Origin of the sequence: Mesorhizobium sp. M1273 (assembly GCF_040318195.1) — a bacterium.
GTDB lineage: Bacteria > Pseudomonadota > Alphaproteobacteria > Rhizobiales > Rhizobiaceae > Mesorhizobium.
In genome coordinates, this window is sequence record NZ_JAMYLV010000010.1 from 1 (window position 1) to 113028 (window position 113028).

Sequence of the window (113028 nt, forward strand, 5' to 3'; positions counted from 1 at the left end):
CCGTACAGCAGCGGTTTGTGGGGGAGGCGGTCTTGCCCGGCTCGGCATCCGAGCTGGCACGCGGCCTCGGCTAACTTGCCGTGGCGGCGTGCCGCGAATATCTCTCCAACGGCCATCGCTTCGGCAATTACTGGATGGTCGGTGATGTCCGCAACACGCGCGGCCGTTCCATGCATGTGCGGCTCAAGGCGGTTGGCGGCAAGGCAGCCGGAAAATGGGTCGACGAGCAATCGGGGGAATATGGCGACCTGCTTGACGTCATCGAGCAGAGCTGTGGTCTGGTCGACTTCCGCGAGGTCGCGGATGAAGCACGTCGCTTCCTCTCCATGCCGCTGCCACCGCCCCAGCTCCCGCCCCAGCCCCTTGGCTCGCATCGCCAGCCTGCTGCGACACGCGGCTCGCCTGACGCCGCGCGTCGCCTGTTCGCCATGTCCCATCCGATCGCCGGTACGCTGGCCGAACGCTATCTTGCCGGTCGCGGCATTTTGCTTTCGACGCATGAGCGCGCGCTGCGCTTCCATCCTGGCTGCTACTACAGGGATCTCGTCACGGGCGAGACGCGGACCCTGCCTGCGCTGATCGCCGCTGTCACCAGCCTCGACGGGCGTATCACCGGCCTGCAGCGCACTTACCTGTCCTCTGGGCTGGACCCGAGTGGCAAGGTCGGCAAGGCGCCGGTCGCCGATCCACGCCGCTCGCTTGGTCACCTGCTGGGCAACGGCATCTGGCTAGGCCAACAGTCCGGTGCGCCCGTCATGGCCGCCGGCGAGGGCTTCGAGACGATGGCGTCGCTCCGGACGGTGATGCCGGCGCTGCCGTTGGCTGCCGCCACCTCAGCCAATCACCTCGCCGGCCTGATCTTCCCGCCTGGCTGCCGTCGCCTCTACATCGCAGCCGATGCCGACGCCGCCGGCCGGCACGGCATAGAGCGTCTCAGCCAGCGCGCAGGCGAGGCAGGGATTCTCGCCCTGGTGCTGCGGCCGCAGCTCGGCGACTTCAACGACGATCTGCGTCATCTCGGCCAAGCCCACCTCGCGGCGTGGCTCCGCGATCAACTCGTCCCGGAGGATGCCCGTCTCTTCCTGCCGCCCGGATGAATGGGTCGGGCCGGCACGCGGCTCGGCGCGGCGTCGGACAGCCTGCAGATATGGCGGGGGTCCACCGGAGAGGCCGCGCCCGCGGCCTGCCTGAGAGGCGACCCCTGCCACCCCCCAGTCACGGCCGCAACGGCTTCGCCGTCCTCCGCTCGCGCTTCGGCCTTCGGTGCGGCCGCGCCCGGCGCGCGGCCGGGATGCGCTGTCAGGCCGCGATAGGCGCGGCCACAACCGACGGAGACACCGCCATGACCTACGACATTCCTCTCGACGACGCCTACGAGCCCTCCCACGCCTCCTCGCCGACCGACCGCGTCATCCTCGAACTGCAGATGTACGGCCATCGCCCGCATCAGGACGAACCTGACCCTCGGCCGCTTCCCGACGACGAGGTGATCCGGGCCGGCCTCGCCGGGATCGTAGAAACCTTCGCCGGCATGCTCGGGGACACCAGGCTCGAACCCGATCTCGACGACCTGCTCTGGTCGTTCGCAAACGTCTTCCACCGTGCCGCCGAGCGTGTCGCCCGCAGCCTCGACCGCAACGAGGAGGCGCAGCGCTCGAGTCAGCAGGAGCAGGACGGCTCGGAGGTGAAGTCGGTCGAGCTGGAGCGGCTGACCGCGGAAGGCATCAGCTATATCGAGCGCCGCAACGTGCTCGAAATCATGCGCGATGAGGCCGCCGATCTCTACGAGGCACAAACCGGATCGGCATGGCGACCGCGCACCGGCTCCAAGGTCAGCCACCAGGCGATGACCGCTTCGGTGATCGACAGCCGCGACTTCCTCGCCGCCCGCCGACACGCCGAAACCGAGGTGCTCGTTCCAGCAGGGACCAAGATCGCCTTCGCCGGCGGCCTCGACTGCAACGATCACGACAGGATCTGGGACGCGCTCGACAAGGCTCGCGAGAAGCATCCCGACATGGTCCTGCTCCACGGCGGCAGCCCGCGCGGCGCCGAACGCATCGCCGCCTGCTGGGCCGAGAACCGCAAGGTCACCCAGATCGCCTTCAAGCCGGACTGGACCCGGCACGCCAAGGCAGCCCCGTTCCGCCGCAACGACCAGCTTCTCTCCGTAGTGCCCTACGGCCTGATCGTCTTTCCCGGCTCCGGCATTACCGACAACCTTGCCGACAAGGCCCGTCGGCTCGGCATCCCCGTCTGGCGGTTCGCGGAGGGCGGCGCGTGAGCGCCGTTTTCTTGCAAATCTGGCGAATCCAGATAGTATGGAGATCGATCAAGGAGTCTAGCCATGCGCCAGTTCACGACGGGGGATCTCAACAAGCAGGTTGGCGACGTCACCGACGTTGCCAGCCGCGAACCCGTTATTCTTACCAAGCACCGGAAACCCCGGTTCGTGCTGATGAGTTACGAGCACTACGAACGGATGCGCATCGGCGGCGATCCCCGCCGCGCATACCATGTCGCCGAGATGCCGGAGGAACACACGGAACTCTTCGCCGCCGAGATCGACCGATTGGCGCGCGGGGAAGGATACGATGATGAGCGGTAGATTTCTGCCCGGTCAGGTGATCTCCTATCCTTATCTTTGGGCATGGCAATACGAGCGCGGCGAAACGGAAGGCCGCAAGAGCCGGCCGACCTGCGTGGTCATCGCTGTCCGCGGCGCAAGGGATGGCCTGACCCATCTCGCGCTCCTGGCTATAACCACCCAGCCACCGACCAGCGATCGGGTCGGTTTGGAAGTCTCCGCTATCGAGTGCCGCCGCGCCGGTCTGACCGATCTCAAACGCTGCTGGATAGTGGTTGACGAATACAACTACGATATTGCCGAACGCTCCTGGTACATCGAAGCCGACGGTAAGCCCCTCGGTCGTTTCAGCAAGGCATTCATGATGAAGATCGCAGGCGCCTTTATCGAAGCGCGCAGCGAGGGCCGCCGCGTCAGCCGTCTGGATTGACGTTCTCTTTTCGCGGCCATGCGCTCGATCCAGGACGGGAGCCTCTGGCTGGCCGACAAGACCACTAGCTCCAGCGCGAAGCGCCACTAGCCAGATGCGCGTAGCGCCTCCGGCAGCTGCAGGATCCGGGCGCGCCGGCCTGCGGCCGGCCGGGCTCTCGTCGCGGCGTCCCGCCGCTTCCCGAGCCGGCTTTGCCGTCTCGGCCTTCGGGTGACGATCCCTCGCGCAGGGCCAGGGGAGAGGGCGGCCGGCGCGGGGCGGGGACGCGGGAGAGAAGGGAAAGTCACCATGTCGATGATATTCATAGGTGGATCACGCGAGATATTCGAGCTGCCGGAACCTGCCATCGCTCGCATCGGCGCAATCGTTGCTGCCGAGCACGGCGTGCTGGTTAGCGACGCGTCGGGAGCGGATGCCGAGGCGCAGGGCCTGCTCGCGGGCTACAAGTACGAGCATGTCGGGGTCTTCCATGCCGGCAAGGAACCCCGCAACAATCTGGGCGACTGGGCCGCCTACCATGTCCCGTCACCTGGAGGCACTCATGGATCTTGGTACGACGCCGCCAAGGACCGGGAGATGGCGCGGCGCGCCGACTTTGGCATGATGGTCTGGGACGGCGCATCACCCGGTACGGCCGTCAACGTGCTTCGGCTCGCCATCGCAAACAAGCCGTGCGTCATTTACGATCTGGCCAGGGGCCGGATGGCAACGACGTACAATGTGGAGGACTGGTGCGCCATGCTCCGCCATGCCGGTTCGGACATTCGCCGCCAAGCCGAAGCCCGCATGATGCCGGAGGAGCGTCTAACGTTGCCAGGATGATGGCTGCCGACAGCCCGGCGGGTTCAATCCGATATGTTGATCCGGCTCCGCGCCGCCTAATCCACTGTATGTGCGGACGGAGCCGGCCCCTTTCGAAACCGGTCCACGCGCAGAGCCGCGGGGCGTTGTGCGGATGATCATCTTGACGCTTCTCGCCTCAAGCGGGTGCAAGCGTGCCGAACAACATCCTGGCTTGCCGGGTCATCCAACCTGACTGCGCGGTATCGTCCCCGAGGGGCGTGAAGGCCGCTGCCAGCCGGCTCCGATCTCGAAACCACTCTGCCGCGAGACCGAACATGCAAGGCGGCCACGCGCCGGGCTGCTGTTCGATGTGTTGGCGATGCCGACGACATGACCCGAGAGGCTGCAGCATGTTCCTGCGATCCGGCAGCGTTGCGTCGGCGGTCTAGCGATGGCGGCCTGAGTTCTTTTCCTTCGGTCGCATCCGGGGCCATTCCCGTTTCATGTCGCCTTTGTAGACGACCGCCTGCTTTGTGCGGTCAACCCCCGTTGGGGGTACACTCGGCGAAAATTCTGGAAAATTCGATTTCTGTTTTTGTCTGCGGGCAGGCGAAGGGCCTGCCCGCAATTTTTCGGCAAATAGAATTTTCCAGAATTTTCGCCGAGATGACCGCAGCAGGACGGCCCTCTCCTTTGGCGCCATCGGGAATGGTCCCGATGCAACCGAAGGAGAACTACCATGGCCACCACGATCGCAAACCTCACCACCAAGGCCGACGGCTCGATGGAAGGCGTCTTTGCCACACTCCGGGTCAACGCCCCGATCACGCTGATCCCGAACACCAACAAGTCGCGCGAGGACGCGCCCGACTACCGGATCGTCAACAAGCGCACGGGCTTCGAGATCGGAGCCGGCTGGCACCGCATCTCCCAGCGTTCGGGCGAGGAGTACCTCTCGGTCAAGCTTGAAGCCCCCGAGATCGGCGTCATCTTCGGCAACCTCGCGCCCGCCCCGGGTGGCGAGGAAAACAAGAAGGTCATCCTCTGGAACAACCCCCAGTGAGGCATCGGTGGCCGGCCCCGCGAGGGGCCGGCTCCCCACCGGCAAAAGGAGGTTGCAATGAGCCGCTACACCATCACTGTCACCGGGCAGGGGCGCTCAGACCAAGACGCTGTCATCGGTTACGACCCACCGCTTCGGACCTACTTCCTGCAAGCGTTCCCCCACGAAGAAACCGACGAGCCCCGTCTTTGGCTTGGCACCCACGATCGCGCGTTCGAAACGCTTGGATATCTTCGCCACGCCGCGACTGCGCACGGCTACGACTTCATGCCGCTGCCGCCCGAAATGGCTGCAAAGCTGGTCGAGGATAAAGCGGCAGCTGGCGATCGTTCGGAACGGGACGGAATCCTCGGTGAACTGCTGAGACACCTCAACCAACCCGAGTAGGCAAACACATCTCAGGGCCCGCGACGGAACACTCCGTCGCGGGCCCTTTTTTTGCGCGTCGCAAAGAGCCACGAACATCACCCGTCACAGCATGCGACAGCGACTCCAAACCGCCGATTATTCCTTTGGCAGTTTGTGCTTATGAACGCGGATATAATCCTGCACGGCCTTTCGCAGCAGTTCGGTCATGCTGTGCCCGTTGCTGATCGCCAGTAACTTGAACTGCCGCTGCTCCGCAGCCGTCAGGTAGTAACCGCAGCGGATCATCTCCTCCTCGCGAATCTTCTTTCCGGCGATGGGGTCCTTTTTCTGACCCTGCCGCAGCAGCTTGCGGAAATCGGGCCCGACTGCCGGGGACGGCTTTGTCTCTTCCTGCATCTGTAGCGTGGCTTGCTCCTTGATCCCTGACGGCTCGACCTTCGGTGGGATGAACATGCTCGGCAGTGCGGGCGGCTGCGTGGAGATCGCCTTCATCATGCGGGCCTTCTTGTCGTCACCGGGTTTCGGCGCGGTCTCTTCACTCATGCCGCGTTCCTTGTGGCTTCGATGAAGGTTTGCAGAAGGTCGTCAAAGACCCCTTCGCTTTCGGCAACCGCCTTCGCGTCGGGTACCTCAGGGCTGTAAAGGGTCTGCCCGGTCTGAAGGTCGCGGTAGGCAACGCGATTGTGCAGGACGTGTTCCGCAATCGGTGTCCCGTTGGCCTGGATGATGGCGCGCAGTTCTGTCAGGGCTCGCGCCCTGCCATCGATGATGGTCTGCTTGGTCAGCACGAATATCGCAGGCAGCGGTCTACCCCGGCTCTCGACCGCCAGCGGGATGTAGTGGTCGGTGATCTGGATGGCGGCGGTCACATCGTCGAGGGCAAAATAGACCGGCACGACGACAATGTCGGCCGCGAAGAGCCCGGCCATGAGGTTGTCATTTGTGGTGCCTTCCGTATCGATCAAGACGACCGAGCGTTCTCCGTTGTGAGTGGTTGCCGCGCGAAGGATCTCCTGCGGCGTCATCGCGCTCACCATCGTAAGTTTGTCAGGACGATTGCCAGCTTCGCCGAGCATCTGGAACCAGCGGTTCATGTTCTGCCGCCGGTCGCCATCGATGAGAGTGACCGAATAACCCCGATGCAGTGCGACGGATGCGAGGGCACGCAGCATCGTCGATTTGCCAGTGCCGCCCTTTGGGATCGCAGCGGAGATGATCATGGGGGCCTCCTTCCGGCGTTGTCTCCTTGTTTCCATGTTAACATGGAAACAAGTCATCATGGACACATGAAACAAAATCACGGTCGAAACATGGTGACATACTCAACGGGGAAGACTGGGTTGGCAACCCAGGCGCGCATAGATAAGGGCTCGCTAAAGGTGCAGTTTTTGCGCAGCTGCTATCTTCAGGAAAGAAGGGGTCCGGTGGCCCATCGACTACGCTTTTCCGACTAGGCATCGTCCTCAACGCATCATAGACACATCGCATCAAACCACGATGGGAACGTTTCGCCCGCGCTGGGCTGGTGAGAAGACGCGCGACCTGAAATGTTTTCATTCTTCCCTTGGTTGCTATTGGCAGGATAGCCTATTTTGTGATACACACAAAGTAGGCGGCGCGGCCTGGCGGGCCTTAGCGCCCGCAAGCGGGCTTGAGAGATGAATGCAGACGCCCAGAAAGCAGCGGTAAAGAACGCGTCGCGGCGCTACAGCGAGGTGACGCACATCCGGTTTTCGGCTGACGAGCTGGCTAACCTCAAAGCCATTTCGGAGCGGGACGGCATAACCGTCAGCGAGGTCGTGCGGCGTCTAGTGCGGGCAGAGGTCGGGCATCTGCCCATCGCGTCAGAGGCGTTGCGGCCGGCGATCGTGGACATGACCGACCAGCTGCGGCGTGTCGGCGTCAATTTCAATCAGGCCGTGCGCACGATGAGCGACGGCCGTGTTGCCCACGATGAGGATCTTGAACAGGCGCTGGTCGCCGTGGGCAACCTGGTGCGGCAGTTTCGCGAGGAACTGAAGGCGATGACTGGCGGGTCACGCAAGGCGAGGGAGGTCAGGCCATGAGCGGTCGTCTTGCTGGCTACGCGGCCGAAATCGAACGCTATCTTCGAGGCGAGTCCGGCGTGAAGCGTGAGGAGCTGGACGACGACAAGTCCGTGACGGGCGCCCGACGCGAGGCCGGTGAATTCCAGGCGATGAAGAGTTATGAGGGGACCGGTGGCGGCGGACGCCTCGGGCAAGGACAAGCCGGCTCGGCGCTAGGTGGCGGCAGGAACGCCCCTCGTTCGTCGGCGGGAGGGACAGGACTGGCGGGGAGCTCCATGTCCAACAGGGCACCGACCGTTGTTGCGAGCTCGCCCAAGGCCGCTAGCGCGCCGATCATCGTCTATGGCGCCACGCTCGCCGGTTTCCGGCCGGAAGAGGAGGAGGAAGACTGGAAGCGGCGCGGCGGCGGCGGCGGCCGTGGTGCGGGTCGCGCGAGCGCTACAGGGCGAGCAGCGCGGGCGGGCTATCAGGCGCGGGCCGTGGCGGCACGGGCAGGCTATGCGGCGGGCGCGCAGCCTGCCGTGTTTAAAGTCATGCCCAATCCTCCGTCGACTAGGCAAGCCGCTGCTCGGCTGCTCAATTACATCGGGAAGCGCGAGGACGAAAAAGGCGAGAAACACGACATCGAGATTTTTGACGAGGACGGGCAGGTCCTTGCGACAGGCGGCGCACGAAAAGCGTTTCTGGAGACGTTTTGCGAGACGTTCGAACCGCCCCTGGAAAACACCAATTTTATCGAGGTTCGTTTCGAGCTCGCCGGCGAGGTCACCGATGCCGCCCTGAGCGAGGCGCTGAACGAGGCCTTCGGTGCAAAACCGTTCGTCTATGCGCAGGATAAACAGACGGTGCAGGTTTACGCACACACCGCTGAGCGGGCAGGGCCGCTTGCCAAGGTGCTGGCCGGTGGTCGGGAAAATTCGCGCAGCAAGGCGCTCGACAAGTTCGAGGCGCGCTTGTCTGAAGCCATGGGCGCGGCTGGTGTGGTAGCCAAGGCAGAGGTGACTGCCGCCGTCAGCCGTGAACCCAAAGCGAAATACTTCTTGCAAAAGTTCATCCGTACAAACAAAGACGTCCGCACTGCGAACGGCGAGCCAATTCGGGGCGCGAGGAACCCCGCCAAGGCGGCGGCTTCGGTCTACGAACAATGGCGCCCGCAGTTTTCGGGGCGTGAGCGCCGCAATGCCTATCATCTGCTTTTCTCGGCGAGAGCCGGCACCGAGGCCAATGCCGTCATGGCCGCGGCGCGCGCCGTGCTTGAGGAGCGCGCGCCAGGTTACAAGTTCGTCCTGGCTCATCACAAGGACACCAAGCACGTCCATATCCATGCGATGGTGCAGGCGCGCTCTGCCGACGGCGAGCGCCTGAAATTCTACAAGCCAGACCTGATCGCCTGGCGCGAGAGCTTTGCGGAAAAAGCACGCGAGAACGGCATTGCGATGGTGGCGACGCGCCGCATGGATCATGCGATGACGCGGCCATTCACGAAGGAGCATGCCGGAGCCTACAGCCGCGCTCAGAGCGATCCGCGCTACCAGGTCAGCGCGAGGACGATCGAGCGGGTGGAGGCCAAGCGGCAACGCCGGTTGGATCGACAATCCCTTGTCGTGAACGGCGATGCAATCGCTGCCGCATGGCAAAAGACTGTGACGACGATGCGGACTGCGGGCATAGTCGGCCAGGCTCTCACGGCAGCGGAGTCGATCGGCAACAATTTTCTCCGGTTCCGTCGCGATCGGGCAGGTGAGGGGCAACTAGGTCCTGACGCGGGTCGCGGAGTTGATCAATCGGGGCAGAAGTCTTTCCTGTCCCATCCCGGTATGAGAGAATTGAATGCACTGATAGGAGATTTGGACATGGCGCAAACCCCCTTGGAAATGCGGCGTCAGATGGCCCGCGTCAATCAGGCTCTGGACAACATGCGCGAGACGCTGCCGCCGGCGCATCGAGGACAGTTCGAACAGTATCATGAAGAGGTCAACGACAAGATGCACGACCGTCTGGCGCGGCTGCAATTCGAGCGGCAGCAGCAGCGTCGTGGTGGTGGCGGTGAGGAGCCAATCCCCGAGCGCGAGGCGCGAGGGCGAGACCTCCCAACTCGGGACGATCCCCGCCAGCCGGTTGAGCCGCACACAGGCACCGAGCAGGAGAAGGTGAGAGCCAAGCAGAAGGACGCCAACAAACAGAAGGCGCGGCAGTCGGAAGAGCAGGATCGGAAGACCCAGCGCTCAAACGATAACGACTACGAGCGCTGAGCAAAGATCGCTGTTTGCCTTCTCAAGCGGGTAGGAGAGTGGAGGGAAGGCCAGCCGTAGCTGTCCACGCGGGTCAGTTTCAGCCAGACGTTCAAGCTGGCCGACCACATGAAGATTTTGAGAGCTACCTTGATAATGGCCTGCTCGCCATCGACATCATCCGAGAGATTCCCAAAGAGCTGAAGCCGCGTCGCATCAGCATCGGTTCACGCCGAAAGTCAGCAAGCAGATCGGCTGCTCTTGGGAAACACGGGATAGGCTTCACTTCCTCTCCCGGTCGCTCGCACGCCAGCTGCGACACAACTCGAAGGATTTCTGGAGATACCGGCTGAAGAATGGAGGCTTTTTGCGGGTTTCTGATGGTTAGAGGACCCGCCCGGTATGTACGGCGAAGTTGCCGGCAAACTGTATAGGGTTATTCGGGATCCGTGTCGCAATCGCAAATTCTGTTCAGGGCTTGTTCGTTGCGAAATTTTGCTGGCCAAGTTGGACAAGCACACGTCCACCCGCGCCTTGTTCGACGAGTTCGTGGGCATATGCGATCTCGCTGAGCGGAAATCGTGCCGCGATGTTCACACGCAACGATCCGTCTACCAGCGCGTCGGTCAATTCGCTGGCGGCCTGCGCTTTGACCGATGGCGTAAAATCGTCGCTGCCGAGCAATCGCAGCGTGACGTCGGCGAAGCCAAGCTGCCAGTACGGGATTGCCGGGCGATCTAGGGATGAATAGTAGGAACTGATCACCCCACCGACCGCGATGACCGCGGCGTCGACCTCGATGTGGAACGCGAGGTCGACCTCCGCAATGCGATGGACGCCATCGGGGGCTGCCTGGCGGATCCGGGCGACAAGGTCCGGGTCATCGGCGAGGAACGCATGATGCGCGCCGATGTCGCCGGCCGCCTTCAACTGTGCCTGGTTACGGACAATCGCGATGACTTGGGCCCCATCTCGGCGGGCCAGTTGTACTGCGATCGAGCCAACGCCGCCGGCTGCGCTGTGAACGAGTACGCTAAGGCCCGCGACGGACCCGTCGGCGAAGACGGCCCTATGTGCGGTGATCCCAGCGATCCCCAGACATGCGGCCTGCTCCGCGAGGTCCTGTTCGCTTGCAACGAGCGACGAGGAAGGCAAGGGCACTGCGAACTCCGCAGGCACCACAACCAATTCGGCCGCCGTCCCGAACGGCCGATAGGATTGGGCGCCATAGCACCAGACGCGCTGGCCGATGCGGTCTGGTGACACGCCCGGGCCGACGGCGTCGATGACGCCGGCGCCGTCGCTGTGCGGAATCACCCGGGCATAGCGCATCGGCGCGCCCTGCCAGCCGGATCGTTTCTTCATATCGCCGGGATTTATCCCCGATACGGCCAGGCGAATACGAACTTCACCATCGGTTGGCTCGGGAGCAGTCATCTCCCCGACCACAAGCACGTCTCGGGCGGAGCCTTGCTTTTCATACCATGCCGCACGCATCGTCGTTCCTCGCGAAGTAGTGTTTCGTTTGGCGGTGAAAGGGCACACTGCCGAATTGAGGCGAGCGGCCGAGTTTCCACGCGGGCATCAGCGACGATCCGTGTCTGATCGTCGACGATGATCAACCGACCTGCATCGACCTCGAAAAGGATGCCCGTCCACAACGAGGCACCTTGGAGGACCGCGCTTGCTAAGCCACCGAAAGTCTCCCGACGATCAGCGTTGCGCTGGCGGAAGCGTGGAAGAAAAGCTGTAGCGGGCGAGCTTCCACGTCCCGACCTCCTTGTGCAACACAAACAGTTCCTGATTGTGCGACGGAACCTCGTTGCCGGTGGCGTGGATCTTCATGGTGCCAGTGGATGTCGTTCGCAAAAACGCCCATTCGTTCGAAAGAACCTGCACCTCGTCGATCTGGAAATGGAGGTTGAGATCGATCGCCTGGAACGTTGCACCGTAGAATTGCTCGACTGCCTTGATGCCCACGACGGTTGGGGTCTCTTGCGGCATCAACACACTGTCGTCCGTGTAAAGCATCACGACAGCCTTGACGTCGGAGTTGTTGAGCGCCTGCTCGTAGCTTTGAAGCTGCTGGGTTATGGTGGCTTTGACCGGTTCGTCCGACTTGGCTGGCGCCGCCAGCATGAGCAGAGGAAGCGCTGCGAGCGCCAGCGCTGCCGGGTTCTTGCGAAAGATTATAGACATCATTCTCTCCTGTTGCCGCTCGCCGGTAAACACTTCCCGTTTGCGGATACGGCAACCTAATCCGCTCACGGATGGTGCGATATCCACGCATCTGGTAACATTCCTCTCATAACTGATAGGAATGCAGCCATGGACTTAAATGCCGTGCAGATGTTCGTGAGTGTCGTGCAGGCCGGCAGCCTGTCGGCCACCGCACAGCGGACGGGCGTTGCGCTGCCGACGCTCAGCCGCCGGATCCGTGAACTCGAGCGGGAACTGAAGGTGCAACTGCTGGAACGCTCCGTTCGAGGCACCCGGCTGACGGACGCTGGAACGCGCCTGTATGAGCACGCGACCAGAGGCATCGAGGCATTCGCGGAGGCCGAACAGGCGGTCAGGAGCGACCAGGCGCGTCTAAGGGGACGACTTCGGCTCTCCTTGCCGACGGCCTTCGAACCTTGGTGGGAACTGCTCGGCGCATTCCAACGACAACATCCCGACATTCAGCTCAGCGTGTACACCACCGACCGCCGGGTCGACCTCGTCCAGGATGGAATCGACGTCGCGTTGCGCGTTGGAGACGTCCTGCATGAGTCGATGGTGGCGCGGCGACTGCTCTCCTATCGCCACGGGCTGGTTGTCAGTCCCGCACTACTGGAGCGTTTGGGAACGCCCGATGATCCCGATGCACTGCACCGCTTTCCCTGCGCTACCTGGTGCCGGGACGCCAACACGCAAGGCATCTGGCGGCTCGGCGAGCATATCGTCGAGCCGAAGGCGGTGCTGACCACAAACGATTACCTGCAGCTTCGGGGCCGGGCGCTGGCCGGCGAGGTCGTCACGGAACTGCCTCCCTTCCTGGCCGCCGACCCCATACGGAGCGGCCAGCTATGCGCCGTGCTTGCCGACCACCCAATGCCGGACCAGCAGGTCAACCTGCTCTATCCTTCGCATCGGAATCCTTCCAGCATCGTCCGGGCCTACCTGGATTTCTGCCAGAGGCATCATGCTGCGCAGTTTCTTGTCTTTCCCGCTGCAAAAATTTCATGAACTGTGCGCGTACACGCAGAGCAGCGAGCCCGCTGGCCCCACCGGGGTGAACCAACATCGGAGATTTGCTGTTACGCACTGATCCACGGGTAACGGGTGGTATCCTTCCCGGCATAGTCGGGGTCGAGATAGATGGACACGCGCTGGATCAGAAAATCGCGGATCTCGAAGACGTCGCACCAACGACCCGCACCCCAGGCTGGATGGTCTGCCTCCCATGGTCCGTCGCGGTGTTCGCCGCTGCTCCTGCCCTCGATCACGATCGTGTCGGATCCGGAGAAGATGTAGTTGAAGTCCTGGCTGTGATGGCGGATCGACTTGAACGTCGCTCCGACATCGCCAAATAGCTCGCCGATTTCGCTACGGCCGTGGGCTACCCCCCACTTTGGGAAATAGACGACGGCGTCCTCGGCAAACAATTCCAGGAAAGGTCGCTCGTCCGAGGTGGAGCCACGATCGAGGGACTTCAGGTACTCAAGGGCTACCGACTTTCGCTGCTCGTCGGTCATTGTCGTGTGAACTATGCCCATAACGGCTCCTCCTTCAGGTTTCGGAAGTCTCAAGTCTGAAAACGTCTGGCCGCCTGTTCAGGCGGGCGGTCTGGCGTCCTGGTCCATCTCGTAATTGTGGACGAAGTCCGTTGGCGGCTGCGGCCCCCAAAAGGCGAGCCCGTCCTCGTCGGCGAAGTCGCGCGCATCCCAGAGATGGCCCTTGGGGATGTAATCGATGTCGCATGAGTACTCGGAGAAGCCACCCCACGGATCCTGTACGTAGTGGAAATAATTGGAACCGATCGTGTGGCGTCCGACACCCCAGCCGCGCTTGTAGCCCTTGTCGGCCATATAGAGCGCGCCGCGGCCGATGTCGTCGATGCTGCCGACATCCCATGAACAGTGATGCAGACCAGGGCCGCTGGAGCGGGCCAGCGCCAAGAGGTGATGGTCGGAACCGTGGACACCATGCATGAAGGCGACATTGCCGCCGGAGTGATCGGAAAGCCGCAGCCCGAGCACTTTCTCGTAATAGCTGATGGCGCCGTGCACATCGCTGGTGAAGATCAGACAGTGCGCGAGCCGCGTCGGCAGGATCTGCTTCAGCTCGATATGACCGAGGCCGCTGCCGCGACGGCCGGCCGGGGCCGAATTGAAATAGGCCGCCGCCTTCTGGTCGGGTGAAGTCTTCAGGGCGACTTTGATCTCGATCAGAACGCCATCATGGCCGACGAACCACAGGCCGTTGGATTCGAAGCCCGGAGGTGCGTCGATCAACCGGATGCCGAGACCTTCGAGATGCGCCTTGAACCGTGGCAAATCCTCGGCGTAAGCGCCGAAGGACAGGTGCTGCATCTTGCGGCGCGGTCCTTCCACGACGTTCGCCCAGACATGATCGTTGCCGAACGTTCTAAGCGTCAGCGCGGATCCTTCTTCGCGGACATCCAGGCCGAAGGAGACGAAAAAGATCTGCGCCTGCTTGAGGCTGGGAACCTGCAGCACAAAGGTGTCGAGCGAATGAATCCCGAGTTCGCCGGCCTTGCTTGCCTCGACGAAGGATCCCGTTGCGATGCCGGTCATGGTTGCATCCTCTCAAGAGACAGGAGCCTGGGCTCCAATGTTGCGAAGAAGAGCGCGCGCCTAGTTCACGCTCTCGACAGTCCGTGCCTTCGTGCTTGCGAGGCGCCTGGAACGGCCCAGGATCTTGGCAAACACATCGACGAGCGCGCCCTGAGGAACCTGCAGTATCGTCGCTGCTCGCCATGCGACGTGCTGGTCGGGCCGCACCAGCACGCAGCCGTCTTCCTCGACCTCGCTTCGCCAGTACCAGTCAGCGTAGATGTCGAGCGCATCGCACCCCGAGGGTCCGATCGAAACGACGTCCACGGCCACGCCAAATCGCTTTTCAATTGTCGTCGCGGCGTCGCGCCACTCTTCGCCGCCGATCCCGGTCAGCAGGGTGAACCGCCCCTTGCCACACAGGTCCAGTGTCGACTTGCGGACGCGATCGTGCTCCACCCAGACGTGAGGCACGGTCGCACCCGGCCAGGTCGTCGCGTGGTAGTAGAGTTCGGGATCACGCACATAGGCGGGTTCGGGACTTCCATCCGAAACCACAGCGGCTGACCGATAGCGCTGATTGAGTTCGACGCCGTGCGTGTTGAACTCGTAGTTCTTCCTTGCGATGGCGTCGTTGAGTTTGCGCCGTCTGCCCTTGCCCTCGGCGCTCGCATCCTTGCGGCCCGCGATCGCGGCATTGACCTGTTCAGGGTCCGTCGACGCCAAAAGTCCCAACGCCTCGAAGATCGGCGGATAGTCCGCGATGCTCTTGTTGGCACGCGTCACGATCTGCTTGCCGATCGGCTGGCGCTCGACACTGTACGTATCGAGCAAGGACTCGTCCGCCTTGTTGTCAAGCACGAGCTTCAATTTCCAAGCGAGGTTGTAGGCATCCTGGATCGACGTATTGGAACCAAGGCCGTTGAGCGGCGGATGGCGATGGACGGCGTCGCCCATGCAGAACACGCGTCCCTCGGAATAGCGGGTGGCGTAGACTTCATTGACCGTCCAGGTGGATGTGGAGCGAATTTTGATCGGCACATCGACGTCGCCGATCAGGTTGCGGACGATGGCTTCGGCCTTCTCCTCGGTCAGCTTCAACTCGCCGCCACTGATGTCGTAGCCCCAGATGGCGAGCCACTCATTCCACGGCCGCACCATCCGCAGAACGCCGGCGCCAATACCACCGATGTTGGCGCCCGGCTGGAGCACCCAATAGAGCACGCTCGGCCGATGCGCGACATAACGCGACAGATCCGCGTCGAACAGGATGTTCATGGAGCCTGAAAGTCCCATCTGGCCTTCCATCGGCAGACCGATCGCTTCGGCGACCTTGCTGCGGCCGCCGTCGGCCCCGATGAGATATTTGCAGCGGATCGGATATGTCTCGCCGGTAAGCCGGTCCTTGACCGTGGCGGTCACACCGTCCCCATCCTGAACGAGCTCGATGAACTCGGTGTTGAGCCGCAGCGCCGTGCCACGGCTGACCGCTGCCTCGAGCAGGATGGGCTCCATGAACGTTTGCGGCAGGTCGCAAATCTCGGTCGGGCTGGCGAGCTCATAGTCAGCTTTGCGCGCGGGATGATTGCCCCAGGATAGGATTCGGCCGAATTCCTCGCCCGTCAGGCTGTAGCAGAAGACGTTGTTCGCCATCAGGTGCTGGTGACTCGAAAACTGCTTCGCCTTGTGTTCGACGCCGAGATCGCGCAGCACTTCCATCGTGCGCTGGTTGGTGATGTGGGCGCGCGGCGTATCCGACAGCCAGCCGTATTTGGTGATCTGGACGTTCTTGACCCCGTAGCTCGACAGCAACGCCGCAGCGGCCGAACCCGCCGGACCGCTACCGACCACAAGCACATCCGTCTCCAAGATCTGCGGCATCTTACTCCTCCCGATAGCCAACCCACGATATGGCTGCCGTCTCCTCGCGGCTTCGCAGGTCAGGCAGCAACGCCGATGACGCGCTTTTCGTCGATCACCGGATTGTGCAACAGTCCAATCCCTTCAATCTCGACTTCGCAGATATCGCCATGACGCATCAGCAAGCGCGGTGTACGCGCCCAGCCGATGCCGGCCGGCGTGCCGGTGACGATCACATCGCCCGGCGCAAGTGTGATCGCTTCGCTGACGACCGCGATCACCTCGGCAACGTCGAACAGCATGTCGTCGGTCGTTGCCGACTGGACGACGACCCCATTGAGGCGGGTTTCGAGGCGCAGCCCCTTGCCGCCAGCGGGCAGCTCATCGCTGGTTACAAAGACCGGGCCGAATGCGCCAGTTCCGTCGAAATTCTTGCCGACGGTCCATTGCGGCGACTTGAACTGATATTCGCGGACCGAGCCGTCGTTGAAGATCGAGTAGCCGGCGACATGCTCCAAGGCGCGCGCCCGCGAGATATGCCGTCCTCCCCGCCCGATGACGGCGACCATTTCTCCTTCGAAGTCGAGACTGTCGGAAACCAGCGGCCGGACAAGTGGCTGACCATGCCCGATCAGACTGGTGGCGAAGCGTGGAAACAGGGTCGGATAGTCAGGCTGCTCGTAGGGAGATTCCCTGGTGTGATCCGCATAGTTCAATCCGACGCAAATGATCTTGGCCGGATTGGCGATCGGCGGCAGGTAGGCGATCGAAGCTGGATCGACCACCGGCGCGTTGGCCAGCGCCTTGCCGACGCGCCGCAATTCATCGTCGCCCAGCGCGATCAACGCGCCGAGTTCCGTAGGGTGCTTGGCGCTGGACTTCAGGCTTCCGCGCAATTGTCCGCCGACCTCAACCGCGAGGCCGAATTCGTTGCCCATGCAAAAACCGACGAAGCGCAACTGGTTCACCTTCCCTGAGCGTATCGACCCTAAAACTACGACGAACGATGCAGGCCTACTTGTCCGTGGAAGCACCGGATTTTTGTCAGGCCGGAATCGACTTGGTGGTCGTCCGGGCTCTGGGCGCACGACAATCACGTTCGCACAGTGCGTGCGATCGCTGCGGCAGTTCCTTCCGGAACCACAAACAATGCCGTCTCGGCAAAGTCGCGGATGAACGCGCGTCTATGATACGGCCGCCGATGAGGAGAATGCCCTTTCAAGCACGCGCAGACATCGAGTGGAGGAAGTCATGACCAGACAAGACGTGTCATTCGCAAGGGAGTTGGTGGACGACGAAATGGCCGGGTCGGTCTACGTCGGCCGCTTTCGAAAAGCCGGCGGCGGCACGGTGTCCGTTACCGACAAGGCGACCGGGGAAATGCTGTTCACGAGCGGCGTGGCGAGCTCTGAGGACGTAGTCGATGCCTGCCGAACAGCGAAGCAGGCCCAGGAGCAATGGGCGCAAAAGCCTCCGGTCGAGCGCGGCGACATTCTGCGTAAATTCGCCCAACTGTGCGAGGTCCATGCCGACGAGATCGGTAAATGGATCATTCGCGAGACGGGTTCCATTCCGCCGAAGGCCCCGTTTGAAATCATGACTTCGGCCCGTGAGGCGATCGAAATCGCAGGCACGACCGGTCAGCCGGTCGGGCACATATTGGCGAGTGCGCTTGCGCGCAAGAGCTACGCGCGCCGCGTCCCGTTGGGGGTCGCCGCTGTCATCACGCCATGGAATTCTCCCTTCATCCTGGCTGCGCGCGCTATTCTTCCGGCTTTGGCCATGGGCAACGCCGTCGTGCTCAAGCCGGATCTACAGACGCCGGTTTGCGGCGGCTATCTGCTGGCCAAGCTCTTCGAACTGGCCGGCGTTCCAGAAGGCGTATTCAACGTAATCCCCGGCGGCGGCGACGTTGGGGCAGCGCTGGTCGACAACCCCGACGTGAATATGATCTCTTTCACAGGGTCGACCGCCACGGGGCGGAAGGTGGGCGAAGCTGCCGGCCGCGATTTGAAGAAGGTCGCGCTTGAACTAGGCGGCAACAACGCCGCCATCGTGTTCGAGGACGCGGATATCGACGGCACGGTTTCCGCGACGGCGTTCGGGTCGTTTTTTCACCAGGGACAGATCTGCTTCACTGTCGGCCGCCACCTCGTCCATGAGGCGGTCGCCGAGGAATATGCAGCGAAACTGGCCGAAAAAGCCAGGAGCCTGCATGTCGGCAATCCGTTCACGCAACAGGTCCATCTTGGGCCGATCATCAATGAGAAACAGGCGGCCCGCGCCCAGAAGCTGCTTGATGACAGCGTTGCAGCTGGCGCCAATGTGCTGGCGGGCGGCAGCCGCGATGGCCTGAATTTCAGGCCTACCGTGTTGACCGCCGTTACCACCCAAATGGGCATCTACGCGGATGAGATCTTCGGGCCCATAGCTCCCATCGTGACATTCAAGACCGAGGACGAGGCAGTGGCGCTGGCCAACGGCGTTCCGTTCGGCCTGGCGACCGCGATCTTCACGCGCAACCAGGCCAGGGCCATGCGCATCGCCGACAAGGTCAAGACGGGAATCGTGCACATCAACGACCAGACTGTCCTGCACGAGGTTTTCGGTCCCATCGGTGGCATGGGCTTCTCCGGAAATGGCGCCCGTTCTGGCGGCCCCTCGGTAATGGACGAGTACAGCCAATGGCAATGGATCACCGTCAACGAAGAGATCCCTGCCTATCCGTTCTAACCGTGGGCTCGCTGTCCGATATATGCAGCAGCTTGCCTTCCCGACTCTGTCGACGAGGATGCGATAATGGACATCAAGGCTGCCGTCGTCCGGGAGAGGGGCGGGCCGTTCCTCATCGAAGACCTTCAGTTGGAAGCGCCTTCTGCAGGAGAGGTTCTGGTCAAGGTCGTGGCGTGCGGCATCTGCCACACCGATCTGATCATCCGCGACCAATTCTATCCCACCCCGCTGCCGATCGTTCTGGGGCACGAAGGAGCCGGCATCGTCGAAGCAGTCGGGGTGGGCGTCAAGACCGTCAGGCCCGGTGATCACGTCCTGATGTCGTTCGCCTATTGCGGAACTTGTCCCAGCTGTCTGGAGGGAGCGACCTCCTATTGCTGGCACCATATGGAGATGAATTTCTCCGGCAAGCGGTATTCGGGCAGCGATTGGACGATCCCCGCACCACTGTCAAAAAAGTGCGCTCATGGCAACCCGGAGCCGATCAACGGGGCGTTCTTCAACCAGTCCGCGCTGGCAACCCATGCGATCGCGACGGAAGAAAACGTCGTCGTGGTCGACAAGGAGGCCGACCTGAAGACTCTTGCTCCCTTGGGCTGTGGCTTCCAGACGGGTGCCGGTGCGGTCCTCAATACCCTGCGGCCTGAGGTTGGATCCTCGCTGGTGATCACCGGAGCCGGCAATGTCGGCCTGGCCGCGGTGATGGCGGCCAAAATAATCAAATGCGATCCGATCATCGTCATCGACGTCGTGCCGGAGCGGCTCACGCTCGCCAGGGAACTGGGTGCCACCCACACGATTGACGCGACGCGGGAAGATGCGGTCGCGGCCGTAAAGCGGATTTGTCCGGGTGGCGTGCGCTACGCAATCGAATCCACCGGCAATCCCAACGTGCTGCGATCCGCGTTTGAGGTGCTGCACGCGCGCGGAGTCTGCGGGTTGATCGGCGGCTCCAAGATCGGGACCGAGGTCAGCCTCGACATGACACATCTGCTGTTCGGCCGAACGGTGCGCGGCATCCTGCAGGGCGACAGCAAGCCGAAGAAATTCCTGCCTCAGCTCGTCAAGCTCTACAAGGACGGGCTGTTTCCAATCGACCGCCTGATCAGCCACTATCGGCTGGCCCAGATCGAGGACGCGGTCGCCGACATGAAATCCGGGCGCACGATCAAACCCGTGCTGCTTATGGACTAGCTGAGGAATCGGCCGTTCCCGAATTCAGGTTGATGACGATAGATCATGGCGTGATGCGGCTCCCGCCGCAGGCCGAAGGTACAGAAGACGATTTGACAGATAGTCAGTATTGTGATCATATTACTGACTGTCAGGCGATGGAGGAAACGACATGTCACTGACGGGAAAGCATGCAGAGACGCCGGAGCGCAGAGCGTTCTACGACAAGATCGACAGCAGGAGCTTGACGCCTCTCTGGACTGTGCTTTCCAGCATCATCACGCCCGAGCCGAAGAGCGGCTGCTTGCCGCACTGCTGGAACTTCGCGGAAGCGAAATCCTACCTTCTCGAATCCGGCGAACTCATAACCGCAAAGGAGGCGGAGCGCCGCGTCCTCATCCTGGAGAATCCGGGCCTTCGTGGCCAGAGCCGAATTACGACGTCTCTTTATGCCGGGCTGCAGCTTGTACTGCCCGGCGAGGTGGCGCCGGCGCATAAGCACAGCCAGTCCGCGCTCCGCTTCGTGCTCGACGGCAAGGGCGCACACACTTCGGTAGACGGCGAACGCACCGAGATGTCTTTTGGCGATTTTGTGCTTACCCCACCGGGGGCCTGGCACGACCATGGCAACAAAACCGCCGAGCCGATGATCTGGCTGGATGGGCTGGATGTTCCAATGGTCTCGTTGTTCGACGCGTCCTTCGCCGAAGAGCATCCGAAGGACGAGCAGCCGATCTACCGCGCAACCGGCGACGCGTTGGCCCGCTATGGCGCCAACATGCTGCCTGTTGATTTCGCAACCCGCAGGAAGACCTCGCCCATCTTCAACTATCCCTACGAGCGGTCACGCGGGGCCCTGGACCAGATGCGAAAGCAGGAGGAGTGGGATCCGTGCCACGGCCTCAAGCTGCGCTACGTCAATCCGGTTGACGGCGGGTTCGCCATGCCGACGATCGCGGCCTTCCTGCAGCTTCTGCCGAAGGCGTTCTCGACCAGCGCCTACCGTGCGACGGATGCTACCGTTTTCGTGGTTGTGGAAGGATCGGGCAGTTCGACGATCGATGGACAGGTGTTCGAATGGGGGCCGAAAGATATTTTCGTGGCGCCGAGCTGGAAATGGATTTCGCACGCGCCGCTCACCGATGCGGTGATTTTTTCCTATTCAGATCGTGCCGCCCAGGAAAAGCTTGGCCTGTGGCGGGAGGATCGGGGCAATCACTGAGGAGATTCGGACATGACTTTCGTATTCGAAGCTCCGACCCAGGCGAGTGTGGCAGTCCGCGGGGAGCAAGCCAGATTCCCGGTCCGGCGAATATTCTGCGTTGGGCGAAACTATGCCGAACATGCGCGTGAGATGGGGCGCGACCCTGATCGCGAGCCGCCCTTCTTCTTCACCAAGCCGGCCGACGCTGTCGTCGACGACGGCGAGGTGGTCGAATACCCGCCCCTGACCGGCAACTTCCACTATGAGGCGGAACTTGTCGTGGCTATCGGCAAACATGGCTTCGAGGTCCAACTGGCCAACGCGCTCGACCATGTTTACGGCTACGCCGTCGGCAACGACCTGACGCGCCGCGATCTGCAACTCGAGGCGCGGGCGCAGGGCAGGCCTTGGGATTGGGGCAAGGCCTTCGATCGTTCGGCGGTATGCGGCCCAATCCAGCAGGCCAAGGACGTCGGGCACATCCATCGCGGTGCGATCCGGCTGAGCGTCGACGGGGTGACGAAGCAGAACGCGGACATTGCCGACCTGATCTGGTCGGTGCCCGAAATCATTTCCTTTCTGTCGCAGTCGGTGGTGATCAAGCCAGGCGACCTGATCTACACGGGCACGCCCGCGGGCGTCGGCCCATTGGTCGCGGGGGATACCTGCCTCGTTGAGATCGAGGGGTTGGGCACAGTTTCAACTACGATCAATGAACGGGCCAGGCGGTGAGTGGGCTGGTTCTGCATAATTATTTCCGGAGTTCGGCCTCTATCCGGTTGCGTGCCGCGCTGAACCTGAAAGGGCTCGACTACAGCTATGCAGCCCACCATCTGAGAAAGGGCGAGAACCGTTCGCAAGCCTATCTCGTGATCAATCCTCAGGGCCTTGTGCCTGCTCTGGAACTTGATGACGGCAAGGTGCTGACCCAATCGCTCGCCATTGCCGAGTATCTCGACGAGATCCACCCGGCCCCGCCCTTGCTGCCGAAGGCGCCGCTCGACAGGGCGCGTGTTCGGGCGCTTGCCTATGCGATCGCCTGTGAAATCCATCCGGTGAATAATTTGCGGGTGCTCAACCACCTGCGGACCGTCTTTGGGGTCGACGACTCGAAGATCGCGGCCTGGTATCGACATTGGGTTGGCGAGACGTTTGTGCCTCTGGAAACGATGCTTGCCGGTGATACAAGCACTGGCCGTTTCTGTCACGGCGACGAGCCCGGGCTGGCCGACCTTTGCCTTTTTGCCCAGATCGTCAACAACCGGCGGTTCGATTTCGACATGTCGCCGTTCGCAACGATCAGGCGTATCTACGAGAATTGTCTGGCTATGCCGGCGTTTGCCAACGCGATGCCAGAAGCACAGATCGACGCCGAATGAACGAAGAGCAGTACCGCCGATGAACGACATCAACGAACAGATGCAAGGGGACCACGCCGATTTCCGTATGATGCCTGGATATCTGCTTCGGAGGTGTCACCAAATCGGCGTGGCGATCTTCCTTGACGAGTGCAGGCAACTGGAGCTCACGCCGTTGCAATTCGGTTCGCTCGCGGCTCTGGACCGTTTCGGGCCGATGGACCAGGTCAGCCTCGGCGGCGTCATGGCCTTGGACAGGACCACGATCCTGGTCGTGCTGAGCAAGCTCGACCGGTGTGGGCTGATCGAGCGCCGGCCTTCCGACACCGACAAACGGTCGAGAATTGCTTCGATAACGGAGGCTGGGAGCAGACTGTTGTCAAAGGCGCGCCCATTGGCGGAGGACGCTCAGGAGCGCATCCTTGCGCCACTGACGGCGCGCGAGCGTTCTCGGCTGGTAGATCTTCTTGCGAAGGTCGCGGACGGAAACAACGACGAGAGTCGCGCACCATACCGCCGCCCCAGATAGGGGCATTGGTGCAAAACCCGGTCGGGCAGCCGACTTGACGCGGATAGCATTCACGAAAGGCGCATAAGGGCAGACAAGGAAAAAGAAGAGAAGCGCGCGTTGGAGGACGCCAAGCCATGATACACAATATAGAATCGGGCAGTCAGAGCTACGAGGAGTTGAGGGCGTGGGGCGACTGCGTCAGCCGCACCCTTATCAACCTCGATTTCTCCGCAGCGGGTTCGAGATTCTCGGGATCTTACCACTACATGATCGCCAAGGACTGCGTGGCGTCGCGGCTGTTCGGAACGGCGCACCGGACCTCGCGGCCGCAACGCAAGCTGCGGGAAGTCGAGAACGATTTTGTGCTGTTGATCTATCTCAAGACCGGAAAGGCGACGGTCTCCCATAGGCGGCAAGACGGGTCGGTTCCTGAGGGATCCTTCATTGCCTTCGACAGCTCGAAGCCGCACGAACTGGCGATGAACGAGCCGTTCGATCACCTCGTTCTCCGCATGCCGAGGGCGCGGTTTATTTCGCTGCATCCCGCAGTTTCCTCGATGCTGGATCGGCCCGTTGAAGGGCGAGCAACAGAAATACAAGCAGCGGCCGGCATACTGGACATGACCGTCTCATTGGGCGGCGCGATGCCCAGCACCGTCTCGGTGATGGCTGAGACGGTCGTGAAACTGTTGGGCGACTGCGTCGTCAAAGAAGGCGAAGGCGAGGTAGGGCGGGCGGTCCGGCATGATCTGCTTGCTGGCCGCATCGTGAAGTGCCTTGAAGACAATTTCACTGATCCCGACTACTCGTCGACCGACCTTGCCGAGGCGATGGGCATTTCGAGACGTTACGTGGATAGCATCTTCGCCGGGATGAATAGCACGTTCGGCAAGACGCTTCTGGAAAAGCGCCTGGAGCGCTGTGACCTGCTGCTGAGAGATCCCCAGTTCCGCGGCCGGTCGGTGACGGACATAGCCTTCGAAAGCGGCTTCAACGATCTGTCCCATTTCTCGAAGCGGTTCCGGGAACGTTTCGGCGTCGCGCCGCGGCAAGCCCGGAAGTCCGCGCAGCCGGCTCTGAATTGACCGCAACAAAGGCACGAAGCAAATCGCACGGTGCGGTTGCCAGCGGGCTGACCCTAATTAGAGCCGGACCGCGTGCTCGTCTTATCGGCCACGGAGGCAGTCGGTCCTGACAGCGCTACCTCGCGCAATCCGCGATTAATGCCGGACAGTTGGCAGCCAAACGACCCCTTCCGACACATACAACTCTCATTGCTCTCCTGAACGAGCGACAGCCTCCTTGCTGCGATATCCTGGCAATGCTCTCGACGGTCTACGCCCTATCGACCTTCAAGCTGAGACGGTCCGAGTGCAAAGGCAATTTGAAGTTGCTTTGGGAGGATGGAATGATGACGCTCAAAATACTGCGCCGGTCGACAATGGCGTCGGCAATATCATTTGTTGCCGCATCGGCGGCGTTCGCGGACAGCACCGTCCCAATCGACGTGGGCGACGGAACCACAATCAATCTACCGAGCGACCGGCCCCTCAAAGTTGCCTTCTTCATCGAAGGAACCAACAACTCCGCAATGCAGGCGACGCTCGATGGAGCCGTCAAGACAGCGGCGCAATTTGGCTGGAAAATGGATGTATTCGACGCCAAATGGGATGCAATCGTCCAGACCAACCAAATGCAGAATGCATTGAGCCGTGGCTACGATGCATGGTTTCTTCGCGCCGCGGAGGGCAGTACGGTTTGCGACATTGCCACCGAACAGGCTGTCTCCAACAACATCCTCGTGGTGACTGGAACGCTTCCGATCTGCGGCCGCTCGGTTAACGAGGGCGAGGAGCAGTGGGCACCCGGCACGCTGTCCTATGTGGGCGGGACACAAAGCGGCGACGCCTGGGTCGAGCTGCTTGAGAACATGGCGAAAGAAAACCCTGGCCCGCAGAAACTCGGAATTGTTACCGGCCCCGAACTCAACCCGATCACCCGCAATTTCGAGATCGGCCTCGATCGTTTTCTCAAGAAGCATCCCGAGATCCAGGTCGTCGCCAAAGCCAGGACCGACTACTCGACGCCCGTTGCCTACGAGAAGTCGGTTCCGATGATCCAGGCGAATCCGGACATCTCACTCTACTTCAGCTCATACGGCAACCTGACAAAGGGCCTGGTCACCGCCCTCAAGGAGTTGGATCGGCTGAAGTCGGTCAAGGTCTACGAAGGCGGCGCGACGACATGGTCGAAACAAGCCATCCTTGATGGCGAACTTCAGTCATCGTCGATGCTGACGGTTCGCACGAACTCTGTGAAGGCGCTTGAAGCATTGCGTGATGCCCAGCAGAGCAAGCCCGTTCCTCGCTTCATCGCCAACGACGGCCTGCCCATCACGAAAGGCAAATTGCTGCAGATTCTGGACGCCAGCAACATCAGCCAATTCGAACCCGAAGCTCAGTAGCAGCATCACTTGGCGGCCCGTTGGTGCCCTCCCGGCCAGTCCGGGCCGCTTTTCTCTGGGTTCCAGGGGATTTTACATGACGACGGTCTTCGAAAAAACCAAGGGTGGCGGGCCTGCTCGTTCGCAGGGGATCGCAATAGGTTTTCACGGCGTTTCGAAGCACTTTGGTTCAACGACCGCGTTGTCAGACATGAGCTTTGATGTCCGAGCGGCCACGATCCACGCGCTGGTGGGGCAGAACGGGGCAGGCAAGTCAACCGCCCTCGGCGTGCTGGCCGGCCGCAGCCCGCCGAGTGGTGGGAGCGTCGAGATCTTCGGCGAGGCGGCAAAACTGTCCGACCCTCGCAGAGCGCACGAAGCGGGCATCGTCGCAATCTATCAAGAACTCACAATCATCCCGCATTTGTCGGCGGTGGAGAATGTCTTCCTTGGCCAGATCCTGTCGTATGGCGGCTTCGCTTCGCCAGCGCGCATGAAGGCTCGCTTTCGCGAGCTGTGCGGTCTCTTCGGCGTATCGATTCCCGCGGATACCAGGGCGCGATACCTCTCGGTAGCCGACCAGCAGATTTTGGAAATCATGCGGGGCGTCCAGTCGGACGCCCGCATCCTGCTCTTTGATGAACCCACGGCATCGCTTGCGCCGGCCGAGCGAAGAGCCCTCTTTCGCCTGATGCGCGATCTTCGCGCTGCAGGGCATACGATGGTGTTCGTCTCGCACAATTTGGACGAAGTGTTCGAAATTGCGGACGACATAACCGTATTCCGTAACGGCCAGATGGTTGCTTCGAAGCCTGCGGCGGGATGGTCAAAGGGAACCCTCGTCGCCCAAATGCTCGGCGAAAGCATGACCGACATTTACCGCCGGCGAGAGGCTTCGGTGCCGTTCGGAGGTGACGTGCTGAAGGCTCGGAACGTTTCGGTGCCGGGTGCGATAAGGGACGTCGACATTTCAGTGCGAAAGGGAGAGATCGTCGGTGTCGCCGGGCTTGCAGGTGCCGGCCGCACGACGCTTCTTCGTGCGTTGGCGGGCGCCGAATCCAAGGCGACCGGGTCGCTCTGGATCGATGGGGCGCAGCATAGCTGGCCCAGACAACCGAAAGAGGCGCGGCGGCTTGGCATCGCCCTGGTGCCGGAAGAGCGCAAGACAGACGGGCTCGTCCTTGGCATGAGCTCATCCGAGAACATCGCCCTGCCGCGCCTGAAAGGCTGCAGCACCCTGGGCTTGCTTTCTGATGCGACGCTGAAGGAGGCCACCGAAGCGGCAGCTTTCACCTTCGGTCTCAATCCGGCGCGTCTTTCCGAGCCTGTTCGGAATTTGTCGGGCGGCAACCAGCAGAAGGCGCTATTGGCCCGATGGAAGTACTCGCCGCCGACCGTTCTCCTTGTCGACGAACCCACGCGCGGCATCGACATCGGCGCCAAAGCCGAAATTCTCGACGCGCTTCGACTGTTCTCCGATCTCGGCACGGGCGTCGTCGTCGTGTCGTCGGAGCTTGAGGAAATCGTATCGATCGCCGATCGTGTCATCGTGATGGCCGAGGGGCGGAAAGTGAAAGAACTCGTCGCTGATCGCAACGAAGTTTCTCTCAGCCGTATCCTCAGCGCGGCCTTCGACTTGGAGGACCATCATGTCTAGCTCACAGTCGAAAGCCCTCGGCGATAACCTCGCCGCTCCTGCGCCGACGGTCGAAAGCCAGACCGGCAATGTTCGACGCGAAACCCGACTGTCGCGGGCCAGCCGGCACGGTCTGCTGGCTTCGCTGTTTCTGCTGATCGTCGTTTCCGAGTATCTGTATCCGGGTTTCCTCATGCCTCAGAACATCAGGAACATCCTCGGTCAAAGCGCGCCGACCGGGATTGTTGCCGTGGGCATGACATTCGTCTTGATCACCGGGGGCTTCGATCTGTCAGTCGGATCGATTTACGCCGCGGGCGCCACGATCTATGCGAGCCTTGCCGTCGCAGGATGGCCGCTTGCGGAGGCTGCGGTGGCGACGATCGCCATCGGATCCCTGGCAGGTCTCACCAATGGCCTTATCGTGACCAAGCTGAACGTCAACGCATTTGTCGCGACGCTGGGCACGATGTCGGCATTCAGCGGACTTGCCTTGATCTACTCGAATTCGTCACCGTTCATCGCCCCCGATCCTGCTTTTGCCGTGCTTGGACGGGGACATATGCTTTCCATACCGATCTCAATCTGGATCCTGTTGGCGTTTCTCGTCGCGGGCCAACTGGTGCTGTCCCGAACGGTCTACGGGCGACAACTCTATGCGATCGGCGGTAACGACGAAGCGTCCCGCCTCGCAGGTCTTCGGACGGCGGCGCTGCGGACGTCAGCCTATGCTCTGTCGGGTGCGTGTGCCGCGATAGCCGGAATGCTCATAGCCTCCCGGCTTGGCATGGGACAGGCCGATATCGGGGCGGCAATGGCGCTTGATGCCATCGCCGTTGTGGTCATCGGCGGCACGTCTTTGCTGGGCGGCGAAGGCTCGATCTGGCGTACCGCGATCGGTCTGCTGATCGTCGCGGTCCTGACAAACCTGCTCGACTCGCTCGCGATCAGCTCGCACTACCAGCTTGTCATCAAAGGCACCATTATCATTGGCGCTGTCGCCGTGGATTCGCTTATTCGCTCCCGACGCTGATCGGTATTCCTGATCGCCCGGTCCGGCCGGGACGACGCTCCAGCCCTTCCGCCCGGAAACAAAGACAGTGCCTTCCTGGCAAAGTCGCTTGCCCAGACTTGGCTAAGCTCGCCTGCAACCGCCCGCAGGCAAACGATACCACGCGGCCATTGTGACCGTGTCGTCAGGGCGCGGGCAGGCGGGGTCAGCTACCAAATTTCAGGAGCGGAGCAAGGCGATGGCAAAGATACTGGTCCTCTACTACTCGAGCTGGGGCCATATGGAGCAGATGGCGAAGGCTGCGGCCGAAGGCGCAAGCGAGTCTGGCGCCCAGGTGACCGTCAAACGGGTGCAGGAACTGGTTCCGCAGGAGGTGGCCAAGGCCGCCTACTACAAACTCGACCAGGAGGCGCTGATCGCCGATCCACTCGAGCTCGAAAATTATGACGGCTTCGTCTTCGGCATTTCGACGCGCTTCGGCCTGATGGCCGCGCAGCTCAAGAACTTCCTCGACCAGACCGGACCGTTATGGATGAAGGGGGCGCTGGTCAACAAGGTGGCGACTGTCATGTCGTCGACGTCGACCCAGCACGGCGGTGCCGAGTTGGCGATCCTGACGACGCAGGCCACGTTGCAGCATCACGGCCTGATCATTGTGCCGCTCTCCTATGCCTACCAAGGCCAGATGGGCAATGACGTGGTGCGCGGCGGCTCGCCCTACGGCATGACCACGACTTCGAGCTCGGACGGGTCGCGCCAGCCGTCCGACCAGGAGCTCGATGGCGCCAGGTTTCAAGGCAAGCGGCTGGCGGAAATCGCCATCAAACTGCACGGCTGAGCCGCAATGACGTTCCAGAACGGACTCATGTGTCGGCGTCTCAAGAAAACTGGTGAATATCTGCATGGGTAAGATGGGAGCCAGCAGAATTCGCGTCGGTATCATCGGTGCCAATCCGGACCGCGGATGGGCGGCCGAGGCGCACATCCCCGCCTTGAAGTCGCTCTCGAATGACTTCGAGATAACGGCGTTGTCCACCAGCCGGCGTGAATCCGCCAATGCGGCCAGCAGGCTTTTTGAGGTGCCTGTCGCGTTCGATAATCATCAGGATCTCGTAAACAGAGCGGACGTGGACGTCGTCGTCATCACCGTGAAGGTACCCTATCACCTCGAACTGGCGACTGCAGCGCTCGAGGCAGGCAAGGCCGTGTATTGCGAATGGCCGCTCGGCAACGGCTTGAACGAGGCGGAGAACCTTGCCGCGCTGGCGAAGAAGAGGGGTGTCCTTGCCGTGGTCGGGCTGCAAGCTCGTTCTGCGCCGTCGGTGGCTTACGTGCGTGACCTGATCAAGCAAGGCTATGTTGGTGAGGTGCTTTCCACCTCATTGATCGCGTCGGGTATGGGCTGGGGACCGACGGTCGAGGCGTTCAACGCCTACCTCAACGACAGGAAAAACGGCGCGACCATGCTCTCGATACCGCTCGGCCACACTGCGGACGCGCTGTGTTACTGTCTCGGTGAGGTCCAAGAGCTCTCGGCCACGATGACCGCGCGCCGAAAGTCCTTTACGATCGTCGGCACGGCCGAGCGCCAGCCGATGAACACAGATGATCAGGTGTGCGTCACCGGACTGCTTGATGACGGGGCGGCGTTCTCCATCCACTATCGCGGCGGACTTTCGCGCGGCACGAATCTGCTCTGGGAGATCAACGGCACCGAGGGCGATCTGCAACTCACTGCCGTCGGTGGCCATGCCCAGATGTTCGAGATGACCGTCCGCGGTGGCAAGGGCGCGCAGACCGGGCTCGAAGTCTTGCCCGTGCCAGACGAGTATCGGTGGTCGCCGCCGCAAGGCCTTTCCACGAACGTCGCCCAGGCATACGCGCGTTTCGCCCGCGACTATCGCGAACGAACGCATTTCTGCCCAACGTTCGACGATGCCGTCGCGCGCCATCGCATGCTGAGCGCGATCGAGATAGCTGCGGCAACCGGTCAGCGTCAAACGCTCGGGTGAGGTAGCCGTGCGGTCGGCTCGTTTCTCGCCAGTGAAACCGTCCCGGTTGACCTCGGGCCGGGCTCCATACCGAGGTTAAGCGCGAGTTCCGCAGTTGGAGAGGCGGTCGCCTGGGCTGACAGACCCGACACTTCAGCCCTTCCGTCCTGAAACAAAGACAGTGCTTTCCGGGCAAAGTCTCTGGCTAAGACATGGCTAAGCTCTCCTCCACCATAGTGGGAGGAAAAGATGTTGAAATCGTTCAGTCACACCATGCCGACGCGGCGCGACGTCCTCAAGGTGTCAGCCGCAGGTGCTTTGTCATTTGTAGCGTTTCCCATGCCCGCCATTGCACAGGCGCGAACCATCAAGCTCGGCTATGTCAGTCCAAGATCCGGCCCGCTGGCACTTTTCGGTCAGGCTGACGAGTTCGTGCTCGGCACCGTCAAGTCCGCTCTCGACAAAGGCCTGCAGATTGGCGGCAAAGTCTTTCCGGTGGAAATTGTCTCCAAGGACACGCAATCCAACTCCAATCGCGCCGCAGAGGTCACGAGTGAACTGATCTTGAGCGACAAAGTTGACCTTGTGCTGGTGTCGTCTGCGCCGGAAACGGTCAACCCTGTCTCCGATCAATGTGAGTTGAACGGCACGCCCTGCATTTCAACCGTCGCGCCGTGGCAGGCCTGGATGTTCAACCGGGGAAGCAACCCCAAAACAGGATTCGAGAGCACGTTCCATTTCTTCTGGGGCCTGGAAGACATCATGTCGGTCTTCGCGAACATGTGGGATACGGTGACAACGAACCGGAAAGTCGGAGGGTTGTTTCCGAATGACGAAGATGGTCGCGCATGGAGTGACGATAAGAACGGAATTCCTGCTTTGCTGGGTCCGCGAAACTACGGCGTCGTGCCCTCTGGCTTTTATCGGAATCTCGGCGACGACTTTTCTGCCGTGATCGCGAAGTTCAAAGACGGTGGCTGTGAAATCGTATCCGGTGCGCCCCTGCCGCCCGATTTCACCACCTTCTGGACGCAAGCGCGCCAACAGGGCTTCCGCCCGAAGGCCGCCTCCATCGCCAAAGCGATCCTGTTCCCGGCCGCTGTCGAAGCCCTCGGCGATGCCGGCCACAACCTCTCAAGTGAGATCTGGTGGTCACCCTTCCATCCATTCCGCTCGTCACTTTCGGGCCTTAGCGCCGGTGAGTATGCGGCTGCCTATAGCCAGGCGACCGGCAAACAATGGACCCAACCGATCGGCTTTGCCCATGCGTTGTTCGAAGTCGCAGCGGACGTCTTGAAGCGGGCAGGTGAGCCTGGCGACGCGAGTGCGACTATCGCCGCGATATCAGATACCTCTCTGGACACGATTGTGGGAAAGGTCGACTGGAAGAACTCGGCCATCAAGAACGTCGCCAAGACGCCGCTTGTCGGTGGTCAATGGCGCCGCACCCCGAACGGCCCGCACGCCTACGACCTTGTCATCACGTCGAACCAGACGGCTCCGGAAATTCCGGCCGGGGCCGATTTCGAGGAACTTACCTACTAGGTCGTCGGCTCATGTTGCACATGGAAATCAAAGGGCTGCGCAAGTCGTTTGGTGCGGTGCGCGTCGCGGACGGAATTGACCTTGGTGTCGGGCGCGGAGAAGCCATTGGGATCATTGGACCCAATGGCGCGGGCAAGACCACCTTTTTCAATCTGATCGCGGGAGACCTGCACGGCGAAGCCGGTACCGTCGTCTTCAAGGGAGACGATGTGACGAGCTGGGGGGCGCGGCGGCGGGCGCGCGCCGGCATGGCGCGCACGTACCAAATTCCGCAGCCATTCAATGGCATGACGGTCTACGAGAACGTGCTGGTCGGTGCGGTCTTTGCCGGCGGCCGCTCTCAAAGCCAGTCCCGCCAATACTGCGAGGAGATCCTCCATCAGACACACTTGTCGGAACTTGCGAACAATGCGGCAAGCTCGCTCACGCTCCTGAACCGCAAAAGACTTGAGTTGGCGCGAGCGCTGGGTTCGTCGCCCGAACTCCTTCTGCTCGACGAGATCGCGGGCGGTCTGACCGACGCCGAATGTTCCGATCTGGTGAAGACGATCCTCGACATCAATGCCCGCGGCGTGACGGTCATCTGGATCGAGCACGTGGTTCATGCGCTGCTTGAGGTCGTAGGCCGTCTGGTCGTACTCAACGCCGGTTCGGTTCTGAGGGACGGCGAACCCCATCAGGTGATGCGGTCGCCCGATGTCCGCGAAATCTACCTCGGCGTCGAACCGGAACCCGACGGAGCCGCATCATGACGCTGTTGCACGTCGAAGATCTGAACGCTTTTTATGGCGACTTTCAAGCGCTTTTCGGCGTTGGGCTTGCCGTAGGCGAAGGGGAGTGCATCGCCGTCATCGGTTCAAACGGCGCGGGCAAATCAACTCTCCTCAGGTCGGTGGCCGGCCTGCACCGCGGCAAATCAGCCAAACGACTGAACTTCGCGGGCAGGGAGGTCGGCACGGTGGCGACGAATGAAATCGCCGCGTTCGGCATGACGCTCGTACCGGAGGGACGGCGGCTTTTCTCCTCCCTTACGGTTGAGGAGAACCTGACGATCGGCCGATCGGCTGGCCGCGCTGGCTACTGGAATCTTGCCCGTGTCTACGAGCTGTTTCCGGCGTTGCCCGAGCTCGCACGGCGGCAGGTGACGAGGCTTTCGGGCGGGCAGCAGCAGATGGTCGCGGTGGGCCGTGCGTTGATGACGAACCCAACACTCCTTCTTTGCGATGAGATTTCGCTTGGCCTGGCGCCCGTTGTCGTCAAGGGAATGTACGAAAACTTCAGGCGGGTGCGCGGCCAAGGCACGGCGCTGGTCGTTGTCGAGCAGGACATCGGCCAGGCACTTTCGGTTGCCGACCGTATCTACTGCCTGCGCAGGGGCGCCGTCGCGCTGAGCGGACGGCCCGCAGAATTCACGCGAGATCAGATCGCCGCTGCGTACTTCGGCGTGGCGGAGGCATGACATGAGCAATCCAGCCGACGTTATCGTTCAAGGAATCCTCCTCGGAGGCCTCTATGCCCTGTTCGCCACCGGCCTTTCTCTGGTGTTCGGGGTGATGAGGCTGGTGAACCTGGCGCATGGCGATTTTATAGTTGTCGCAGCCTTCGCGGCGTTCTGCGTCGTTTCTGCCGTCCCGATCCATCCTTTCGTGGCGATCGCCGCCGTCGTGCCGTTGATGGCCGGCCTCGGCTATCTTATTCAGCTCGGTCTGTTCAACCGGCTGCTTGGAAACGATCCGCTGCGCCCGCTGCTGGTGACGTTCGGAGTCTCGGTCGTTGTGCAGAACGTGCTGATGATGATCTTCTCGGCCGATACGCGCCGCCTTTCCGCCGGCTCGATCGAAACACAGAGCATCAACGTCGGCGCAGTTTCGGTCGGCGTGTATCCAGTTGTCGTGTTGTCGACAGCGTTGGCTGTGACGATGGCACTGCAGTGGATATTCTATTCGACTGCCCTTGGGCAAAGGCTTCGTGCGACATCCGACGATCCCGAGATCGTCGGCCTGGTCGGGATCAATCACCTGCGCGTCTTCGCCATTGCCAGCGCCATCGCATTCGCGGTGATCGGCGTCGCGGGCGTCCTGATGGCCGTTCGCGGCAACTTCGATCCGTTTATGGGTCCCGCCCGCCTCCTCGTCGCCTTCGAAGCCGTCATCATCGGCGGTCTCGGCAATTTCTGGGGAACCCTCGCCGGGGGCCTCGTGATCGGGCTTGCCCAGTCGATCGGGGCGGCCGTCGATCCAGCCTACCAAACGATAGCCGGTCATATCGTCTTTTTCGTCGTCTTGTTGCTTAGGCCGAACGGCCTCTTTCCGAAGGTAGCACACCAATGAACGAGACCAGCGGAGCGCTGCAAGCAAGCGGCTCGCAGATCGACGCCCATCCCGCCGGCAATTCCGAATTGCAGATCACCGTGCGCACGACGTTGGGAATCGTTTGCGTATGCATGCTCTTCACGTCCGCGCCCTGGATACTCGATTTGGCGGCCTTGCGCTTCAGCACCGATTTCCTCGTTTACCTGTCCCTCGCGGCAACATGGAACCTGCTCGCCGGCTACGGGGGGCTGATATCCGTCGGGCAACAGGCATATGTCGGTATCGGCGGATATGCCTTCTTCGCCTCACTTGTGTTCTTCGGTCTGCCACTGCCCGCCTCGATCCTCGTCGGCATGGCTTCGTCCGCCGCCGCTGCGCTTGTGTTTGCGCCATTGCTGCTTCGCCTGAAGGGACCACATTTTGCCATCGGAACATGGGTGATGGCCGAACTGTGCCTGCTCGCGGTCGCCAATATGCCCTATCTCGGAGGCGGTTCCGGAATGAGCCTTCCGGCGAGCGTCGCGAGACAGATCGCGGCAGACCGTGCCGGTCGTGAGGCGGTCATCTTCTTCTGCGCGCTTCTGCTGGCCTCCTCGTCGATCGTCGGCTCGTATCTGCTTCTCCGATCCAAGTGGGGTTTGGCGCTGACCGCGATGCGGGATTCCGAACGGGCCGCGGAGAGCCTCGGCGTCGACACGAGACGAATCAAGGTCGCCGTTTTCGTCGGCTGCGCCGCCATGGCCGGGGCGGTCGGCTGCGTCGTGTTCCTGAGCAAGCTGCGGATGACCCCTGATTCCGCATTCAGCCTGATCGACTGGACGGCCTATGTCGTGTTCATCGTCATCATCGGGGGAATCGGACGCATCGAAGGGCCGATTGTGGGAACCATCGTCTTTTTTGCCTTGCGGGGATTCCTCGCCGATCTCGGACCCCTTTATCTTATTGTCCTGGGCCTCGTTGCCATCCTCGTCATGTTGAAGGCCCCGCAAGGCCTTTGGGGGCTCGTGGCCGAGCGGTACAAAATCGCGGTGTTCCCGGTCGGGCGACGGGCACGGTAGGCGGTCGACTACATTCGCGGAGCCTGGCGGCGAGTTTCCAGAAATCTGCGCCAGCCAAGGCGCGACCGCAGAAGAACTTGCCGAGTCGGGGTGGTCGAGCGCGAGGAACATGCAGCCCTCGTAGCAGTTCACTCTCAACCGGCGATGTCCAGGAGCCGCAACCGCAAGAGGGCGTTGAAGCGGCTGAGGGCCACCTCGCGCTCCCCAATATGAAGGACATATGGTTTTAGACCGCACCTCACGCGCGGCGGCAATCACTCACTTCGAACATGAGGACACTCATACGTATCAACGCTCCAAAGGGCATGCGCCGACGTACGGCACTCGGGACGGGCAGCACTGGTTCGGATGTCTTTTTTTGGAAGGCTATGGCGTAGACGTAGTTCTCTATTCGCCGGCCCGCCGGGCGAGATTCGAACCGAAACTGTGTGTCCAAATCTCACTTAAGTCCGGTTTATTGGCCACCCACTCTAAAAGCGGACGGTCTCTTTACGGCCCCAAAAGCCGCCAGGCGGAAACGCACTGTGAGATGAACTCTGCCGCTTCCTGTTGGCCGAAATTGCAAGCGGGCCCGCTAACAATGGTTCAGACCCGGCGGATTAAACTCATGTTGGCTTCGCGATCGGCTCATCGCTGCCGACAATCGGTGACCTATGTAAAGGGGCATGTCCAAGCTCCGAAAAATCAATGCAACAGCGAATCTGATTGGAGAGTGGCCTCTAACCACGGCTGCAACGCTTGGATCGTCCGTCAGAGCGAGGGGTATTTTTCTCGAAATACGCGCCAGCCTTCCAGCGGAATTCAGGAAACTGCTCCACATCGAGTCCCGCGTGCTTACCCTGCGCCTGTCTGAGGGCGCCGAGACTGATGTGCAGGTGGCATTCGAGATCGTAGCCAAAGCAATGCAGAAGATCGAAGGCCTGCCCGTAATTCCCCGTGAAATCGAGGACATTCTGACGATCTCGACGGCCGAACGACACCGCTGGCTGAAAGATGGTCGTTTGCAGAGCGCCGGGACCAAAACGGTGAAACTCCGCGGGCGGGCAAGGAACATCACCTTTCACGTGTTCGAGCCGCAGCACGTGGAGGATGTGCTTGACCGCGACCTGGTTACGGTCTGGCGCGAGCAGGACGCAGCGACAGCTGCAGAGAATAGGCGGCGAGCCGCGGGGAAGGCGGCTATGAAGCGCGCCCAAAGAAACGATCGTGGAACTGCTGCTTCAGCTGGCTATGGCCCCGATGAGAACTCGCACTCCAGTTTGCGCGGCTGGGAAGATTTTGAGAAGGACGGACTCCTGCGCTGATAGGCCGGGCGCACAAGCAGTTTAAGACGTTTGCCTGCGCCGTGCGAGATGCGCAAGGAGGGCCACCAAACGCATCGCGTTCAGGACCCGCTTCGCAGGGACACCGCCCTTGCGCGCCATCTCGACACCCCAATGCATGTGGTCGAGCTCGCGGATCGAATGAGCGTCCGGATTGATGCTGAAGATGCAGCCCTGATCGAGTGCCTTTTGATGCCAGCGCCAGTCGAGGTCGAGTCGCCACGGATGTGCGTTGATTTCGACAGCGACACCATGTTTCGCACACGCTTTGAGGACTTTGTCGACGTCGAGATCATAACCGGGCCGGCGCAACAGCTGACGACCGGTCATGTGCCCGATGATTGTCGTCCGAGGATTTCCGATCGCCTCGATGATACGCTCCGTCTGTTCCTTCTTGGGCAACTTGAAGCGGCTGTGCACGCTCGCGACGACGAAATCGAACGTCTCCAAGATATCATTTGGGTAATCGAGCGAGCCATCCGCCAGGATGTCCGCCTCGATGCCCTTCAAAATGCGAAATTTTCCATTGTATGCCTTGTTCAGCCGGTCAGCTTCGCGGTGCTGTTCGGCAATCTCCTGCAACGAAAGGCCGCCTGCGTAGTGAGCGGACTGCGAATGATCGGCGACACCATAGTATTCGAATCCGCGCTTCCGAGTGGCTTCAGCCATTGCCTCAAGCGTTTCGGTGCCATCGGATGCGGTCGTGTGAGAATGCAGGATGCCATGCAGATCTTCATCCCGAACGAGAACGGGTAGCTTCCGCTTTGCGGCTCGCTCAATCTCGTTCCTGCCTTCGCGCAATTCCGGCTCGATAAACTGCAAGTCCAGAGCTTGGTAGATTTCTTCTTCTGTCGCTGACGCGATCAGTTTTCTCCCGCGATGAAGCCCGTCGGCGTTTAGGGTGAACCCCTTATTGGCCGCGAACGTCTTCAGTTGCTCGAGATGGTCTGCCGAACCGGTTGCTTCGAGCAGGCTCGCCCCAAAGTGCTTCCTGTCAGTAACAACAAGCCTGAGGGTCGTATCCTCGGTTCCAGTCGACTTTCTGCCCTGCGCTACCAGGGCGAAGTCGGAAACGAGCTCGCAACCGCGCCGGAAGTCACCTGCAATTTCGACGCGCGAAAACTCTGGATGCTCTTGCTTCACCGATATGACCGCATGTTCGAGAAGCGCGGCGGCCTTGTGCAGGTGAAGTTGTGTTTCGCCGCTTCGCACGATGGCCAAGTTCTGCAGGACTTTTGCCTGAAGCGCGGCGCCTAGGCCTTTCACTGGGCGTATGCGGTCTTCTCTTGCTGCGGCCTCGAGCTCCGCCAGCGAGTTCACGCCGAGCGCCTGATGAAGCTTCAGTATCTTATCAGGACAAAGCCCCAGGTATGGCAAACAGCTCCAGCACGCCCGCTGGAACATCCTCGCGCAGCTTCTCAAGACTTGGGTGCGTGCCGGTTTGGTAGAGCTTGGTCACGATGTCTGCGATCGCGTCACCGATCCCCGGGATCTTAGTGAGGGCGCCGGCGGCGATGATGCGATCAAGCGGCTGCGACAGCGCCGTCAGACTGTCTGCCGCGCGCATGTAAGCTTTTGTGCGATACGGATTGTCGTCGCGCATGGACGATCGTTGCGCGTATTCCCTCAAAAGACTGGCGGCGGTCCTCGGATCGATTTTTGCCATGGCTTCAGCCAAACGACGCCGATCTCCGCAGGTTCCAATCAGGCAAGGCCATGAGCGCCGCGTTGCCCTTTGAATCCCGGCTTTGCTGGCTCTTCTGCGTCGCGCGCTACAGATTGGGCAAGGATTGGTCAGCGCGACCCCATCCCGCCAGAGCTTTGGAGGCTGCGCGCTTCTTTAATTCAGGAGCATCGCCCACGTGGAAATGAGAGGGCGCATCTATTGTCTTCATCTCCGCCCACGTGATCGGTGCGGCGACAGGAGCACCCGGACGTGATCTTGCGCTGTAGGGCATGATCGCAGTCGCCCCGCGCTGATTGCGTAGATAGTCCACAAAGATGCGACCCTTGCGGCGCGCCTTTGACAACACGGCCGTGAAATGGGCCGGATCGCTCTGGGCGACCGCTTGCGCCAGGCGAAACGCGAAGTCCTTCACCTCCGGCCACTCGGCGCCAGGGGTGAGCGGCGCGATGACGTGCACTCCTTTGCCCCCCGTCAGCATCGGGAAAGTCGTAAGCCCTAGCGATTTAAGGATAGAGCGGAACTGAAAGGCAGCCGCGCGGACAGCCTCAAAATCCAGGCCTTCATCTGGGTCGAGGTCGAATACGAGGCGGTCGGCCTTTTCGACATCCTCGATCCGAGCCCCCCATCCATGCAGCTCAATCGTTCCCATCTGGACGCAAGTCATCAATCCGTCGGCATCGTCGACATAGAGATATGGTTCCTCGTGCCCGTCCTTCTCCGTGATGCCGACGTGGTGAACTTTGTCGCCAAAGCTTCCGGCGTCGTGTTTTTGGAAGAAGCACTTCTTCGCGCGGCCCTGTGGGCATCGAACCAGGCTGATCGGCCGGCTGCCAACCCAAGGAAGCATGATCGCCGCGACCGCTGCGTAATGGTCGGCGAGCTGTCCCTTGGTGATGTTGGACTCCGGATAGATGACGCGGTCACGGTTGCTTATCGCGATGGCGGTCGTCGCAGATGCCGCGAGGTCGCTTGCATGACGTTCCGTCTCGAGCACGACCGCCTCCGGCTTCTTGTCTTCGCGGAGACCAAGATAGCTCGGATGTCGCAACGTCCCTTCATTTGTCATTTCGGTGAACGCAATCTCAGCGACCAGTTTCGGACGGAGCCAGTGTGCGCCGCGCACTTCGGCGCGTGGTGCGTCGACGGTTGCGGCCTTCTGCTCAAGCGGCGCCATGATCTTCAAGAGACGAAGAAGTTCAGCGGTATCGAAGCCGGTGCCGACTTTCCCGGCGTAACGCAGCTTGCCGCCGTCATGAACGCCAAGGATCAAGGACCGAAACGCGCGGACCTTGTCGGACGGCGTCCAGCCGACAATCACAAACTCCTGCCGCCTGATGCATTTGATCTTCAGCCAGCTTGCGCCGCGGGCCGCCACATAACTCGAATCCGCGAGCTTTGAGATGACGCCCTCAAGGCCGGCTGCGCAGAAGCGATCGAGCAGCTCTTCTCCGCGACCGAGGATATGGTCGGAGTAACGAAGGACCGGATTTTTCGCGGGCAAGATCGCCTCCAGCTTCGCCTTGCGATCAAGAAGAGAAAGCCTTGTCAGATCGTCCCCGTCGAGCTGCAGCAGATCGAACGCATAAAAGTCGATAGTCGTCGGGGCAGCCTTCAATGCCTTCTGAAGCGCCTGGAAGTTAGATCTTCCTTCCGCATCGACAACCACAGCCTCCCCGTCAATCAGGGCGGAGCGCACCTTGAGCTTGCAAGCCTCAGAGAGGATCGAGGGAAAGCGGCTAGACCAATCCAGACCAGATCGTGTGTAGGCTCGCGCTTCGCCGCCGCCGACGGCAACGAGAATACGATAGCCGTCGTATTTCATCTCATGGATCCAACGATCGCCGGCAGGGACCCTGTCCACGAGCGTTGCGAGCTGGAGCGGCCGGAAAGCAGGCGGCGCTAAAGTGACCTCGTCGCGAGCGGGCGACTTCGCTCGACTAGCGCTCGACCCATTGATTGCCTTGCGCGACGTTGGCTTGACCACCCTGACCTAAACCATACTCAGAGACGAATAGCGTTTCGCGTCCAACGCGCGACTACTTCTTTAGTTTCGTTGCCGGCCGTATTGAGCTTTTCGCGATGATTTGCCGACCCGCTTGATTGGCGCCTCGGCCTGAGGCCGTGATTCCTGGGTCCGGCCCTTCATGTCCCCAATTTGCGCGCACAGCTCACTGGCAATAATCAAGCGCAGGAACGTGCCCTCAAATGCCGCCACAGCGTATCCGCTTTGTGCCATCGGCTTTAGAAGCCCGGTTGGCCTCCGTCGAGGGAGCAGACTTTCCGCAGCTTTTCGCCAGCGACGGATCCTTTGCTAATCGCGCATTTGAAGCCTATGCTCGCTCATCGGCCGCCAGCGCTTCGGATGCAGCCGACCGTAAGAGGGAGACATGCTCTTGCCCGTCAGGGAGAGAGCCATGCCACAGTCCCTTCTTCGAAATCATGTGTTGAAAACCCTCTCGTCTGAGGACTTTGCCCTTTTGCAGCCATCGCTGCGTCAGGTCGAACTCGGGATCAAAACGTGGCTGGAGGTCGCACATCGGCCCATCGAGCATGTGTATTTCCCGGAGATGGGTATTGCTTCGGTGGTCGCCACCTTGACCGGGGGGCGGCAAAGCGAAGTCGGCCTTATCGGCCATGACGGCATGACAGGGATTGCTGTCATTCTCGGCCAGGACAGTTCTCCCAATGAAACCTATATCCAGGTTGCCAGCAATGGTTGGACCCTGCCCGTTGGAAGTCTTCGCTCTGCGATTGCGGCAAGCCAATCCCTTCGCGAGTCACTGCTTCGCTATGCCCACGCGTTCCTCGTCCAGTCGTCCCGGACCGCATTGGTCAACGGTCATTCGAAAATCGAAGAGCGGCTGGCCCGCTGGCTACTGATGGTCCAAGACCGCACCGATGGAAACAAGATCTACCTGACGCATGAATTTCTGGCGACGATGCTTGGTGCCCGGCGCCCTGGCGTTACCATCGCCCTCCAAATGCTTGAATATCGGGGGCTCGTTCACGCCAAACGCGGCGAGATCACAATTGTCGATCGCGTTGGAATGATAAAACTCACGCACGGTGCTTACGGCGAGGAGGAGCAAAGTCACTTCGGCCTTGCCTCCGCCTGATTGTTCGGAATCAGACAGACCCTTGCAGGCTGCGGAATTCCTGCCGTAAATCGCGTTGAGGGTTTTAGGGAGGTTTTCTCGATGGCCAGGAGTTTTCACACCGTCACAGTTGAAAGCGCCGCTGAAGCCTACGTCCTCTCCCGAGGCAAGGCCCGTTTTCTCTCCATCGCGCAGGCAATCCGCGCCATCCGAACACTCATGCCGGCATGCAGGGCTACCGACCGCGACCTGGAGGAGTTGGTGGCGGCAGCATCCATTATTCACGGTGTGCCCGTCGCGTTCGACTTAAAAACAGCCGTGGCCGCAGAACCACGGCTCCATTCATAGGGCCGGTGATGCCTGCGCTCGCGCAGACGCCTACCTTATCGGACGTTCGCCAAGCGATTGTCCGCCACCTGATCGACAACATCGGCAGTCCGAGCATTTCGATATCCGAGGTTAGCCGGAATGTGAGGAGAATGCTTCCGCTCTGCGAACTCACGGATTGGGAACTTGGCGATGTCATTGCGCGAAGCGCGGTCGATGCGGGATTTGCGATTGAACTTGACGGGGTGGGTCCCTGAAACGCCTGTCGAGGCCCAGTATCGTCGACGTTTTCGCGCCGTGTGATCTTCTTGATTGAGCCTTGCACTCCCGAAGCGCGCCGCAATTTCCTCCGCCGCCATGACGTGTGGACAAGGTCACGGTAGACAAATGACCTCTCCGCCGCATTGGAATGCTAGCCTACCCATCGACTACATCAGGCAAAGCATCTTCGACGACGCTCAAATTCCTATCGAAAGCCTCGATATCGGATGCGTTGGCGCGCAGAGACCGCACCTTGTTCAGGATCGCCGCTACCGCCGCTTCTTTGTCGGGCGCTATGCGTGCTGTCACTGCTTTGGCCGCCAAAGCGGAAAAATCTATTGCGGCATAGGCTGGTACGTCTGCAGCGTCTGTTGCTTTCAGCCTTTCTTTTACGATTGCGCGCCGGCCCGGCGACGGAGCTATACGGCCTGCTTTTGCGGCAAATGTCGCGCCGCGCCGCAGGCGGGCCTGCAAGAGGCCTGAGCGATACGCGGGTGCTGTCGGCACAATCGTCAGGAGCACAGGAGATGGAACCGCCGCAGAGGAGTCCGCGGCAGGGCTTTTCGTCCGCGAAACGTCGGTAGAGGCGGGTAGGGGTATGAACGCGCGTTTGGCGAGCTGGCCGTCGGCGAAATAGAAATTGCGCGTGCCGAGGATCGGCAGTTCCCCACGCGGCAATATGATGACCTTGTTCTTGTCGAGGGTGCGGATTTCATCTGGCCGCATCAGGGGCCGCCGCACTTCCTTGCGGTGCTCCGAGCGCGTGTAATAAGTGTCGAACAACGTTGCCTTGGTGCGCGTCACGTCCTTTTGCACGTCCGACGTTTCGCCGAGCTGCTCGGAAACGTAGCGCAGATCGTCCGCATCCTGCGCACCAAAAAAGATCTGCACGCGAGCAGCGTTGATGAGCGTCTTGCGCCCTTCCTGGCGATAAATCTCGTCCACAGCCTTCAGCGACTGCACGAAAAACCACATGGAAACGCCGTTGCCGCCGAGTACGCTCGCCATTTCGGTCACGTTCTCGAGCTTGCCGAGGTTCTGGAACTCGTCGAGCAGCACAAGCACTGGATGCTCGCCCGGCTGCGGCAGGCTTTCCGACATGAAGTTCATCATCTGCGTAATCAGGACATTGAACAGCGGTCCAAGCGACGTGATCTGCTCACGCCGCACGTCGAGATAAAGAGAAATCCGGTCTCGCTTGAGGTTGCGAATATCGAACGTGCTGCGCGAGGTAGCTCGCATCAGGCGCTCGTTGAGAAAGGGGGCCATGCCGGTCCGGACGCCGGCGTAGATCCCGGAAAACTGCCGCTCAGACATCTCGAAATATGGCAGCAGGGTTTGCAGCGTAAAATGCGAGCATTCGCGGCGGCGTTCCTCGCGCAGCGAGCCGATGAATTCGAGGAGCGGCTGCTCGGCACCGTTCATGATCTCAAGGATCGTGGCGAAGGTCTTCTTCTCGTTCGGGATCGCAGGCGATTCCATGACGAAGGACGCGATGCCGGTAAAAAGGAGGCGGGCGTCGTTAACCCAATAGGGATCCGCGTTGGACGGGGGGCGCGGAAACAGCGCCGCAGCGATATTGCGAAGGTCGATGTCGCGCTGTGCAGAATCCAGCGAGATGAAGTCCATCGGATTGTAGCAGGCGTTATTGCCGCCCGGGTCAGCCGGCGCGAAGCGCACCACACGGCTGATGGTTGAACGATAACCGGCAGTCGCCGCATAGGTCTCGCCTCGCAGGTCGAGAACCACGAGCGAATGCGGCCAGGTCAACGCGTTCGGGATGATGAGTGACGTGCCTTTACCGGAGCGCGGCGGCCCTATGACGAAGCCGCCGACATCATCGCCATCAATCCACAATTTCTTGCCGCCGATCAGCTTGCGCTGCATCAGGCGGATCTTGCCGGAGCGCTGATCGCGGCCGGGCGACAGGATTTCGGTAAGCCTGCCGCCGGCTCGACCGACGAAGACGCCGCCAACTTTCGTCAGGCCGGTTTTTGATACGTCGCTCATAGTCATGAAGCGAGAGTCATTGCGCTTTCTCGGGCGCATGAGAAACAGGCCGACCAGGGGCGCAAGAAACCCTAATGCTCCCGCTGGAACGGCGTATTGTATCCGGCCAAAATTCCTCGCCATCGTGTCCGCCCAGGCCTGACGAACGACCGGCAACGGATTGGCGTTCAGCTGGTCGAACAAGACGTGGGAGCCAGTCCGGTACCAATCCGTCGCGGCATAGGCGACGGTGAAGACCAGGGCGCCCAGGGCCATCGCCATGAGCACCGTGAAAATTGCTGTTGCGATTTTCTGCATGGATGGGCCTCGCTAGATCGTCTCCGCCTTGGTGAACTTGATCTCGCTGATGCCGCGTCGTCCGCCTTCGGCGCGGACCATCTGGACGACCACCGGAATGACCTCGCGCAAGTAGTCGAGGATTTCGCCTCGTGAGAGGCCCGAACTGCCCTGCATGACCATCAGCGCCAGCCGCTCGTAGGCGGACCGGGCGGAATTGGCATGAACGGTGGTGAGCGAACCAGGATGGCCAGTGTTGATCGCCTGGAGAAATGCGAAGGTTTCAGCGCCGCGCAACTCGCCCAACAGCAGTCGGTCGGGCCGCATGCGAAGCGAGGCCTCGAGCAGCTGTTGGGCGGAGACTTTGGCAAGGCCCTGGTCGCCCTTTGAGGCTATCAGGGTGACGTTGTTGGGAGCCGGCAGCCGCAGTTCGCGGGTGTCTTCGATCGTGATGACCCGTTCATGGGCCGGGATCTCCTTCAGGAGCGCATTCAAAAACGTCGTCTTGCCGGTCGACGTACCGCCTGAAACGACGATGGAGACACGGTTGCGCACCGCATATTGCAGGAAGTCCATCGGCGACGTGTCATGGAGCATTTCGACAAGTCGCTTTTCTTCGGCCGACAGCGCCAGGCCGCTGCCCATCGCCGTGTTCTCGAAGGCGCCGAGATCTTTGTAGGCATCAAGGCTCATATCCATGATGACCTGCTTGCGGATTGAGATCGCCCCCCCTTCGGGGGCTGCCGGCGGCAAGATGCATTGGATGCGCTCGCCCGAGGGCAAAGCAGCCGACAGGACCGGCTTTTCTTCGTTGATGACCTGATTTGTCGCCGAGGCAACGCCAGTCGAGATGTTTCGGATCCAGCCGGGCGTGACCTCGCGCTTGACGACGTGCTCCATTTCCTTCGCGCCGAGGCGTTCGATGAACAATTCACCGGGCCTGTTGATTGCAATCTCGGACACCGCATCTTCGTTCAAATAGGACCATATCGGCTCCAGATGAGCCCGCAGGACCGGGGCTCTGGCCCAAGGGTCGGGGAGGGGATGCACGGCATTCATTTCACCGGGCTCCCATAGCCGGGATAGAAATGATCCTTTGGCGTCTTGTAGAGAGGCGTCGGATCGATCGCCATCTTCGGTCGCCCACCCGCCTTCAGGCGCGCCACTTCTTCCTGGACGGGATCAGCATACAAATCCGAGAAATCGAGATCTCGCCGCACCAGCACGACAATCGATGTGCCCTGGTCGACGTAGACTGTCGGGCCGATGTTCTGCGTGTCGCGAAACGCCTCCTGCGCGAGTTGCTGCAAGGCGGTCGATGACTTGTCGAAAGCGATGCCGCGGGCGTCGCGCTGCGAGCCATTGCCGCCATAAGTTACGGTCGTGGTCTCACCGGTCACGGGATCGACCGTCGACACCTGGCGCTGTTGTCCGTTCTGGCCGCTATCGCCAAGCGAGGACAGATATTCAGAGACACCGCCAACGACGGAAAGCATGATCGCGTTGCCGTAGCGTTCAAGCCAGTGTGTATCGACACGGCCGCCCATGCCACCGCGGCCGAGCGCGTCTGCCCCAGGCGACTTGATATCGACGGAAATGCCGTCCGAGCGGATGACCCTGCTCCAGACGATGAAAACACGCTTTTGACCGCGCGCAAGCCCCGAGCGGTATTCTCCGGTCAGGCGCGAGCCCTTCGGAATGAGGATCCGCCTGCCGTCGAGCGAGAAGACATCCTCACGCACGACCGCGCGCACGGCACCGGGTAGGTCGGTGTTGATCGCGGTTTCCAAATAGCCGCGAATGATCGTTCCCTCTGAGATCAACGCATCGGTGCGTCGGAATGCCCTGGCTTTGACGATGCTGGAAGAACTTGCCTCAGACTGCGCCAGGAATGCCTTGTTGGGGTCACTGTCGGCGCCGGGGACCGGGATGATCTGACCGTCGGGCGCGATTTCGACCTGTGCCGCCTGGGCGCCGGCATCCGTCGAGCCGGTTTGATCATTCGTCACCATCTGGCTCGACCGCAGGCGTTCCCACACCGCTTTTTCGCGCTCGGCCGCCTCCGCTTTACGACGAGCCTCGTCCTCGGCCGCCGCCTTGCGTCGGGCTTCTTCCGCCTCGGCCTTGCGGCGTGCCTCCTCGGCCGCCATTTGCGCCTCCAGCGTGCGTCGCTGCGCATCAAGGTTGGCGCCCTCCTGAACGGTCTGATCGACATTATCGGCTTGTTGCGTGCCGTTCTGGACGTCAGCCGGTGGCGGCACCACGATCTGGTCGATCGTGCCGTCGGCAGGTTGCGGCGGCTCGTTCAACGTCGGCGCGCGGAACTCGGGCGGGTTGAAGTTTTCCTCGCCATCGCTGCGAACATCGCGCGATACAGGCTCCCTGGGCCAGTTCAGCCATATCAGCGCGCCTACGAGCACTACGCCGAGGCCGACCAGGGCGATCCTGGTACCCACGCCCGCACCACGGCGCGCGACCGTCGGGCTGCCGTCCAGTTGGTTATAATCGATCTGGGTCATCACCGCCCTCCGCTGGATCCGAACAGGGTGGAACCACCCGTCAGTTTCGTTGGACCGTAGACCTGCTCGACTGGATCGATAGCGTTGGGTCGCGCCCGGTTGTAGAGGCAGAGCGTCTTGCCATCGGCCCGCAAGGTGAATTGCCGTGCGACCTTGTCGATGACTGTGTATTTGCCCTGAGTACGAACGTTGACCAGCGACTCATGGCGCTTGTCGTCGACAACGAAAATCGCCGGAATGTCGCCCTTGAACTCCAGAAACAGCTTGGTGCCGTCGTCGAATACGGTGCGCGGCTTCAGGCTGTCGTCGCCCTTGTAGGCGTAGTCGTAATTGAGATCGGCATAGTTCAGGTCCTTCAAATCCGGATCGGTTGCGCTCTCCTTGGCCTGTGAGAGCAGGCGCGCGTTGATATCCTCGTCCGGGTATTTGAACCGGACCTGGAAGGATGCCCGGTCACGGCTATTGTCAGTGGCCTGCAGCAGCAGGGAATAGACGCGCCGGTTGGTGACCACGTTGACGTTGGTCCAGGCGTCGCGCTCCAGCGGCTTGACGAACAGAAACCGCGATCCGCGTTTGGGGATGATCGACCAGCCTTTCGTGTCGCCAGCCGACACGGTTTCGATGACTTCGGTCGGACTGAGTTCGACCATCGTGGAAATCCCAAGAGCGGCGCGCACCGACGTCACGTCGTCATTGTTGAAGGTGACATATCGGATGCGGCCGTCGCGTGCGGCCGCGCTGTGCATCGCGCCGAGCAGAAGGGCGGCCGATAGGACGAGGCCCGCGCGCCGTCTCATTGCAGGCTCCCCGCGGCCGGGGCCGATTCCTGGTCGCGGCGGTAATCCGTAACCTGAAATCCCAACGGGTTGTCGAAACGCCATTCGTTCTTGAGCGGCGTTGAGGTGTAGCGGAATTTTATCACCGCCACCCAATTGTCGGCTGTGGACGAATTGTCCCGCCGCGTCGTCGTGGCAAAGCGCACCGAGGCTGTGTTGCGATTGAGCAGGGAAACCGACTTGATCTCGACCGAGACAGTGACATTGCGGCCAAAAATCTTGTCCAGCGATTGTGGGTTTGCTGGCGTATAAAGCCATGTCAAATCCTTGGACGCGGCGTCGGTCGAGTAGAGCTGTGCCAGGTCGTAATTCTGTTTCAGTTCACGGGAGTCGTAGGTTTCGCGGGCCCTGATGTAGCGCACCAGATTGGCGGCCGTGACGGCCTCGTTCTGCGACAAATCTCCAGGCTTCAGCGCGCGCATGATCTCGAGGTAGCCCGTCGATTTGTCGACCTCGACAACATATGGTTCGAACTGCCGGAGCGGCAGGATCAGCACGAGCGCCAGCAGCGACAGCACCGCAACCAGTCCGGAAACGCAGCTGACGATCCAGGCCAATGTACGCGATCGACGCATTGACCTGTGCGTGTCGTCTTCCCAGGTCGCGCCCGCCCTGTAATAGCGCTTGTCGACGAGTTCGCTGCTGCTGTTAGCAGCTGTTTCCATTGGAATTGCCACTTTACTATTGCCTCGTTTTCGCGACGCATCTGATCCAGCACCGCGATCGGTGATCATTGTGTGGTCTAGCCCAGAGGCCTGGAGTTATCGCGCGCACCTTGCTGGATAGCGGTCCGGGTTGCGGCATCCGCCCTGGCTGCTCGCGAAGATCGAAAACTGTTTGTCGCGAGCTGCCGGGCGCCCCGAGCGGCGCGGGCTGCGGCCCATCGCGCGCCGGAGTAGCGCACGGCATTCCTGCCGAACGTCCCATATGAGTAGCGAGCGCCCATGGTGCTGAGATACCCGCCGCCATTCAGGATCGAAGCAATCGAGGGTATCTGCATGAGAACGTAGATGCCGATGATCGTCACCAGCACCAAGGGCAACACCAGCGACATTTTGCTGTCCATGGTCGCTCCGCTGGACGTGGCGGTGTTCAGCGCCGCATTGACGAGCGAGAAGTAGAAACCGAGAAAGCCGTAGATCAGAATTTGCTGGATCATCAGAAAGGTGGTCAGCGAAAGAAAGCCTTCGCTCATGCGTGAGGACCATCGGTAAAGCCAAAGGATGATCCATATCGGCGCCAAGGCCAGCGTGATGAACAACATCACTTTGGCGGCGATGATCGCGGCAATGGCAAGCGCTGCGAAGATGATGGCAGACAGCAGGACGAGCAGCGACAAGAGCGCACCAAAAATGTCATAGAAGGATCCGCTGTAGACCTGATTGGCGACGTCCTGGGCCCCTTGGTACAGATTGTCGATCAGCGCTGGAATTGCCGCCTGGTCGCTAAGCTGATTGCCGGTGGCCCGCGACACGGCGCCGACGATCACCTTACCGACCTCGTCTGGAATGCTTTGCACGAGCTGATAGATCGTTGACGAAAATGTGCCCCATCCGGTCAGCAGCAGATAGATGATGACGGCGCGGCCGAGGCGATAGGCCGCTTCGATTGGCGAAATCGACTCACGCCCGCTCAGGATCGAATAGCCCCACCACAAGATATAGAGGGTCAGCATGAGGGTGAAGACGTTGCCCATCGCATTACCCAACTGCATATAGACGGTGCGAACGAAGTCCTCGCCGATGTTGTCAATGCCACCGAGGATGCTTGCGGCGAGACCGTTCATGGATCCTCATCAATGATGCTGGCGAACGGCGTTGAATTGACCGGCTTTAGCGCGCCGCATTCGTCGGCGTGGGCATACGCCAAAGGCCCGCACGGAGCTTTCAGTTCGCGATTTGCGCATCCAAAAAGCCCTGCGCCGAGCCCAATCACAACGCATATGCGCAGGACTCGCCCCGACAAGCGTTCAGCCCCCGCTCTTGCCGAATTCCGCGAACGGATTGACGGTGCGCGGTGTCATCATCTTCTGCACCTGGCTCTGGCGAAGAAGATCTCCCTTCAGCTTCTCATTCAGGGCCGCGACCGCGCCGTTCTGGACGCCGATCAGTTCGTTGACCGCACGCGCGTTTTCCAGCTGCATTCGCGTGTTCTGGTCCACCGAACCCTTGACGTCCTGCGACTGCCCGATCTGGCCGCTCGCTGACTGCAGAGACTGTTGGCGCTGGGTAACGCCCTGCGAAGCCTGCGAGGTCAATGCGCTTAGCAGCGAGGCCACATTGACGCTGCCGCCATAGGCGGTGTTGACGGCGCTCGTCTCCTTGCCGGCAATCTGCTGGAGCTGCTTCACCAGCTGGAGCCCATTGATGACCGCGCCGGCGATTTTCTGGATTTCGGGCGAAAGGCCGCCAAACGAAAGAGCCCCGCCGTTCAGGATCGATCCGAACGACGGCGCCTGGGCAATTGACATATTGCCGCCAAGGCCCATCTGCCCGATCCCGAGCGAACCGTCACGACTGCCGCTGAGAGCCTGCAGGATCTCCTCGCTCTTTTTCAGGATATCCTTGTTCGAATCCATGATGGAGTTGGTGTTGTCCGCATTCTTGCGGGCGACATCGAGATTGGCGCCATCAATGACGGCAATCTGTGCGTGGGCCGTGCTTGCCCAAAGCGCCAGACTGGCAGCAATCGCGAATTTTTTCATGTCAGCCTCCTATTGCTGTAGAGAATTGATCACGCTGGCAGCGCCGGCAGGATCACTGGTGATGATCATCGAGCGGCTGTCGGCCGAGCTTGCCCCCGCGTTCTCAAGTGCGCATGGTAGCCACCGGCCGCGATCGATCCTCAACCGCTCCAATTCCGCGGGATCACAAGAGAACGGGTTTGGAGAGCCGCTCTTCGGCTGTTGCACCAGCTTGGACGACTGCGATGCCTGAACATTCTGCAACGATAGAAGTTGGGCCAGCAACGTCGTAAAATCCCCCGCCTGGGCGAGGTACTGGTTGGTGACATCGGCGTTGATCCCACGAGCCGACGAGTTCAGCTCCCAGGCGTCCTTGTATTCGGTCACCTGGCCAACGTTGCCCGCCAGCGCGTCGATTGCCGCGCCGTTGGCGCCGATCTGCGATGAGCTTGCATCAAGGCCGCCAGCCGCCTTCCTCACCGTGCCCATGGCCGCGTCCTGAGCCGTGCCGCCTGCGCCGTCGGCCGTTACGATCGAGAATGGCGGCGGCGCGGCGGCCGGAGCCTTGCCGCTCGACACATAGTCGTTGAAGTAGCTGTACCAGCGGCCGACGCCGCCGGCCCATTGGTTCTGCTCGCCTGCGTTCGATCCGTTGTAGAAGGAGGCGAGACAGCTGTAGTTCGTCGCCCCGCATTGCTTCACGCCCATTCCGAGGTATTTGACGCCGCCTTCGACATTTTGCTCGTTCACGTCGCGGTCCAGTCCCATGGACTTGCCGGTGCCCTTGGTCAGCTGCATGACGCCTTTGACGCCGGTGTGGCTCCCGGCGCATGTGTCGAAGCGCGATTCCTGATAGGCGACGGACAGTGCTAGGCCTTCGGGCACGCCGTATTTTTGCGAATAATAGCGGATCATCTTCACGTTGCCCGCGTCGCGCTGCAACGCTTCGGCAGGCGACCGGCGAAACATCTGTGAGCGGTATTTGTTCGAATAAGTGCAGACGACGCTTTTCTTCTTGTCGGTTTCGTCCTTCTTGGCCTCATCCGACTTCGTGCTGTGCTGCTCGTCCTCTTGCCGCTTCTCGAGGTTCGGCCCGTCGATCACCGCGATCTGAGCGACCGCCACGCTCATGCTTTCCGCCGTAGCGAGAGCCATGACCAGACAAGCGCTGCTAAGCCGCTTCGTCATGCTCGTTCTCCCATCCGCAGAAGTATGGCAGCCACATCTCTGGCTCGTCGCCGAAGGTCTCCCGGAGCCGTGCGCATTCCTTGCTGTTGGCTTCGTTCGAGGACAGGACCTTGATGAGATCGGGCATCGCCGACAAATCGAGCTTGGCCACGATCGAGTCGCTGTCGTGCTTGACGAGGAAGGTGCGCGTCTCTTTCGCGGTTCGGCGCACGAACTCGAATTCCTTCGCTGTCAGCGAGAAGCGTTCCATGTAGGATTCTTTGCTCGCCTTCGGGTTGGGGAAGAAAATGTTGGTCTTCGTTTGCTCGATCAGTGACGACGAGATGGAGGAATTGACGACGTCTTCCGCTGTCTGCGTGCCGAAGCCCACCACGCCGTTGCGGCGACGAATGGTCTTCAGTGTCTCGTTGATGAAAGCGGCGAAAACCTCGTCGTCGAGCAGCTTCCAGCCTTCATCGAGGAAGAGCATGATCGGCGAGCCGTCGATGACATCCTCGAGACGATGGAAGATGTAGAGCAACGCCGCCGAGCGCAGCTTTCGGTCGCCCAGGATCCTGGTCATGTCGAAGCCGACGACGGGTTTCGAGAAATCGACCAGATCGACGGGATTGTTGAAAAGCCAGCCCTTGTCCTTCGGGTCGAGCCAGGGCTGTATCCGCGCGGCCAGATCGTTCATGCCGGGCATGAGCGAGCCGCGCAGCACTTCCGGCAGCAGGTCGAAGGTGCGCTGTTCGCGCGGGATCTTGTAGATCATGTCGACGGCGGCGTTGATGACGCGCATCTCCGCCACATCAAGCGTGCCGCCTTCCGGGGTCAGAATGTAGAGGAGCAAATCTTCCAGGAAAGAACGGTTTTCTGCCGTGTCATCAAGCTGCAATGGCGCGAACCCGGTCGGCTGAGAAGGTTCCATCACCTCGTAGCGACCGCCGAGCGCCCGAACGAAAATTTCAGCGCCGCGCATGTAGTCGAAATAGACACATCGCGGCCGCGGCATGATGCGCATGGCTTGCGCCATCAGGAACGACAGCACGACGGTCTTGCCCGAGCCGGTCGGGCCGAACACCGTGAAGTGCCCGACATCGTGAACGTGGAAATTGAAATAGTAGGCAGTCTGGCTGGTCGTCTCGAGCAAGGCGATGGGCCGTTTCCAATGCAGCCGCTCACGTTGGCCGGACGGGAAATTGTGTCCTGAAAAAAGGCCGGCGAAGTTAAGAGACGAGATCAACGCACGTCGCGCGATGTAGCTGAAATTTCCCGGCAACTGCGCCCAGAAGGCCAGTTCCGTGTTCAGTGTCTCGCGTACCGGCACGATCGACATGCGCGAAAGCTCCGCCGTGATGTCGGATAGCGCACGGTTGAGGCCATTCATGTCCGATGCCAATGCCATGACGCTCATGTGATGTTGTCCGAAGACGACTTCGCCGCCAGCCAGCTTGTCGGCGCCGTCGTGGACGGACTCCTCGACCGTCGTGCCCGCCTCGTCGGAGCCTTCAACCTGGTTCGCGATGGTGTTGATCCTGCGCATCGCGGTTACACGGTCTTCGATCGCGAAACTCTGCGTCAGGACAAACTCATGTGGCAGGCGCAAGAGACCGTCCAATGAGCCCGGAGCGGTGAACGGTGGGTATTCCTTGATCGACACCATGGCGCCGAGCTTGCCGGCGTCCGGCCCGCGAAGTTCCAGCGCGGACTTGCCGAAAAACAGCTGTCGTGTCGCCAGCACATCGCCAAGGCTCATGCGCGGCAAAGGCATTTCCACGTCGACGCCGCCGGCGAGGATCTTCGCCAAGAATTCCGCCGGCTCGGAAAAGAAGCTTTCGCGGCGTTTTACGACGCCGAGAAGACGCGCACCATAAGCCGTGAAATCCTTGACGACGCCGTCGAGAACGTCACGCAATTCGGCCATCGCCTCTTCGCGGGTTTCCTCGCCCGCGGTACTTATGCGAAACGCATTGAGCGCCTTGTCCACCCAGCCGACGCGGCCGACCATCGGTCGGCGTATGACAGTCAGATACGCCTCGTTGACGAAAAGGTTTTTCGCCCCAAGCTCATCCATGTAGCGGGCGTCGAGCTCGGCCACGAAAGGATTGTCAAAGTCGCCTTCGATCTCAGGCGTCACGTGGCGGCGGATGATCGTCGTGTAGACCGCAAAGCGAGACGTCGAGAGATTGCGGAACGTCGTGTTGCGGTTGAACATACGGCTGTTCAACTCGGCCTGGTCCATCGTCTGGAACGGCAGGCCACTAAGCTGGATGACGCCGACAAGAAAGCCGCTCTTCGTCACGATCAGATTGTCATCGGCATGGCGAAGGTAAGGGATGTGCATCGCCGCGGGCTTTTCGCGGCGGCGCTCACGGCCAAATTTCAGGTCGGCATCGAGGCTCATGGCGAATAGCTCCTCGCCCCCCAGAAAGTAAGGTTTGCCACCGCTCCGCGTTTGGAGACGCGCCGCTCGAAAATATGAAACATGTAGGGGTCGCGCTGGCACAGATATGCGCTGACCAGATGCACTACGCCGAACACGCCAAGGCCGAGCATGAAGCTGCTCGTGGCGATAAAACCGATCACCGCCAGGATGCCGTTCAGGGCAAAAACCTCATATCGCACCCCCCATTTCATCGGGGGGCGTGTCAGTGGCAGGCTGACCGGCTCGACATAGACTTCCTCGTCGTCCATGTCTCAGCTGCCTCCAGCGGTCGCGCGAACCGCATCCACCAGTTGGGCAGCGCCGAAGATGAGAGCGATGCCAATGATGATGGAAAAAGCCATCATCCACGCCAGCCGGCCCGTCATGGCGAGGAAGCCGAGAAAACAGACCGCGATGATGGCGAATGAGCGCGCGATGTTGCCCTGCAGAACTCCGACGAACCACTCCAGCACGTTTTCGACTGGCGCCGCCGACTGGGCATACGCAGTGGCTGGCGCGAGAGCTATTCCGACCGCCGAGGCCAAGGCCAGTTTCAGGGCAAATTTGCCCGCTTTCCTGTATTCCACCCTTGGCTCCTTTCAGTTGCCGAGATCCATGACATGACCATCCTGCCAAGCGTCCTCGCTTGCTGGCGGAGCGGCCGCGAGCGTCTCGGATTTGGTCAGGGCGGACTTCTTCACCACACCGCCGAACTTCCAGCGGTTCAGTATTTTCACGATGTATTCCGCCGTCTCCGGATTCACCGGAATGCCCTGCGCCTTGTAGACGCTGTTGGGCCCGGAGTTGTATGCCGCCAGCATCAGCAGCGGATCCCCGAATTCGTCATAGAGTGACTTCAGGTAGCGAAGGCCAGCCCGGACATTTGCCTGTGTATCGCAACGGTCGCTGACCCCTAGATCGGCCGCCGTGCCTGGCATCAGCTGCATGATTCCCAGGGCTCCGGCTTTTGAGGGACCCTGACTGGAGCCGAGATCGCTTTCGGCCCATGCAATTGTCTCGGCCAGATCGGCGTCGAAGCCTTCCTCTTGCGCGATTGAACGCACAAGTCGGGAGACCTCGGTCCGATTTACGGTCTTACACTCCCCCGGCCTTTGCGCCCCGGCCGCGGCAAGACCTTGCGCCGGCGTTGCAAAGGCGATTGCCACGCGGTCTGATGCCAGGTCCCGGCCGTGCGCTTGCAACGGCAACGTGGCGCCAAAGAGCGTGAGCAGAAGAGCGGATCGAGTGTTCATACTGTCGCCAAAATTTAACACTTTACTATGGCTACACGCAGCCCTAGTAAAGTGTCAACACGATATCGATCACAAGGACGGATTTCGATGAAACAGACGGCCCTTTGCACGGTCTTGCTGCTCCAGGGCACCCTGGCTTATGCTGCTGGCGCCGACGCCCCGAGCGCCTTCGCACAGCCGTCGGAGCACTATCTGCTCCAGTTTGCGAAGCCGGGCGAAAAGGTGTTCGTCTATGAACGCTACGATGGGAAAGGCGCGCTCTTTCAGCGCGACGCGGCCGCTCTCATCGGGCCAGTTAAAGTGCCGTCGGCGACCGAGCGCGTCGTCAACGGCGTGACGTACCGGCTGCGCGGCCTTGCCGCCTGCCCAAAACCGAAGATTGCTTACAAGACGCAGCAGTGGGACTGCACGAAAGCCGCGCAGGACTACGAAGAGGCGATCTACAACGATCGTGCATCCGTCGTGCTTTGCAAAACACTCGTGCTGCAAAGCAGGAAGGGTGAACCCGACGCTGTCTCGTGCTTCTCGCTCGTGGGTGCGGGTAACGCAAACGACCCGTACAACGTCGCCTACGACGACGACGAAATGGTTTTTTTCGACATGGCGGCGATCGGACGCAACAAGGACGGCAAGTCGCTGCGCCCGGATCTCGAGCATTCCGCCGAACTCGGTGGACAGTTCCAGGAATGAAGCGGGCGAGCTTCGCAGTGCTGGCCGCATTTCGGTTGTGTGCATCGGCACAGGCCCAGGATGCATCGGAGTCTGCCGTGCCGCTCGCGGTATCGAAATCAGCTCAACTGCTGACTGGAGATACATGGCGTGACGGAGATCACCTTTTCCGCCTCTATGGCGTCCAGTCATGTCTTCGAGGCACATCAGCCGAAGAGCCAAGTGGGAACAAAATCGATTGCGGGAACACCTCGCTGGCGCATCTGGCAGCGCTGTTCGACAGCGCGGCGGTTACGTGCCAGCCAATCGGCCACGCCCTGGACAAGGCGGTTTTTGTCGTGTGCGGTGCGCAGCTCAATGGCGAAACAATTGACGTTGGCACCGCGCTCATAGCGACCGGATATGCGTTTGCCGCAACGACAGCAAAGGGCAAAGCCGTCAATGAGAACTACCTCGTCGCGGAAATCAACGCTAAGATGAAACGTGCGGGTTTGTGGGGCACGACGTTTCAGCATCCTGTGCAGCTGCTGCTAAACAAGCGTTCGGAGAGACAACAATGAAGCACGACGATGATGCGCACAGATATTACTATCCCGTGGAAGGACGCACTGACGGCGCCATCGGCGATGCTGTCGCTTTCATCGCGATCATCTTGGTGCCGGCAGGAATCTATGCGGCCTGGAATACCGTGGCCTCATGGATTTCAGCGCTCTTCTCCTAGGACTGCAGTTTCGCAAAAGAACCGAGCAACGCGCGAAAATCGTCGACATCAACCTCGCACCAGTCGTTCCCCAACAACCGCCGGAAATAAGCTGCCTTCATTTTCATCTCAACGACATCGGCCACCGGCGCAGCGGCGGCGCGCCGACGCGCGATAGCCTCCTCCGCCATGAACGAATCCAATCGCCGGCCGATCAGAGTCGCGTCCGGCCCTTCGGCCCTCAGCCATCGCTTGCCGAGACGTTCAACCATGGCGACTGCATGACGATGCGCCGCGAGCAGATTCGCGACCCCATCGGGCTCTTCCATCACTCCGTTGTTACAGACCACTTGAATGGGCATCGACCGGCTCCACGCGCATGACAATTCGTAAATGATACCTGGGGAGGCGAGAAAAATAGGGATGGGTTCATCCTCTGCTTCTCGGGCTCCCGAAGCCCTGGCTACCGCTACTTTTCGCTCATGCGGTCACACTACCCTGCCACCAGACAAACGTTTCAGATTGTAGTCGAAATTGCCCTTGGCCGGCGGTTTGCGAAACATCTCCCACGCAGCAACCGTGTTCAGCCTCTCCAGCGGGTCACCCGTCATCCGATCTTCTCCCGTGCCGGCCAAAATCGAGTTGATAAAAACGTTGATTGAGGACGAAGGCACGATAGGATACGAAGCCTAGCGAAACGGAACGAAACTAGAGCCTATAAGTTGTTGTTTAGGAACGGAAAGTTATTTCTCCCTCCGCCGAGAGACGGGAGTGATTTCAAAGAATTATTCAAACGACTGGCGGCGGCGGGTGCGGGTCGACTGTTGGCCAAAGACGGGTTTCCTGCTGGCCCATGGACGCCCGAGCTCCTTGCAGAGGCGATTTCACTGATTGATTCCAACCGGGTTGGGGTCGATCTGCGAACGGTGCAGCTTTGGTTTCAAGAGAACGAGAAGGGAATTAGCATTGCCAACATTCGTTGGCTGGCCAGGATTTTTGGATGCGATGATCCGGTCGCAACTAGCGAATGGCAGATTGAGCTTAGTGAGGCGCAATCGCGGTTATCGGCCAAGAGACGAGAATGGAGGAGGGCCGGAAGCAGCGTTGCACAGGAGATTCCAGATACGGCACCGACTGCGCCCTTCGATGACGAGACAGACTCCCCCGTAGAGCTGACACTGGATACTGACCCCAAGGGGCCGAGCCGGCGTTTTAGTTTGGCGAGGAAATCGGAGGCGTTTTTTAGTCGCGGATCTCCCCTGAATTTACCGACGTCGGTGTTTGCGGGCGTCACCGCTCTTGGGTTTTTGTCGTATCTTACGGGGATTCACAGCGTGACGTATGACCGGGCGGATGGCGTCGTCAAGCAGGTTGGGTTTCTTTGGACGGCGAATTGGACATTCGTCTTCATGGTATTTTTGCCACTGTTTTTTGCCTTCGTGACCGAGCTGGTGACCTTTTGGAAAGACGAAGGCCGCCCAAAGCTTGTAGCGCAGGGCGACAAGATGAAAAGCGATGATGCCTGGGCTCGCACCGTACAAGCTTCTTCGTATTCATATTGGGCGGTTTTTTTGATTTGTGTGGTGTTCGCCGGTCTTTTTCAGTGGATCGGCGTGTCTTTAATCCCGTTGCTCAAAGGTGGTGGCAACTATGCGACGGATTGGGGCTCGTTAGCGATTGTGCGCCCTGAGGTTATATCGGTGCCGGAAGCAATCGTTTTCACGGGGCTCGCTTACCTGTATATGTGCCTCTGTTTTTATCTGTTCTTCGTAGGCCTCATTTTGCTTTATACGGTGATCCATGATCTTTGGAGAATTGGAGAAGCAGCGAGTAATCGGCCGGAGGTGGATTATCAACACGAGCTCCATGAAGCCAGCCTCAGGGTTATGCGTGCGATTTTTCGGTGTACTGTTTTGGGGCTTCTGATCGCCATAGTCATGAAGCTCCAGAGTGCTTACCTGACATCGCGTGGAGAGAATATTGTGTCTTGGTTGGTCGGCGATATGTCTTCCGCCTTTTATGAGCGCAATGATGTGAGCGCCGGGATCATCTACCGTAGGCCGACCCATTACAGTAGCCTTCTTATCGCTATTTCGACCTGTGTTGTATTTCTGTACGGCTCCATCCGTTTAGGTGTCGAGCGTCGGTTTTGTATGTATTTGTGGAGGATGTCAGTGATCGTAGCGTTACTCGTGGCTAGCTATTTGCTGATCGATGCATTTTCTGGCTTTTCGATCCTTCTGGGCGTTGGAGTGCTGTTCGCAATATACGGCCTGTTTGATCCAGGGTTGGGGCGAGGGCAAGCGAGTAAGTTAGGAAACAATCAGAGTGTATCATAGTTGGCTTGATCGTTGGGATGAGCGGCGGGCGCGACGCGGTGAGGAAGGGAAGAAACCAACGGATTTCGCCCTTGACGCGGAACGCGCCTTTCCAGGTGCGAAGAAGATTAAAAGTATCGAGGAATTCTGTGCCCTTGCGGACCAGGCCGTAGCTGATCCAGCCTTTTTCGATGACCCGAATGTGAGTGATCAGGGGTTTGAAAGGCTAGATGGGTGGCTCAAATTTCCATCGGACATTTCTACTGATATCGAACAGAACAATGTCGTCTCGGCGAAAATCACAGAAAGCCGGTCGTTCGATCAGGCGTTGGTGATTTTTCACCATTGGAATGCAAGCTCCCGGAATCGTCAGATTGCCAATTTTTTCTCGCAGCGTGGCATCACGGTTGTCGAGATTGCTATGCCTTATCACTTCGAACGCAGCCGTCCCGGCTCCGTGCACGCCGACTATATGCTTAGCCCTAATCTCGGTCGAACGATCCAATCTGTAAGGCAGGCAGTGTTGGATGGGCGAAAACTCATACGTTGGTTGAAGATCGAAGGCTATCGAGAGATTTCGGTTCTCGGTATGAGCTTAGGCTCCTGGGTTGCGGGGATGGTCGCGGCGCACGACTCGGCTGTGTCAAAAGCCTCGTTGTTTCTGACGGCCGGGAGTCTAGCGGATATGGTTTGGACGGGTCGCGCGACACGATTGATACGTGATAGCCTTGAGCCTGAGATTGAGCTGACCGATCTCAGAAGGGCCTGGGGTCCACTTAACTTGGAGAATTACGCACATAGTTTGGCGCGGCCTGATCTCGATCTTCATGTCGTGTTGGCTAAGAGAGACAAAGTGGTGTTGCCAGAGCTATCGGAGAGGTTCATGCAGAGGCTGAAGGACGCCGGAGCTAGCCCAAATATTTTGAAATTAAACTGTGGTCACTATTCGCTCGCCATGCCGCCTTACACTTTATTGGCCGGTTTGAGCTTGAAACGGTTTCTGTCGCGTGCTGACAAGTCGGCCCGGCGAGCATGAGTTTGGCTTTGGCCGGTCGTCATCCATGTCAAAGTCCTGTTATCATTCTTGCCGCTAACAGCCGACGCTGACAGCAGCGGCCCGACAGCCGCGGCGGGGGGGCGCTAGTCGGCCACCGGGCCTGACCGGCAGGGCAAAGGAGCGACGCCGGCGCTGGGCGAATTATGGCCCTTTAGGAACACTCGTGGGGGGCGAGGTGTCGGCTCTGCCAGGCGGGTTCTTTTCGGAAAAGAGGAAGGTCGCCGGATCAAGTTTCAACGCCTTGGCGATCGCCGCAATCGTGTCCACGCTGATATTGCCACTCGCGCGTTCGAGTTTCATGTATGTCGCCTCCGCCACGCCGATGAGCTCGGCCATCTCATAGCGGTGCAAATTACGTCGTTGTCGCTCAAAATCGATGATGTGCGCCAGCCGCTTGCGGATCGCATTGTCGTCCAACCGATGCGCCCAATCCGGAACTTTCTTACTGCCGGCGAGCAGTCCTGCGAAAGACACTTGCAAGCCGTTTGCCATGATCTGTAGCGTCGTCAATGTGACATTATTTTTCTGACGCACAGTCTGAATGTACGTTCGGTAGGCGAGTTTTTCGCCGTCGGCGGTCCGAAACAGTTCGGCCATGTGCATATGGGATAGGCCGCGTCTGGCTCGCTCCCGCTCAAGGGTCAGGGCAATGTTGGCGCGCAACGGGTTGTTGACCACGCCTCCGTCGTCTCGTTTCATAAATCGATGTAGTCGCACAAACCTACCTTTTCGATCTGTCCTTTTTCGCGCCAATCATCCATAGTAAACTGTCAAATCTGCAGCGAGGAAAAGGCTATGACCATACTCAAATTTCTACTGGGGGGTGCCGTCGCCATCGCGGGCGCCGCAGCTCTTCCATCCCAATCAAAAGCGTCGGAATGGGGCTGTCAGGTCCTCCTATGTCTTTCCGGCGACTGGCAAGGCACCCCCTCGTGCCACCCGCCAATTTACAAGTTGATTGCGGCGATGGAAGCCCCGGGTTTCAATTGGCCGACCTGTCCGCAAGCCAACTCGAGCGCGGCGAGATTTGAGAAGTATGAGGATTGTCCGTCTGGCTGGCAAGCAGTTGGCAGCTCCGAATCCGATCGGCCGGGCTTAGGTCAAGAACGGAACATCTGCCGCCTCGCGGCTGATAGGCTCTCCTTGCCCGTCGTTTTCAAAAACAACGCCCTCGGCGGGCATCATGGAGACGGATCACGTCAGATCCAAATCGAAATCGACGGCAAGGCGGTTGCGGCAACAATCCAGACCGCGGGGAACGATCGAGGGCATTCCATTGGTAATGGCCCGACCTACTACACCATCCCTCGACCGATGCGCGGAAAGCCCTGGTTCATCGAGTATGATGACGCGAACGGCGTGCGCCAGAAAAGCTGGTTCAATCTCAACATGCCATAAGCCAGGCCATCACGTAGGACGAGGACTATGAGGGCCACAATTCAGGGAGGTTTGTAGTGTTCAAGGCGCTTCTGCTATCCACAATGATTATGAACACAGGCGCAGTGTTGACGGCGGCTGGTCAGAGCGACAAGCCGCGATCAAGTGTGGACAATCCTATGTGGCCCGCTTCACTGAAATGGGACTGCAGGACCGCTGCCAAAATCGTGTGTGAGCGTGGTGGCAGTTGCTCGGTGGCTGAGGACCACACGGGATTTGTGCTGAACTACGGCAGCAACGAGGCTGAGTTCCCGGCCAGTAATGTCAGGATCAAACGTCACTATCAACAGACCGTGCAGGCAAGCCCTTTGCAGCAGGAAGTCAAAGTCGAACTGGCCGACAACCGCGTTCTATGGCTGACGGCCGTGGATGCCAGCCGCACGTATTCGGAAGCGTGGGTCGGCGCACTAAGCGAGCTGAAGGGTGGCGCGGTACTGATGGAATCCGAGGGAGTCTATTGCATGCCGCACAAGTGAGTGCGCCGAGAGGACAGGCGAGCGAGGGCGATGTGGTCTGAGCGGGGCGCCGACCCCGGCGTTTAAGAAGTGTTCAGAGTCTTCCGCCCGATTTTATCGAGCGGTGAGGTGATGGTAAGTAATATCGATCTGTCGTATCGAGATGTAGAGCAGGAGTAACTGAAACGGCACTTCATCTTGCCCCTCTATGTGACTGACGAGGACGTGAGGCGCGCACCATGCGTACTTTGCATAACTGGGGAAATATTAATTATATAATATATCTTATGGAACGGCCGAGAAGGCCTTCGGCGCCAATGTAGCGATCCAGATGCGCAACCCAGCGACGAACGTGCAGGAAGTCATCGTGCCAAACGCCGGCCATTGGCTGATGGACGAAGCACCCGCGGCAACGATCGCTGCGGTGAAGGACTTCCTCGTACAGCACTAAGTCCGGCGGGTCGCTCGCTCGCTCAGACCAGCGCCCTTTCGAGGGGCTGTTCGAGGCACTGACCTTTGCAGGATATTGCGCGCTCTGAAGGATGCCATGGTCCGCGGATGGCGAGCGGCATCGCGAGCCCGGTCTGTGTGGCTGGCATCGGGAAGTATCGCCGATACTATCGTGCAATAGATCGTCAGGATGATGCTAGGGCCATGCCCATGACCAACACCTTTGTATCATTGTTTCAACTTCAATGACGCCAGATACCTAGAATAGAGCATCTGAGGAAAGTCCTCGAATCCGGGATGCCCGCCCCCACCTTTGAGGAGCCGAAAATGTCCGTAACCGTTTGGTCCACGTTCTCCCGCCGCTTCCGCCAACTGGCGGCCGGCCTCGCCGCCAGCCTGGTGCTGGGCGCTCTGCCGGCGCACGCGCGCGCGCCCTTCCCGGCTGACTTCCACAGCTCGCGGGTGGTAAACGCCGACGCGACGATCAACGTCCGCGTCGGCGGCCACGGGCCGGCGGTCGTGCTGATCCACGGCTTCGGCGAGACCGGCGACATGTGGTCGCCGATGGCAGCTGCGCTCGCGAAGGACCACACCGTCGTCGTGCCTGACCTGCGCGGCATGGGCCTCTCCTCGCACCCCGCCGGCGGCTACGACAAGTGGACGCAAGCTGGCGACATCCGCGCCGTTCTCGACAAGCTCGGCATCGACCGCGCCGACATTGTGGGCCACGACATTGGCGTGATGGTCGCATATGCCTACGCCACACGCTATCCGGACAAGACAAGCCGCCTGGTGGTAATTGACTCACCAGTACCCGGCATCCCGCCGTGGGATAAGATTGTGCGACTGCCTGCGTTGTGGCACTTCAACTTCGGCGGCCCGGACGCCGAGCGCCTAGTCGCCGGCCGCGAGCGCATCTACCTCGACCGCTTCTGGAACGAGTTCGCCGGCGATCCGTCGAAGATCGACAAGGCGACCCGCCGTCACTACGCCGCGATCTACGCCAAGCCCGGCGCGATGCATTCCGCGTTCGCCCAGTTCCTCGCAATCGACCAGAAGGACACGGCCGACAACCTCAAGGCTATGGAGACGAAGCTGACCATGCCGGTGCTCGCCATCGGCGCCGAGAAGGCTTTCGGCGCCAACGTAGCGATCCAGATGCGCAACGCGGCGACGAACGTGAAGGAAGTCATCATTCCAAATGCCGGCCACTGGTTGATGGACGAAGCGCCCGCGCCGACGATCGCCGCGGTGAAAGACTTCCTCGCGGCACACTGATGCCGGCGGCGCTCCTTCGCTCGGGACACAGCCCCTTTGCGGGGGCTGGGTCCAACCGGCGCCGCAGCCCCTCCGCTAGCAATGGGATTTGACGTGACGTCTGGCCGCTCCGTGCGGATTCAGGTCACCGTTTGGGAGTAACATATGAGCGCGCCGCCAAACATCGATCACGTCACCGCACATTCTGACAGCGACGTTCTGCACTGGCTGACAAACAACACGCACGACGAGCGCTTCCTTGACAATATTTTTGCTGAACTGTGTCTCCGGCTCCAGCGAGCGGGCATTCCGGTCAAGCGGGCGACGCTTTATGTCATGATCCTCCACCCGCAATGGATCGGCTCCCGGATCATGTGGGCCGACGGCCTGCGCGAGGCCGAGCTTAGGAGAGTTGACTACGATGTCAGGGAGCTTCCCGAATTCATCGGCAGCCCCGCCAATGAAATCAATGACGGGGCTTCCGAGGTGCGCGAGAATCTGGAGCGCGATCCCACGCTCGGCCGCAAGCACCCCGTCTACGACGCGTTGCGGGCAAAAGGCCTGACCGACTATGTGGCATGGCCGCTGTACCATACGCTCGGCAAGCGGCATATGGTGGCTTTTGCAACCGACCGGCCTGGCGGGTTCGATGACGCGGATGTCGCCAGCCTGTTGAAACTGCTGTCCGTTCTGGCGTTGGTCAGCGAAATCCGTATGAAGAACCGGCTGGCACGAACGCTGCTGGAAACTTATGTTGGGCCACATGCCGGCGAACTCGTCCTGGCGGGCGCCACCAGGCGCGGAAGCGGGACGACGGTACGCGCCGCCATCATGATCTGCGATCTGCGTGATTTCACCCGGATCTCCGACAACTGGCCGCGCGATGACGTGATTGATCTTCTCAACGGCTATTTCGAGGCGATGTCGGAGCCGATTGCGCGACATGGCGGGGAAATACTGAAGTTCATCGGCGACGGTCTGCTCGCAATTTTTCCGCTCGGCGATCCGTCCGCCTGTGCAAATCTGCTGCGTGCCGTGGCCGAAGCCAGTCAGGCAATAGTGGCTTTGAACGAAAGGAACCGCCAGACCGGTCGTGCGCCGCTGAACTACGGCACCGGTGTCCACGTCGGAGACGTCATGTATGGCAATATTGGGTCGCGGACCCGCCTCGACTTCACGGTCATCGGTCCGGCAGTCAACATGGCTTCGCGCCTCGAAACCCTCACCAAACAACTGGGGCGAACGGTGCTGGTGTCTAGCGCGTTCGCCGACTTGGTCAAACTCGATTTCGACCTCGAACGCGTCGGCGAATATCCGGTGCGCGGGTTCAGTGACCCAATCGAGGTGTTTGCGTATCACGGCTGATTGGAGGCCGCCCCCGGCGACCATTGCCGCGGTGAAGTGCTTCCTTCCAGCGCACCGCGTGTTGCGGAACTCGCCTGCAACTTCGTCAGAGCCAGGGCGATGTCACGATTCGTCAAGCTTGCCCCCTGGGTTGAACCCGTGATGGAATGGATGACGCTGGGAATGTCCCATCACACCTATCGGATGGCAGACGGGTTTCGCGGATCAAGCTCGGCTCCTGCAGGGGCATCACTGAGCCTTTTTACAGCCATGTTGGCGCGCGGCGGCCCAACCGAGTTTGAACATATTCTGAGCTTTGTGCTGAAGAAGGTTTGCAAAGGCGAGCCACATCGCCTTGAGTCCATGATATAGGAGATCGCTGATGATCCCGCCGCTGACCGGTGTCCCAATCCGTCTAAGCCTACGCAATGTACGCACTCGCGCCGTGCGCGTCCCCCTAACCTTTACGCTGGGGACGAGCGCCGCGATCATTCGAGCAGTGCCGATGCTGATGGTCGACCTCGAGACGGAAGAAGGCACCACCGGACGAACATATCTATTCTGCTATACGCCGTCGGGCGCTCGCGCCATTGCCGGGCATATCCAGGAAGCGGTGGATCTCGTGCGAGGTAAGCCAACGACGTCGCTTGATCTTGCTCTGCTGCTGCAACGGCGCTTTTCGCTGCTCGGTGTGACAGGCACCGTTAGGATGGCACTTTCGGCGATTGACATGGCATTCTGGGATGCGCTCGCCCAATCCTTCGGTCAACCGCTTGCCTGTCTCCTCGGTGGTTCTCTGAAGCCTCTGTCGGCCTACGACAGTCGGGGGCTCGGGTTGATGGCGCCAGCCGAACTCGCCGATGAGGCGGAGAGATTGCTAGCGAAGGGGCTGAAAGCGCTGAAGCTGCGCTTGGGCCATCCGTCGCTCGCCGAAGATCTGTCGGCGCTCGATGCCGTACGCCGTCGTGTCGGTTCGGCAGTCTCAATCGTGGTCGATTACAACCAAACCTTGACGACGGCCGAGGCTCTAAGGCGCGGACATGCCCTCGACGAACACGACATCCTCTGGCTTGAAGAACCGATCGCTCACGAGGATTACCGCAACTACGCCCGGCTCGCTCGAGAGCTTCGGACGCCCGTCCAGATCGGTGAAAATTTCAATGGCCCGACAAGTATGAGCCAAGCGCTCGAGGCCGTTGCCTGCGACTGCGTCATGCCGGACGTCGCCCGCATCGGCGGCGTTACCGGATGGATGCAGGCGGCGGCGATCGCGCGAGCCGCCGATGTCGAGATCTCGTCGCATCTGATGCCGGAGATCAGCGCACAGCTGCTGTGCGCTACCCCCGGAGCCCATTTCCTCGAATATGTCGATTGGGCAGACGCACTGCTAGAGGAGCCTTTGCAGATCCTGGACGGTATGGCTATCCCATCGAATCGACCCGGCGCCGGGCTTTCCTGGGACGAAAAGCGACTAGCAGTCTTGGAGATGCTGTAACGCTACCAGGTCGTCTCATTCCTCATCGGGCGTCTACGATTCAAAGCATCGAGCATCTGTCGTACAAAAACAGAGCGGCGGGCCAAGCCCACCGCTCTTTGTTGTCGCCCGAGCATTTTGCTGGAATTAGCGGTTGGCCGGACTGGGCCGGCACGTTGGCATTGGCGTCGGCCTCCACATTTCGGACTTCAGAATCGCGCCGGCCCGGCACGCAACGGTAAATTCGCAATTCATAGATCATGGCCATTACCTCCAGCTGTGTGGACAGCTTATCAGCCGGTCACTGCCTGCTCGCATTGGAGCGACCTCAGACCAGCGTCGTTTCGACGGCGATGTTCCCGTCTGTTGCTCGCGAAAAGGGGCACACCTGATGAGCCGCGTCCACGAGACGCTGCGCCGCCGCGCGCTCCATCCCAGGCAGGCTCACGTAGATGCGAGCCGCAAGGCTGAAGGCGCCACCTTCGGGACCAAGATCGATCTCGGCGTCAACCGCGTGATCTGCCGGCAACACGATCTTAATGTTCCGCGCGGCGAATTCCATCGCCGACTGAAAACATGCGGACCAGCCGGCCGCCAGGAGTTGCTCCGGATTGGTGCCTGTGCCGGAACTGCCCGGCCGTGACAGGCTGATCTCAAGACGGCCATCCGAACTACGCGACATACCGGTGCGCCCGCCCGTTGTGTGGACCCTTGCCGTGTACAATACTTTCTCAAGTCGATTCATATCGTCCTCACACGTCTTTCCTGGTTATGCAGTTGGCACGAAGGTGTCGTCCGCACCGTCCTGGGACGATCGTACCGACGGGCGGAAAGTGGTAGCCGGGGACCAGTGCCTCGTCGGATACGGCGCGGTCGACCAATCTGCGCCGCGTCGACTCGAAAAAGCGCCGCGTCAACGTCAAGCTGGCTGTGCCAGTCTGGGTGCTTGGCGAACAATGCAGGCATGTTCGTCACGGAGAGCGTATGGATTTAAGATAGGCAATGATATCCGCGCGATCCGACCCATTGGGCACGGTGGTCGTCATGGTCGTGCCCGGGATTGCCTTTGCGGGCGCTGCAAGAAAGTTTTCGAGTGTCTGGTCGTCCCAATGCCTGGCATAACCGATCATCGCTTTCGAGTAGCGGAAGTTCGGAGCAGTTCCCGCCTGACGTCCAAATACGCCGGCCAGCCCCGGACCGAACTTGTTCTGGGCTGTTGCCGCATGACATCCCGTGCAACGGCTGAACAATGTTTTTCCGTGATCGGCATTTCCTTCGGCCTGGGCCGAGGAAACGATGGCGGCAAAAATCACGAGAGCCAGCGCCAAGGGATGGGACATTGCCAATCTCCAGCAGGTTGTGAGCCGAACGCCAGGTCGGCACTGCCGATCGCGATAGCGTCAGGCCGATTTCAGTTGCTCAGTATCGATCGGTAGCTTTCGCAAGCGCTTGCCGGTTGCCGCAAAGATCGCGTTGGCGACCGCTGGGACGATTGCCGAGGTCCCAGGCTCGCCGATCCCACCTGGCGGCTCGGAGTTCTGCACGATGTGCACTTCGATGACCGGGGTCTCATTCATGCGCAGAAGTCTGTAGGTATCGAAATTGGCCTGCTCGACACGGCCTTCCTTGAGCGTGATCTCGCCGTAGAGTGCCGCCGTGATGCCGAAAATGATGGCGCCCTGAACCTGCGCTTGGACGGTATCGGGATTGATGACGGTGCCGCAATCGACCGCACAGACGACGCGCCGGACACGAACCGCTCCGTCCATCGACACCTCGACTTCCGCAACCTGCGCCATATAGCTGCCGAAGGCGAACTGGAGGGAGACGCCACGGCCGGCCCTTTGAGGCAGCGACTCACCCCAGCCTGCCTTTTTCGCGGCAAGCTCGAGGACCGCTTTTGCGCGCGGTTCCTTGTCGAGGAGGGCCGCCCGATAGGTCACCGGATCCTGCATCGCCGCAGCCGCCAGCTCGTCCATGAAGCTTTCGGTCACGAACACATTGTGCGAGGGGCCAACGCTGCGCCAAAAGGCGGTCGGGATGCCCGGCGGTTCTACCTGGACGTATTCGACGTGCATGTTCGGCAAGGCATAGGCGAGATTGATAGCGCCATCAGTTGAGTCGGGGTCCAGACCGTCCTTGAAATACTGGGGGAAGTATCTCGCTATGACGGAAGACCCAGCGAAGCGATGGTTCCAGGCAACCGGCATGCCTTTGGCGTCGAGGCCGGCGGACAGCTGATCGACGAACATGGGCCGGTACATATCGTGTTGGATGTCTTCCTCGCGCGTCCACACGACCTTTACCGGGCCGTCGACGTGCTTTGCGATCTCGACAGCGCGAACGACACCATCAGCCTCTAGTCTGCGTCCGAAGCCGCCCCCGATAAGGTGATTGTGTACAATCACCCGGTCTACCGGCACTCCCGCGACCTTGGCAGCGAACGCCTGAGCGCGCGTGACAGCCTGGTTGCCTACCCAGATTTCGCAGTCGTCCTTTCGGACATGGACGGTACAGTTCATCGGCTCCAGCGCCGCATGCGCTAGGAACGGAACCTGATAGGTCGCCATCACCTTGGTTATAGCCCCTAACATCGCGCGGTCGACATCGCCGATGTTCTGAGCAACCGCGCCCGGCGTAGATGTCGCCTGCTCAAGTTCTGCGGCGATCGCTGCGGTGGTCAGCGTGGCGTTCGGGCCGTCGTCCCATTCGATTGCCAGTGCCTCGATTCCCTTTTTCGCCGCGCCCATATGGTCGGCGACCACGGCAACGGCGTCGTCGAGCTTTACGATCTGATGCACGCCCTTGACGGCCTTGGCCGCTGCATCGTCCACGCTCTTCACACGACCGCCGAAAACGGGCGATTGTACGAGCGTTGCGATCCTCGCGCCGGGCGGACGAACGTCGATGCCGAAGACCGCAGTTCCGTTGACCTTGCCCGATGCGTCCAGACGCTTGACCGAGGTACCGATAAGCTTGAAATCCTGCGGTTGCTTTAGCGTCACGCTTTCGGGGACGGGAATGCCGGCGGCTTCCTCCGCAAGTTCACCGTATTTGGCGCTCTTGCCTGTCGGCGTGTGAATCACTTCGCCGCTTTGTGCGCGGCAGGACGCCGGATCGACCTTCCAGCGCTTTGCCGCTGCCAACACGAGCATCGTCCTGGCGGTCGCGCCGGCTTGGCGCATCGGGCCCCATGCTCCGCGGATCGCGTTGGAACCTCCCGTCGCTTGCACTCCAAGCAGGGGATTGACATACAGCTTTTCGTTAGGTGGCGCATGTTCTAGTTGCACATCTTTCAGGTCCACCTCCAACTCTTCAGCGATCAGCATCGGAATGGAAGTGTAGGTGCCTTGGCCCATTTCGACATAAGGCATGGTCAAAACGATCTGCCCATCGCTTTGGATGCGCACGAACGCACTGGGCACGAACATGTCGGCAGCGGCCGCGTTTGCTTCGTCCATGGCGAACGGCAGGTTGAGACTAAGCAGTAGGCCGCCACCTGCGGCAGCTCCGGCTCTCAGGAAGCCGCGCCGAGAGAGAGCGGTCGCCCTGCCCTGCTCGTCGGGACCGGAAGTTTTGGATCCGTGGTGATCGAGGGTCATGACAGTCTTCTCTCAGCTCGCAGCAGCCTGTTTGATCGCATCGCGAATTCGGACATAGGTGCCACAACGGCAGATATTGCCGGACATCGCATCGTCGATATCGGAATCAGTCGGATGTGGGTTGCTCGCCAGCAACGCCGAAGCGGACATGATCTGGCCCGATTGGCAATACCCGCACTGAACGACCTCCAGGTCGAGCCAGGCCTTCTGGATATTAGCGCCCGCTTCGGTCTCATTGATCGCCTCGATGGTGGTGATCTCAGAGGTGCCTATGCTATCGATTGTAGTGACGCAGGAGCGGGTGGCCTGACCATGGAGATGCACCGTGCAGGCACCACAAAGTGCGACGCCACAGCCGAATTTTGTGCCGGTCAAGCCGAGCACATCGCGCAGCGCCCAAAGAAGTGGCGTGTCGCCATCGACGTCCACTGAGTGTGTCTGCCCGTTAACATTGATGGTGAAGGCCATAGCTTCCTCCCTGTTCCGAAAGTGGGTCTGGCCAAAGCTATCGCCGAGCGGCGCCAAGGCTATTGTCCGATGGTGTCGGCGATACTTTGGGATTGGTTTGTCACGGCCTTGCTCCAATCTGAATCAAGCCGTCGACTTGCAGTCAACCGCAAAGGGCCGTTGCGGAAACTCGCTTTTGGAGAAACCCGCCTCTGCCCGCAAATCCATTAGACAGTGGTATTGTCGATACCTTGTATTGATGACAAAGTTGCGTTCGGAGCGACCGCCGCCTAATTCAGCATGACCGACATCGCACGACGAGTTCCTCGTGACCCGCGCCCCGGCTCCAGCGCCCAGATTGGGCCATTTGATCCAACAGACTTTTGGCCGTTTCACCATCGGGAATGTGAAGGCGCAGGCCACCACGCCAGGGTCGAGCCCAGATGATCGCAAAGGCATCTCAGCCGTCGCCGCTCACCCGCGGCGTGACATGATCCTTCATGCCTCGACGGCTTCGCTGCGTGCCATTGGTGAGGTTGCGATGATCGTGGCGCCGAGGGCAACTCTGAGCCAACCAGCACGCCGGTCTTGGCGGAGCCAACTTCGGGTTCGGCGGGCAACCCTGATCCGCCATCAGAAACGACACGGTATCGCCGAGACCGCAAAGACACGCAGCAGCGGGCCCGCGCGCGAGCGCCGGATCTTATCGCAGGCAGGCCGCCAAAATACGAGCGGTTTGCCGACCCGAGAATGACGCCGGCAAGCCAGGCATCGGTCGCCAACAGATCGATATCGAAAGTGACGCACCGCTTCCAGCATGGAGACGGCGAGTACACGTGACCTTTCGACGAAGGGATTGATCCCAATCGGACCGTCTTGAGGGACGGAGGAAGGAAGCGCGGTCACGGTTTCGAATTCGGTTTCGACCCCTCTAATTCGCCGGTGAGGAATTGGGCCCGGCCATGTCCGAAAGACCAGTCCTCGTCTGCGTTCTCGACGAAGCTTACGATGACGTCTGTAGGCGCAACGATGCAGGCTACTTGGAGCTCCGAGCAAAGTTCGCGATAGAAAGCAGTCTTTTCCTCGGTCGTCCGCGGACGGGTAGTAATCTGAAGGGAGACAACCTTATCCGAACGAGGAATTCCGAGGCCCGTGTCCTCGATCCGAACCCGGCTTGGCCTGTGCTCGTGAACGATCTGGTAACGGTCACCTTTTGGTACATGGAAGGTGCGAAGCACAACTCGATGGGTCGCATCGAGCAGTGTCGCGAGTTCTTGATCGGTGCGGCCTTCAATGAGATCGAAACGGAGAAACGGCATGGCTGTACTTCCTTCTAGCGCCATCAAGCGGCAGCATGGACGATGCCAGCGGTCGACGTCTGCAAGGGCAGACGACGTTCCTTAAGGTCGCTGCGCATAGCGTCGCGATCCTGTCGTGTTCTGGCCGTCTAATTCGACGCCAGAAGCTCTCCCGCCGGACCTAGGTTCAAAAAACTCCCGCGCACAATCCGACGCCTATGGAGACGCAGATTACACCAGCGAGGCGATTGACTGGACCTGGCGCCGCGCGTTGCAAGGCGAGCGCCAAACCGATGCCAATTGCATGCAAAATAGCGGTGGCGACCGCAAATCCCGCGAGGTATTCGAGCCCGTTCACGGCATCAGGCATCTCGGCCCCGTGAGCATGACCGTGCAACAGTGCGAAAACACCAATGATCGCAGCGCCGACCCATGTGGGCGGCTCTATGGCAAACGCCACCATGAGTCCGAACACGACGACCGACGCCAAGATGCCTGGCGCGACAAACGGGACGGCGATATGCGCCAAGCCCAACCCGCCGCCGATCAGCATGATCGCGACGAAGGTCAACGGCCATATCCAGAGCGCTCGGTTGCCTTTGGCGGCGGCCCACAAGCCGACCACCACCATGGCGGTGATGTGATCGAGGCCGCTGAGCGGATGCTCGACGCCTGCGGCAAATGAGATGGCAGAGCCGATATTGGGATGAGCCGAGGCCGGCACTATCAAGGCTACGGTTAGAGCTATCCAAATCAAGATCAATCGCATCGCATTCTCCTTAGTGAAACGGATAATGGGTCTGACTGTCCATGTTGCGGAAGGACAACACTAGTATCGATAGCAAACGCACGCCCTCAGTTAAGCGCCATGCGGCGGCCCCAAATAGGGGAACTCAGCAAGCAGATCACTGTGCGGCCCGACCATATCCCCCGCCACCTTGCCGTTCGTGAGAATGCTGATGAACGCATCGACGGTGTCGTCAGTGAGGGTCCTGCCATTTTTCGGAAAGGAGGCGGGTTGTGCCGGGTCATAGGGCAGTATGTCCGGCAGCATTGTCCTCGCCACCCGTTCTGCTTCATCTGGCTGATATCCACCCGTATGCTCGAGCGCGTGTGCGAACACCGGGACGAAGCGGGCGTCCTCTGCAGGCTCGCCCGCGAGATAGGCCTCTTTCTGGTCACCAGGCAGGAAGACTGCCTGCTGGGGGCGCGCGCCGCGTTCGATCTGCACCCAACCCTTGCTTTGCTTCTCAAGGGTGCGGGCCCACAGCCCAACCGGCTTATACCCCAGTGCAGAGTTGGGAACTTCCAACACGATGCTGCATACATTCTTGTCCGAGAAGAAATCAGCTCCAGTGAACCGCAGATCATTCAGGGCACCCAAGGTGTCGAAGAAAAACGGATCGCTTCGCCAACCCGCAAAAAAACGGTAGTCGCCGACCTCTGTTATCTGTGCAGCCCGGCCTGTCGAGACTGGCGCCTCCCTAACGACTACCTGTCCGCCGTCGGCTGTCCCAGCCGCCAGTGCACCTTCAAGGCGGCGCAGAGTGGCAATCTGCATCCCCCCTGATAGGGACGAAACGCTCACTCGATACGCGATATCGGCAACCGCATCGCCGTTCGTATCAATCTTGAACTCGTAAAGCCCGTCGGGCGCAAAAGGCTCGGAGGTGGTAGGCTGCGGATGGATCACGGTGGAGGACGGATGCACATTCAAGATGAGGATCGACTTGTTCGCGTCCCCCGGTTTGGGAAAGGCATACAGATCGGTGAGGTCCAAACGCGCGTCTCCGCGTGGGAACCCGAAGTCAGGACCTGAATAATGATGCGACATCGCGACATGCTCCTCAGCTATGAAATGGGCTCCGTTGAGCAAACACTGGCAGCGGCCAAAGACGGAATATATTGAACCAAGGTATTGTTTTGATCGGATCGATACTTTGGCGATGCTAGCCGCGAAGAAGTTTGTCAGCGGAACGGGATGCACACATACTTCGCTTGTCAGTAGACAGCGAAGCATGTGCGCAGGTAGGCGGATCGGATGATCCGTCGAATGTTCACCTCTCGGCTGATCTACTTCGCAGCATCCTCAATCACTCCGGCGACCGCGGCCGGCTGAGAGATGAAGACAGCGTGGCTTCCGGCCACTTCGGTCACCTTGGCGCCCGAGCGCTGATACATCCAGCGCTGAAGCTCCGGGCTCACGACGTGATCCTGGGTGGTCAGGATTGCGAAGCTGGGTTTGGTTTTCCATGCCGCCACGGAAACAGGCGCCGCCAGAGCTTTCTCCGCGAGTTGCTGCTGTGAATCCGCAAGGAACTGAGCGTCCGATGCCGGGACGTCCTGGGCATAGGTCGCGGCAAACTGAGCCGGCTGCATGAAGAAATACTTGCCCGTGGTGGCGGCGGGCGCCGGGGTTGCCCGCATGGCATCGTTGGGCGCCGCGAACTTTGTAAGAAGCTGCCCGCTGGCTTCCCCAACATCGGGCTGGAGTGCGGCCACATAGACAAGTGCACTGACCTTAGGGTCGGCACCCGCCTCCGTGATCACCGAGCCGGCATAGCTATGACCGACCAGCACGACAGGCCCCGTCTGCTGATCAAGAATACGCTTAGTGGCGTCGACATCCTCTGCCAGACCGGTGAGCGGTTCCTGCACGATAGTGACATGGAAACCATCCTTGGACAGGATGTCGTAGACCGCCCGCCACCCCGAGCCATCCACCAGGGCGCCATGGACGATGACGATATCTTTTGCCGGCGTTGAATCGGCGTGTGCGATGGTGCCGCTCGCGGCAACCATGAGGGCAACGGCAAAGCTCTTTGCTAGTATGGACATGTGGGTCTCCTGTGTTTCAATTCTGCCCACCGTTTCGCGTAGCCATCGTGGTGGCGGGCTTGTGGCGATCGGTGATGGCCAACCGTGGTCGTCGCTGATCGAATTCGCGCGCCGGCGCACCGGGATTCTGCGCTCATTCGATGGTGTTGAAAAACGATCCTCCTCTTCCGGCCGATCGCAGTCTGAGCCGGATCACCGCGCCTTGCGCGCGTCCTCGAGGCGAGGATCGAATGCAAACTCGATCCGTAGTCCACTGGGCTCCCGCACGATGAAATGGATCCTGGGGCCGGCACCCGAGGGTTCCGGGCCAAACTCGACGACGACGCCAGGCCAATTCGACACGCGCTCGTAGAGAGTCTCGAGGCCGATCCGATCGACGACGGCGAGTGCCAGATGATGCAGCCCGACGTTTGCACGCCGATCGAACGGGATCGCTTTGCTCGGCGTTTCGACTTGCCACAGCGTCACGACGTCGTGTCCGTCCGATACGAACACCGCTGGATAGTCCGCCCGTTCGCCGACGATCCGCCATCCGAGACAATCACAAAAGAATCCTCGCGTGCTCTCAAGGTCGCGGACGCTTAGCCCGATGTGGTCGACACCGCATGTGCTTGGGTTATCTGCCATAGACCCTCCGTCGTTCACGCCGGATTCTCATGGCCCGCGCCTAGGAAATCGCTTGCATAGGCGTAGAGGCCGGGGATCCCGCCGGTCATGATGAAGAGGACGCTTTCGCCGGCCGCGTATCGTCCGGCCGAGATCTCCGCCAGCAAGCCGGCAAAGGCTTTGCCGCCATAGACCGGATCAAGCAGCAAACCCTCTCGGCTCGCCATCAGCCGAACCGCATCGACCATGGCGGGTGTTGAAACGCCATAGCCTGCACCCAGCTGGTCTCCCGAGATGCTGACGTCGTTCGAATTCAACGATGCCTCAAACCCCAGGAGGGACAGCGCGGCATTGGCCCTCTCAACTGTTGTGGAGGTGGCGCTGGCGACGGGTGCGAGCACCGAGTAAGCCTGCACCCGCGTGGTATCAAGCCCGAGCGCCCGATATCCCGCAACCAGTCCGGCGTGTGTTCCTGAACTTCCATTCGGGACCACGACCGCGGCGAAATCGATATCGAGATCCTTGGCTTGCGCCTGGATTTCGAGCGCGCAGGCTGCGTAGCCAAGGCTTCCAACCGGCGAGGAGCCGCCGAGCGTGGCCATATAGGCGGTGCGGCCGGCCAGACGCAGTTCCTCGAACCGCTCCTGCGCGAATCCTGTCGAATTGACGCCGGCCGGCAGATGGTGGATTCGAGCGCCGAAAAGATCGTCGAGCAGAATATTGCCATTCCGATCATATTCGTCCCCATTACGGGGAACCAGAGGTGAAAGAACCACTTCGCAGGTCAGGCCAAGTCTGGCGGCGGCGGCAGCCGCCAGGCGCGTGAAGTTCGATTGGCGACCGCCGGTGGCAAGGATCGTGTCGGCGCCTGCCGCGGCGGCATCGCCGAGCAGGAATTCAAGCTTCCGCAGCTTGTTGCCGCCGCCGCCCAGCGACATCAGATCGTCGCGCTTGACGTAGATTCGAACACCATTCAACGACGAGCCCAAGGCATCCTCGATACGATGGAGGCGCTGGACAGCAGTCGGCCCATCTAGCAGGCCGCGACGCGGCATGAGTTTCAGGGCATCGGAAAGAGACATGAACACACCTCGGAAATGAGCAAAAAACACGCTCGCCTCGTTACCTATTCCTTGAACTCGGCCGTGGATTGATTGAGGTGGCTCTCGATCTCGCCGGACTGACCCAGTCCCTTTTCGATGAGTGCTTTCACGCGCGCCTGGGCCCCGGGTCGCTGCACCGAGGTCAGGAAGGTGTCCCATCCCGTTTGACTTTCCGCATCCGAGGGCAAGCTGGCGAGGTCGACAAGGTTCTTGGTGTCGACGATTGTCTGCCGATCGAACGACGCAATGCGGGTTGCCAGGGCATCGACAAAGCCGTCCAACTCGGCATCGGGCAGCGCCCGATTGACATAGCCATAGCGCTCCGCCAACTCGCCGTTGAATTCGTCAGCACCGATCAGGATCTCCAGGGCGCGGCCACGCCCGACCAGGCGTGGCAGCCGGGCCATAGGCCCGCCGCCCGGGGCAAATCCCGCGCCGACTTCGAATTGCGAAATAAGCGCCTTTTCGCGGCTGGCGAAGCGCATGTCGGCAGCGAGCGCCAGTTCACTGCCGATGCCGCTGGCCCGGCCGCGGATCGAAACGATCGTCACGGCCTTGAGACGGCTGAGCCGCACCATGAAGTCGGGAACAGGATGCATGCCAGTGGGGCCTGGCGTCATCTCCGTCGAGTCCGTGAGTGGCTTCAGGAGATCATAGTGCGCCATGAAATAGTCGGGCAACGCGCTGTCGAAGACGACGACCTTGACCTTCCGGTCAGCTTCGATCTCGTCGAGGATCTTGACCAGATCGCGTACCTCGGCTGGGCCGACGATATTGAATGGCGGGTTGTTGAAGGTCACTTCCCAGTACGCGGCGTTTTTGCGTGTCAGTCGGATCTTCGCGGTCGCTGCGCTCTCTGCCCCCTGAGACTGGGTGCCGGTACCATCGACTGCTTTCGTGGTCTGCGCGAAAGTTTGAGTTGAACAGTACAACGCCGCGGAAATGGCGAGCAGAATGGCGGCTCTGCTCGGACTTAAAACTTTCATCGTCGAATTCCTCGTCACTTAGCGCGCCGCCTTGATATTTTGAGCGTGCGCTTGTTTGGTTCGGCTGCTGTGTTGCGTGTTCAGACAACACTCAGAAGTTCGGTCACTGAGCGGCGCGGCTTTTGTGGCCAATTGCCCTCGGCGGCATAGCCGACCGTCACCAGGACGACCGGGACTTCATCGCTGGCAAGGCCAAATTCGCTGGCGACGCCGGCGGCATCGAAGCCGATCATCGGCGACGAGCCCAACCCTTGAGCCTGCGCTGCGAACATCAGTTGGCCCGCGCCGAAGGTCGCGGTGCGAACCGCTTCGTCGCGCTGCCGCTGCGGCTGTTCGAAGTACAGTGCCTTTCCAGCACCTTCCCAGCCGGTCACGACCTCGGTCGGCATGAAGCCGGCAGCGACCGACGATGCGAGCCGCTCAGCCATGAGAAGATGCGATGCAAGCTGCCCAACGACGATGAACGTCACAGCCGCTTCCGTGACCTTCGGCTGATCGAACGCGAGCCCCCTCAGGCGCGCCTTTGCCTGCGGCGTCTTGACGGCGATGAACCGCCAGTTCTGCAGATGAAATGCCGTGGGTGCCCGTGTTGCCAAGCGCACCAGTTCGTTGATCTGGGCGTCGTCGATATCGCGTGAGCTGTCATATTTGTTGGTCGTGCGCCGATTTTCGATCGCGTCGAGAATTGCATTTTTCATGGTCGTTCCTTTGTTTACATGCGGCAGCCTTCGCGCCTGCAGCTGCGGCTGCCGGGCTCGACTTCCATGGGTTGCGGATTCAGAATTGCCGTGGGCTCACGGCGGCAGCGGCCGCCGCCGCATTGGCAATCAGGATTTGATGAATGCCAGGATGTCGGCGTTGATGAGTTCGGGATGCGTGGTGGCCATGCCGTGCGACAACCCCGGATAGGTCTTCAGCGTCCCGGTCTTGAGCAGCTTCACTGACAGCAGGGCGCTGTCTCCGATCGGGACGAGTTGGTCGTCTTCTCCGTGCATGACCAGCATGGGGATGGAAATCTTCTGGAGATCTTCCGTGAAGTCCGTCTCGGAGAAGGCCTTGACGCAGTCGTATTGGGCCTTGGCGCCGCCCGCCATGCCCTGCCGCCACCAGTTGTCGATGGTCCCCGGCGACACCTTAGCCCCAGGCCGATTGGCGCCGTAGAACGGGCCCCCGGCAACGTCCCGGAAGAACTGCGCGCGGTTAGCCGCCAGGCCGCCGCGGAGGCCGTCGAAGACCTCCATCGGAAGTCCGCCTGGATTGGCGGCGGTCTTCAACATGAGCGGCGGCACCGCGCCGATCGTCACGGCCTTGGAGACCCGGCCGCCGCCCCCGTGCCGCGCCACATAGCGGACCACCTCGCCGCCGCCCATAGAATGGCCGACGTGGATGGCGTGCTTGAGATCAAGGTGGGCGACCAGCGTCGCCACGTCAGCGACGAAAGTGTCATAGTCGTTGCCCTGATCGGTCTGGGTGGAGCGGTTATGGCCGCGCCGGTCATGCGCGATAACCCGGTAGCCGTGGGACAGAAAGAAGAGCATTTGGCTATCCCAGTCGTCAGCCGACAGCGGCCAGCCGTGGTGGAACACGATTGGCTGACCCGTACCCCAGTCCTTGTAGTAGATCTGCGCTCCATCCTTGGCGGCAAAGGTTCCGCTGCTCATGTGTGCTCCATTGGTTTGAGTGGGTTGCGCGGCCGAAGTCCGCGCCAGCGAAAGTGTCGGTGCCAGAGCGGCAAGGCCCACACCGGCGATGAGGACATCGCGCCGCGAGAAGCCAGAGCCTTGGAAACCTGGGGGGCTTGGGGTGCCGGCTGCCGACAAGTTTGCGGGCCCGGATGGATCTGGCAGGAATGTTGTCTTCATAGCGACGCCTGTGTTTTTCCGATCCAGTTGGATCACGCACAGGGTCCTCCGACGGCGACCCTAAATCCATTGTACGAAGATGTATCCGCTGACCGTCTTTGCTCCGTCCACGCGAGTGATAGGGGACACCAAAGCACAATGGACGATCGCAGGCCTGTCGCAGCTCTGCGTGTTTGCAAGGGACAGAGATGAGGACGGAAGCTAGTGCAACTCTCCGGGTGCGCGCACCGATGCCGACCTGAGCGATACCTTCGTCCAATAGATTGTCACACGGGAAATCCGGATCATCGGGGCGGTATGCGAGTAAAATCGGCAGGACCCCCAACGATAGACTTTCGCTGCCATTGAGGGAGGAGGTTCCAATGGATGTTGTGGACGAGATCGACCAACACCGCCGCAGTTTCGTATCCGCTGCCGCGATCGCCCTTGCTGCCGCCCAGCTCGGTTTCACGGATTCTGCGATTGCCGAAGAGAAACCAGCAACGCTCGCAATCAAACCTGGAACAGACGTGTCCTTTGGCCCGCTGAAGCAGATTGATACCGAGATCCTCAATGTTGGCTATGTCGAGGCCGGCGCCGAGAGTGACCCTGCGGTCATTCTCCTGCATGGCTGGCCTTACGACATCCACAGTTTTGTCGATGTCAGCCCGATGCTGGTCTCGGCAGGTTATCGTGTGATCATTCCATACCTGCGCGGCTATGGAACAACGCGATTTCAATCGAGCGAAACTCTCCGCAACGGCCAGCCGACGGCACTCGCCGCCGATCTGGTCGCCTTGATGGACGCTCTCAAGATCGACAAGCCAATTCTGGCCGGCTTTGATTGGGGTGCTCGAACCGCCGACATCGTTGCCGCACTCTGGCCGGAGCGGTGCAAAGCGTTGGTATCCGTCAGCGGCTATCTGATCGGTAACCAGAAGGCCGGCAAGGTGCCATTGCCGCCGAAGGCTGAGCTGCAATGGTGGTATCAGTTTTACCTCGCCACGGAACGCGGAAGAGCCGGCTATGAAAAATACACGCACGATTTCGCCAAGCTGATCTGGCAGCTCGCGTCGCCGCAGTGGAAGTTCGACGATGCCACCTTCGATCGAAGCGCAGCAGCCTTCGACAATCCCGACCATGTCGCGATCGTAGCCCACAATTACCGCTGGAAGCTCGGCCTCACGGAGGGCGAGGCAAAATTTGACCCGTTGGAAGAGAAACTCGCCGCGGCGCCGGTCATCGGCGTTCCGACAATCACTCTTGAGGGTGACGCAAGCGGCGCCCCACATCCGGAAGCCAGTGCTTGCGCAAAGAAGTTCTCAGGCAAATATTCGCACCGGATCATCGCCGGGGGGATCGGCCACAATCTGCCGCAAGAAGCGCCTCACGCTTTTGTCCAGGCGATCATTGATGTTGGCGTTTCGTGAATCTGCGTGGCGAACCGGGCACGAGCCTGGTTCGCCACCTGCGGTCATCCAATCTTGCGCTGGTCGCGAAAGCTGTTTGCCTCGCCATAAGGTGACGTTATCCCCAGTCTCGCCGCCATGTTCACCAGGTCGGGGAGTGAGCGCGCATCCATCTTTCGCGTCACCTGGCCTCGGTGCGCCTTCACGGTGATCTCGCTGATGCCGAGCTCGAAGGCGATCTGCTTGTTCAACAGCCCTGAAACGACCAAGACCATGACCTCTCGCTCGCGTCGGCTGAGCGTCTTGTGACGGTCACGTAACGTGCGAACTTCGAGGTCCAATGCAAACGCAGCCCTGCTCAGTTCCAGCGCATGCTCGACTGCGGTAAGCAGAACGTCTTCGCTGAATGGCTTCATCAGGAACTCGACCGCGCCAGCCTTCATTGCCTTGACCGTCATTGGCACGTTGCCGTAGCCGGTCACGAAGATGATTGGCATGTCGGCGCGGTCGACGGAGACCAGCCTCTGCAGGTCGAGCCCGTTCAGGTCGGGAAGATGGACGTCGAGGATGAGGCAGTTCGGGACAAGCACCGGGGAGCGGGAGAGGAACTCCCGCGCGGATTTGAATGTCTCCGGTTGCCATCCGGCGTGCCTGATGAGCAACTCCAGCGATTCGCGGATAGAGACGTCGTCATCGACGACGAACACCACAGGCGTTTCGTTCGACGTCGACGCCGGCTTTTCCCTCATTCCCATAGCAGCCGCCATACCCTCCCACCATTGACATGCCGGGTGGGCTCCACTTGGCTGCAGGACTTTTCGATCGAAGTGCCCCGCAAGGCGCGTCGGTATTTCATCGCTACCTCCTTAGACTGCAAGGCACTGGCTTGTTTGCTTAGGCCGCGATCTCGAAAACGAGCTCGACTTCGATCGGCATGCCGAGCGGCAGGCTGGCAACGCCGAGAACGATACGACCCGAAAGCATCCCGGTGCCAAAGACCTTGACGAGCAGCTCCGACGCTCCGTCGGCGACTTTCGGATGGTCCCGGAAGTCGCCTTCCGTGGCGATATAGACGCCAAGCTTCGCCACGCCGGTTATCTTGTCCAGCGAGCCGAGATGCGCCCTGGCGGCGGACAGGGCGTTAAGGCAAGCGATCTCCGCCGCCTTTCGCCCCTCCTCTGCCGACAGTGCGCCACCGACGCGTCCGGTATATTGTGGCTCGCGCCCGACGACCGGCAGCATTCCGCTTAGATAGAGCAGATTGCCGATCTTCACTGTCTCAACATAGGCGCCGAAGGGCGTTGGCGACGGCGGCAGCGCAATGTCGAGATCGCTGAGGCGCTGTTCTGCGCTGGCTTGCGTGCTCATCGCGGTCACCATCTTCCCAGATGTGCGCCGCCATCTACGTTCAGCACCTCCCCCGTTATGCGTGGCGCCTCTGTCAGGAAAAAGACCGCATCGACGATTTCCTGGACGCTGGAGATGCTGTGCATAGGCGAAAGCGTGTTCAAAAAATCCTTCGGGTTGTCCTTGTGCAGCGGCGTGTCGACGACGCCAGGTGCGACCGTGTTGGCGCGGATATGCTGCTTGGCATATTCCATGGCGATGTTCTTCGACATGGCTTCGATGCCGCCCTTGGTCAGCATGGCGACCGAGGCGTTCACGCCGGCGATCGGGCGATCCACCATGGGTGTGGTGATGCTGACAATGCTCCCACCGCGCTTCTGCGCCAGCATCTGCCGCACGACGCGCTGCGTGAGATGCAAAAACCCTTCGAGATTCGTTGCCGCGAGGCGACGATAGTCTTCGATCGTGTAGTCGATGAAGGGCTTGGTGAAGAAGATCCCGGCATTGTTGACCAGTGCGTCAATCGAGCCGAACCGCGCAAGCGCGGTTTCGACGACCGACTTGGCCGTCTCCGGGTCGGCGATATCGCCATCGACGCGGACCAGCCGGTCGGATGCGTCGAGCTCGGTAGACCGGCTGACCTGCCGCGAGGTGGCGACGACGTTGTAGCCCTTTTCGAGGAAGCTGTTGGTGAGGCCGGCACCGATGCCTTGGGAGGCGCCGGTGATGACGACCGTTTTATGCGTCTGCATGTTCATCTCCATTGGAAGAGCAGTGTCACTGCTGCGTTTGGGCCTCGAAGGCCGGGTCGATCGAGATAGGGTTCAGGTGGTCGAGGTAGTTGCTCATTGTCTTCAGGGCGACGCCGGCCAAGATTTCCATTAGCGCGACGATGTCGTAGCCTGCCTCGAAGAAGGCCCTCTTCGCTGCCTCCGAGACGTAACCGCGCTCGGCGGCGAGTTCCCGTGTCACCGTTACAAGCGCGTGCTGTTTCGGATCTGCCAACAGGGATCTGTTCCGGATTGCGTTGATGGTAGCCACATCGAGGTGCATTGCCTCCAGCGCCGTCGCATGCACGGCGATGCAGTAGCGGCATCTGTTTGCCACCGACGCCGCCAACAGGATCATCTCCCGCTCATCGGCGCCGAACGATGAGTTTTCCCACGCCCTTTCGAGGGCCAGGTAACCATTCAGCATCGCCGGAGAATTGGCGAACGTCGCCAGCAGGTTCGGCACGAAGCCGAACCGTTCCCGGATCGCCCGCAGGTTTTCTTTCGAACCTTCCGGGGCTGTTTCGTCCGTCTGCGGCTTGAGCGTCTTCATGGTCACGATGGAGCCTTAGGCGAACAGGCTCCCCAAAGTTCCGCCGATCCCCTTGCGATCGCCGGTGCTAACGACAATGTTGTCGGTCATGTTGCCTCTCCGTCGGCCGGATTGCCTTGAGGCGCTACATATGGCGCAAGTCCGATTGCTCGATTAGGTAGAAATATCTGGAATGTCTTTTCCACCTATGCAAAAATCGAGACATGGCCGATCTCAACGACATCGCCGTGTTCGTGAGGGTGGCACAGTTCGAGAGCTTCAGCCGCGCGGCGCAGGCACTCGGCATGCCGGTCTCCACAGTTAGCCGTAAGGTGACGGCGCTGGAGGAGCGGCTGGGTGTGACTCTTCTCCAGCGGACAACGCGCAAGCTCAGCCTGACCGCGCAGGGCCGTGCCTACTACAATCAATGCAGCGAGCCCTTGAGTGACCTCTTCGACGCGGAACGGGTGCTCACCCAGACCCAGAAGAAGCCGGAGGGCCTTCTGCGGATCTCGGCGCCGGTCATCCTTGGCCAGGAAGCGTTCTATGAATTCCTGTCCTCATTTCTGAAGACCTATCCGCGTATCCAGGCCGACCTGTTCATCACCAACCTGTTCCTGGATCTGATAGCCGAAAATGTCGACGTCGCCATCCGCTTTGGCGAACTGCGAGATTCGAGCTTGGTCGCCCAGCGTATCGGAAAGAGCGTGCGCTATGTCGTCGCCGCGCCGGAATATCTGCGCGATCGGGTTCCGCCATCGCGGCCCGAGGACCTGCGCCCACATCAATGCGTCCTCCTGCAGGCGCGCAACAACGAGGTGGAATGGCATCTGGTCAGCGGCAAGAAATCCATCAAGGTCCACGTCACCGGGCCTGTGGCGGCGAGAGATTTCCAGGCGGTGAGCGCCTTCACCTATCGGGGCCACGGCATCGGCCTGCTGCCCTCGACCTATTGCGACGCTCAGATCGCCAGTGGTGAACTCGTCAGGCTTCTGCCTGATTGGTCGTCGCCGGAAATCTTCGTGCATGCGGTCTATCCGACGCGCCGATTTCTGCCGGCGAAGCTTCAGGCATTCCTGGAGGAGCTGAAGGCCTGGAAGAGTCCCTTGTGGATTCCCCTGCGATGACCATGCGGCCGACCGCGATCGTGTGGTCAGGCCCCAAGGTTTCTAACTTAGCCCGACAGCTCGGCAATCAGTTCAGCCATCAGTTTTCCGGTTGAGAGCGAACGCGCGAGAGGCGCCCCCTGACCGGCCCATTGAGCACCATAGCCAAACACGCCGACCAGCTTTGCCGCGGCGTTCAGTGATTTTCCCGCGTCGTATGCGATCGGGTATTCGGGGATATCGCTCGGCGTTGCACTGGCACCGATCGCCGTGAAGCGGTTTGCGAGACAGCGCGCTGGACGCCCGGAAATTGCACGCGTCATGACCGTATGATTGGCGGCTTCACTTTGCAACGCGGCGCGATACCCTCGATCGGCGGCGGATTCGTCCGTCAGCACGAACGCCGTGCCGAGCTGTGCAGCGCCAGCTCCCAACCGGAGCACGGCCGCGATACCGGCGCCGTCCATGATCCCACCAGCAGCAATTATCGGGACAGCCAGCTCACGCACGAGCAGCCGCGTGAGGGCTATCGTTCCGAGTTGGATGTCTTCACCATCTGGATCGAAGATACCGCGATGGCCGCCTGCTTCGTAGCCCTGAGCAACTACGGCATGTACGCCGGCAGACACCAGGAGCCGCGCTTCACGAAGGCTCGTCGCGGAGCCCAGCAGGACGATGCCCGCCCCCCGCATCGCCCGGATCCAGTCGGGGGATGGCACGCCGAAATGGAAACTCACGACCTGCGGCTTGGTCGCGAGCAAGGTTGAAAGCATCTCCTCATCCTTGAGGAAGCTCTTGTAAATTTCGCGGATGGTTGTGGGGGGCTCCGCACCGATCTGATTGAATGCGGGACGCAGACGCCCGAGCCATGCAGCCTCGCGCGCCGCATCCGCTCTCGCCGGTTCATGGCAGAACAGATTGACGTTGAACGGTCGGTCGGATCGCTCGCGCACGGCGGCGATCATTTCGCCGGCACTCGCCGCGCTCACTGCGCCAACACCGATCGAACCCAATCCTCCTGCATTCGAAACCGCCGCCGCCATGGCCGGCGTCGACGTCCCGGCCATGGGGGCCTGTATGATCGGCCACTCGATATTGAGGAGTTTGTCAAGCATTTGTGATTAGAACCTCCCGGCCGATCAACTGCGGTTCAATCAAAGCTTGTCGATCGAGACAAGCTCTCCCACGCTGCGATTTCAGCCTTCATCGCCTCGATTTTTTCCTCGACAAGCTTGAGAGCATCGCCGCCGAGATAAAGCCTTGCAGGTGGGTTCTCTGCCTCGACCAGTTTCAGCAGAGCGTGCGCAGCCTTTGCAGGATCGCCAGGCTGGTTCCCGCTCTTGGCCTGCCGCGCCGCGCGGATCGGATCCATCCCCGCATCATACTCGGCGATTTTGCGCGAAGCCCGCACCATCGAACGCCCGGCCCAGTCCGTTCGGAATTGGCCCGGAGCCAGCGCTGTAACGCGGATGCCGAGATGTTTGACCTCCTTGCCGAGCGCCTCCGAGATACCTTCCAGCGCGAACTTGCTGCCGCAGTAGTACGTGATCCCCGGCATAGTTATGAAACCAGCCATCGAAGTGACGTTGATGATATGGCCGGTTCGCCTTTCGCGCATCTTTGGGAGCACGGCCTTCATCATCGCCACGGCACCGAACACGTTGGCGTCGAATTGACGGTGCAGGTCGGCGAGCGACGATTCCTCAAGCACGCCTTCATGGCCGAAGCCGGCGTTGTTGACGAGGACATCGATAGGACCGACCTCGCGGACTGACTTTGCGATCGCCTTGGGAATTGCAGGGAAGTCGGTGACGTCAAGCAGGATCGCGCGAGCGCGTCCTGGTGCGAGACCGATGAACGCCGATGCCGCCTCGTCGCTGCGTACCGTGCCGATGACGTTATGCCCTGCCTCTAAGGCGCACTCGGCAAACGCCTTCCCCAGGCCGGAACTGACGCCAGTGATCAGAAAAGTTTTGACTTTTGTCATGCTTCGTTCCTTTGCGTGCGCGAACGCCGGGCCGAGACAACCCGGAGGCCGCGTGTGTCGGCTCAAGTGATTTTTTTTCGCCGGCTTTGGGTGTTCGGCGCAGCGGGGGGCCGTAGTCTAAAAGATCAGTTCATGCGAAGCGCCAGGTTAAGCGCTTCCTGCAGCGCTGCCTCGCTGAACGGCTTGAACAGGCATTCCACCGCACCCTGTTCGATGAGATGTCGTCGAATGGTGGCGTCTCGTCGAGCTGTTATGAAGACGGTGGGGATTGATTGCCCGCGACGCGCCAGTTCCTGCTGCAATTCAAGTCCCGTCATGCCAGGCATGGCGACGTCGAGGATCAGCCCGCTGGTCCTGCCCACGGAATCGGATGCCAGAAACTCTTCCGCCGATGAGAACGCCTCAACGCGAAAGCCCAGCGCCTTGACCAGGTCCGGGAGAGACTCTCGAATGGAATCATCGTCATCGACAACTGAGACGAGCGGAGACGCGCTGGTCATGAAAACCTCCTGCATTATGGGCACTTCCGTCGGGCGCTCGTGAAACACTGATCTCAGGCAAAGGTGCTTCATCACCGGAGTACACGGGTATGGCGAAGGAGAACGTCGCCCCCGGGCCGTCATTGGATAGCGCCCATAAACGGCCGTTATGACACTCGATGATGGACCTGCTGACAGACAGCCCGATTCCCATGCCGTCGTTTTTTGTGGTGTAGAACGGCTCGAACAGCCGCTCCAGGCAATTGGGGCCGAAACCGGTGCCGGCGTCCTGCACCGAAAGGCGCACGCAGTTGTCGTTGTCGAGTTCGGTCCTGATCTGCAGCCGTCTCTGCCGATCCGTTACGGCGCTCATCGCATCGGCGGCATTTCGCACGAGGTTCATGACCACCTGTTGCAGTTGGATACGATCTCCAGCAACGAACGGAAGCCCGCAGGCCAGCTCGGTGCAAAGTACAACACCGTCGCGCTGAAGTTCGCCCGAAGCCAAAGCGATGACCTCGCGCACAGCTTCGTTCAGATCCAGCCGTTCGATCATAGCCGTCCGCTTGCTGAAGAGCGCTCGCAAACGCCCGACCACGTCGGCTGCGCGATTGCCGTCGCGAATAGTACGTCGCGCGGTTTCCGTTGCTATTTCGATGTTCGGCGGGTCTGCGGCCAACATGCGAAGGCAGGTGCTCGCGTTCGTGATGATGCCCGACAACGGCTGATTAACTTCATGCGCGATTGAAGCAGTCAGGACACTAAGGCTCATGATCCGAGTGACTTTTGCAAGTTCGGAACGTACCTTCTCGAGTGCATCTTCCGAAAGGCGGTGTCGCGTGATGTCGAGCACTGCCCCGATGTACTCCGTCTGGACACCACGGTCTTCAATCCTGTGCGCAACCACATGCAAGTGCTTGACTGACTGGTCAGGCAGCACGATCCGAAGTTGGTATTCGAAGTGGCCATCGCCACGTTCGGCCGCTTCCAGCATGTCGGCCATCAATGGGATGTCTTCGGGATGGACTCGACTGGCGATCAGATCGAGCGTCACGACACTGTCAGGCTCGAACTCGAAAATGCGGTAGAGCGGTTCCGACCAAACAATCTCCCCCTTCGCGACGTGCCATGAAAAATTACCCATTCGGGCAAGATGCTGGCCTTCAGCCAGGAACGCTTCACTGCGTCGCAATTTCTCCAAAGCCTGCTTTCGAAATTCGATACCGATGTAAACCCCGTACCATTTGATGACGTTTCCGGTTTCGTCCCGCGACGGGTCAACGCGGAACAGGAACCATCTGTATTGGCGATCGAAACGGCGCATCCGCACTTCACATTCGCCACTGCTTCCCGAGGCGATCGTGGCTTGCCATGCAACCTCGAGCTTAGTGGCATCGTCCGGATGCACCGCGCCCGTCCAGCCCTGATTTCTGGCTTCTTCGGCTGAAAAGCCGACATAGTTGAGATAATACTGGCTAAGGAACTCCGCTTTGCCATCCGGATCTGCTGACCATGCCAGCACTGGGATCGTGTCGATCATGAGCTTGAGATCGCGCTCACTCTCGGTGATGGCTTGCTCGGCAAGTTTGCGGTTATCGATATCGATGTTGACGCCATACCATTTCACAAGGTCCCCTGACTTATCGCGAAGGGGACTGACGCGAACCAGAAACCACCGATATTCTCCATCGAAGCGGCGTAGACGCGCCTCCATTTCACCCGGCTCGCCAGACGCCAAAATCGATTGCCAGCGTTCAACCAGCCGGGGCAGATCATCCGGTTTGACCAGCGCCCGCCACTCCCAGCTACAGATTTTGCCTGGCCGGACGCCTGTGAAATCGGACCAGGCTCCATTGACATAGTCGATGCTGCCGTCAGGCAGTGCAGTCCACACCATAGCCGGTAGGGCATCCAGAACGCGGCCCAGATTGTTCTCCATCGCTAGCCTTTCCGCATGCGCCCGCGCGGCCACAACCCTGCACCAGGCGGAATGCGGATTCTATTATGCCTAGGTGTCGGTCGCGACGAAGGCCACCGACTCTTGTACTCAAGACCACCTAAGGTATCGCCGACACCATCGCACAATGGATTTGCCGTGACTTGGCGCAGTATGACGAATTGCCCTCGCGGCAGTCAGCAACAAATGATGAAGGTCAAAACTAGTGAGAAATATTCTTTTGGCGTGTACAATAGCACTGGCGACACCAAGCGGTTCTGCTCTGGCCGGCGCTCTCGATGAGCCTGACAATATGGCACCGTTCTTCACCGATGCCACTATGACGAAGATGAAGTCGCATGCGGAGATGAAGGCGGCGTGGGACGCCATGGCGCCGGCGACGCAAAAAGCCATGATGCTGGAGTGTCAGGATGCCGCCATGAGCAAGCCTCACGCGGAATTCTGCGCTGACCTGATGCCCCTCGGCGGCGCCAACAAGTGAGTTTTAGGCCCGCTGCCTGACGATTGCAAAAGCCTGTTCGCTCAGCGGACGGCGGCTGGTGGTGGCCGTCCCGTTGCCGCCATAGGCACATGGCCAAAGTGGATCGGTGAAGCAAACGAGCTTGCCGAGAGCTTTGAAAGGCCAGCCGTGGAGACGTGTTCCGAGTCAGGGACGGCCAACGCCGCCGCCCAAGCCCGTTTGGAATCGCGTGCTTCTGTTTCACGCACTATCGGCGGACGGCTCCCCGGGACTTATTGTCCAAGCTGTCCCGCGTAGAAGCCGAGACGATCTTCCACGTCGCCGACCTTCTGAAAACCCTGCGCTAAGAGAGCCTTGATCTTCGCCTGCGCGGCGGGCCGCATGATTGAGGTCATGCAAGCTTCCCATCCCGCGCTGAGTTCGACATCAGACGGCAGATCGGCAGCGTTCACAAGACGCTTGGTATTAGAGATCGCCCACTTGTCGAACGAGGCGATGCGACCCGCGAGTGCATCGACAAAACCGTTGAGCTCGGCGTCCGGCAACGCCCGGTTCACATAGCCATAGAACTCCGCAAGGTCGCCTCTGATGTCGTCGGAGCCCAACAGCACCTCAAGCGCGCGACCCCTCCCGATGAGCCGCGGTAGCCGAGCCATGGGTCCGCCTCCAGCCACCAAGCCCACGCCCACTTCCCACTGCGATAGAATGGCCTTTTCCCGGCTCGCGAAACTCATGTCGCAGGCAAGTGCGATCTCACTCCCGTTTCCGGTCGCCCGCCCGCGGATCAAGGCGATAGACACGAAGGGGGCTCTGGTCAGGCGCGCCAGAATATCCGGCCACGCCTCCAGGCCGGTAGGGCCTTGCGGTATGCCGGTGAGATCCTCGAGCTTGCCGAGAAAATCGGAGTGATTCAGGAAGAAGCCGTCGACAGCGCTTTCAAAGACCACGACCTTGACTTGCTCGTCTGCCTCGAGCGCCGCCATGATTTCGCGGAGCGCCAGAACAATTTCCGCACCCATGAGATTGAGCGGCGGGTTATCAAATATCACACGGCAATATGCAGGAGACTTTCGCGTCATCCTTACCTGGGAGATTTTTGCAGTTGAATCCACGAGGGCCTCCTGTGTGTGGATACGATCGGAGTATTGAGGGTATCGCGCGACCACCCCAATGCTGCCATTGGACCATGGTATCGCCTGAACCTTGGTCTTGATTGGCGCGGTGCCGATCATGCTGAAAACAGCCGTTCCGGCTTGGCTTAGCCGACGCCAGCCATGATTACTTGGAAGCTGCAGAACATGGCCCCAGGTTCGGCTGCGAGCGCTGGTCAGGCTCGGCCGGGACGCCGCGTTGTGACCTCCTGGACGATGCACCCATTGCCGTCGGGATCACTGAAGGCGAAGGAAGGCCCGTAAGCTCGTGCGTTTGGGGGCCGGACCCGGGGTCCGCGCCTCCGCAGGGACGGAGCGCCATGCCACATGTCGCTCGCTCGAATGCCACGGCGGATGAGATCGGCATGGGCCGCGACAAATGTCGGAGACGACGAGCGTCGCGAACGCCGAGCCAGGGGCGGCCGGCGTCACTCCTGTGCAACGTGATGCAACACCCAGAGCCTGGGGTGTGAACTGGACAATCCGAATGTCCCGTTGTCGGCTCGACATCCTCATCAATTCTCCAGCCAAGGCTTTTGTAGAACTGCTTAGACCGCTCGACATTGGCCCCAGGGATGATGTCGACCTCAAGGCGCGTATCGACCATGTATGTCTCCTCTGACGCTTCTTGCAGCGTCGCTGCAGCGCCTGAAAAGTGGATGTCTCTTGGTGCTTGCGCCTGTTTCAAAAGCCAGAAATAGGCAGTCCTTGGTTCTGATGCGCCATTGCACCTATTATCTCCGATACCTATTGGTTTTGGCCCGGGTTCATCGCTCGACCGCGTTTTCAGAAACGGCATGTGTTGAGGAAGCAGCCCACAAGAGAGATCGTTGACAGATCGTGCCAACGACCTGCGCCTCGAGGCGGCGAAATCGACTCAATCTGCTTCACGTGCCGTCGCCCGGCGATCGACTAAGACCCCGAGAACCAGTTGTAGCCTTGGTCCTCCCAGTAGCCACCTGGATTGGTGTTGGTGACGGAAATGGTTCTGATGTTCTTGGCGCTTTTGAAGCCGAGTTTGGTCGGTATCCGCAACCGCACCGGAGCGCCCCATTCCGGAGCAAGCGGCTTGTCCAGGAAATCGAGCGTCAGGATGGTTTGCGGATGCAGCGCGCTCGGCATGTCGATGCTTGTCGAATAGCCGTCGAAGCATTTGAAGGCGACATAGCCGGCCCTGAGGTCCGCGCCGATACGTCTTAGAAAGGCATGAAGCGGCACGCCGCTCCACTGACCGATCTGGCTCCAGCCCTCGATGCAGATATGCCGCGTCACCTGCGGCTCCTGCGGCAGCGCGCGCAGCTTGTCGATCGTCCAGGGCGCCTTATCGTCGATGAGACCGAACACTTCGAGCTGCCAATCCGGGGGCGTTTCCCGGACTTGCCATTCCTCGTAGAACGCGTTGAAGCGGAACGGCTTGGTCACCGCGCTCACCGGATAGGTGTGGGCAAGATGCGTGCGGGAGAACAGGCCCGCCTGCACCCGGTCGTTGAAACGCATCATCGCCCAAAGGGCCGCGTCCACTCCCGAATGGGTCGACAGGTCGCAACCAGTGAGCAGCGCCAGACCGCCAAGCGAGAGACCTCGTGTAACCAGGCCGCGGCGGCTGATCCGGATCAACTCGGGCCGGATCTCTTCCATCGTGACAGCAGGCTTCCGGCGCGGCTCGCGGGTACGGCTCATGGCGCGCGCTCCTCAGGCTCGGCCGGGGTGTCCACAACCATGGCGACAAGGGTGCTGGGGAAGATCACCACCAGGGTAAGATGGACGATGAGGAACAGCACGATGCCGATCATGGCGGCTAGGTGCATGCCGCGGGCGACGGGATAGCCTCCAAACAGATCGGTGAGCCAGCCGAGCTGTACCGGCTTCCAGATCGCGAAGCCGGTCACGACCTGGCAACAGATCAGTACGATGACACCGGCGTAGAGCAACCGTTGCACTGCATTGTAGTGACCCAGGCTGTGGCCAAGTCGGCCGGTCAAAGCAGCGACCATCGTTCCGATCACCGCACGCGGGCTGGGCGGGAAGAGGTCACGACGGAAGTGGCCGCTGGCGAAGCCATAAACCAGATAGGCAATCCCGTCGGCGAACAGCACCCACATGATGCTGATATGCCAGGCGATGCCGCCGGCCAGCCATCCGCCCAGGATCATCCACCGCGGAAAGGTGAACGGCAGGCTTGGCGACGCGTTGTAGATCGCCCAGCCGCTGAGCACCATACAGATGACCGCCGATGCCCCGATCCAGTGCATGATCCGGATCTGAAGCGGATGCGCGGGGCGCCTGGGCGTCTTTGTCATCGACACACGAGCCTCGTGATACTGAGTGGCCACGTGATCAATGGCCAGATTGGGCTAACCGCCGTTGCTTCGTCATGCCCTCTGAGCCCCACCGGACCTAGACGAGCGTCGGGTCGAGCGACGCGTCGTAGATCGTCCGCTCGGGCGGCGTCACCAGGGACTCTGGCAACATCGCCATGACCCTGTGCACCTCGGGAAGTGACTCCTGTCGTTCAAGAGCGGCACCGTCTTCATAAACTGCCGTCGCGATGAACCGATTGGGGTCGCGCAGGACCCGTGCGATGTCGAAGTTGATCACCCCTTGGGTGGCTCGTGCCGGAGTGATGATCTCGGCCAGCGCAGCCACCAGCTGGTCGCTCTTGTCGGGTTTTGAATGAATCTTGAAACGAAGAATGACCATGGTGTCTCCAATGGTTTGAGCGATGAAAGGTTAGGAAATCGCTGGTTAGAACGGCGGTGTGAGACCATGGCTGCCGACCGCCACCAGGCCGGCGGTGGTCTTCCCATCGGCCTGGTCGGCGTTCACGAAGACGGCTGCGCCAGGCGTGACGATGGACGCGTCGCCCGGCACGAAGGCCACGATCGGGGCCGTCGGGGGAATGAGGATGTTCTGCTCGCCGCCATTGTAGGTCACCGTCAACAGCTTCACGTTGCCGTTAGCCGTCGTGGTCGCGACGCTGCCGTTGGTCGTTGAGCTGTTGACTTGCGGAGCGCTCTCAGGCGTTGCGATGGTCTTGACGTTGGCGTTGGTCATGCTGCTGGCGGTGCGGGCGCCGCCGGCCAATGTCGTGTCGGGAAGGACGTCGTAGTCGGCATGTCCTTCGCTGGCGCCCTTCAACGCAGGCGGAAAAACGATGACTGACAGCGCAATCAGCTTGTTGCCGACACTCTTGCTGGCCACACCGACATAACCGCCGGTCTCCACGTGACTGAGATCTGAGGGGACGACCGAGACAAAAGCCGTTTTGGCCTGGAGCGACGCGGAGACGTCACCGCTCGCCGTGTGCACGGTCAGCGCGCTGGGCGATACCGAGACGACAGTGCCGCGAATGCGCAGCGCTGCCGCCCCCGCCGCCGTGGCGAGTGCAAGGCTAGCCGTGGCCGCGAGAGCCAGTCCGAGGAACCGGTTCATGATGTGATGTGGCTTCATAGTGGTGATGCATCCTCGTCCATGTGGGCAAACCCGCCTGCCGAGGCATCGCACCAGAATCATCTCTGACGATCTATTGCACCATGGTGTCGGAGATACTTTTCCTCGCGTAGCTCGGCGGGACGATGCCGCGCGCCGTGAGGTGATGTCTCTTCAAGGTGTGATGCCTCCCATGTCGTGGCCTGCGTGGCCGCCCATATCCATGCCGGGCATGTTGTCCATCTTCATCTGGGCGATGGCGCGCTGACTCACAAGAAGCGTCGTAAGACCTGCCGCAGAAACCGCGTCGATGCATCTGTCGTCTCCTACGTTACATACTGGGGCGCGTCTTCACGCAGTCAGAAAGCTTGCCGGTGTCTAGCGCTGTCACCGACGAGCCTCTGACGTTTGAGCGGCCTAGCTGAACCAGCTTCGTGGCCACTGGAAAGCTGTTCGATAATCGGGCAATGGGGGCGAGCATCGCCCTGGCAATTTTGCGCCAGATGACGCAGCGTTTTTGACATGTCGCAGAGTTCTCGCATTTTCCGCTCGAGTTCCGCGACATGTTCCATGGCGATCCGCTTGACATCGGCGCTCGCCGGCGAGCGATCACTCCACAGCGCAAGCAAATCGGTCATCTGATCGACCGAAAAGCCGAGATCGCGCGCCCTGCGGACGAAGCGCAGCGTGTGGACATCATCGTCCGAGTAAAACGCGGTAGCCGGCGCCGGTCCTGGCAACGTTCGAGATAAGCCCGATCGACTCGTAGTAGCGGATCATCTTGGCCGAGACGCCTGACTCCGCGGCAGCTTCACCCATGTTCATGATTGCATTCCTGGTTGGGGTGAAACGGATCGGGCATCAAATCGATCATACGACCTGCGTCGCGAAATGGCTGGCTTGTACCCTTTCGTCAATCGGTGCCCGGAAGCGCCTGAGGCGCAAAGCATTGGTGAGAACGAAGACGCTGGACAGCGCCATTGCCCCTGCTGCCAACATCGGCGACAGGAGCATGCCATCAAGAGCACGCCAGCGGCGACAGGTATGAGCGCGATGTTGTAAGCAAACGCCCAGAACAGGTTCTGACCAATATTGCGGAGCGTCGCCTTGGTCTTCGATCGTAAGGCTCGCGCCTAGGTTCTATTGCTGGCATCAGGTTGTGGATCATTTCTGCTCCTGTTTCCGTGCTGCCTCGACGGCATCGTTGGAACGGTCGCTTTCGATCTCATGAGGTTCCTCGGGGTTTCGCCTTCGAAGTTTCTCGATTAGCGGCCCGATTTTTTCTCGATAGATTTCGGGCGTGACGGCCCCGACCTGTCTGAAGGCGATCCGGCCTTCGGCCTCGTCGGCGGATGATGTGCACAGTTCCGGCGAGGATCTTTCTCCGGTGGCCGCGAGGCGATCGATTCCAAGCGGCGGGCGAGCCGCCGCTTGGAAGTCGGATGTCGACCGTGCTGGGCGACCTTGTTGTCAGCGCCCCCATATCCCCCGTCCATAACCGGGTGCGGGTTTATCGAAGCCCGAATTTCCCCCTGCGGTCGGTGCGCTGTCGACAGTGCTGATACTCGCTGTGCCGCTCAGCCCGACCGGGTAGGAGTGGTCGGACGCGGCAGAAGGCTTGACCGTCGAATAGTCGTGACCGGAGCCATAGTTGTGGTCGGTGCCATAATGGTCGCTGCCGGCAAAAGCCATGCCGGAGACAAACAAGAACGCGGCAGTGGTAAGAACGATCTTCTGCATTTCAATTTTCCATCTTTGAGGGTTAGCATTAGGCCTCAACGCCGTGCTCCGCACCGCGTTGATGAAGCCGTCTTTCATGCTCTTTAGGCGAAACCGACCAACCGGTATCCTTCTGGATTTGCGGCGGCAGGTTGTTCAGCGCACGGTCGTCTTGGTGTGTTCGTGCGCTGTTCTGAGGGCTGCTTCATAGCAGCCGATATCCTCGAGAACGTTGGCCCTCCGTCGCTTCGCTGGCGAAGGACGGAAGATTGCTCGCATCAAGGCGAGTTCTTTGAGAACTGGTGAACATCCCATCCTCTGGGTCTGGCCTTCCGCACGGAACATGGGGGCGGATGACGTCCAGAAGGGCGCCGAGACGCAAAGCGCATCGGCCGGACAAGGGACAGAATCAGCCGCGACGTGCAGCCAGACCTGCCCTAAGCGAGGATGTAAGGTTTGGGGGGAAAGGGTTCGGGTGAAACACTGAAGCCGCTGATGTGCTCAGCAAAATACATAGGGGAAATGTTACATGGCAGCCGCACAGTAGGTCCGACCGTGGCAATCATGCCCTGCACGCAGGTTCCCATGGACGAACATGCAGATGTCATCATCATCGCCATGTCTCCGCAGCCGCAGTCATTACGACCGTTTAGCGTTATTTGATGTACGGAGGTTACAGTGACCGGCTTAGGCATTTGGCCCGCCTGCGCTGAAAGCACAGGCATTCCTGCCCCCAGAACGAGGAGCAGCAGACCAATAACAAGGCGACGAGCGTAGTTCATCGTTCTCTCAGAATAGGTGATTTGAATCCGCATGCAATCTCCCTCCGAAGTGACCGAACGCCACACCAAGGAACGACACGAGCAGAATCGGTTGCGGGTTCAACGCAGGGGGTGTTCGCAACCGGGCGAGCTTCCGTGAAGATCCTGCCCGGCGCGGCCGAGGAGGGATCGCATCGGGACGTGGATGAGCTGGCAAATCTAGTTCGCGCGCTCGAATGAGCTCTTCACAATGAGCCCGGTCGGCACCAATTTGAGCCTCAAATATGGGACCTGCTACCGCCCATGTCGGGTCCACAGATGGGCATCCCGGCAAGCGTGATAGCCTCAACGAAAGAAGACGTATTTTATGAGGGCCGCAATGATCAGCAGCACGACGACGACCAAGAGCAAGCCTGCAGCGCCCATGCCCCACATCATCCCGCTTCGCATCGTCTCGTTCATCATTGCGGCCTTCCATCATTCAGCAGCGAGGTCAAACGTTGCAGGTTCCCTGAGCGCAACCTCTTCGGTCGTCGTCGATGTAATGCCCTTCGGCAATCGCCATCCCTTGACCAACCCGTAGATCGCGGGGATCACCACCAGGGTCAGGATCGTAGATGAGGTCATACCACCGATCATCGGTACGGCGATGCGCTGCATCACTTCCGAGCCGGCGCCAGTGCTCCAGAGGATCGGGATCAGACCAGCCATGATGGCAACGACAGTCATCATCTTCGGCCGGACACGCTCCACTGCGCCAAGCATGATCGCCTCATAGAGATCTGCCCGACTGAACGACCGATTGTGTGAGGCCCGCTCTGCCTTCACTTCGGCCATGGCCTGCTCCAGATAGATTAGCATGACGACACCAGTCTCTGCGGCGACGCCGGCGAGCGCGATGAAGCCGACGGCGACCGCGATCGACATGTTGAAGCCGAGCCACCACATCAGCCAGACGCCGCCGACCAGCGCGAACGGCAGCGACAACATGACGATCAGCGTCTCGGTGAGCGCCCGGAAGTTGAGATAGAGCAGCAGGAAGATGATCAGCAGCGTGACGGGCACGACGATCTTCATCCGCGCCTCGGCCCGCTGCAGGGATTCATACTGACCGCTCCAGCCGACCGAATAGCCCGGCGGCAGCTTCACCGAGGCTGTGACTGCTTTCTGGGCGTCCGCGACATAGCCGCCGAGGTCGCGGCCATCGATGTCGACATAGATATAGGTCGCAAGTTGGCCGTTCTCGGTGCGGATCGTGGTCGCCCCGCGCGTGAGTTCGACATTCGCGACCGCGCCGAGCGGAACGGCGCCGCCGCCAGGCAGCGGCACCTGCACGTCGGTCGCGATCGCCTGCGGGTTCGAACGCAGGTCGCGCGGATAGCGGATGTTGACGCCATAGCGTTCGCGGCCCTCGACTGTCGTCGTGATAGTCTCGCCGCCGAGTGCTGTTGCAATAACGTCTTGCACATCGCCGATGGTGAGGCCATAGCGGCCGAGCGCCTCGCGATCGGGGACGATATCGAGGTAATAGCCGCCAATGACGCGCTCGGCATACGCGCTCGACGTACCGGGCACGGTCTTGAGCACGGCTTCCACCTGGCGAGCGATCTTTTCCATCCCGGTCAGGTCGTTTCCATAGACTTTGACGCCAACCGGCGTGCGGATGCCGGTCGCGAGCATGTCGATGCGGCCACGAATCGGCATGGTCCATGCATTGGAGACGCCGGGGAATTGCAGCGCCTTGTCCATCTCGGCCTTCAAGCTGTCGATGGTTACGCCCGGCCGCCATTGCTCCTTGGGTTTCAGGTTGATGATCGTCTCGAACATTTCCGAGGGTGCCGGATCGGTCGCCGTCGCTGCGCGTCCGGCCTTGCCGTAGACCGAGTCGACTTCCGGGAAGGATTTGATGATCCGGTCCTGCATCTGCAAAAGCTCCGTCGCCCTGGTCACGGAGATCCCCGGCAGTGTCGTCGGCATATAGAGCAGCGCGCCTTCATTGATGTTCGGCATGAACTCGGAACCGAGTTGGCGCGCCGGCCAGATGCTGACGGCAAGCGCGGCAAGCGCGAGGACGATGGTGAAGGTCTTGGCCTTCAGCACGCCCCGAATGACGGGGCGATAGATAAAGATCAGGAACCTGTTGATCGGGTTCTTGTGCTCCGGAATGATCCGGCCGCGCACAAAGATCACCATTAAGGCCGGCACCAGCGTGATCGACAGGATCGCCGCGGCCGCCATCGAGAAGGTCTTGGTGAAGGCCAGCGGACCGAAGAGCCGTCCTTCCTGCGATTCCAGCGTAAAGATCGGCAGGAACGAGACGGTGATGATCAAGAGGCTGAAGAACAGCGCCGGGCCGACCTCGCTTGCCGCGTCGATCAGGATCTGCACGCGCGGCTTATCGGGCGGCGCGCGCTCAAGGTGCTTATGGGCGTTTTCGATCATGACGATGGCGGCGTCGATCATGGCACCAACTGCGATGGCGATGCCGCCGAGACTCATGATGTTGGCGCCGAGCCCGATCAGCTTCATCCCGATGAAGGCAATGAGGATGCCGACTGGCAGCATCAGGATGGCGACGAGCGCGCTTCTCAGATGCAGCAGAAAGATCACGCAGACGAGCGCCACGATGATGCTTTCCTCGGTCAGCGTGTGTTTCAGCGTGTCGATCGCCGCTTCGATCAGATGCGAGCGGTCATAGACCGGCACGATCTCGGTGCCCTTCGGCAGGCTGCCGGCGATATCGGCCAAGCGCTGCTTAACGTTGTCGATCACGTCCAAGGCATTGGCGCCGAAGCGCTGCAACACGATGCCGCTCGCCACCTCGCCCTCGCCGTTAAGCTCCGTGACGCCGCGCCGCTCGTCCGGCCCGATCTCGACGCGGGCCACGTCCTCGATGCGCAGCGGCACGCCTTGAGCGGTCTTCAGGACGATGTTGTCGATATCGGCCAGCGATTTGATGTAGCCTCGACCACGCACGACATATTCGAATTCGGAGAGTTCGACCGTGCGTCCACCGATATCCTGGTTGCTGTTGCGCACGGCATCGCGCACCGCCGCTAGCGAAATGCCCTGGGCGCGCAGCCGCTGCGGGTCAACGACAATGTTGTATTGCTTGACGAAGCCGCCAACGCTCGCGACTTCGGCCACGCCCTCCGCCTTCGAGGCGGCGAAGCGGATATTCCAGTCCTGCAACGAGCGCAGCTCGGCAAGCGTCATGTCCTTGGCGACGACGGCGTACTGATAGACCCAGCCGACGCCGGTTGCATCCGGCCCAAGGCCCGGCGTGACGCCGGCCGGCATGCGCTTTGCGGCGGTGTTGAGATATTCGAGCACGCGGCTCCTCGCCCAATACGGATCGGTGCCGTCCTCGAAGATCACATAGACGAAGGAGACACCGAAGAAGGAGAAGCCGCGCACCACCTTCGATTTCGGGACCGTCAGCATCGCCGTCGTCAAGGGATAGGTGACCTGGTCCTCGATCACCTGCGGCGCCTGGCCCGGATATTCGGTATAGACGAGGACCTGGATATCGGAGAGGTCGGGAAGCGCGTCGAGCGGCAATGTCTTGACGGCGTAGACGCCGGCGGCGACGGCGAAGACCGTGCCGACCAGGATCAGAACAAGATTGCGGGCGGACCACGCGATGAGACGGGCGATCATGGTGTGCCCTCCGTTGTTGCCATGCCGGTCAGGGCGGCCTCTAGGTTGCTCTCGGCATCGATGAGGAAATTTGCTGCGACCACGACGCGATCTCCGGACGCGATTCCCTTCCGGATCTCGGTGAAGCCGCCGCCCTGGGCGCCGATCGTGACCTCACGCGGCTCGAAACGGCCTTCGCCCCTGTCGAGGATCACCACCTGGCGGGTGCCGGTGTCGATCACGGCGCTGTCTGGAACCGCGACGACCGGACGGCTGCCGCTCGCGGCGATCTCCACGTCGGTGTACATGTCGGGCCGCAGGCTCCCGTCTGGATTGGGGAGTTCGATGCGCACTTTCGTGCTACGCGTCTGGCTGTCCACTTGCGGATAGATTTGCGCCACGCGACCCTGGAAGGTCTGCCCCGGTAAGCTGCGGACGCTAATCGTCGCGGACTGGCCGACACGCACATTGGCCAGATCATATTCTGGCACGTCGGCGAGCACCCATACGGTCGACAGATCGGCGATGCGGAAGAGGACGTCGCCGGCGGACATCTTCATGCCTTCGGTCGCATTGCGTTCCAGCACCACGCCGTCGCGCGGCGACGACCAACCAAACGCCAGTGGAACCTGGCGCGTCCGCTGGATCTCGGCGATCACCTCCGCGGGCACGTTGACGTTCTGAAGACGGCGGCGGAAACCTTCCGAGCCGGGGTTGATCACGAGCTGGGCGGCCGCCGCGGCGAGCTCCGGCGAATAGAGCTGCAGCAGAGGCTGGCCTTTGCGCACCCGGTCTCCGGTGGTGACGTTCTCCACCTTGGCGATGAACGAATCGCTCGGAACCGACACGACCGAGACGCGACGCTCGTCGAGTTGCACCGTTCCCGGCACGCGCACTTGCCGGACGATCACGCGATCGGAAACAGCCTCCGACCGGACGCCGGTCCGCTGCAGTTTGCCTGGCGCGACTTTGACGGTCGAACCGTCGTCGTCCTCGCCGGCATAGACGGGGAGGTAATCCATCCCCATCGAATCCTTCTTCGGCGCCGGCGAGGTGTCCGGAAGGCCCATCGGATTGCGGTAGTACATGATCTTCTTGGGTTCGCCGTTCACGGGGGCAGCGGCAGCTGTCGCAACGGTGGCTGGCGGCTTGCCCTCGAAGCTCAGGTCCTCCCCCGCCCGAACCGGCAGGAAATCCCGCCCATCGGCTGTCTTCTTCGGAGTTGCCGAATAGGCCGGGGGGCCGTCCGGGTCTCGGTAGTAGATCACGGGTCCGGTGGGCCCAGGGCTGGCGCTCGCCGGGGCCGTCGCAGTGCCTTCGAGCCAGGCGACAGTTTGCAACCATGAAGTGGCGGGCAGCGCGAGATTGCGATGCCCCGCCCAATAGCCTCCAGCCCCCGCCGCCAAAATGGCGGCGAGGGTGAGGCCAGTACGGCCTGCGCGTTTCATGGCGTGGCCTTGAATTCGAGCTTGTTTTCGAGAGAGCCGGTTTCGCCCTGCACCTTGGCGCCGAGCGACAGTCGCCAACCACCTGGCGCCATCAGATTGGCCTTGAAGCGATAGATGCCGGGCTCTTTCGACGGCAACGGCTCGATTGGGGCCGTCATCATCTCCATACCGTCCGGCGCCATGTCGACGCGCTGGGCAAAGATCACCGCGTCTGGCACCACCTTGCCGGAGCGCTTGTCGATGAGGCGGACCGCGACAACAGCGGCGTCGCCTTTCTTGATCGCGTTTTGAACGAGTTGAAACTCGTAATCGTCGATCCCAGCCCAGGCCTTCGAATTGGCCCCGACCAGAGCAAGACCGATCAGCGCCGCGGCTGCGACGTGTTTCACATTGCAAAAGTTCATTGTCAGATTTCCAAAAGTTCATCATTCGACCGCGCGGAATGCACGGCAGGCTAAGTGGCCAGGCGCATGCCAAAGCCACGGGCTTTCGCTGCAAGGCCGTCAGCCATGCGGCGACAAACAGCGGCTCCGATGGAGCCGTTGATGAACTCAGGTTCGTGGAGGTCTGGGAGGTGGCGGACTGGGCAGGACATCCCGTCCAATGTCGTTGCCAGGCGCGATCACGTCAGCACCAGATAAGTGGGTCAGCGTGATTGCCGCGGTCATCGACGCACTCGGAAAGCACTTGGCGACACATAAGGTCGCGAGCGGACAGGACTTCTGGCAATCAGGTAATGGCTGTTTCTGGTCCGAAGGGCACGGCATGCCGTCCGACATCGACGCCATATCCGCGATTGTCGTCGCCGGATCGACAACCATCATCATCGCAGCGGATGGCGTCACCATCGGCGCGGTCAGAAGGCTCAAGACGGCCAGAATCGAAAGCAGGCGGGGGAATACGGTCCAGAATTTCACACCGGCTACATGGCATTTGGTGCAGTGCAAGAAAAGCCCCTAAGCGCTCACATTTCCGTCAGGCGATGCGGCCAATCGCGCAAGACCTGCGCTGCTGTCTCCGGCAACAATCGAGCATCCTGATTCAGAGGGCCCGGCCTTACACCCACCCTTCCAACGCAGAAGCCGCATGGCGTTGGCCGTCACCAGCACAGTCGGCCCGGTATCGGCCAGGATGGCGCTCGGCAGGCCGGTGATGCCTGCTATGGTCGTCACCAGGAACACCGCTTTCAGCCCTAGCGTCATCGTGATGTTCTGCTTGATATTAGCCATGGTCGCTTGAGACAGCTTTATCATCGCAGCGACGTCTCCGACCCAGCCATGCAGGACCGCGGCGTCGGCGATTTCCAGGGCAACATCGGTGCCGCCGCTCATGGCAATGCCGATGTCAGCGGCGGCGTGCGCCGGCGCGCCGTTGATGCTGTCGCCCACCTTGGCGACCGTCAGCCCCTGCCCTTTCAACTCGCCGACAATGCGCTGCGATGAAGATGCAGCCGGCGTATCCATGGCCGATATATTCATGCAACTACAATGCTTGTCGAGAACTGATGGGAGATCGTCGGATCGCGCCTGAGGGTGGTACCGCCTGTTGCGCAACCACCCGCTTGCCGACCTCGTTCCTGCACGGCGAAGTTCGCTGCCCGACCCATACCCTCCCAGATCCAGCAATCTGATCTGACGCCAAAGTCCCTGTCCCAGGCAGGCGGCTTTCGCGTCTAATCGTCTTTGCACGCATTCCGCGTGCCGGGACAAATTCGCAGATCGCAATGACGAGAACCGATGCCGCTGCGCTCCATCGGCCTCGCGTCGTACCGGTCGATCTGATCAAGAAGATGCTTTCCGAACATCCTCCCATCACCGGTATCGCCTTGGCTGGCATGCCGATGGGTTCGCCGGGAATGGGCGGAGAGAAGACCGAGACCTGGACGATTTATGCCTTCACCAAGGATGGCAAGGCGCCGACCGTCTACGCGACCGAGTGACGGCCGACATGATCTCTCATTTTTCATTCAAGGAGAACTGCAATGAAACTGACCTACTCCCTCGCCGCCTTCGCGGTCGCGATCGCTATACCGTTACCTGCTGTTGCGGCGACCATTAGCGCGGTGATGTACAAGAACCCGCAATGCAGCTGCTGCGAATCCTATGCCAGGTATCTGGAGCACAACGGTTTCAAGGTCGACATCAAGCCCGTCAACAATTTGTCCCAGATCAGCAGCGATGCGGGCGTGCCGGCTGACCTAGAAGGCTGCCACACGCTGATGGTCGACGGCTATGTGTCGACGGCCTGGTGCCGGTCGATATCGTCAAAAAGCTTTCGACGGAACGGCCCGCGATCACCGGCATCACGCTGGCCGGCATGCCGACCGGCGCTCCCGGCATGGGTGGCGAGAAGTCTGGTCCTTTCATCGTCTACGCCTTCACCAAGGACGGTAAGGCGCCGACCGTCTACGCAACGGACTGAAGGCAACCGCGATGTCTGCCGATATCGACTCTTCGCAACTGGCGTTGCATGCGGATCGGGCCATCGTTCCTCAAGATCGGCAAAGCAATCCTCTATCCGAGCGGCGAGTTGGATCGCTGGGACAAATCGATCCTTGTCGTCTGCAGACCCACACGCGAAATGCCGCGGGAAAAGGCGGCACCGCCAGAGTAGCAGAGAGGCAGTTCAGTCGTTCCGAGGTCGCTGGCTAGATAGATAAGCGTTCGGAATCCGTAGTTGATCGGGACGTCAGAGTACTGAGCAAATGCGATCATGCCCAAGCGCGCACGATCACAGGTGGTCACTCGATACATGCCCCAGTTAACGGCACCACCTCTCCAGAGGCGCATTGCAAGTCTTTGATAGATAACATGAATCATGTCGTGTTGTCTGATCCACAATAATCCCGTTCGATACGTTTGCAGCCTTCATCGGGCGCTCGCCTGATACCACGACGGCTGAGGATCTGCGGCGTTTCCAACTGCACCAGACGCAGGCTGGCATGCGGCCGCCGGGGATCAACAGCTCGGTCTCGGCGCTGCGCTTCTTCTTCACCGTGACGCTCGACCGGCCGATCTTTCCCGTCGTCTGACGATCATCCACCAGCCGCGCAAGCTGCCGCTGGTACTGAGCGTCGAGGAGGTGGCGCGGCTGCTCGAAGCCGCACCTGGGCCCAAGTACAAGGCCGCCCTCGGCACGGCCTATGGCGCCGGCTTGCGGGTCTCGGAGATCGTGGCGCTCAAGGTGGCCGACATCGATTCGACGCGCATGCTGATCCGCGTCGAACAAGGCAAGGGCCGCAAGGACCGCCACGCCATGCTGTCGCTGCAACTGCTCGGCCTTCTGCGCCTGGTAGCGTGAGGGCAAACGCCGCGGCGTGATGTTGCCGCGGGGCTGGCTGGTTCCGGGCCGCAACCCGATCACGCCGCTCTCCACGCGGCAGATGAACCGCGCCGTTCATGCCGCAGCCGAGGCCGCCGAGATCAAGAAGCGGGTGACGCCGCACACGCTGAGACATTCCTTTGCCACCCATCTGCTGGAGCAGGACGTCGACATCCGCGTCATCCAGGTCCTGATCGGACATGCCCGGCTCAATACCACCGCGCTCTATGCCCACGTGGCCACGAAGACGATCCACACCGTGATAAGCCCGCTCGACCGGATCAGGCTGCAGGCAGACGAGGAGACGAGACCGGACAGCTGACGCGGCGGCGGTGCGCCGCCCGTCCCTGGAGGTCGCCGACATCTTCCATCGCCATGGCGCCGCCTGGCGCGCAGCCCATGCCGGCCACTTGAGCCTCGGCCAGCTGAAGGTGATGTCCGCGATCGAGACCTGCCGCACCGCAGCCCTCGGCGGTCATGTCGAGGCCTGCGAGGACTGCGGCTATCGCCGCGTCGCCTTCAACAGCTGTCGCGACAGGCATTGCCCGAAGTGCCAGAGTGCGGCGGCAAGGGAGGGGCTTGCCGCGCGCCAGACCGATCTGCTGCCCATCGGCTACTTTCATGTCGTCTTCACCCTGCCGGCCGAGATCGCCGACATCGCCTATCAGAACAAGGCGGTGATCTATGACCTTCTGTTTCGCGCCGCGTCCGAGACGATGCTCACGATCGCCGCAGATCCCAGGCACCTCGGTGCCCGCATCGGCATCACCGCTGTGCTGCATAGCTGGGGCTCGGCGATGACGCATCACCCGCATGTCCATATGATCGTGCCCGGCGGCGGCATCGCTCTCGACGGTGAGCGTTGGCTGTCCTGCCGGCCCGGCTTCTTGCTGCCCGTGCGCGTGCTCTCAAGACTGTTCCGGCGGCTCTTCCTCGACAAGCTCACTGAGGCCCACGCCGCCAGCCGGCTGAAGTTCTTCGGTGATCACATCGGCCTAAGCGAGCGCGGTGCCTTCGCTCAATTCCTGGCACCGCTCAAGAAGAAGAACTGGTTCGTCTATGCCAAGCCGCCCTTCGCCGGGCCCGAGGCGGTGCTGGCCTACCTGTCGCGCTATACCCACCGCGTCGCCATCTCCAACAGCCGGCTGATAGCGCTCACCGAGGCCGGCGTCACGTTCCGCGTCAAGGATTATCGTCGCAACGGGGAGGAGCGCTACCGGACCATGACGCTCGATCCGGGCGAGTTCATCCGCCGCTTCCTGCTCCATGTCCTGCCCAAGGGCTTCCACCGCATCCGCCACTATGGGCTGCTGGCCAGCGCGCACGCCAAGCAAGACATCGCGCGCGCTCGCGAACTGCTCGCCGCACCCCAGCCCAAGGTCGAATGCGGCGGATCCAATAGCGCCGATGCTGCCGCCCCGACCGATTGGCGGCCGCCATGTCCATGCTGCGGCGGTCGCATGATCATCATCGAAACCTTCGAGCGCCGCGGCGATGCCAGAGCGCCCCCGTCCGGCAGCTCGACAAGAGGAGCCCGAGCATTATGACCGGGCCCCGCTCATCACCGCGCATCATCTCTGCCGAGGGACCTTATCGTCCCCGGATGGACGGCTTCGCGCGCCGCCGCCCAAGCGCACCGAAATCGCCCGCTTTTCAACCGCTACACCGCATCATGCGCCGCCTCGGCCGGCCGCGCGCGCCCGTCAACCTGAGCAGTCCTACCTGTCAGGCGCATCAGTGCACCCACCGCGGACCAAGCGAAACCGTCAAATCCCCATAGCGCCGAAACCGAGCCTCCATCCCGCGGGTTCTTTCCCTGGAGGCTTTCGGACGCCGGCCCTCGCGCCAAGCCAACACCTTTGTTGGCCGGCATCCGTAACCCTACACAGAAGCGGCCAACACCGAGCCGATATCTTGATGTCACTTTTGGGCCCTTAGAGGACCGGCAGCTTCAGGATGCAAATCTTCAGGAGCGTACATTACGGCCGGCGCTAGCATCGTCGTGACCTGACATCTCGGACGTTCACAGGGGTGCCTCAATCGGCCGGTTCCGGATCCGATTTGAGACGTTTAGTACATCGCAAATATTCGCTGAATTTGATTGCGGTTCTGATGTTAGTGCCAACGCCAGGCGAAGCAGAATCCGCGCCTTCTGGCCTCAGATTGTCCGCCGCGATGATCCAATGGCGCGATGTCTGGCGCTATCTAGGGCGCAGCCGCTGCTGTGGGCGTGGCTGCTTATCCGCTACAGTCAGTGACCCGGCCCGGAGGACCAAGCCGAGCCGCTATCGGGTTGCGACGGAGGACAAGATGATCCCACCTTCCGTCCAGCGCCGGATGTCACAGCGGACCGGCGCAACTGTTGCTGAAGTCAAGCGTTGCCACGCGATCTATGAAATGCAGCCAATGGGAAGTGACAACCCTCGTTGAGAGAGCTGTGCGAAGCGTGAATTAAAAAATGTGAGCAGACAACTAACCCTGCATAGTTCCGCCGCCGCCTCGTGCGCGGTCGGCGGGGTTTCCCCAGAACGAAACGGCGCGCTTGTGGCCGCCTTTCAGGCAGAAATAGACAAAACGTGCGCCTACAGGAAATACGACAGCCGGAATGATATCTATTTCATCGATACCAACGTTGGCTGTCGTTGGGGAAACCGCTTATCTCAGAAGGAAGACATCCATGAACATCAAAGCTATCTGTCTCGGCGCAACACTTGCGCTTTCCACTTTTGGTGGTCAGGCGCTGGCCGGCGCACTGAAGGAGCCGAACACCATGAGGCCGTTCTACACTGATGCCAGCATGAAAACCATGAAGCCGCTCGAAGAATTTAAGGCCGCCTTCTTTGGCATGCCGGCCGAAAAGCAGGCACAGATGAAGGGTGAATGCGCGGGCGAGATAGAGCAGCCGTTCACGGCCTTCTGCGCGAACGTGAATACACTCGGAGGCCACAACTAAGACTGCGTTCATAACCGAACAAAATGGCGCGGCCGGTTGGCCCGCCATTGCCCCGCTACGTACCTCTTTTTTTTTTACGTGTGAATGCCTCCTAGTCGCTGAAAAATCCATGTTAGTATCTGCAGGTATCTCCTCCCAGGCGTTTCAATCTGTGCCTAGACAGCGGGGGGGCTTGTGGGGCCCAACACTCCTAAGTCGAAGCCGCACTGGCAGTGGTGATTTTCATTCGATGTGCCGTCCTTCGTGTAATCCAAAGTTCAGCGCTGTGAACCATGACGCTATTCCGCGCCACACGAGTGCAATTGATCGCGGCATTCCAAATCGTCAAACTGCACGTCACCACGGCCGACACCCGTGTTTCGTTTCTCTTTGAGTGCGGCACATGAAATTCGGAATGTTTGTGAGGTTTCGATATGGAAAGGCCATACGGCGATGCTGCAGACGTTTCTTCTTCGATCGATCTCGAGTTTGGCTCCCTGGCAAACAACCTTGTGCGGCTCCTTGAAGCAACCGAAGCGAGCTCGAGCATGCCCAGGAGGCGTAGACATCGCCGGCCAACGCGTCAAGACCGCAACCTGCACCGAACCATCCATGAGCGACCTCAATGCCGATGCGAGGCGGAGCACGGCGGAGCGCGAGATCCTGTGGCGTCACTGAGGCACGCCATCATCGAGGAGATCCCTCGGCTGCGCCGCTATGCGCGCTCGCTCCTGCGTGACCGCGACGCGGCGGACGACCTCGTGCAGGACTGCTTGGAAAAGGCGCTGACTCGTCTCGAGAGTTGGAGATCGGGCGATTCGCCGAGACGCCGGTTGCTCACGATTATGCACCAACTCTTCGTCGATCGGCTGCGTCGCACCAAGCGCCATGTCCATGCCGAGGCGCTGATGCCCGAGACTATTGACGCGGTCGCCGGTCCGGCGCGGCAGCCCGATAAGATTACCTCGGCCGAGATGCTGTCGGCCCTGCAGCAGATTGCCCCAGAGCGACGCGCTGCGCTGACGCTGGTTGCTGTTGAGGGCCTTTCTTATGCCGACGCAGCGAACGTGCTTGGCATTGCGCTCGGCACGCTTGCGTTGCGGATTGCAGGGGGAAGAGAGGAATTGCGATCGATTCTGGACGACGTCTCGCGTCGCAAGATGATCACGGTGACGACGGAATGAGCGAATGTCAGAGCACGACCAAGACGGCTGGCATCCTGATTAGGCACGACAAGCGCATAGCTCCATTCCTCTATGATGAAATCTGTCTTGGCGCGGGCGACTCTGCCCGGTGGTCCTTTGCGACCTTGTCAAGGCTACGCAGCGAATCTGACGAAGCGATGCATGCAAGTTTTCGCGACGCGGTTCACGCCGGCGCCGCCATCCCCATCGAGGGAAGCTACTGGTTCTTTCATGATCGAGTTCAGGAAGCCGCCTATGCGCTCATTCCGCCGGAAGGTCGCGCCGAACTCCATCTGCGGATCGCACGCCTCCTTATCGCAGAGACCGTGCAGGAGAGGATCGCAGAGAAGACTACGACCTCGTCAACCAGCTGAACCTGGGCTCAGCGCTCATTTCCGAGTGGCCCGAGAAGATGCGCGCGGCCGAACTCAATTTTGTTGCAGGGCGCAAGGCGAAAGCCTCGACCGCCTATGCTGCGGCCTCCACCTATCTCGCAGCCGGCTTCACCGTTCTGTCGGACGACGGGTGGCAAAGATCCTATGACTTGACGTTGAACCTGTTCCTGGAACGGGCGGAATGCGAGATCCTTAGCTCGAACCAGGAGCAGGCCGCGGGACTCGTGGAGGTGCTGCTCATCAAGGCGCGGTCTAAGATCGATCATGCTGAGATTTGTCGTTTGCGTATGCTTCTGCAATTGAGGCAAGGCAACTACGCTCCGGCGATCCGCACGGCACTCGAATGCCTGCGAATGTTCGGCGTCGACATGCCAGACTCTCCTATACCGGAACAAATGCGAGAAGTATACGCGGAGATGTGCCGGACCCTCGGCGAGCGGCCAATCGAGAGCCTGCTCGACCTGCCTATGATGGACGACCCGGAGATGCGGGCGGTCATGAAGCTCTTTAGTGGCTTGGGTAATTTAGCCTATCATGTTGACCTAGACCTGTACCAGATGATTTCCTGCTGGATGGTCAAGCTGACCTGTCGCTACGGCACAAGCGAGTATGCCGCGATCGGCTATGGTGCGGTCGCCACAGTCCTTGGTCCGGCGTTCCATCGCTTCGCTGACGGGGAGGCATTTGCTCGGTTGGCGGTCGCGGTTGCCGAACGATACGGGTTCACCGCGCAAAAGGCGGGCGCACACTTCCTCATGCAAATGGCGGTCCTCTGGACGCGTCCAATCGAAGACGCTCTGACCTGCCTCGAGGCGGCGATCCGATCCGTCGGGGAAACCGGCGAGATGGTTTACGCCTGCTTCACCCGTCAGCATCGCCTCACCGATTTGATGGCGCGCGGTGATCCTCTCGACCAGGTGTGGCTCGAGTCGGCAGGTGCGCTGGATTTCGTCCGCAAATACAAGTTCGGCCAGCTGGTCATTTTGAGCATCCAGGGTTTCGTGCAAAGCCTTCGCGGCGGAGTGGGGAGCGGTGCACTCCTCGACGAGGCGGCGCTCGAAGCGCGGGTGCTCCGGGGCGGCGTTCCTCTCGTTGCCTGCTTTCACTGGATCCTGCAATTGCAGCGGCAGTTCTTGCTGGGCAACGCGGAGAGAGCCCTTGAGTTTGCCGCCAAGGCGGAGCCGATTCTCTGGTCGGCGCGCCTCAATCTTCAGTCGATGGATTACTGCTTCTATCATTCTCTCGCTATTGCTGCGGTCTTTGAAGCGGCCTCGCCCGAGAGGCGGGCAGCGCTTCGCAAGGATCTTACCGAACACCTGGCATCGTTTCAGTGATGGGCGGAGAGCTGCCCGGCGACGTTCACGCATAAACACGTCCTGATTTCGGCGGAATGGGCACGCCTGGAAGGACGAGACATCGAGGCCATGCGGCTGTACGAGCAGGCAATCCGCTCGGCCGCGGAGCACGGCTTCCTCCAGGACCAGGCGCTCGCCAGCGAATTGGCAGCTCGATTCTACCGCCTGCGCGGTCTCGAAAAGGTGGCAGATACCTATCTGGACGAAGCCCGCGACTGCTACGCCCGGTGGGGAGCCCTGGCTAAGGTCACACAGCTCGACCAGAGCCACCCCCGAGTCCGACTACAAGCACCATTGGCTCCAAGGCCGACCATCGAGACGCCTGTCGAGCGGTTCGATCTCGCCACGGTCATCAAGATGTCGCAGGCCGTGGCCGGCGAGATCGTCCTCGAGAAGTTGATCGAGAGGCTGATGGTTATTGCCTTCGAGCATGCGGGGGCCGACCGCGGCCTGCTGATTCTTCCGGTTGGTGACCAATGCCACATCGAGGCGGAAGCGAGGAGCGGTCGCGATGGCGTCAGGGTCCGTCTTCTCGGAACGCCGGTAACGCCATCGGAATTGCCCGTCCTGATCCTTGAGCAAGTCATCCACACTCAGGGCCAAGTGATCCTGGATGACACCTGCAAGGAGAACGCGTTTTCCGAAGATGAATATATAGACCGCAAACAGAATCGGTCGCTTCTATGCCTGCCGTTGCTGAAACAGGCCGAGCTGATAGGCGTGCTGTATCTCGAAAATAGCCTGGCGTCGCATGTGTTCACGCCGGCGCGGATCGCCGTGCTGAAGCTGCTCGCCTCACAGGCGGCAATCGCACTGGAGAACGCCCGATTATATAGTGACGTCGCAGAACGCGAGGCGAAAATCCGGCGCTTAGTCGACGCTAACATCATCGGGATTTTCATCTCGAGTAGGAAGGGTGAAATCATCGAAGCTAACGACGCTTTCCTCAAGATGGTGGGATACGACCGAGAGGATCTCGCCGCAGGAAACATGCGCTGGACCGATTTGACGCCGCCGGAATGGCGCAACAGAACCGCCAGCGCCCTGGACGGTGTGGACACGACCGGGGCGGTCCAACCCTATGAAAGCGAGTACGTGCGCGAGGACGGCAGCCGGGTGCCCGTGTTAATCGGCTCGGCCGCGTTCGACGAACAACGAGATCAGGGTGTGGCGTTCGTGCTCGATCTGACCGAGCGTAAGCGCGCCGAAGAGGCCTTCCGCGAGGTGCAAATGGAGCTCGCGCACGCCAACCGCGTCGCCACCATGGGTCAGCTCTCGGCCTCGATTACACACGAGGTCAAACAACCGATCGCCGCAGCACGTAACAACGCGTGTGCCGCCCTGAATTTTATGGACAAGAACCCGCCAGATCTGGGGGAAGTCAGGGATGCGCTCGGCTGTATTGTGGGCGATGCCGATCGAGCGGGAGACATCATCGACCGGATGCGAGATCACATCAAGAAGGCGCCGCCCAGGAAAGAGTGCTGGGACATCAACGCGGGTATCCGCGAAGTGATTGAGCTCACCCGCGGCGAATCGGTGAAGAACGGCATCTCAATGCAGGCAGACCTCGCGGACGGCTTGCCGCTCATCGAGGGCGACCGGGTACAGCTGCAACAAGTGATCCTCAATTTGATCGTGAATGCCGTCGAAGCTATGAGCGGCGCCAGCGACGGGACGCGAGAGTTGCTTGTCAGCAGCCGGAGGACTGACCTCGGCGACGTCCTCGTAGGGGTCAGAGATTCTGGTCCGGGACTGGCGCCGGAGACTCTCGATCACGTTTTCGAGGCCGTCTACACGACGAAGCCCAGTGGTTTGGGGATGGGACTGTCGATCTGCCGCTCGATCATCGACGCGCACGGCGGCCGATTGTGGGCGAGCGCGGACCTGCCCCGCGGCGCCAGCGTTCAATTCGCCCTGCCGGCGATCGCAAATACTGCGTCGTGATGCTAAAGAGACAGGCAACCGACCGCGAGTTCAGAACGAACCCGCTCGCGCAGCAGGGGGCGAGTTTCGAGGATGGCGCGCGCAGACGGCCGCGTCAGTGAGGCCGCGAACGATCAGGGGTGGCGGACGGTGAACCTGGACGGCATGCGCTCGTCGCAGCCGCGCTAAAGCCACGATTTTACCGACCGAAGGACCCAGGCTTCACCGTCTTTCGTGAATCAGCCTTGATCGGGCCGCCCTGCATCGGGCGGACACAAAGCCGCGGTGGGAACTCCCTCGACAGGCGCCAGCCTCGTTTGACAACTCTTCAGGCGCTCGATGAGCCAACGGCCAGCAGGCCCTGGCGGCGCAGATGTCGGATACACTGCGGACATGGGCAATATGAGCCCGCCCGGCGGAACGTCCTCGATTGATAGCTCCACCAGCCTCCCTTCAGCGATATCACGCTGGACGGCATGCAGCGGCATGCCGCCCCAGCCAAGGCCACTGAGGAGAAAGGAGTGCTTGGCGAAGAGATCCGCTAGCCGCCAGGTTGATGACGACATCACCCCGAACTCGCGGCCAGCTGACAGATCGGACCGATCGGTCAGCACGAGCTGCACGTGTTTTGCCAGTTCCGATTTCGGAACCGTCCCCTTGATCTCCGCAAGGGGGTGATCGCGCGCTGCGACCATCATGAACGCCACCCCGATCAACCGCTCTCTTGTGAGGGACGGTGCATCGACTTGAAGGCCCGCCTTCAATTCAAGGCCCGCTCGGGCAAGTGGATCAGTAGTGCATCTGCATATCCATGACGTCGGCAGGCATCATGCTGCCGTTCAGATTGGTC

Annotated in this window: 110 protein-coding genes and 7 pseudogenes (1 of these 117 only partly in view); 55 read left to right on the top strand and 62 right to left on the bottom strand. The window is 60.7% G+C overall.

Annotated elements, in window-relative coordinates; translation table 11 throughout:
• Window positions 1–134: 134 nt before the first annotated feature.
• The 7 genes from NKH30_RS12990 (at window position 135) to NKH30_RS13020 (ending at window position 5250) form a co-directional block, all read left to right on the top strand.
• Window positions 135–1097 carry a DUF7146 domain-containing protein gene (locus NKH30_RS12990; protein ID WP_352791756.1) on the top strand — a complete coding sequence of 321 codons (963 nt, stop codon included), beginning with the start codon at window positions 135–137 and terminating at the stop codon, window positions 1095–1097.
• Window positions 1098–1342: 245 nt separating this feature from the next.
• Window positions 1343–2284, top strand: a complete 942-nt coding sequence (locus NKH30_RS12995; RefSeq protein ID WP_031241826.1) for a DUF2493 domain-containing protein — start codon at window positions 1343–1345, stop codon at window positions 2282–2284.
• Window positions 2285–2347: 63 nt separating this feature from the next.
• On the top strand, window positions 2348–2608 hold the full coding sequence (locus NKH30_RS13000; protein ID WP_352443212.1) for a type II toxin-antitoxin system prevent-host-death family antitoxin: 261 nt from the start codon (window positions 2348–2350) through the stop codon (window positions 2606–2608).
• Complete coding sequence (locus NKH30_RS13005) at window positions 2598–3017, top strand: hypothetical protein (RefSeq protein WP_352442715.1); 420 nt, start codon at window positions 2598–2600, stop codon at window positions 3015–3017. Before NKH30_RS13000 ends, NKH30_RS13005 begins: the two co-directional genes overlap by 11 nt.
• Window positions 3018–3305: 288 nt before the next feature.
• On the top strand, window positions 3306–3839 hold the full coding sequence (locus NKH30_RS13010; RefSeq protein WP_352980296.1) for a hypothetical protein: 534 nt from the start codon (window positions 3306–3308) through the stop codon (window positions 3837–3839).
• 700 nt (window positions 3840–4539) lie between these two features.
• Window positions 4540–4863, top strand: a complete 324-nt coding sequence (locus NKH30_RS13015; protein ID WP_006205585.1) for a DUF736 domain-containing protein — start codon at window positions 4540–4542, stop codon at window positions 4861–4863.
• Between the two features lie 57 nt (window positions 4864–4920).
• The gene (locus NKH30_RS13020) at window positions 4921–5250 is read left to right on the top strand and encodes a hypothetical protein (RefSeq protein WP_352980295.1); all 330 of its coding nucleotides are present in this window, start codon (window positions 4921–4923) and stop codon (window positions 5248–5250) included.
• A 117-nt stretch (window positions 5251–5367) separates the two neighbouring features.
• Here the strand turns inward: NKH30_RS13020 and NKH30_RS13025 are convergent, their stop codons facing one another.
• Entirely contained in the window at window positions 5368–5775 is a 408-nt protein-coding gene (locus NKH30_RS13025; protein WP_352980294.1) for a hypothetical protein, read from the bottom strand.
• Entirely contained in the window at window positions 5772–6512 is a 741-nt protein-coding gene (locus tag NKH30_RS13030; protein WP_352995837.1) for a nucleotide-binding protein, read from the bottom strand. The genes NKH30_RS13025 and NKH30_RS13030 overlap by 4 nt, the downstream gene beginning before the upstream one ends.
• 378 nt (window positions 6513–6890) lie before the next feature.
• Here NKH30_RS13030 and NKH30_RS13035 point away from each other — a divergent pair, with 378 nt between their 5' ends.
• A complete protein-coding gene (locus NKH30_RS13035; protein WP_352995681.1) occupies window positions 6891–7298 on the top strand; it encodes a hypothetical protein in 408 nt (135 codons plus the stop codon).
• Window positions 7295–9532 carry a relaxase/mobilization nuclease domain-containing protein gene (locus NKH30_RS13040; RefSeq protein ID WP_352980292.1) on the top strand — a complete coding sequence of 746 codons (2238 nt, stop codon included), beginning with the start codon at window positions 7295–7297 and terminating at the stop codon, window positions 9530–9532. Before NKH30_RS13035 ends, NKH30_RS13040 begins: the two co-directional genes overlap by 4 nt.
• 450 nt (window positions 9533–9982) lie before the next feature.
• Here the strand turns inward: NKH30_RS13040 and NKH30_RS13045 are convergent, their stop codons facing one another.
• Both NKH30_RS13045 and NKH30_RS13050 read right to left on the bottom strand, forming a co-directional pair.
• Window positions 9983–11008, bottom strand: coding sequence for an NADPH:quinone reductase (locus NKH30_RS13045; RefSeq protein ID WP_352995683.1), 1026 nt, complete (start codon window positions 11006–11008; stop codon window positions 9983–9985).
• A 216-nt stretch (window positions 11009–11224) separates the two neighbouring features.
• Complete coding sequence (locus NKH30_RS13050; RefSeq protein WP_352995684.1) at window positions 11225–11797, bottom strand: YybH family protein; 573 nt, start codon at window positions 11795–11797, stop codon at window positions 11225–11227.
• Between the two features lie 42 nt (window positions 11798–11839).
• Here NKH30_RS13050 and NKH30_RS13055 point away from each other — a divergent pair, with 42 nt between their 5' ends.
• Entirely contained in the window at window positions 11840–12739 is a 900-nt protein-coding gene (locus NKH30_RS13055; RefSeq protein WP_352995686.1) for a LysR family transcriptional regulator, read from the top strand.
• 71 nt (window positions 12740–12810) lie between these two features.
• Here the strand turns inward: NKH30_RS13055 and NKH30_RS13060 are convergent, their stop codons facing one another.
• The 4 genes from NKH30_RS13060 to NKH30_RS13075 are packed head-to-tail and all read right to left on the bottom strand — an operon-like array spanning window position 12811 to window position 17087.
• A complete protein-coding gene (locus NKH30_RS13060; RefSeq protein WP_352995688.1) occupies window positions 12811–13269 on the bottom strand; it encodes a nuclear transport factor 2 family protein in 459 nt (152 codons plus the stop codon).
• A 57-nt stretch (window positions 13270–13326) separates the two neighbouring features.
• Window positions 13327–14310: a VOC family protein gene (locus NKH30_RS13065; protein WP_352995690.1), complete on the bottom strand. Its 984-nt coding sequence runs from the start codon at window positions 14308–14310 to the stop codon at window positions 13327–13329.
• Window positions 14311–14370: 60 nt separating this feature from the next.
• Window positions 14371–16170, bottom strand: coding sequence for an FAD-dependent oxidoreductase (locus NKH30_RS13070; protein WP_352995692.1), 1800 nt, complete (start codon window positions 16168–16170; stop codon window positions 14371–14373).
• 59 nt (window positions 16171–16229) lie between these two features.
• On the bottom strand, window positions 16230–17087 hold the full coding sequence (locus NKH30_RS13075; RefSeq protein ID WP_352656974.1) for a fumarylacetoacetate hydrolase family protein: 858 nt from the start codon (window positions 17085–17087) through the stop codon (window positions 16230–16232).
• A 313-nt stretch (window positions 17088–17400) separates the two neighbouring features.
• Here NKH30_RS13075 and NKH30_RS13080 point away from each other — a divergent pair, with 313 nt between their 5' ends.
• The 18 genes from NKH30_RS13080 (at window position 17401) to NKH30_RS13165 (ending at window position 36429) form a co-directional block, all read left to right on the top strand.
• Window positions 17401–18882 (top strand): benzaldehyde dehydrogenase, encoded by a 1482-nt coding sequence (locus NKH30_RS13080; RefSeq protein ID WP_352980284.1) that lies wholly within the window; start codon window positions 17401–17403, stop codon window positions 18880–18882.
• Between the two features lie 66 nt (window positions 18883–18948).
• A complete protein-coding gene (locus tag NKH30_RS13085; RefSeq protein WP_352980283.1) occupies window positions 18949–20076 on the top strand; it encodes an NAD(P)-dependent alcohol dehydrogenase in 1128 nt (375 codons plus the stop codon).
• A 151-nt stretch (window positions 20077–20227) separates the two neighbouring features.
• The gene (gtdA, locus tag NKH30_RS13090) at window positions 20228–21277 is read left to right on the top strand and encodes a gentisate 1,2-dioxygenase (protein ID WP_352980282.1); all 1050 of its coding nucleotides are present in this window, start codon (window positions 20228–20230) and stop codon (window positions 21275–21277) included.
• A 12-nt stretch (window positions 21278–21289) separates the two neighbouring features.
• Entirely contained in the window at window positions 21290–21991 is a 702-nt protein-coding gene (locus NKH30_RS13095) for a fumarylacetoacetate hydrolase family protein (RefSeq protein ID WP_352980281.1), read from the top strand.
• The gene (gene maiA / locus NKH30_RS13100) at window positions 21988–22638 is read left to right on the top strand and encodes a maleylacetoacetate isomerase (protein ID WP_352995694.1); all 651 of its coding nucleotides are present in this window, start codon (window positions 21988–21990) and stop codon (window positions 22636–22638) included. The genes NKH30_RS13095 and maiA overlap by 4 nt, the downstream gene beginning before the upstream one ends.
• Before the next feature lie 19 nt (window positions 22639–22657).
• The gene (locus NKH30_RS13105; RefSeq protein WP_352980279.1) at window positions 22658–23146 is read left to right on the top strand and encodes a MarR family winged helix-turn-helix transcriptional regulator; all 489 of its coding nucleotides are present in this window, start codon (window positions 22658–22660) and stop codon (window positions 23144–23146) included.
• Between the two features lie 116 nt (window positions 23147–23262).
• Window positions 23263–24213, top strand: coding sequence for an AraC family transcriptional regulator (locus NKH30_RS13110; protein WP_352980278.1), 951 nt, complete (start codon window positions 23263–23265; stop codon window positions 24211–24213).
• 323 nt (window positions 24214–24536) lie between these two features.
• Window positions 24537–25592: a sugar ABC transporter substrate-binding protein gene (locus tag NKH30_RS13115; RefSeq protein WP_352980277.1), complete on the top strand. Its 1056-nt coding sequence runs from the start codon at window positions 24537–24539 to the stop codon at window positions 25590–25592.
• Between the two features lie 76 nt (window positions 25593–25668).
• Complete coding sequence (locus NKH30_RS13120; RefSeq protein WP_352995696.1) at window positions 25669–27228, top strand: sugar ABC transporter ATP-binding protein; 1560 nt, start codon at window positions 25669–25671, stop codon at window positions 27226–27228.
• Window positions 27229–27400: 172 nt separating this feature from the next.
• Window positions 27401–28240, top strand: a complete 840-nt coding sequence (locus NKH30_RS13125) for an ABC transporter permease (protein WP_352980275.1) — start codon at window positions 27401–27403, stop codon at window positions 28238–28240.
• 217 nt (window positions 28241–28457) lie between these two features.
• Window positions 28458–29057, top strand: a complete 600-nt coding sequence (wrbA, locus tag NKH30_RS13130) for an NAD(P)H:quinone oxidoreductase (protein WP_352980274.1) — start codon at window positions 28458–28460, stop codon at window positions 29055–29057.
• A gap of 64 nt (window positions 29058–29121) precedes the next feature.
• Complete coding sequence (locus NKH30_RS13135; protein ID WP_352995698.1) at window positions 29122–30231, top strand: Gfo/Idh/MocA family protein; 1110 nt, start codon at window positions 29122–29124, stop codon at window positions 30229–30231.
• A 252-nt stretch (window positions 30232–30483) separates the two neighbouring features.
• A complete protein-coding gene (locus NKH30_RS13140) occupies window positions 30484–31755 on the top strand; it encodes an ABC transporter substrate-binding protein (RefSeq protein ID WP_352980319.1) in 1272 nt (423 codons plus the stop codon).
• Between the two features lie 11 nt (window positions 31756–31766).
• Complete coding sequence (locus tag NKH30_RS13145) at window positions 31767–32507, top strand: ABC transporter ATP-binding protein (RefSeq protein ID WP_352656945.1); 741 nt, start codon at window positions 31767–31769, stop codon at window positions 32505–32507.
• Entirely contained in the window at window positions 32504–33214 is a 711-nt protein-coding gene (locus NKH30_RS13150) for an ABC transporter ATP-binding protein (protein WP_352980272.1), read from the top strand. The genes NKH30_RS13145 and NKH30_RS13150 overlap by 4 nt, the downstream gene beginning before the upstream one ends.
• 1 nt (window position 33215) lies before the next feature.
• Window positions 33216–34085, top strand: coding sequence for a branched-chain amino acid ABC transporter permease (locus NKH30_RS13155; protein WP_352656939.1), 870 nt, complete (start codon window positions 33216–33218; stop codon window positions 34083–34085).
• Window positions 34082–35125 (top strand): branched-chain amino acid ABC transporter permease, encoded by a 1044-nt coding sequence (locus NKH30_RS13160; RefSeq protein ID WP_352656936.1) that lies wholly within the window; start codon window positions 34082–34084, stop codon window positions 35123–35125. The genes NKH30_RS13155 and NKH30_RS13160 overlap by 4 nt, the downstream gene beginning before the upstream one ends.
• A gap of 665 nt (window positions 35126–35790) precedes the next feature.
• The gene (locus tag NKH30_RS13165) at window positions 35791–36429 is read left to right on the top strand and encodes a hypothetical protein (RefSeq protein WP_352845476.1); all 639 of its coding nucleotides are present in this window, start codon (window positions 35791–35793) and stop codon (window positions 36427–36429) included.
• Window positions 36430–36450: 21 nt separating this feature from the next.
• Here the strand turns inward: NKH30_RS13165 and NKH30_RS13170 are convergent.
• A pseudogene (locus NKH30_RS13170) lies at window positions 36451–38113 on the bottom strand (DNA polymerase/3'-5' exonuclease PolX).
• A 106-nt stretch (window positions 38114–38219) separates the two neighbouring features.
• On the bottom strand, window positions 38220–40118 hold the full coding sequence (gene ligD / locus NKH30_RS13180) for a DNA ligase D (protein ID WP_352995705.1): 1899 nt from the start codon (window positions 40116–40118) through the stop codon (window positions 38220–38222).
• A 430-nt stretch (window positions 40119–40548) separates the two neighbouring features.
• Between ligD and NKH30_RS13185 the strand changes: the two genes are divergently transcribed.
• Together NKH30_RS13185 and NKH30_RS13190 are read left to right on the top strand one after the other, a co-directional pair.
• A complete protein-coding gene (locus NKH30_RS13185) occupies window positions 40549–41250 on the top strand; it encodes a Crp/Fnr family transcriptional regulator (protein WP_352656931.1) in 702 nt (233 codons plus the stop codon).
• Window positions 41251–41331: 81 nt separating this feature from the next.
• Window positions 41332–41577: a hypothetical protein gene (locus NKH30_RS13190; RefSeq protein WP_352995707.1), complete on the top strand. Its 246-nt coding sequence runs from the start codon at window positions 41332–41334 to the stop codon at window positions 41575–41577.
• A gap of 396 nt (window positions 41578–41973) precedes the next feature.
• Here the strand turns inward: NKH30_RS13190 and NKH30_RS13195 are convergent, their stop codons facing one another.
• The 12 genes from NKH30_RS13195 to NKH30_RS13250 all read right to left on the bottom strand — a co-directional run bounded on the left by NKH30_RS13195 (window position 41974) and on the right by NKH30_RS13250 (window position 54989).
• Entirely contained in the window at window positions 41974–44124 is a 2151-nt protein-coding gene (locus NKH30_RS13195) for a type IV secretory system conjugative DNA transfer family protein (protein WP_352980270.1), read from the bottom strand.
• A 12-nt stretch (window positions 44125–44136) separates the two neighbouring features.
• Entirely contained in the window at window positions 44137–45162 is a 1026-nt protein-coding gene (virB11, locus tag NKH30_RS13200) for a P-type DNA transfer ATPase VirB11 (protein WP_352980269.1), read from the bottom strand.
• Window positions 45159–46622: a type IV secretion system protein VirB10 gene (gene virB10, locus NKH30_RS13205; protein ID WP_352980268.1), complete on the bottom strand. Its 1464-nt coding sequence runs from the start codon at window positions 46620–46622 to the stop codon at window positions 45159–45161. Before virB10 ends, virB11 begins: the two co-directional genes overlap by 4 nt.
• Window positions 46622–47419: a TrbG/VirB9 family P-type conjugative transfer protein gene (locus NKH30_RS13210; protein WP_023758693.1), complete on the bottom strand. Its 798-nt coding sequence runs from the start codon at window positions 47417–47419 to the stop codon at window positions 46622–46624. The genes virB10 and NKH30_RS13210 overlap by 1 nt, the downstream gene beginning before the upstream one ends.
• Window positions 47416–48123, bottom strand: a complete 708-nt coding sequence (locus NKH30_RS13215) for a VirB8 family type IV secretion system protein (RefSeq protein ID WP_352995709.1) — start codon at window positions 48121–48123, stop codon at window positions 47416–47418. Before NKH30_RS13215 ends, NKH30_RS13210 begins: the two co-directional genes overlap by 4 nt.
• A gap of 77 nt (window positions 48124–48200) precedes the next feature.
• Window positions 48201–49244, bottom strand: coding sequence for a TrbL/VirB6 family protein (locus NKH30_RS13220; protein ID WP_352980267.1), 1044 nt, complete (start codon window positions 49242–49244; stop codon window positions 48201–48203).
• Between the two features lie 183 nt (window positions 49245–49427).
• Complete coding sequence (locus NKH30_RS13225) at window positions 49428–50162, bottom strand: type IV secretion system protein (RefSeq protein ID WP_023785080.1); 735 nt, start codon at window positions 50160–50162, stop codon at window positions 49428–49430.
• Between the two features lie 9 nt (window positions 50163–50171).
• Complete coding sequence (locus tag NKH30_RS13230) at window positions 50172–51329, bottom strand: transglycosylase SLT domain-containing protein (protein ID WP_352980266.1); 1158 nt, start codon at window positions 51327–51329, stop codon at window positions 50172–50174.
• Window positions 51313–53715 carry a VirB4 family type IV secretion/conjugal transfer ATPase gene (locus NKH30_RS13235; protein ID WP_352980265.1) on the bottom strand — a complete coding sequence of 801 codons (2403 nt, stop codon included), beginning with the start codon at window positions 53713–53715 and terminating at the stop codon, window positions 51313–51315. Before NKH30_RS13235 ends, NKH30_RS13230 begins: the two co-directional genes overlap by 17 nt.
• The gene (locus NKH30_RS13240; RefSeq protein ID WP_023720449.1) at window positions 53712–54005 is read right to left on the bottom strand and encodes a VirB3 family type IV secretion system protein; all 294 of its coding nucleotides are present in this window, start codon (window positions 54003–54005) and stop codon (window positions 53712–53714) included. Before NKH30_RS13240 ends, NKH30_RS13235 begins: the two co-directional genes overlap by 4 nt.
• Before the next feature lie 3 nt (window positions 54006–54008).
• Entirely contained in the window at window positions 54009–54323 is a 315-nt protein-coding gene (locus NKH30_RS13245; RefSeq protein ID WP_023720448.1) for a TrbC/VirB2 family type IV secretion system protein, read from the bottom strand.
• A 12-nt stretch (window positions 54324–54335) separates the two neighbouring features.
• On the bottom strand, window positions 54336–54989 hold the full coding sequence (locus NKH30_RS13250) for a lytic transglycosylase domain-containing protein (RefSeq protein WP_352675910.1): 654 nt from the start codon (window positions 54987–54989) through the stop codon (window positions 54336–54338).
• Window positions 54990–55076: 87 nt separating this feature from the next.
• Between NKH30_RS13250 and NKH30_RS13255 the strand changes: the two genes are divergently transcribed.
• The 3 genes from NKH30_RS13255 to NKH30_RS13265 are packed head-to-tail and all read left to right on the top strand — an operon-like array spanning window position 55077 to window position 56379.
• Complete coding sequence (locus tag NKH30_RS13255; RefSeq protein ID WP_352656906.1) at window positions 55077–55679, top strand: hypothetical protein; 603 nt, start codon at window positions 55077–55079, stop codon at window positions 55677–55679.
• Window positions 55676–56218 carry a thermonuclease family protein gene (locus tag NKH30_RS13260; RefSeq protein WP_352980263.1) on the top strand — a complete coding sequence of 181 codons (543 nt, stop codon included), beginning with the start codon at window positions 55676–55678 and terminating at the stop codon, window positions 56216–56218. Before NKH30_RS13255 ends, NKH30_RS13260 begins: the two co-directional genes overlap by 4 nt.
• Window positions 56215–56379 (top strand): hypothetical protein, encoded by a 165-nt coding sequence (locus NKH30_RS13265; RefSeq protein ID WP_352995711.1) that lies wholly within the window; start codon window positions 56215–56217, stop codon window positions 56377–56379. The genes NKH30_RS13260 and NKH30_RS13265 overlap by 4 nt, the downstream gene beginning before the upstream one ends.
• On the opposite strand, the gene NKH30_RS13270 is transcribed toward NKH30_RS13265, so the two are convergent.
• Window positions 56376–56720 (bottom strand): hypothetical protein, encoded by a 345-nt coding sequence (locus NKH30_RS13270; protein ID WP_352980262.1) that lies wholly within the window; start codon window positions 56718–56720, stop codon window positions 56376–56378. The two genes, NKH30_RS13265 and NKH30_RS13270, sit on opposite strands and share 4 nt — an antisense overlap.
• Before the next feature lie 126 nt (window positions 56721–56846).
• Complete coding sequence (locus NKH30_RS13275) at window positions 56847–56969, bottom strand: hypothetical protein (protein ID WP_023774995.1); 123 nt, start codon at window positions 56967–56969, stop codon at window positions 56847–56849.
• A gap of 114 nt (window positions 56970–57083) precedes the next feature.
• Between NKH30_RS13275 and NKH30_RS13280 the strand changes: the two genes are divergently transcribed.
• Both NKH30_RS13280 and NKH30_RS13285 read left to right on the top strand, forming a co-directional pair.
• Window positions 57084–58697: an RcgA family putative transporter gene (locus NKH30_RS13280; protein WP_352675955.1), complete on the top strand. Its 1614-nt coding sequence runs from the start codon at window positions 57084–57086 to the stop codon at window positions 58695–58697.
• Window positions 58687–59712: an RcgR family putative quorum lactone hydrolase gene (locus NKH30_RS13285; protein WP_352995713.1), complete on the top strand. Its 1026-nt coding sequence runs from the start codon at window positions 58687–58689 to the stop codon at window positions 59710–59712. The genes NKH30_RS13280 and NKH30_RS13285 overlap by 11 nt, the downstream gene beginning before the upstream one ends.
• A 162-nt stretch (window positions 59713–59874) precedes the next feature.
• On the opposite strand, the gene NKH30_RS13290 is transcribed toward NKH30_RS13285, so the two are convergent.
• Window positions 59875–60411: a helix-turn-helix domain-containing protein gene (locus NKH30_RS13290; protein ID WP_352995715.1), complete on the bottom strand. Its 537-nt coding sequence runs from the start codon at window positions 60409–60411 to the stop codon at window positions 59875–59877.
• A 117-nt stretch (window positions 60412–60528) separates the two neighbouring features.
• Between NKH30_RS13290 and NKH30_RS13295 the strand changes: the two genes are divergently transcribed.
• The 6 genes from NKH30_RS13295 to NKH30_RS13320 all read left to right on the top strand — a co-directional run bounded on the left by NKH30_RS13295 (window position 60529) and on the right by NKH30_RS13320 (window position 66171).
• Window positions 60529–61131 carry a hypothetical protein gene (locus tag NKH30_RS13295; protein ID WP_352980259.1) on the top strand — a complete coding sequence of 201 codons (603 nt, stop codon included), beginning with the start codon at window positions 60529–60531 and terminating at the stop codon, window positions 61129–61131.
• Window positions 61132–61187: 56 nt separating this feature from the next.
• The gene (locus tag NKH30_RS13300; RefSeq protein WP_352442704.1) at window positions 61188–61646 is read left to right on the top strand and encodes a hypothetical protein; all 459 of its coding nucleotides are present in this window, start codon (window positions 61188–61190) and stop codon (window positions 61644–61646) included.
• 310 nt (window positions 61647–61956) lie between these two features.
• On the top strand, window positions 61957–62076 hold the full coding sequence (locus NKH30_RS13305; protein ID WP_352980258.1) for an alpha/beta fold hydrolase: 120 nt from the start codon (window positions 61957–61959) through the stop codon (window positions 62074–62076).
• Between the two features lie 326 nt (window positions 62077–62402).
• The gene (locus tag NKH30_RS13310) at window positions 62403–63353 is read left to right on the top strand and encodes an alpha/beta fold hydrolase (protein ID WP_352980257.1); all 951 of its coding nucleotides are present in this window, start codon (window positions 62403–62405) and stop codon (window positions 63351–63353) included.
• A gap of 144 nt (window positions 63354–63497) precedes the next feature.
• Window positions 63498–64697, top strand: a complete 1200-nt coding sequence (locus tag NKH30_RS13315) for an adenylate/guanylate cyclase domain-containing protein (protein ID WP_352995717.1) — start codon at window positions 63498–63500, stop codon at window positions 64695–64697.
• A 361-nt stretch (window positions 64698–65058) separates the two neighbouring features.
• Complete coding sequence (locus NKH30_RS13320; protein ID WP_352995719.1) at window positions 65059–66171, top strand: enolase C-terminal domain-like protein; 1113 nt, start codon at window positions 65059–65061, stop codon at window positions 66169–66171.
• Window positions 66172–66211: 40 nt separating this feature from the next.
• Here the strand turns inward: NKH30_RS13320 and NKH30_RS13325 are convergent, their stop codons facing one another.
• The 14 genes from NKH30_RS13325 to NKH30_RS13390 all read right to left on the bottom strand — a co-directional run bounded on the left by NKH30_RS13325 (window position 66212) and on the right by NKH30_RS13390 (window position 78691).
• Window positions 66212–66412: a hypothetical protein gene (locus tag NKH30_RS13325; protein ID WP_352980253.1), complete on the bottom strand. Its 201-nt coding sequence runs from the start codon at window positions 66410–66412 to the stop codon at window positions 66212–66214.
• A 66-nt stretch (window positions 66413–66478) separates the two neighbouring features.
• Complete coding sequence (locus tag NKH30_RS13330) at window positions 66479–66895, bottom strand: organic hydroperoxide resistance protein (protein ID WP_352980252.1); 417 nt, start codon at window positions 66893–66895, stop codon at window positions 66479–66481.
• Window positions 66896–67121: 226 nt separating this feature from the next.
• On the bottom strand, window positions 67122–67490 hold the full coding sequence (locus NKH30_RS13335; RefSeq protein WP_352980251.1) for a c-type cytochrome: 369 nt from the start codon (window positions 67488–67490) through the stop codon (window positions 67122–67124).
• Between the two features lie 60 nt (window positions 67491–67550).
• Window positions 67551–69752: a xanthine dehydrogenase family protein molybdopterin-binding subunit gene (locus NKH30_RS13340; protein WP_352995720.1), complete on the bottom strand. Its 2202-nt coding sequence runs from the start codon at window positions 69750–69752 to the stop codon at window positions 67551–67553.
• A gap of 12 nt (window positions 69753–69764) precedes the next feature.
• On the bottom strand, window positions 69765–70220 hold the full coding sequence (locus NKH30_RS13345; RefSeq protein ID WP_352995722.1) for a (2Fe-2S)-binding protein: 456 nt from the start codon (window positions 70218–70220) through the stop codon (window positions 69765–69767).
• 881 nt (window positions 70221–71101) lie between these two features.
• Window positions 71102–71518, bottom strand: coding sequence for a tautomerase family protein (locus NKH30_RS13350; RefSeq protein WP_352995724.1), 417 nt, complete (start codon window positions 71516–71518; stop codon window positions 71102–71104).
• A gap of 166 nt (window positions 71519–71684) precedes the next feature.
• Complete coding sequence (locus tag NKH30_RS13355; protein WP_352995726.1) at window positions 71685–72266, bottom strand: HupE/UreJ family protein; 582 nt, start codon at window positions 72264–72266, stop codon at window positions 71685–71687.
• A gap of 90 nt (window positions 72267–72356) precedes the next feature.
• Window positions 72357–73277, bottom strand: a complete 921-nt coding sequence (locus NKH30_RS13360; protein ID WP_352995728.1) for a DUF4331 family protein — start codon at window positions 73275–73277, stop codon at window positions 72357–72359.
• Between the two features lie 293 nt (window positions 73278–73570).
• Window positions 73571–74335 carry an alpha/beta fold hydrolase gene (locus NKH30_RS13365; RefSeq protein WP_352995730.1) on the bottom strand — a complete coding sequence of 255 codons (765 nt, stop codon included), beginning with the start codon at window positions 74333–74335 and terminating at the stop codon, window positions 73571–73573.
• Window positions 74336–74527: 192 nt separating this feature from the next.
• On the bottom strand, window positions 74528–74962 hold the full coding sequence (locus NKH30_RS13370; protein WP_352995732.1) for a VOC family protein: 435 nt from the start codon (window positions 74960–74962) through the stop codon (window positions 74528–74530).
• Window positions 74963–74976: 14 nt separating this feature from the next.
• A complete protein-coding gene (locus tag NKH30_RS13375; RefSeq protein WP_352995839.1) occupies window positions 74977–76023 on the bottom strand; it encodes a D-cysteine desulfhydrase family protein in 1047 nt (348 codons plus the stop codon).
• 44 nt (window positions 76024–76067) lie between these two features.
• Window positions 76068–77030 (bottom strand): enoyl-CoA hydratase/isomerase family protein, encoded by a 963-nt coding sequence (locus NKH30_RS13380; RefSeq protein ID WP_352995734.1) that lies wholly within the window; start codon window positions 77028–77030, stop codon window positions 76068–76070.
• Window positions 77031–77110: 80 nt separating this feature from the next.
• Window positions 77111–77728, bottom strand: a complete 618-nt coding sequence (locus NKH30_RS13385) for a nitroreductase family protein (RefSeq protein WP_352995736.1) — start codon at window positions 77726–77728, stop codon at window positions 77111–77113.
• 129 nt (window positions 77729–77857) lie between these two features.
• Window positions 77858–78691 (bottom strand): alpha/beta fold hydrolase, encoded by an 834-nt coding sequence (locus NKH30_RS13390; RefSeq protein ID WP_352995738.1) that lies wholly within the window; start codon window positions 78689–78691, stop codon window positions 77858–77860.
• A gap of 563 nt (window positions 78692–79254) precedes the next feature.
• On the opposite strand from NKH30_RS13390, the gene NKH30_RS13395 reads away from it, so the two are divergent.
• The gene (locus NKH30_RS13395; protein WP_352995740.1) at window positions 79255–80301 is read left to right on the top strand and encodes an alpha/beta fold hydrolase; all 1047 of its coding nucleotides are present in this window, start codon (window positions 79255–79257) and stop codon (window positions 80299–80301) included.
• A 44-nt stretch (window positions 80302–80345) separates the two neighbouring features.
• Here the strand turns inward: NKH30_RS13395 and NKH30_RS13400 are convergent, their stop codons facing one another.
• The 4 genes from NKH30_RS13400 to NKH30_RS13415 form a co-directional block, all read right to left on the bottom strand.
• Complete coding sequence (locus tag NKH30_RS13400; protein ID WP_352995742.1) at window positions 80346–81035, bottom strand: response regulator transcription factor; 690 nt, start codon at window positions 81033–81035, stop codon at window positions 80346–80348.
• Window positions 81036–81174: 139 nt separating this feature from the next.
• Window positions 81175–81660: a RidA family protein gene (locus NKH30_RS13405; RefSeq protein ID WP_352980460.1), complete on the bottom strand. Its 486-nt coding sequence runs from the start codon at window positions 81658–81660 to the stop codon at window positions 81175–81177.
• On the bottom strand, window positions 81654–82379 hold the full coding sequence (locus NKH30_RS13410) for an SDR family NAD(P)-dependent oxidoreductase (RefSeq protein WP_352980459.1): 726 nt from the start codon (window positions 82377–82379) through the stop codon (window positions 81654–81656). Before NKH30_RS13410 ends, NKH30_RS13405 begins: the two co-directional genes overlap by 7 nt.
• A gap of 25 nt (window positions 82380–82404) precedes the next feature.
• Window positions 82405–82950 carry a carboxymuconolactone decarboxylase family protein gene (locus NKH30_RS13415; RefSeq protein WP_352980458.1) on the bottom strand — a complete coding sequence of 182 codons (546 nt, stop codon included), beginning with the start codon at window positions 82948–82950 and terminating at the stop codon, window positions 82405–82407.
• Window positions 82951–83153: 203 nt separating this feature from the next.
• On the opposite strand from NKH30_RS13415, the gene NKH30_RS13420 reads away from it, so the two are divergent.
• Window positions 83154–84056 carry a LysR family transcriptional regulator gene (locus tag NKH30_RS13420; RefSeq protein ID WP_352995744.1) on the top strand — a complete coding sequence of 301 codons (903 nt, stop codon included), beginning with the start codon at window positions 83154–83156 and terminating at the stop codon, window positions 84054–84056.
• Between the two features lie 47 nt (window positions 84057–84103).
• On the opposite strand, the gene NKH30_RS13425 is transcribed toward NKH30_RS13420, so the two are convergent.
• From NKH30_RS13425 to NKH30_RS13440, 4 genes are all read right to left on the bottom strand, one after another.
• Window positions 84104–85150 carry an NAD(P)H-dependent flavin oxidoreductase gene (locus NKH30_RS13425; RefSeq protein WP_352995746.1) on the bottom strand — a complete coding sequence of 349 codons (1047 nt, stop codon included), beginning with the start codon at window positions 85148–85150 and terminating at the stop codon, window positions 84104–84106.
• 35 nt (window positions 85151–85185) lie between these two features.
• Window positions 85186–86022: an oxidoreductase gene (locus NKH30_RS13430; protein WP_352995748.1), complete on the bottom strand. Its 837-nt coding sequence runs from the start codon at window positions 86020–86022 to the stop codon at window positions 85186–85188.
• A 125-nt stretch (window positions 86023–86147) separates the two neighbouring features.
• Window positions 86148–86522, bottom strand: coding sequence for a response regulator transcription factor (locus tag NKH30_RS13435; RefSeq protein WP_352980454.1), 375 nt, complete (start codon window positions 86520–86522; stop codon window positions 86148–86150).
• A complete protein-coding gene (locus NKH30_RS13440; protein WP_352995750.1) occupies window positions 86485–88440 on the bottom strand; it encodes a PAS domain-containing sensor histidine kinase in 1956 nt (651 codons plus the stop codon). The genes NKH30_RS13435 and NKH30_RS13440 overlap by 38 nt, the downstream gene beginning before the upstream one ends.
• Before the next feature lie 310 nt (window positions 88441–88750).
• Between NKH30_RS13440 and NKH30_RS13445 the strand changes: the two genes are divergently transcribed.
• On the top strand, window positions 88751–88939 hold the full coding sequence (locus NKH30_RS13445) for a hypothetical protein (protein WP_352980452.1): 189 nt from the start codon (window positions 88751–88753) through the stop codon (window positions 88937–88939).
• A 251-nt stretch (window positions 88940–89190) separates the two neighbouring features.
• Here NKH30_RS13445 and NKH30_RS13450 read toward each other — a convergent pair whose 3' ends face one another.
• Complete coding sequence (locus tag NKH30_RS13450) at window positions 89191–89997, bottom strand: enoyl-CoA hydratase/isomerase family protein (RefSeq protein WP_352995841.1); 807 nt, start codon at window positions 89995–89997, stop codon at window positions 89191–89193.
• Between the two features lie 559 nt (window positions 89998–90556).
• On the opposite strand from NKH30_RS13450, the gene NKH30_RS13455 reads away from it, so the two are divergent.
• Window positions 90557–90691: a hypothetical protein gene (locus NKH30_RS13455; protein ID WP_352995752.1), complete on the top strand. Its 135-nt coding sequence runs from the start codon at window positions 90557–90559 to the stop codon at window positions 90689–90691.
• Between the two features lie 290 nt (window positions 90692–90981).
• Here NKH30_RS13455 and NKH30_RS13460 read toward each other — a convergent pair whose 3' ends face one another.
• From NKH30_RS13460 to NKH30_RS13510, 11 genes and pseudogenes are all read right to left on the bottom strand, one after another.
• Window positions 90982–91749, bottom strand: a complete 768-nt coding sequence (locus NKH30_RS13460; RefSeq protein ID WP_352980451.1) for a molybdopterin-dependent oxidoreductase — start codon at window positions 91747–91749, stop codon at window positions 90982–90984.
• On the bottom strand, window positions 91746–92369 hold the full coding sequence (locus tag NKH30_RS13465; RefSeq protein WP_352995754.1) for a cytochrome b/b6 domain-containing protein: 624 nt from the start codon (window positions 92367–92369) through the stop codon (window positions 91746–91748). The genes NKH30_RS13460 and NKH30_RS13465 overlap by 4 nt, the downstream gene beginning before the upstream one ends.
• 97 nt (window positions 92370–92466) lie before the next feature.
• On the bottom strand, window positions 92467–92769 hold the full coding sequence (locus NKH30_RS13470; protein ID WP_352980449.1) for a putative quinol monooxygenase: 303 nt from the start codon (window positions 92767–92769) through the stop codon (window positions 92467–92469).
• Window positions 92770–92814: 45 nt separating this feature from the next.
• Window positions 92815–93519 (bottom strand): metal ABC transporter permease, encoded by a 705-nt coding sequence (locus NKH30_RS13475; RefSeq protein WP_352980448.1) that lies wholly within the window; start codon window positions 93517–93519, stop codon window positions 92815–92817.
• 338 nt (window positions 93520–93857) lie between these two features.
• A pseudogene (gene cueR / locus NKH30_RS13480) lies at window positions 93858–94323 on the bottom strand (Cu(I)-responsive transcriptional regulator).
• 45 nt (window positions 94324–94368) lie between these two features.
• Window positions 94369–94610 (bottom strand): annotated as a pseudogene (locus NKH30_RS13485) (hypothetical protein); the annotation flags it as partial.
• A 358-nt stretch (window positions 94611–94968) separates the two neighbouring features.
• On the bottom strand, window positions 94969–95238 hold the full coding sequence (locus tag NKH30_RS13490; protein ID WP_352995756.1) for a hypothetical protein: 270 nt from the start codon (window positions 95236–95238) through the stop codon (window positions 94969–94971).
• A gap of 416 nt (window positions 95239–95654) precedes the next feature.
• Entirely contained in the window at window positions 95655–96032 is a 378-nt protein-coding gene (locus tag NKH30_RS13495) for a hypothetical protein (protein ID WP_352980446.1), read from the bottom strand.
• A gap of 423 nt (window positions 96033–96455) precedes the next feature.
• On the bottom strand, window positions 96456–99638 hold the full coding sequence (locus tag NKH30_RS13500) for an efflux RND transporter permease subunit (protein ID WP_352995758.1): 3183 nt from the start codon (window positions 99636–99638) through the stop codon (window positions 96456–96458).
• A complete protein-coding gene (locus NKH30_RS13505) occupies window positions 99635–101065 on the bottom strand; it encodes an efflux RND transporter periplasmic adaptor subunit (protein ID WP_352995760.1) in 1431 nt (476 codons plus the stop codon). The genes NKH30_RS13500 and NKH30_RS13505 overlap by 4 nt, the downstream gene beginning before the upstream one ends.
• Window positions 101062–101469, bottom strand: a complete 408-nt coding sequence (locus tag NKH30_RS13510; RefSeq protein WP_352980443.1) for a FixH family protein — start codon at window positions 101467–101469, stop codon at window positions 101062–101064. Before NKH30_RS13510 ends, NKH30_RS13505 begins: the two co-directional genes overlap by 4 nt.
• Before the next feature lie 199 nt (window positions 101470–101668).
• On the opposite strand from NKH30_RS13510, the gene NKH30_RS13515 reads away from it, so the two are divergent.
• Entirely contained in the window at window positions 101669–102025 is a 357-nt protein-coding gene (locus tag NKH30_RS13515; RefSeq protein ID WP_352980442.1) for a hypothetical protein, read from the top strand.
• Window positions 102026–102129: 104 nt separating this feature from the next.
• On the opposite strand, the pseudogene NKH30_RS13520 reads toward NKH30_RS13515, so the two are convergent.
• Window positions 102130–102501 (bottom strand): annotated as a pseudogene (locus NKH30_RS13520) (heavy metal translocating P-type ATPase); the annotation flags it as partial.
• Window positions 102502–102788: 287 nt separating this feature from the next.
• Between NKH30_RS13520 and NKH30_RS13525 the strand changes: the two are divergent.
• From NKH30_RS13525 to NKH30_RS13565, 9 genes and pseudogenes are all read left to right on the top strand, one after another.
• The gene (locus tag NKH30_RS13525; protein ID WP_502911463.1) at window positions 102789–103004 is read left to right on the top strand and encodes a DUF411 domain-containing protein; all 216 of its coding nucleotides are present in this window, start codon (window positions 102789–102791) and stop codon (window positions 103002–103004) included.
• 42 nt (window positions 103005–103046) lie between these two features.
• Window positions 103047–103486, top strand: a pseudogene (locus NKH30_RS13530) (DUF411 domain-containing protein).
• 520 nt (window positions 103487–104006) lie between these two features.
• Window positions 104007–104708: pseudogene (locus NKH30_RS13535) on the top strand (tyrosine-type recombinase/integrase).
• A 10-nt stretch (window positions 104709–104718) separates the two neighbouring features.
• Window positions 104719–105933, top strand: a complete 1215-nt coding sequence (locus tag NKH30_RS13540; RefSeq protein ID WP_352995762.1) for an IS91 family transposase — start codon at window positions 104719–104721, stop codon at window positions 105931–105933.
• 1130 nt (window positions 105934–107063) lie between these two features.
• Window positions 107064–107339: a hypothetical protein gene (locus tag NKH30_RS13545; RefSeq protein WP_352980439.1), complete on the top strand. Its 276-nt coding sequence runs from the start codon at window positions 107064–107066 to the stop codon at window positions 107337–107339.
• Between the two features lie 413 nt (window positions 107340–107752).
• Window positions 107753–108502, top strand: a complete 750-nt coding sequence (locus tag NKH30_RS13550; protein WP_352980438.1) for a sigma-70 family RNA polymerase sigma factor — start codon at window positions 107753–107755, stop codon at window positions 108500–108502.
• Complete coding sequence (locus tag NKH30_RS13555; protein WP_352995764.1) at window positions 108499–108876, top strand: hypothetical protein; 378 nt, start codon at window positions 108499–108501, stop codon at window positions 108874–108876. The genes NKH30_RS13550 and NKH30_RS13555 overlap by 4 nt, the downstream gene beginning before the upstream one ends.
• Window positions 108877–108914: 38 nt before the next feature.
• Window positions 108915–110231 (top strand): hypothetical protein, encoded by a 1317-nt coding sequence (locus NKH30_RS13560; RefSeq protein ID WP_352995766.1) that lies wholly within the window; start codon window positions 108915–108917, stop codon window positions 110229–110231.
• Between the two features lie 90 nt (window positions 110232–110321).
• A complete protein-coding gene (locus tag NKH30_RS13565) occupies window positions 110322–112199 on the top strand; it encodes a GAF domain-containing sensor histidine kinase (protein ID WP_352995768.1) in 1878 nt (625 codons plus the stop codon).
• A 218-nt stretch (window positions 112200–112417) separates the two neighbouring features.
• On the opposite strand, the pseudogene NKH30_RS13570 reads toward NKH30_RS13565, so the two are convergent.
• Together NKH30_RS13570 and cyoD are read right to left on the bottom strand one after the other, a co-directional pair.
• Window positions 112418–112915 (bottom strand): annotated as a pseudogene (locus NKH30_RS13570) (substrate-binding domain-containing protein); the annotation flags it as partial.
• A gap of 52 nt (window positions 112916–112967) precedes the next feature.
• Window positions 112968–113028, bottom strand: the 3' end of a protein-coding gene (gene cyoD / locus NKH30_RS13575) for a cytochrome o ubiquinol oxidase subunit IV (protein ID WP_352980436.1). It continues 329 nt past the right edge of the window; only the last 61 of its 390 coding nucleotides appear in the window; the start codon falls outside the window, past its right edge; its stop codon occupies window positions 112968–112970.

Bases quoted from the DNA above. Each gene is read 5' to 3' on its own strand.
- NKH30_RS13190 (WP_352995707.1), top strand. From the start codon at position 41,332: ATGGCCAGGAGTTTTCACACCGTCACAGTTGAAAGCGCCGCTGAAGCC.
- NKH30_RS13155 (WP_352656939.1), top strand. From the start codon at position 33,216: ATGAGCAATCCAGCCGACGTTATCGTTCAAGGAATCCTCCTCGGAGGC.
- NKH30_RS13115 (WP_352980277.1), top strand. From the start codon at position 24,537: ATGATGACGCTCAAAATACTGCGCCGGTCGACAATGGCGTCGGCAATA.
- NKH30_RS13165 (WP_352845476.1), top strand. From the start codon at position 35,791: ATGTCCAAGCTCCGAAAAATCAATGCAACAGCGAATCTGATTGGAGAG.
- NKH30_RS13055 (WP_352995686.1), top strand. From the start codon at position 11,840: ATGGACTTAAATGCCGTGCAGATGTTCGTGAGTGTCGTGCAGGCCGGC.
- NKH30_RS13420 (WP_352995744.1), top strand. From the start codon at position 83,154: ATGGCCGATCTCAACGACATCGCCGTGTTCGTGAGGGTGGCACAGTTC.
- NKH30_RS13340 (WP_352995720.1), bottom strand. From the start codon at position 69,752: ATGACCCTCGATCACCACGGATCCAAAACTTCCGGTCCCGACGAGCAG.
- NKH30_RS13525 (WP_502911463.1), top strand. From the start codon at position 102,789: ATGACGAGAACCGATGCCGCTGCGCTCCATCGGCCTCGCGTCGTACCG.
- NKH30_RS13425 (WP_352995746.1), bottom strand. From the start codon at position 85,150: ATGCTTGACAAACTCCTCAATATCGAGTGGCCGATCATACAGGCCCCC.
- NKH30_RS13400 (WP_352995742.1), bottom strand. From the start codon at position 81,035: ATGGGAATGAGGGAAAAGCCGGCGTCGACGTCGAACGAAACGCCTGTG.
- NKH30_RS13390 (WP_352995738.1), bottom strand. From the start codon at position 78,691: ATGAGCAGCGGAACCTTTGCCGCCAAGGATGGAGCGCAGATCTACTAC.
- NKH30_RS13325 (WP_352980253.1), bottom strand. From the start codon at position 66,412: ATGATCTATGAATTGCGAATTTACCGTTGCGTGCCGGGCCGGCGCGAT.
- NKH30_RS13230 (WP_352980266.1), bottom strand. From the start codon at position 51,329: ATGACGAAGCGGCTTAGCAGCGCTTGTCTGGTCATGGCTCTCGCTACG.
- virB11 (WP_352980269.1), bottom strand. From the start codon at position 45,162: ATGAATGCCGTGCATCCCCTCCCCGACCCTTGGGCCAGAGCCCCGGTC.
- NKH30_RS13410 (WP_352980459.1), bottom strand. From the start codon at position 82,379: ATGCAGACGCATAAAACGGTCGTCATCACCGGCGCCTCCCAAGGCATC.
- NKH30_RS13320 (WP_352995719.1), top strand. From the start codon at position 65,059: ATGATCCCGCCGCTGACCGGTGTCCCAATCCGTCTAAGCCTACGCAAT.
- NKH30_RS13005 (WP_352442715.1), top strand. From the start codon at position 2,598: ATGAGCGGTAGATTTCTGCCCGGTCAGGTGATCTCCTATCCTTATCTT.
- NKH30_RS13500 (WP_352995758.1), bottom strand. From the start codon at position 99,638: ATGATCGCCCGTCTCATCGCGTGGTCCGCCCGCAATCTTGTTCTGATC.
- NKH30_RS13195 (WP_352980270.1), bottom strand. From the start codon at position 44,124: ATGCAGAAAATCGCAACAGCAATTTTCACGGTGCTCATGGCGATGGCC.
- NKH30_RS13035 (WP_352995681.1), top strand. From the start codon at position 6,891: ATGAATGCAGACGCCCAGAAAGCAGCGGTAAAGAACGCGTCGCGGCGC.
- NKH30_RS13465 (WP_352995754.1), bottom strand. From the start codon at position 92,369: ATGACAAAGACGCCCAGGCGCCCCGCGCATCCGCTTCAGATCCGGATC.
- NKH30_RS13210 (WP_023758693.1), bottom strand. From the start codon at position 47,419: ATGAGACGGCGCGCGGGCCTCGTCCTATCGGCCGCCCTTCTGCTCGGC.
- NKH30_RS13375 (WP_352995839.1), bottom strand. From the start codon at position 76,023: ATGTCTCTTTCCGATGCCCTGAAACTCATGCCGCGTCGCGGCCTGCTA.
- NKH30_RS13335 (WP_352980251.1), bottom strand. From the start codon at position 67,490: ATGTCCCATCCCTTGGCGCTGGCTCTCGTGATTTTTGCCGCCATCGTT.
- NKH30_RS13120 (WP_352995696.1), top strand. From the start codon at position 25,669: ATGACGACGGTCTTCGAAAAAACCAAGGGTGGCGGGCCTGCTCGTTCG.
- NKH30_RS13445 (WP_352980452.1), top strand. From the start codon at position 88,751: ATGGCACCGTTCTTCACCGATGCCACTATGACGAAGATGAAGTCGCAT.
- NKH30_RS13030 (WP_352995837.1), bottom strand. From the start codon at position 6,512: ATGATGACTTGTTTCCATGTTAACATGGAAACAAGGAGACAACGCCGG.
- NKH30_RS13080 (WP_352980284.1), top strand. From the start codon at position 17,401: ATGACCAGACAAGACGTGTCATTCGCAAGGGAGTTGGTGGACGACGAA.
- NKH30_RS13460 (WP_352980451.1), bottom strand. From the start codon at position 91,749: ATGAGCCGTACCCGCGAGCCGCGCCGGAAGCCTGCTGTCACGATGGAA.
- NKH30_RS13440 (WP_352995750.1), bottom strand. From the start codon at position 88,440: ATGGAGAACAATCTGGGCCGCGTTCTGGATGCCCTACCGGCTATGGTG.
- NKH30_RS13510 (WP_352980443.1), bottom strand. From the start codon at position 101,469: ATGAACTTTTGCAATGTGAAACACGTCGCAGCCGCGGCGCTGATCGGT.
- NKH30_RS13125 (WP_352980275.1), top strand. From the start codon at position 27,401: ATGCCTCAGAACATCAGGAACATCCTCGGTCAAAGCGCGCCGACCGGG.
- NKH30_RS13475 (WP_352980448.1), bottom strand. From the start codon at position 93,519: ATGAAGCCACATCACATCATGAACCGGTTCCTCGGACTGGCTCTCGCG.
- NKH30_RS13020 (WP_352980295.1), top strand. From the start codon at position 4,921: ATGAGCCGCTACACCATCACTGTCACCGGGCAGGGGCGCTCAGACCAA.
- NKH30_RS13000 (WP_352443212.1), top strand. From the start codon at position 2,348: ATGCGCCAGTTCACGACGGGGGATCTCAACAAGCAGGTTGGCGACGTC.
- NKH30_RS13060 (WP_352995688.1), bottom strand. From the start codon at position 13,269: ATGGGCATAGTTCACACGACAATGACCGACGAGCAGCGAAAGTCGGTA.
- NKH30_RS13350 (WP_352995724.1), bottom strand. From the start codon at position 71,518: ATGCCGTTTCTCCGTTTCGATCTCATTGAAGGCCGCACCGATCAAGAA.
- NKH30_RS12990 (WP_352791756.1), top strand. From the start codon at position 135: ATGGTCGGTGATGTCCGCAACACGCGCGGCCGTTCCATGCATGTGCGG.
- NKH30_RS13365 (WP_352995730.1), bottom strand. From the start codon at position 74,335: ATGTCCATACTAGCAAAGAGCTTTGCCGTTGCCCTCATGGTTGCCGCG.
- NKH30_RS13370 (WP_352995732.1), bottom strand. From the start codon at position 74,962: ATGGCAGATAACCCAAGCACATGCGGTGTCGACCACATCGGGCTAAGC.
- NKH30_RS13455 (WP_352995752.1), top strand. From the start codon at position 90,557: ATGTCCCGTTGTCGGCTCGACATCCTCATCAATTCTCCAGCCAAGGCT.
- NKH30_RS13380 (WP_352995734.1), bottom strand. From the start codon at position 77,030: ATGAAAGTTTTAAGTCCGAGCAGAGCCGCCATTCTGCTCGCCATTTCC.
- NKH30_RS13515 (WP_352980442.1), top strand. From the start codon at position 101,669: ATGTCGTTGCCAGGCGCGATCACGTCAGCACCAGATAAGTGGGTCAGC.
- virB10 (WP_352980268.1), bottom strand. From the start codon at position 46,622: ATGACCCAGATCGATTATAACCAACTGGACGGCAGCCCGACGGTCGCG.
- NKH30_RS13075 (WP_352656974.1), bottom strand. From the start codon at position 17,087: ATGGGCAACGAATTCGGCCTCGCGGTTGAGGTCGGCGGACAATTGCGC.
- NKH30_RS13495 (WP_352980446.1), bottom strand. From the start codon at position 96,032: ATGCGGATTCAAATCACCTATTCTGAGAGAACGATGAACTACGCTCGT.
- NKH30_RS13105 (WP_352980279.1), top strand. From the start codon at position 22,658: ATGAACGACATCAACGAACAGATGCAAGGGGACCACGCCGATTTCCGT.
- NKH30_RS13295 (WP_352980259.1), top strand. From the start codon at position 60,529: ATGACCATACTCAAATTTCTACTGGGGGGTGCCGTCGCCATCGCGGGC.
- NKH30_RS13555 (WP_352995764.1), top strand. From the start codon at position 108,499: ATGAGCGAATGTCAGAGCACGACCAAGACGGCTGGCATCCTGATTAGG.
- NKH30_RS13250 (WP_352675910.1), bottom strand. From the start codon at position 54,989: ATGAACACTCGATCCGCTCTTCTGCTCACGCTCTTTGGCGCCACGTTG.
- NKH30_RS13560 (WP_352995766.1), top strand. From the start codon at position 108,915: ATGCGCGCGGCCGAACTCAATTTTGTTGCAGGGCGCAAGGCGAAAGCC.
- NKH30_RS13450 (WP_352995841.1), bottom strand. From the start codon at position 89,997: ATGACGCGAAAGTCTCCTGCATATTGCCGTGTGATATTTGATAACCCG.
- NKH30_RS13395 (WP_352995740.1), top strand. From the start codon at position 79,255: ATGGATGTTGTGGACGAGATCGACCAACACCGCCGCAGTTTCGTATCC.
- NKH30_RS13355 (WP_352995726.1), bottom strand. From the start codon at position 72,266: ATGCGATTGATCTTGATTTGGATAGCTCTAACCGTAGCCTTGATAGTG.
- NKH30_RS13225 (WP_023785080.1), bottom strand. From the start codon at position 50,162: ATGAAAAAATTCGCGATTGCTGCCAGTCTGGCGCTTTGGGCAAGCACG.
- NKH30_RS13345 (WP_352995722.1), bottom strand. From the start codon at position 70,220: ATGGCCTTCACCATCAATGTTAACGGGCAGACACACTCAGTGGACGTC.
- NKH30_RS13255 (WP_352656906.1), top strand. From the start codon at position 55,077: ATGAAACAGACGGCCCTTTGCACGGTCTTGCTGCTCCAGGGCACCCTG.
- NKH30_RS13185 (WP_352656931.1), top strand. From the start codon at position 40,549: ATGCCACAGTCCCTTCTTCGAAATCATGTGTTGAAAACCCTCTCGTCT.
- NKH30_RS13045 (WP_352995683.1), bottom strand. From the start codon at position 11,008: ATGCGTGCGGCATGGTATGAAAAGCAAGGCTCCGCCCGAGACGTGCTT.
- NKH30_RS13095 (WP_352980281.1), top strand. From the start codon at position 21,290: ATGACTTTCGTATTCGAAGCTCCGACCCAGGCGAGTGTGGCAGTCCGC.
- NKH30_RS13070 (WP_352995692.1), bottom strand. From the start codon at position 16,170: ATGCCGCAGATCTTGGAGACGGATGTGCTTGTGGTCGGTAGCGGTCCG.
- NKH30_RS13315 (WP_352995717.1), top strand. From the start codon at position 63,498: ATGAGCGCGCCGCCAAACATCGATCACGTCACCGCACATTCTGACAGC.
- NKH30_RS13025 (WP_352980294.1), bottom strand. From the start codon at position 5,775: ATGAGTGAAGAGACCGCGCCGAAACCCGGTGACGACAAGAAGGCCCGC.
- NKH30_RS12995 (WP_031241826.1), top strand. From the start codon at position 1,343: ATGACCTACGACATTCCTCTCGACGACGCCTACGAGCCCTCCCACGCC.
- NKH30_RS13550 (WP_352980438.1), top strand. From the start codon at position 107,753: ATGGAAAGGCCATACGGCGATGCTGCAGACGTTTCTTCTTCGATCGAT.
- NKH30_RS13240 (WP_023720449.1), bottom strand. From the start codon at position 54,005: ATGGACGACGAGGAAGTCTATGTCGAGCCGGTCAGCCTGCCACTGACA.
- NKH30_RS13545 (WP_352980439.1), top strand. From the start codon at position 107,064: ATGAACATCAAAGCTATCTGTCTCGGCGCAACACTTGCGCTTTCCACT.
- NKH30_RS13310 (WP_352980257.1), top strand. From the start codon at position 62,403: ATGTCCGTAACCGTTTGGTCCACGTTCTCCCGCCGCTTCCGCCAACTG.
- NKH30_RS13085 (WP_352980283.1), top strand. From the start codon at position 18,949: ATGGACATCAAGGCTGCCGTCGTCCGGGAGAGGGGCGGGCCGTTCCTC.
- NKH30_RS13150 (WP_352980272.1), top strand. From the start codon at position 32,504: ATGACGCTGTTGCACGTCGAAGATCTGAACGCTTTTTATGGCGACTTT.
- gtdA (WP_352980282.1), top strand. From the start codon at position 20,228: ATGTCACTGACGGGAAAGCATGCAGAGACGCCGGAGCGCAGAGCGTTC.
- NKH30_RS13135 (WP_352995698.1), top strand. From the start codon at position 29,122: ATGGGTAAGATGGGAGCCAGCAGAATTCGCGTCGGTATCATCGGTGCC.
- NKH30_RS13435 (WP_352980454.1), bottom strand. From the start codon at position 86,522: ATGACCAGCGCGTCTCCGCTCGTCTCAGTTGTCGATGACGATGATTCC.
- NKH30_RS13275 (WP_023774995.1), bottom strand. From the start codon at position 56,969: ATGACGGGTGACCCGCTGGAGAGGCTGAACACGGTTGCTGCGTGGGAG.
- NKH30_RS13470 (WP_352980449.1), bottom strand. From the start codon at position 92,769: ATGGTCATTCTTCGTTTCAAGATTCATTCAAAACCCGACAAGAGCGAC.
- NKH30_RS13565 (WP_352995768.1), top strand. From the start codon at position 110,322: ATGCGGCTGTACGAGCAGGCAATCCGCTCGGCCGCGGAGCACGGCTTC.
- NKH30_RS13160 (WP_352656936.1), top strand. From the start codon at position 34,082: ATGAACGAGACCAGCGGAGCGCTGCAAGCAAGCGGCTCGCAGATCGAC.
- NKH30_RS13505 (WP_352995760.1), bottom strand. From the start codon at position 101,065: ATGAAACGCGCAGGCCGTACTGGCCTCACCCTCGCCGCCATTTTGGCG.
- NKH30_RS13415 (WP_352980458.1), bottom strand. From the start codon at position 82,950: ATGAAGACGCTCAAGCCGCAGACGGACGAAACAGCCCCGGAAGGTTCG.
- NKH30_RS13110 (WP_352980278.1), top strand. From the start codon at position 23,263: ATGATACACAATATAGAATCGGGCAGTCAGAGCTACGAGGAGTTGAGG.
- NKH30_RS13490 (WP_352995756.1), bottom strand. From the start codon at position 95,238: ATGCAGAAGATCGTTCTTACCACTGCCGCGTTCTTGTTTGTCTCCGGC.
- NKH30_RS13215 (WP_352995709.1), bottom strand. From the start codon at position 48,123: ATGGAAACAGCTGCTAACAGCAGCAGCGAACTCGTCGACAAGCGCTAT.
- NKH30_RS13405 (WP_352980460.1), bottom strand. From the start codon at position 81,660: ATGGTGACCGCGATGAGCACGCAAGCCAGCGCAGAACAGCGCCTCAGC.
- wrbA (WP_352980274.1), top strand. From the start codon at position 28,458: ATGGCAAAGATACTGGTCCTCTACTACTCGAGCTGGGGCCATATGGAG.
- NKH30_RS13430 (WP_352995748.1), bottom strand. From the start codon at position 86,022: ATGACAAAAGTCAAAACTTTTCTGATCACTGGCGTCAGTTCCGGCCTG.
- NKH30_RS13330 (WP_352980252.1), bottom strand. From the start codon at position 66,895: ATGAATCGACTTGAGAAAGTATTGTACACGGCAAGGGTCCACACAACG.
- NKH30_RS13145 (WP_352656945.1), top strand. From the start codon at position 31,767: ATGTTGCACATGGAAATCAAAGGGCTGCGCAAGTCGTTTGGTGCGGTG.
- NKH30_RS13305 (WP_352980258.1), top strand. From the start codon at position 61,957: ATGCGCAACCCAGCGACGAACGTGCAGGAAGTCATCGTGCCAAACGCC.
- NKH30_RS13270 (WP_352980262.1), bottom strand. From the start codon at position 56,720: ATGCCCATTCAAGTGGTCTGTAACAACGGAGTGATGGAAGAGCCCGAT.
- NKH30_RS13220 (WP_352980267.1), bottom strand. From the start codon at position 49,244: ATGAACGGTCTCGCCGCAAGCATCCTCGGTGGCATTGACAACATCGGC.
- NKH30_RS13010 (WP_352980296.1), top strand. From the start codon at position 3,306: ATGTCGATGATATTCATAGGTGGATCACGCGAGATATTCGAGCTGCCG.
- NKH30_RS13260 (WP_352980263.1), top strand. From the start codon at position 55,676: ATGAAGCGGGCGAGCTTCGCAGTGCTGGCCGCATTTCGGTTGTGTGCA.
- NKH30_RS13140 (WP_352980319.1), top strand. From the start codon at position 30,484: ATGCCGACGCGGCGCGACGTCCTCAAGGTGTCAGCCGCAGGTGCTTTG.
- NKH30_RS13040 (WP_352980292.1), top strand. From the start codon at position 7,295: ATGAGCGGTCGTCTTGCTGGCTACGCGGCCGAAATCGAACGCTATCTT.
- NKH30_RS13385 (WP_352995736.1), bottom strand. From the start codon at position 77,728: ATGAAAAATGCAATTCTCGACGCGATCGAAAATCGGCGCACGACCAAC.
- NKH30_RS13015 (WP_006205585.1), top strand. From the start codon at position 4,540: ATGGCCACCACGATCGCAAACCTCACCACCAAGGCCGACGGCTCGATG.
- NKH30_RS13265 (WP_352995711.1), top strand. From the start codon at position 56,215: ATGAAGCACGACGATGATGCGCACAGATATTACTATCCCGTGGAAGGA.
- NKH30_RS13235 (WP_352980265.1), bottom strand. From the start codon at position 53,715: ATGAGCCTCGATGCCGACCTGAAATTTGGCCGTGAGCGCCGCCGCGAA.
- NKH30_RS13065 (WP_352995690.1), bottom strand. From the start codon at position 14,310: ATGACCGGCATCGCAACGGGATCCTTCGTCGAGGCAAGCAAGGCCGGC.